Source organism: Glycomyces algeriensis (assembly GCF_027622855.1).
GTDB classification, from domain to species: domain Bacteria; phylum Actinomycetota; class Actinomycetes; order Mycobacteriales; family Micromonosporaceae; genus Glycomyces; species Glycomyces algeriensis.
In genome coordinates this window covers 1-115,343 of sequence record NZ_JAPZVR010000005.1, presented here as the reverse complement: position 1 = coordinate 115,343, position 115,343 = coordinate 1, and the positions used below count along the sequence as shown (strand labels likewise).

The window sequence follows — 115,343 nt, the reverse complement described above, 5'->3', positions numbered from 1 at the left end:
TGGTCTCTTTGATGCAGGCGCTGACGGTGGCGTAGGGCTCGAAGCGGATCGGCGGTCCGGCTTGGGCGATGGTGAAGCGGCGGCGGATCTGGCCGGGTTTGGTCTGGGCGTCGACGGCGAGTGTGCCGGTGCGGTGGGGGAAGCGGCCGGTGAGTGCGAGGAGGAGTGAGGTGCGGCCTTCGCCGCCGTCGCCGCAGATTGCGACGAGCTGGCCGAGGCCGGCGTTGACGGTGATGTCGGTGAAGATGGGGCCTTGTCGGCCGTGGGCGGTGAGTCCGGTCGCGGTGAGGAACGGGGTGCCGCCGGGCCGGTCGAAGGCGATGGTGTGTTGGAGCGGGGCGTGGCGTTGCTCGGTGGTCCGGTGCGCTGTGTCGGCTGCGCCGGCGGGTTCGGGATCGGCTGTGGAAGCGGGGTTCTGGGGCTCGGGCTGCGCTGCGGGGGTGGCGCTCGGGGGCGCGAGTTCGGTTGCGGGGGTTGCTGGGTGGAATCGGGTGGTGTCGTGGTCGGGCGCGCCTTTGGTGGTCGGTGCGGCGGCTTCGTTCGCGGCAGGTGCGGCGGGCTCGGTGCCGCTGGTCTCGGTGTCGTGGGAGGTCATGGCGCTGGTCTCGCGGGCGCTGGTCGGCGTCCCGGCGCTCGGTGGTGCGGTGGTCCCGTCGGTCGGACGCACGGTGACGGCGTCGGCGGGGAGTGCGATGGCGTCGTCCAGGTTCGGCTCGGCGGTCGCCTCCGGGTCGCCTGCGGGGCCGGGGGGCGGGGTGTGGTGGCGGGCGGGATTGGGGGCCGTTTTGCCGTGGGCGGCTTGGTTTTCGCTGCCGGGCGTTTCGGGCGCTGGCCCCGTTTCGTCGCTCCTGTCGCTCATGGACACTATCCTCACAGGCCGGTGCGCCCGGTTTCGGGCGATTGCGCGGGTTGATGACCAGAAGAATGTTACTCACGGGTAACTTATGTGCGGAGTCAGGCGGCCGTGCTGTGACCGGCGCGTCCCGCCCGCGGCCCTTACAGTTGAGGCATGTCGGAAACGCAAGCAGCGAAACCAGCGGCTCCCCGCCGCGACCACCCGCGCACACACCACGGCGACACCGTGAACGACCCGTACGCCTGGCTCAACGACCGCAACGAGGAGAAGGCCCCCGAGGTCCTCGCCTACCTCAACGCGGAGAACGAGTACACCGAATCGCGCACCGGTCATCTGGCCGAACTGCGCAAGACGATCTACGCCGAGATCAAGGACCGAACCCAGGAGACCGACCTCTCGGTTCCCTACCGCAAGGACGCCTGGTGGTACTACAGCCGCACGGAGGAGGGCAAGGACTACCCGATCCGCTGCCGCGTCGCCGCCACCGGCGACACGCCGCCGACGGTGGAGCCCGGCGTCCCCGTCCAGGGCGAGACCGTCGTCATCGACGACAACGAGCTGGCGGCCGGGCACGACTTCTTCCTCCTGGGCGTCTACGACATCTCCCCGGACGGGAACCTCCTCGCCTACGGCGTCAACTACACCGGGAACGAGACGTTCACGCTCAAGTTCAAGGACCTGCGCACCGGCGAGGACTTCCCCTACGCGATCGAGGGCGTCCTCTACGGCGGCGCCTGGTCGGCGGACGGCGCGGCGTTCTTCTACACGAAGATCGACGACGCCTGGCGCCCGTTCCAGATCTGGCGGCACCTCCTCGGCAAGCAGGACGAGGACGCGCTGATCTACCAGGAGGACGACGAGCGGTTCCGCGTCGGGATCGCCCTCACCCGCTCCGAGCGGTACCTGATCATCGGCTCCGGTTCGACCACGACCACCGAGTACCGGTACCTCGACGCCACGGACCCGACCGGCGAGTTCACGCTGTTCAACAACGGCCGCGAGCAGGGCGTCGAGGTCGAGATCGACCACCAGGGCGACCGGTTCTGGGTACTGCACAACAGGGACGCCGAGAACTTCACGCTCGGGTGGACCCCGGTCGAGGACACGACCCAGTTCCACGAGGTCATCCCGCACCACCCGGAGGTCAGGCTCGAGTCGGCCGACGCGTTCGCCGAGCACGTCGTCGTGTCGCTGCGCCGCGCCGGGCTCTCCCAGGTCGCGATCCTCGACCGCGAGGGCGCGCTCAACGAGATCGCGTTCGACGAGCCGATCTACACCGTGGGCATCGGGGCCAACCCCGACTACGAGTCGCGCCACCTGCGCCTCTCCTACGGTTCGCTGATCACCCCGGCGTCGGTGTACGACTACGACATCGACAACGCGGACCTGCTGCTGCGCAAGCGCACCCCGGTCCTCGGCGACTTCGACCCCTCGCACTACCGGCAGTACCGCGAGTGGGCGGTCGCCGCGGACGGCACGAAGGTGCCGATCTCGATCGTCGCGAAGGCCGGCGTCGAACCCGACGGGACGGCCCCGTGCCTGCTCTACGGGTACGGCTCCTACGAGGCGTCGATCGACCCGTACTTCTCGATCCCGCGCCTGAGCCTCCTCGACCGCGGCGTGGTCTTCGCGATCGCGCATGTGCGCGGCGGCGGCGAGATGGGCCGGCAGTGGTACGAGCAGGGCAAGCTCCTGCACAAGAAGAACACGTTCACCGACTTCACGGCGAGCGCCGACCGGCTCGCCGAGTCCGGGTGGGCCGCCCCCGACAAGATCATCGCGCGCGGCGGCTCGGCCGGCGGCCTCCTCATGGGCGCCGTCGCGAACCTGGCCCCAGAGCGGTTCGCGGGCATCCTCGCCGAGGTGCCGTTCGTGGACGCGCTCAGCACCATCCTCGACCCGACGATGCCGCTCACCGCCGGCGAGTGGGAGGAGTGGGGCAACCCGCTCGAGTCGGCCGAGGTCTACGAGTACATGAAGTCGTACTCCCCGTACGAGAACGTCACCGGCGTGCGCTACCCGTCGATCCTGGCGGTGACCAGCCTGAACGACATCCGGGTGGGCTTCCACGAGCCCGCGAAGTGGGTCGCGAAGCTGCGCCACGAGAGCCCGGACTCGGACGTGCTGCTCAAGACCGAGATGGAGGCCGGCCACGGCGGCCGCTCCGGCCGGTACGGCGCGTGGGAAGAGGAGTCGTTCAACCTGGCGTGGCTCCTCGACACGTTCGGCATCGCGTAACACGGCGAAACGGAGGCCCGGCCCCGGCTCACCGCGGGCCGGGCCTCCGGCACGGGCCCCCCCGCGACACCGGGCCCCCGCCACCCGGGGCGCCCCCCCCGCCCCCCCCCCGCGCCCCCGCCCCCCCCCCCCCCCGGGCCCGGGGCCTCCGGCACGTCCACCCCGGCTACTCCGGGCGCTCGTCCTCTTCGTCGGGGACCTCGCGGCGCTGCTCGGCCGCGTCCGCCGGGTCGACCTCGTCCGGGACCAGCCCCTCCGGCACCTGCACGGCCTCCTCCGGGTCGTCCTCGGCCGGCGGATCCGCCGACGACGCCAGGTCGAACTCGGACAACTCGCCGCTCTCGTCCGCCCATTCCTGGTGATAGTTCATATAACCCACCGTAGACGCGCCCGAGCCCGCCCGGCCAGCGAACCACCAGGTAGCCTGAGTTATGCCTTCACACGGCTGTGGGCAATACTTCATCTCGACGCAATAGTTCGAGGCCATTCAGACAGCGGCGTCTGGGTCCCGCCCCCGGTCGGGGAGCAATCAACGACTTGTCTAAGGAGCTGGCAGCATGCCTATCGCAACACCCGAGGAATACAACGAGATGCTCGACCGGGCGAAGGCCGGCTCCTTCGCCTACCCGGCCATCAACGTGACCTCGACCCAGACGCTCAACGCCGCACTGGCCGCGTTCGCCGAGGCCGAGTCGGACGGCATCGTCCAGGTCTCCACCGGCGGCGCGGAGTACCTCTCCGGCCCGACCATCAAGGACAAGGTGACCGGCTCGGTCGCCCTCGCGGCCGCCGCCCACGAGATCGCCAAGAACTACCCGGTCAAGGTCGCGCTCCACACCGACCACTGCCCGAAGAACAACCTCGACTCGTTCGTGCGGCCCCTCCTCGCCATCAGCGAAGAGCGCGTGGCCCGCGGCGAGCTCCCGCTCTTCCAGTCCCACATGTGGGACGGCTCGGCCGTGCCGATGCAGGAGAACCTGGAGATCGCCCAGGAGCTCCTCGCCCGCACCGCCAAGGCCCACATCATCCTCGAGATCGAGATCGGCGTCGTCGGCGGCGAAGAGGACGGCGTCGAGGCCGAGATCAACGAGAAGCTCTACACCACCGTCGAAGACGGCCTCGCCACCGTCGAAGCGCTCGGCGCCGGCGAGAAGGGCCGCTACATGACGGCCCTGACCTTCGGCAACGTGCACGGCGTGTACAAGCCCGGCAACGTGCACCTGCGCCCCGAGATCCTCAAGGAGATCCAGGACGCGGTCGGCGCCAAGGTCGGCAAGGACAAGCCCTTCGACCTGGTCTTCCACGGCGGCTCCGGCTCGACCGCGCAGGAGATCAGCGACGCGGTGGACCACGGCGTCATCAAGATGAACATCGACACCGACGCCCAGTACGCGTTCACGCGCCCCGTCGTCGACCACATCTTCCGCAACTACGACGGCGTGCTCAAGGTCGAGGGCGAGGTCGGCAACAAGAAGGCCTACGACCCGCGCGCCTACGGCAAGCTCGCCGAGGCCGGCATGGCCGCCCGCATCGTCGAAGCCTGCCAGCAGCTCCGCTCCGCCGGCAACAAGATCAAGTAAGCAACCACCGCAAGGCGAACGAGCAGGGCCCGGCCGCGATGCGGCCGGGCCCTGCTGCGTCCATGCGAGGCCTGTCACTCCTTCGGGGTAGACGGTTTCGGCTTCCGCCGATGCTCGTTACCTGGGTATGCTCGTACCTGTCCCCGTGCACAGCGAAGGAGGCCTGATGCTCGACATCCTGCTCCCACCGCCGCCGCGCGACTCCGGTTGGGAATCCGACGATCTGGACATGTACGACCTTCCAGATCACGTCGAACTCATCTACGGAGCCCTCGAAGTCATGATGAGCCCCCAGCGCTCCTGGCACCACGAAGTCATGTTCAGGTTGAGAATGGTCCTCGACCGTGCCGTCCCCAGCGACCTGCGGATCGAGCAAGAGATGACCATCCGCATCAACCGCAAGAACCGACCCGAGCCGGACCTCCTCATCGTCGAAGACCGCCCCGAATACGGCCGCGACACCCGCTGGTTCCACCCCGCGCACGTCCGTCTGGCGGTCGAAGTCGAGTCACCTGAATCCGAGGAGCGGGACCGCCTGCTCAAACCTAGGATCTACGCGATGGGCGGCATACCGCACTACCTCCGCATCTCGGAGGCGGCGGAAGGCCTGCCGGTACTGCACCTGTACCGGCTCGACGCGGGCGAATACCAGCTGGTGAGCGAGCAGTACGGTCGAGTGGCACTGGATGAGCCGATCAAAGTCAACGCCAAGCTCGAAGGCAACTGGTAGACCTGCAAGCGTGTGAAGCATGGGCCCCGCGGCGGAAGCCGCGGGGCCCCGGCGTGGCCCGCGTGCGAGTGTGGGAACCCGTCGGGCGGACCGGCCGGGAGGGTGCCGTTCTCCAGCGGGGTGCTGGCGAGCAGGACCTCGGTGCCGTAGCCCGCGACGGGCACCGGCTCGTCGCTGAAGTTCACGACGCACACGAGCGCGCCGTTGTCGAACGCGAACGCGTCGTCCCCGGGGTCGCCCAGCCAGGTCAGGCCCGTGACGCTTCCGCGCAGGCCCTTGCGGAGGTTGATCGCGGCCCGGTAGAACTCCAGGGTCGAGCCCTCGACGCCGTCCTCGGCCTCGACCGAGCGCTCGGCCCAGTCCGCGGGCTGGGGAAGCCAGGACCCGCCCGCGCCGAAACCGAGCGAGTCGCCCTCGCGCGTCCACGGGAGCGGGACGCGGCAGCCGTCGCGGCCGATCTGCTCCCCGTTCGTGCGGAAGAACGTGGGGTCCTCGCGGACCTCCGCCGGCAGGTCCAGGACCTCGTTCAGGCCCAGCTCCTCGCCCTGGTAGACGTACACGACGCCCGGCAGCGACAGCAGCAGCTGCGTCGCGGCCTTCGCGCGGGCCAGGCCGATCTCGCCGCCGCCGTAGCGGGTCACGTGCCGCTGCACGTCGTGGTTCGACAGCACCCACGTGCACGGCGCGCCCACGCCCGCGTTGTTCGCGATCTCCGCATCGATCGCCTTGCGGAACTCCGCCGCCTTGAACGGGGCGAGGACCAGGTCGAAGTTGAACGCCTGGTGGAGCTCGTCGGGGCGCAGGTACAGGGCGCGGCGCTCGGCCGAGTCCGTCCACGCCTCGGCGACGAAGATCCGGTCGCCCTCGTACTCCTCGATGATCGGCCGCCACGTGCGGTAGATGTCGTGCACGCCGTCCTGGTCGAAGAACGGAGCCAAGGTGGTGCCGATCATCTCGATCGTCCCGTCGCCGCCCGTGTCGGGCAGCCCCTCGGCCTTCACCATGCCGTGCGCGACGTCGATGCGGAACCCGTCCACGCCCCGGTCCAGCCAGAACCGCAGCACCGACTGGAACTCCTCGTGGACCTCCGGGTTCTCCCAGTTCAGGTCCGGCTGGGTCGCGTCGAACAGGTGCAGGTACCACTGCTTCCCGTCCTCGGTCTTCGTCCACGCCGGGCCGCCGAAGATCGACTGCCAGTTGTTCGGCGGCGTGTCCGGGGCCGCCGCGTCCACGTCGCGGAACCAGTACCGGGCCCGCTCGGGCGAACCCGGGCCCGCGGCCAGCGCGGCCTTGAACCACTCGTGTTCGGAGGAGGTGTGGTTGGGGACGAGGTCGGCGATGAGGCGGATGCCGTGGGCGTGGGCGGTCTCGAGCATCCGGTCGAAGTCGTCGAGGTCGCCGAAGCGGGGTTCGATGGCGCGGTAGTCCGAGACGTCGTAGCCGGCGTCGTTCTGCGGGGAGGCGAAGAACGGGGAGAGCCAGATGGCGTCGACGCCGAGGCGGGCGAGGTAGGGGATGCGGGAGCGGATGCCCTCGAGGTCGCCCATGCCGTCGCCGTCCGCGTCGGCGAACGAGCGGGGGTACACCTGGTAGATGACCGCGTCGCGCCACCACTGGGGGGCTGCACTCACCGGTGCTTCACTCATGGGTGCAAAACCTTTCAGTCTCGGGGTGCCGCACCGGTGGAACCGCGTACGACGAGTTCGGGTCGGAAGAGGTATTCCGAGTTCGGGGTGGGTTGCCCGGCGATCTCGTCGAGCAGTGCCCGGGCGGCGGCGGTGGCGATGTCGCGCACCGGTTGCCGCACGGTCGTGAGTGGGGGGTTGGTGTGGGCGATGAGGGGGGAGTCGTCGTAGCCGACGACGGAGAAGTCTTGGGGGACGTTGAGGCCGCGTTCTTCGGCGGCGCGGATGGCGCCGAGGGCCATCATGTCGGAGCCGCAGACGACGCTGGTGGCGCCGCGGTCGATGAGGCGTGAGGCGGCGGCGTGGCCGCCCTGCTCGCCGAAGAGGGTGAGTTCGATGAGTTCGGGTCCGACGCCTTGCATGGCGGCGCGGTAGCCGGAGATCTTGCGGCGTACGGGCCAGTACCGGTCGGGGCCGGAGACGAGGCCGATCTTCTTGTGGCCGAGGCCGGCGAGGTGGTCGACGGCGATGCGGGCGGCGACGGCGTCGTCGCAGGAGAAGGAGGCGGCTTCGACGCCTTCGGGGTGGCCGGTGACGAAGGCGACGGGGAGGCGCTTGTCCTTGAGTTCCTGGTAGCGCTCGGTGCTGGCGGTGGTGTCGGCGTGGAGGCCGGAGACGAAGATGATGCCGGCGACGGCGCGTTCGCGGAGCATTTCGACGAATTCGTCCTCGGAGACGCCGCCGGGGGTCTGGGTGCAGAGGACGGGGGTGTAGCCGGAGCCGGCCAGCACGTTGGAGATCGTCTGCGCGTAGAGCGGGAAGATCGGGTTCTCCAGTTCGGGCACGACGAGGCCGATGAGGCCGATGGCGTGCTTGCGCAGTGCCTGGGGCCGTTCGTATCCGAGCACGTCGAGGGCAGTGAGGACGGACTGTCGGGTCTGCTGACCGACGCCGGGTTTGTCGTTGAGGACCCGGGACACCGTGGCCTCACTGACCCCGGCCTGCCGGGCGATGTCAGAGAGTCGAAGCCGCATGATGACAGCGTAGCCTATCTGAAATTTGGCAACAGTTTGGTTGCAAGGGTTTCCTGTTTCTGAAACATCTTGCTAACCTTCGAGGGAGTTCGGGGCGAGAGCCCCCGGTCACCGGCCCCCGCCCCGGGGCCCCTCAATGAGGAGAGAACAGCCATGCGTAGAAGGACCCTGGGAATCACCGCAGTATCGGCCGCCGCCCTCGGCGCGGCCGCCGCCTGCGGCGACGACAGCGACTCCGGCAGCGAGGACGCGACCGCCCCCGCGTTCTCCGGCGAACTGGTCATCTGGGCCGACGAGACCCGCACCCCCGTGCTCAAGGAGTTCGTCGCGGACTTCGAGGCCAAGGTCGGCGTCAAGGTCACCGTCGAAGAGCACGTCGAGACCCTCCGCGAGGACTTCCTCGCCGCCGCCGAGCAGGGCCAGGGCCCCGACATCCTCGTGGGCGCCCACGACTGGTCCGGTCAGCTCGCCGCCGACGGCGTCATCGCCCCCGTCACCCTCAGCGACGACCAGAAGGCCTCCCTCAACGAGACCGCCGTCAAGGCCTTCACCGTCGACGGCAACGTCTACGGTGTCGCCTACGCGATGGAGAACATCGGCCTCATCCGCAACACCGACCTGGTCCCGGACGCCCCCGTCACCTTCGAGGAGCTCATCGAGGCCGGCAAGGCCGCGGGCACCCAGGAGGTCCTCACCGTCGAGACCGGCGTCGACGGCAACGCCTACAACGCCTACCCCCTGTTCTCCTCCTTCGGCGGCTACCTCTTCAAGGACGACGGCACCGGCACCCTCGACCCCCACGACGTTGGCGTCGACTCCGAAGGCGGCATCGCCGCGTTCGAGAAGTTCGCCGAGCTCGGCAAGGACGGCGTCCTCAAGACCACCATCGACGCCACCAACACCATCCCGTTCTTCGTCGAGGGCAAGACCGCGATCATGATCTCCGGACCCTGGGCGCTCACCGACGTCCAGACCGCCGGCCTCAACTACGAGGTCACCGCCATCCCCGGCTTCGAAGGCCAGGGCCCCTGCTCGCCGTTCCTCGGCGTCCAGGGCTTCTACGTCTCCGCGACCGCCGCGAACGCCGTCTTCGCCCAGGAGTTCGTCACCAACTACGTCCTCACCGAGGACCTCCAGCTCAAGCTCGCCGAAGCCGGCGGCCGCCTCCCCGCGCTCACCGCCGCGGCCGAGACCTACGCCGCCGACAACGCCGACGTCCAGGGCTTCGCCCTCGCCGGCGAGAACGGCGTCCCCATGCCGAACATCCCCGCGATGAACGCCGTCTGGGAGCCCTTCGGCCGCGCCCAGGCCGACGCCATCGACCAGGCCGCCACCGGCGAAGAGGCCGCCACGACCGCCGCCCAGGCGATCCGCGACGCCGTCGCCGCCTCCTAGCACCGCCCGGTAAGCCTCGACGAGCGAAGGAACGCATACGTGCTCGACCAACGTTCCCGGACGGCCGGTTCTGCCACCGCCGCGGGTCTGATCATCAAGATCGCAGTGCTCGCGGTGGTCGCGGCGCTGGCCGTCTGGGCGGCGTCGCCGCTCATTGCCGCCGAGGCCTGGTGGGGCCTGGCCCTGGAGGCGGCCGTAGTCGTCGTCATCTTCTACGTCTACCTCCAGCGCCGGGCGATCCAGCTCAAATACCTCATCCCCGGCACCATGCTGCTGCTGGCATTCCAGATCCTGCCCGTGGTCATGACCATCGGCACCTCGTTCACCAACTACGGCGACGGGCACCGGGTCGACAAGGAGCAGGCCACCGAGGCGATCATCGCCGCCGGCGTCCAGCAGACCCCCGGCGGCACCACCTACCTCGTCGCCATCGGCGAAGACCCCGCCGGTGAACTCACCCTCCTCCTCACCGACCAGGCGGACGGCTCCACCTGGGCCGGCACCGAAGCGGGCCTCACCGAACTCGACGGCGCCACCCTCGACGACACCGGCCGCGTCACCGCCGCCCCCGGCTACACCGTCTGGGACCTCGCCGAGCTCAACGAGCGCCAGGCCGAACTCACCGCCCTCGCCGTCCCCACCGGCCCCGAGACCGGCATCAAACTCCAGGGCCTCTCCGCGTTCGAAGGCCAGTCCACCCGCTCATACAGCGAGACCTGCGACTGCATCACCGACTCCGCGACCGGCACCGTCTGGACCGCCGACGACGACCGCGGCAGTTTCCTCGACGAGGACGGCAAGGCCGCCCTCGTCGGCTGGCGCGTCAACATCGGCGCCGAGAACTACCTCGACGTGATCACCGACCCCGACATCCGCGGGCCCTTCCTCGGCGTCTTCACCTGGAACGTCATGTTCGCGGCCGGATCGGTCCTCTTCACCTTCGCGATCGGCCTCGGCACCGCCATGGCCCTCAACAAGGAGTCCATGCGCGGCACCAAGCTCTACCGGACCTTCATGATCCTGCCGTACGCCATGCCGTCCTTCGCGATGCTCCTGGTCTGGGCGCAGATGTTCAACCGCGACTTCGGCCTCATCAACGACCTGTTCAATCTCGACGTGAACTGGTACGGCGGCACCTGGTCCGCCCGCGCCATGGTCCTCATCGCCAACACCTGGCTCGGCTGGCCCTACATGTTCCTCATCTGCCTCGGCGCCCTCCAGGCCCTCCCGGCGGACTCCCTCGAAGCGGCCAAGATCGACGGCGCGACCGGCATGACCGCGTTCCGCAAGATCACCCTGCCGCTCCTGCTCATCGCCCTCACCCCGCTGCTCATCTCCTCGTTCGCGTTCAACTTCAACAACTTCAACGCGATCGAACTCCTCAGCGGCGGCAACCCCTTCATGGCCGGCGACGCGGTCGGCGGCACCGACATCCTCATCACCTACGCGTTCCGCCAGGCTTTCGGCTCCTCCAGCGCCGACTACGGCTTCGCCAGCGCCATCAGCGTGTTCATCTTCCTCATCGTCGCCACCATCTCGGCGTTCATGTTCCGCTTCACCCGCAACCAGGAGGACGTGTACTCATGACGCGGACACCCGACACCGCCGCCGCGCAGCGGCCCGCGGCGCGCCGGCGGAAGCCGCTCTTCGTGAAGTGGGCCATGGACACCGGCTGGCGGCACGTGGTCGCGATCGCGGTCCTGGTCTTCGGGCTCGTCCCGATCATCTACGTGGTCTCGGCGGCGTTCAACCCCAACGGCACCATGTCCTCCACCAACCTGCTGCCGACCTCGTTCAGCCTGAACAACTTCCAGAAGCTGTTCACCGACGACAACGTGCCGTTCGCGTCCTGGTTCATGAACTCGCTGATGATCGCCATCCCGGCCGCGTTCATCTCGATCTTCATCTCCTCGCTCGCGGCGTACGCGTTCAGCCGCTTCAGGTTCAAGGGCCGCCGCCCGATGCTCCTGTTCCTCCTGCTGATCCAGATGTTCCCCGCGTTCCTCGCGGTGGTGGCGCTGTATCTGATCTTCGGCAACCTCGGCGAGTTCTACCCGGTCGTCGGGCTCAACACCCGGCTCGGCCTGATGCTCGTCTACATGGGCGGGGCGCTCGGCGTCTCGACGTGGCTCATGAAGGGTTTCTTCGACACCATCCCGAAGGAGCTCGACGAGGCCGCCACGATCGACGGCGCGACGCACGCGCAGATCTTCTTCGGCATGATCCTGCCGCTCGCGGCCCCGATCATCGCGATCTCGGGGATCCTCGCGTTCGTCGGCACCATGAACGACTTCGTGCTGGCGAGCCTGTTCCTCACCGACCGGCCCGAGATGACGCTCGCGGTCGGTTTGAAGACGCTGACGGCGGAGAACTCCCCGGCGAGCTACTTCGGGATCTTCGCGGCGGGCACGCTGCTGACCTCGGTGCTCACCGTCGCGGTGTTCATGAGCCTGCAGCGCTACATCGTCTCCGGCCTCACGGGCGGAGCCGTGAAGGGCTAGGGGTTACGAGAGACCACTGCTCGACACGAGCACCTGTCCACTGGCAGGTGCTCAAGGGCCCGGACCAAGGAGAGCCTCCCTCTCCGCGGTCCGGGCCTTTGCGCTGCACCCGTTCGGCCGTCGAGGCGGGGCGCTCATCCGTAGTAGCGGTACAGCTCCGCGTGCCGGGCGCACCTGTCGCGGCCGCCGAGGTGCTCGACGGCCGGCGACGGGCAGGAATCGAAGGCGCCTTCGGCGCGCTCATCGCACCGCCCGGTGTGCGAGCGCGTCACGGCAGCGGTGTTGTGGCGGGAGAGCCACAGCGCCAGGAGCAGAGCGAAGACGAGCAGGGAACCGCCGACGACCAGCACCCAGGAGAACCAGACCATCCTTCACCGTACGCCGCCGCAACCAGCGATACCGGCGCCGTGTTCGCCGCGCAGGGTCTCGGCGTCCCCGGACCGACGCCGAGCCGCACGGTGACTCGTGCCGGTCGAAGGCCCTTACAAGCCGGACCGCTCCCGCTACTAGCGAAACCCTATAGGATATATCCTATAGGGTTTTAGGTGAGCGGCCCGGGCTTCCCGCTGCGACCAGGCCCTCTACGCCGTCAGCGGGGCTCGGCAAGGTCCGGCGCGAAGAGGTCCGGTGACTCCACTGTGGCGTGTCGAGTGAACGCGTCGTCGCCCAGGGCGGCCCGCAGGCGCTGCTCGATGCGGTCGACGTCGCCGCGTTCGGCCGCGGGCAGGGGCGCGCCGAGGGCCGCGCGGGCCGCGGTGGCCTGGCCGAGGAGGCGCGCGGCGTGCTCGTGGCGGCCCGCGAGGGCGTGCGCACCCGCGAGGCCTTCGAGCGCGAGCGCGACCGCGCGCGGATTGCCCGTGCGCTGCCCGGACTCGAGGCTTTCGGTGTGGCGCTTCAGGGCCGCGTCCGCGTCACCGCGCAGCTCGGCGGTGAACCCGAGTTCGGCGGCGATGAAGGTGAGGCCCAGTTCGGTGTCGAGACCCGAATTCCAGTCGTACCAGCGGCGCAGGAACGTCTCGGCCCGGTCGAGATCGCCGCGGCGGCGGGCGCTCAACGCCAGCCCGACCTCGGCGAACTCCTGCGCGGGCAGGTCGGCGTGCTCGATCGCGCGGCGCCGCGCACGGCCGTGGTGGTCGTCGGCGCGCTCGAAATCGCCCTCGAGGAGCGCGATCCGACCGAGCTCGCTCAACGCGCCGGTCGCCATGGCCTGCAAGTCGAACGCCTCCGCCGCGTCGAGCCCCCGCCGGTGGTGCGCGGCGGCCTCGGCGTAGTCGCCGCGGGCCTCCGCGAGGCGGCCCAGGAGCGCTTCCGCCTGGGCCTGACCCCAGCGGTCGCCTACGTCGCGGAACCGGTCCAGGGCACGTGCCGCACGGGCCCGGGCGGTCATGAGGTCGCCGCGGTTGAACCGCAGGTACGCCCCGGTGAAGTCCGCGGCGGCACGACCCCAGTCGTCGGTGTCGTCAAGGGCCGCATCGACGGTGGCGGCGAAATGCTCGGCCGTCGCCGGATCACCGTAGGTGGTGAAGGTGAGGGCCAGGAACCAGCGGCTGCGAATCCGCCGCGACGGGTCCTCGATCGCCTCAAGATGCGTGTCGAGTTCGGCCCGAACGGACTCGGTGAGGACCTCCGTATCCCCGGAGAGGAGCTTGAGTGCGGTCCCGGTGACGGCCGCCTCCGCGCAGAGCATCGTCGGCTCGGACTCGGCGACCCGCGCAAGCGCTTGCGCGATCCGGCGCTTGGGCTCGGTGAGCCGCCCGCGCAGAAACCAGTGCCAACTGAGCGCGTTGACGAGCCGCAGTTCGAGCACGCGGCCCGACGCGGCGGCCTCCTCGGCGACGATCCGGTTCGGGGCCGACCGGTCCGCAGACCGCCCGGCCGCAACACCGGCGGGGCTGGCGTCCATCCCGCCCCCACCGGTGTCGACGACGATCGAATCGCCCCCGCTCGCAATCGCTCTGCCGCCGAGGGCACTTGCGCCACCGGCGACGCGGTCCGGCACGGGCCCGCTCACTGCCGATTGACCTGCCGCGACGCGTGCTGCACTGGCGCCGTTCGCAGCAGCGCCACCCCTGGCATCGTCTTGAGCGCCAACACCGCTCGCCGCGAAGTCGAGCGCGGCGCGCAGGTTCGCGTCCTCGGCGTCCAGGACGCACCGCCACCGCAGCTGGTCCGGCCCGCGCAGCGCGGCATCCGCCGCTTCCGCCAGCGCGACGTAATACGCGGCATGGGCGGCCTTCGCGGCGACGTCGTCGCCGAGTTCACGGCGGCGCTCGGCGCAGTAGACGCTCACCGACTCGAGCAGCCGGTAGCGCGGCCCCTGGTCGCCGTACACGACGGTGACCAGCGACCGGTCGACGAGCCTGGCGAGCAGGTCCAGGACCGCGCGCGGCTCCACCCCCGGTGCGGCGCACGTGGCCTCCGCGGCGGGGAGCGTGCAGCCCTCGGCGTGGACGGCCAAGCGGCGCAGCACGATCCGCTCCGAGGCGGTGAGCAGGTCCCACGACCAGTCGAGCATCGCGCGCAGCGTCTGCTGCCGGGCGGGTGCCTCGCGTCGGCCGCCGGTGAGCAGGCCGAAGCGGTCGTCGAGGCGCTGCGCCAGTTCCCGCAGGCCGAGCACGCGGATGCGGTTGGCCGCCAGTTCGAGCGCGAGCGGGATGCCGTCGAGGTGGCGGCAGATCTCGGCGATGACCGCGGCGTCCTCCGCGGTGAGCGTCAGGCCGGGGGCGGCGTTCTCGGCGCGGGCCTTGAACAGGGCGGCAGCGCCCGCGTCGTCGAGCGGTGGGACGGCGATGAGCCGCTCCCCCGGGATCCCGAGGGGCTCTTGGCTGGTGGCGAGCACCGTGAGGCCCGGGACCCCGCGCAGCAGCGCGTCCACCACCGCGGCGGCAGCGGCGGCGACGTGCTCGCAGTTGTCGATGACGAGACGGATCCGCTTGGGACGCATCGCTTCCGCGAGCCGCGCGAGTTCGTCACCGACCGGTGCGGCCTGCTCGTCGCGCAGGCGCAGCACCCCCGCGACCGCGTCGGCGATCTGCGCGGGCGTCGCGGTCTCGGCCTGCCCGGCGAGCTCGACCAGCCACGTGCCGTCGGGGTGCTCGGCGCTCGGCTCCCCCGCCGCGGCGAGCGCCAGGCTGGTCTTGCCCACACCGCCGGTGCCGGTGAGGGTCGTGAGCCGGTTGGCGCGCATCGCTTCCCGCACGTCGGCAAGGCATTCGTCGCGCCCGATGAGGTCGACGAGGGCGCGCGGCACGTTGCCGCGATGCGCTTCGTCCACGGTGTCCGGGCTGCCGGTGAAGCGGGTCGCGGGTGTCTGCCGCAGGATCTCGCCGTACAGCTCGACCAGCTCCGGGGCCGGGTCGAGCCCGAGTTCCTCCCCGAGATGGCGGCGCAGCGCATGGTAGGAATCGAGCGCTTCGCTCTGGCGGCCGGCGAGGTACAACGCTCGCATGTGGACGGCTCGGAGCCGTTCGCGCCGCGGATGCTCCGCCACCAGCTCGCCGAGCTCGGCGGCCAGCGCGGCGTGCTCGCCGAGGTCGAGGCGCGTCTGCGCGAGGTCTTCGAGGGCGGTGAGGCGCTGCTCGGCGAGGCGGACGGCGGCGGGCTGGAAGTACAGGTCGTCGGCGAACTCGGCGAACGGCCGGCCGCGCCACAGGTCGAGGGCGGCGGTGAGGTGCGCGCGGCGGGCGCGGGCGTCGGCGGTGCGGCGGGCCTCGGCGGTGAGCGCGGTGAAGCGGGACGCGTCGATCGCGTCGGGCCCGGCCTCCAGGGCGTACCCGCCGGCCCGGAAGACGACGAGGCCGGTGCCTCCTGCCGCGGCGAGGGCCTTGCGCAGGCGCGATACGCGGGTCTGGATCGCGCCGCTCGGGTCGGCCGGGGGCTCGCCGGCCCACAGGAGGTCGACGAGGCGGTCCACGGAGACCGTGCGTCCGGGGTCGGTGAGGAGGGCCGCGAGGAGGGTCCTGACCTTGGCTTCGGGGACGGTGACGGGGTCGCCGCCCGCGGCCTCCACGAGCAGCGGGCCGAGCACTCCGAATCGCATGCGGCAAGCGTATCCGGGCGGCCGCAAGCGGGCCTCCAGTCGAGCTCCAGCGGACCGCAAGCGGGCGGGCCCATGGTTGTCCTCAGGCAAGCGGGAGAACGAAACTCCCAATCCACAGAGGAGGAACACCATGAGCGACCTGGCAGGTAGGAAGGCAGTCGTCACCGGCGGGACCCACGGCATGGGCCTGGCGATCGTGGAAGCGCTATTGGACGGCGGCGCTGAGGTGATCGCCACCGGACGCAACGAGCAGAAGCTCGAGGCGGCCCGCACCCGCCTCGCCGGACGGGCCGTCCACGCGGTCCGCTCCGACGCGGCCAGCCTGGCCGACATCGCCGCGCTCGGCGAGCTCGCCGCCGAGCGGCTCGGGACGCTCGACGCGGTGTTCCTCAACCACGGCATCGCCGAGATCGAGACGCTCGACCAGATCACCGAAGCGTCCTTCGACCGCCACTTCGACATCAACACCAAAGGGGCGCTGTTCACCGTCAAGGCGCTCGCCCCGCTGGTCCGCGACGAGGGCGCGTTCGTCCTCACCACCGTCGCGAACGACCTGATCTACCCGGGCCTGAGCAACTACTCCGGCTCCAAGGAAGCGCTGCAGGCGATCGCGAAGGTCCTCGCCGCCGAGTTCCTGCCCCGCCGCATCCGCGTCAACTCGGTCGCCCCCGGCTACATCAAGACGCCGACCATGGGCGTCGCCGGACTCACCGCCGCCGAACGCGCCGCGTTCGAGCGGGAGGGCAACGCGACCACGCCGTTCAAACGCCACGGCACAGTCGAGGAGGTCGCCAAAGCGGCCCTCTTCCTCGCCTTCGACGCCACCTACACCACCGCGGCCGAACTGCCCGTCGACGGCGGCTTCGCGCAGGGCATCGCCGTCCCCCACTAGCCGCCCCCGAGCCCGGGGCCCTCGCCGTGATCGTCATAACTCCCCGCGAGGGCCCCGACCGCACCGACCACCACGTATCGAAAGGCAATCTCATGACGACTGCGACCGCCCCGCGCGCGGGGACACGCGAATGGCTGGGCCTGTCAGTGCTCCTGCTGCCCACCACCCTCTTGTTCCTGGCGATGACCGTACTGTTCCTCGCCACCCCGTACATCGCCGCCGACCTGCGCCCCAGCGGCGCGCAGGTCCTGTGGATCAACGACATCTACGGGTTCATCATGGCCGGCTTCCTGGTCACCTTCGGCACCCTCGGCGACCGCCTGGGACGCCGCAGGCTCCTCCTCGCCGGCGCCGCCCTCTTCGGCGCGGCCTCCGCACTCTCGGCCTATGCGCCGGGCCCGGAACTGCTCATCGCGGGCCGGGCGCTGATGGGCCTCGGCGCGGCGGCCATCATGCCCGCCACGCTCTCCTTGATCACCAACATGTTCGCCGACGCACGCCAGAAGGGCGTCGCGATCGGACTGTGGGCCTCGGCGATCTCCGCCGGCGTCGCCCTCGGCCCGCTCATCGGCGGCCTGCTCCTGGAGACCCTGTGGTGGGGCGCGGCACTGCTCATCGGCGTCCCGGTCATGGCCCTGGTCCTGGTGACCGTGCCGTTCCTGGTCCCCGAGTACCGCGACCCGAACGCCGGACGCGTCGACCTGCTCAGCGTCGTCTTCTCCCTCGCCACGCTGCTGCCGTTCATCTACGGGGTCAAGCACCTCGCCGAGACCGGCATCGACGCGACCTCGGTCGTCACCCTGCTCGCGGGCATCGGCTTCGGCATCGCGTTCGCCCGGCGCCAGCTGCGCCTGGAGGAGCCGCTGCTCGACGTGCGGCTGTTCAGCGACCGCACCTTCTCCGGCGCGCTCGGCATGTTCCTGCTCTCCGCGGTCGCCCTCGGCGGGGTGTACCTGCTGTTCACGCAGTACCTGCAGCTGGTCGCCGACCAGTCGCCGCTCGAAGCGGGCCTGTGGATCCTGCCCGCCGCCGTCGCCCTGGTGGTCGTCTCGACGCTCACGCCGATCATCGCCCGCAAAGTGCGCCCGGCGTACGTCATCAGCGGCGGACTCGTCCTCTCCGCCGTGGGTTACGTGCTGATCGCCCTGGTGGACAGCACGGGCGGCCTGCCGCTGCTCATCGCCGGGTTCTACGTGCTCTACCCGGGCATCGCCCCGGCCATGGCACTGGCGCCCGGCCTGGTCATCGGCTCGGCCCCGCCAGAGAAGGCCGGCGCGGCCTCGGCCGTGAACTCCACGGCGAGCGACCTCGGCACCGCCCTGGGCGTGGCCGTCCTCGGCAGCATCGGCTCGGTCGTCTACGGCCTCAAGGCCGAAGGCGCGGTCGACGGCCTCACCGCCGACCAGGCCGAGCAGGCCGCCGAGACCCTCCCGGGGGCCCTCAAGGTCGCCGCCGCACTGCCCGCCGACACCGCCGGACCGCTCGTCGAGACCGCCAAGAGCGCCTTCACCAGCGGCCTCAACACCGTCGGCATCGTCGCCGCGGCCCTCGCGGTCGTCGCCATCGTCCTCACACTCAAGACCCTGAGGCACGTGGCCCCGACCGACGCCGCCCCGGCCGAAGCACCTGAGACAGCGGCGGTGGATCTGGTCGAAGCCAAGTAGCACAGGGGGAAACTGCCGAGAGGGGCCGACGCAATGCGTCGGCCCCTCTCGGCCGTAGGCGGGTGTTGCGGGGTTCGGCGGGGGGGGGGGTTGGCAGTACAGGTGTATCGGTGCCACCCAACTGAGCACGGGGGTAACCGGCCGTGGGGGCCCCCCGCTTGGCGGCGCCCCCTCTCGGCGTTCGGCGGAAGTGTCGGAATTCGGACGAGCCGGGTTTTCACAGAACGTGAATGTCGCATCACCACAAGTGTTAGCTTCGATCGGCTTGCGCCACAGGGGCGAACGAGAGCAAAGGAGCATGCGCAATGCAGCGCACGACACGCAACGTCCTCGTGGTCCTCGCGGCCGCGACCATGCTGGTCACCGGGACCGCCACGACCGCCCAGGCCGCGGCGCCCGGGTTCGTTCAAGAGAGCGTGGTCTGCAAGGACGTCGACGGCGGCACCTGGTGCCAGGGCACCGCTTCGGGGTCGAACTGGTGGTCGACCAAATGCATCTCGAACTACTACCACCCGACCAACCGCCACAGCTCGACCGCGATCATGGGCGGCGGCTCCATCCGCGGCGTCGCCGAAGCGGGCCAATGGTCCTACGCCGAAACCGAAGCCGGTACGGCGCACACCTGCTACACCAAGTACAACCCGAACTTCTGAGCGAGGCCGCTCACGGCGGCGCGGCGGTAGGCAGCGCGATCACGGCCGTGAACGCGGCGAGCCCGAGGGGTCCTGGACGCGGCGGGCGCCCTGACGCGGCCTACCAGTGCGGAGGGCGCTCGGCCAGGAGGTCGAGGTCGCGGGCCGAGAATTCGGCCTTGCGGGAGCGGCGCACGGGGGCCTCGCCCCAGCCGCGGTCGGTGTCGTCGGAGGTCTGGTCCGGGAGCACCGAGAAGTCCTCGTCGAGCTCCACAGCGCGGAGATCGTCGGAGACGGGGCGTTCGTCGTCGGAGACTGCCATGCCCTCGACCTTATCGCAGCGGGCCGCCCGAGCGGCAAGGACGAGGCCCTGAACACCCGGTGAACGGGTGCTCAGGGCCATGGCGATCGGTTCTATGAGGAGCCTCGCGGTGCCGGTTCGCCGTTAGTTCGCGACGCCGACGAGCTCGTAGCCGGCCTCGTCGACCGCCTCGCGGACCGCGTCCTCGGTGAGGGCGGCCTCGCTCTTGACGGTGACCTTGCCGGTCTCCAGGACGACGTCGACGCCCTTGACGCCGGGAAGCGCCGAGAGTTCCTGGGTGACGCTGCCGACGCAGTGGCCGCAGGTCATGCCTTTGACTTCGTACACGGTTTCCATGGCTACTCCTAAGGCGTGCTTGCGAGCCTGCCGGCGGCTCGGTGGGAGATGCGCGCGAGCCGGCAGGCGGCTCGGCGCGGGTGTTCAGGTTCTGAGCAGTCGGGCCACCGCGTCCGAGGCCTCTTTGACCTTGGCCTGGGCGGCGGTCGGGTCACCCGAGGTCTGCGCCTCCGCGACGCAGTGGGCCAGGTGGCCTTCGAGAAGGTTGAGCGCGACGGCTTGGAGCCCCTTGGTGGACGCCGAGATCTGGGTCAGGATGTCGATGCAGTACTCATCGCCCTCGACCATCCGCTCGATGCCCCGGATCTGGCCTTCGATGCGCTTGAGGCGGCGGGTGAGCGCGGCCTTGTCCCCGTGGTACCAGTAGTGTCCGTCGTGGCCGTGCGCTTCCGGTGCCGGGGGCGTGTCGCCGGCGACTCCGGTGCGGTCGGTCTGCTCGCTCATGTCACACCTTTCGTGTGCTCGGTCCTCCAGTCGCCAGTGTATACCCCTCAGGGGTATCTCGGCAACTGCTCGTTAGCCCGGTGCAGCGGCCCGTAGTATTCCGTGCCATTGTGTGAAATATTCTCCCCCCGCCCTTGTCAAGGGCCACAAGGGCCTCTAACGTGAACCCGTCGCGTCGGAAACTCGGGGGCACCCCGCACCCGCCGCGCGGCACCGCCGAGTCGGAAGCCCCCAGCTTTCCGAACCGGGGAACCAGCAGTCGGCATTCCACGCAGCGCCGACGGGGTGAATCGCGTCGAACGGACGCGTAGGGCGACCCTTCCTTCCGCCCGAACCCGACAGCTAACCCGGTAGGCGGCCAAAGGAAGGAGCGCCTCCCTGGTGCGTACCCGGCGAATCACTGCCGCCCTAGCCGCCGCAGCCCTGGTCCCGCTGACCGCCGCCCTGTTCACCTCGTCCTCTGCGAACGCGCAGTCGAGCGAGGAGATCCAGGCCGAGATCGACGAGCGGCACAGCGAGCTCGAGAAGGTCATCGAGGACTACAACGCCAAGCGCGAAGAACTCGAGGACGCCAACAAGCTCATCGAGGAGATCGAGGCGCAGCTGCCGGAGCTCGAGGCCGCCTCCGTCGCGGCGAACGAGGCCCTGGCCGACTACGCCGCCTCGGCCTACGCCGGCGGCGACTTCGCGATGGTCAACTCCGTGCTCGACGGCGACCCCGGGGACTTCGCCGACCGCCTCATGTACCTCGAGAGCCTCACGGCCGCCGAGAACGCCGAGCTCGCGGCCAACCTGGCGCAGGTCGAGGAGCTCGAGACCCGCAAGACCGAGCTCGAGACCCTCAAGGCGAGCGCCGACGACATCCTCGGCGAGATCGAGGACCAGCAGAAAGCGATCGAGGACGAGATCGACTCCCTCGAGGACGAGTACGACGACGCGTACGCCGAGGAGAACCCCGAGGAATCGCGCGACTGGGGCGACTACTCCGGCTCGTCCGGCGTCGTGCAGTTCGCGTACGACCAGCTCGGCGACCAGTACGTGTACGGCGCCGACGGCCCCGACGAGTGGGACTGCTCGGGCCTGACCCAGGGCGCGTGGGGCTCGGTGGGCACCTCGCTCTCGCACAACACCGAGATGCAGTGGAACGAGACCGCGCGGATCTCCCGCGACGAGCTGCAGGAAGGCGACCTGGTCTTCTACAACGGACTGAGCCACGTCGCCATCTACATCGGCAACGACCAGATCATCCACGCCCCGAACTCGACCACCGTGGTGAAGATCGCGGACATCGACATCATGGGCATCGACGGCTACGGCCGTCCCTGACGCGAGTACCGCCCGGGCCTGGTGGGGCCCGGGACGCAGACCCCCCGGCGGCGGCACCGGCGATCCCGATTGCTGACCCTGCTGCTGACCCGCAATGCGCCGGTGGCGCTGCCGGGGACTGAGACCTCAGCGAACGAGGCCCGTACGACTGGAGCCGCGATCCTATAGGAAATAGGATCTACGATTCCGGCCGTACGGGCCTCGTCGTTGAAATCGTATAGGATATATCCTGTAGGATCCCGCAGCGCGAGGCGCGAGGCGCGAGGCGCGAGGCGCGAGGCGCGAGGCGCGAGGCGCGAGACGCGAGACGCGAGACGCGAGACGCGAGACGCGAGACGCGAGACGCGAGACGCGAGACGCGGAGCCCGGGCTGCAGGCGCTACTCGGCCTCGGGCTCGGTGAAGTCCCAGTCGAAGCGGCGGTAGCGGCCGGTGCCGCCCTGCTGCCACGGCTTCGGGCCCTCGAGCGGGCGGTAGCCGATACCCATGGCGTGCAAGCGCTCCAAGTGCACCGGGAGCCGGTCCAAGACCGGGTCCGCTTGGCGCACATCGGGGTTGGTCCACGCGACCTCGGCGAAGACGGCCAGGCGCGGGAACGCGGCGTACTCGACGTCGCGCGGGTTCGGCAGGTACTCCGACCACAGCTGGCACTGCACACCGAGGATGCGGGTCTCGTCGATCCCGTCCGGCGCCGGCTCCCACGCCGCGACCTTCTCGATCGGGGTGAGCCCGTGGATGCGCAGCGGCTCGCTCGGGTCGTCGCTCTCGTAGTGGTCGAAGTAGACGTGCGTCTGCGGGCTGACCAGCACCTCGTGCCCGGCCTCCAGCGCCTTCTCCACATACGCCTGGGTGCGCCAGACCTGGACGGCGGCCTCGGCCGGCGCGCCGCCGTCGAGGATCTCGTCCCAGCCGATGACCCGCTTGCCCATCTTGGTCAGGTGGTCGCAGAAGGCGCGCGTGAACCAGGCCTGCACGCCGCGCACGTCCTCCATGCCCTCGCGCTCCATGAGCTCGCGGGCGATCGGGGACGACTCCCACTGGGCCATCGGCACTTCGTCGCCGCCGATGTGGACGAAGGGGCCCTCGAAAACCTCGGCGATCGCCGTGTACGCCTCGAGCGCGAAGTCGAGCGCGGCCTGCGTCGGCTCCAGCACCTCTTCGAACACGCCGAACGTCGGGCACACAGCTTTGTTCTGCCCAGCACCGAGTTCGGGGTAGGCGGCGAGCACCGCGCGGGCGTGCCCGGGCAGGTTCACCTCCGGCACGATCATGATGTGGCGCTCGCGCGCGTACGAGGCGATCTCGCGCAGGTCCGAGACGGAGAAGAACCCGCCGTGCGGGGTCGGCTCGTAGCCGGACTCCTCGTCGCGGGCGTGCCCGACCTTCGTCTCGGCGCGCCAGGAGCCGATCTCGGTGAGCTTCGGCCGCGAGGGCACCTCGAAGCGCCAGCCCTGGTCGTCGGTGAGGTGCAAGTGGACGACGTTGAGCCGGTGGAGCCAGGCCCGGTCGATCATCTTGAGCACGAAGTCCTTGGGCTGGAAATGCCGCACGACGTCGAGCATGACCCCGCGCCAGCGCAGGCGCGGCTCGTCGACAATGCCGACGAGCGGCAGGACCGGGTCGGCGGCGGGGGCCTCGCGGAGGGCGTCGGCGGGGAGGAGCTGGCGCAGGGTGGCGATGCCGCGGGCGATGCCGGCGGGGTGGGCGGCGGTGAGGTCGACGCCTGCGGGGGTGACGTCGAGGCGGTAGGCCTCGGCGGCGGTGGTGAAGTCCTCGGGGCGGTCGCCTTCGAGGGCGAGGCGCAGGACGCGGCCGTCGCCCGGGTCGCCCGGGGTGCTCTGCACGACGGGGAGGCGCAGGCCGGTGCCGCGGTTGAGGCTGTCCGACAGGAGCCAGGCCAGGGGGTGCAGCTCGGGCGCTGCGGCGATGGCGCTGAGGATGCTCAGGTCGAGTTCGCCGTCGGCGGCGGTGAGCTGCTGCGGCTGCGGGATCAGCGAGATGCGGCGCTGCATGTGCGGGGGCTCCTGTGGTGGTCGTGGTGCTGTCCGGCTCGCGTGGCTTCGCGGGCCGCGGGGGGTGCGCGGGGGCGGTGTCACGTCCCCACCGAATTAGTTCAGTTTATTTATAATATAGGGCCGCGCCGCGGTCGGCCAGTGCGGAGAGCGTTTTCGCTCTCTTCCGGCCGACCGCGGCGCGCGGCATCGCCTATGGAGTTCTGGCGCTCCGGCCTACCCGCGCGGCATCGCCTATGGAGTTCTGGCGCTCCGGCCTACCGGATCACCGGCAGCTGCTGGGTGCGGTCCATGTCCGAACCGTCCCGCTGCTTGTTGATCAGCAGCGGCGCCGACTCGGACTCGAACACCCCCAGCGAGGACGGGGACTCGTACCCGCTGCCCGCCGAAGGCAGGTCGAAGCTCGACCCGCTCGACGAGCCCAGCGAGGAGGACGACGAGGACGAGGCGAGCGTCGGCTCCTCCTCGCCCGAGACCAGGCCCAGCTGGCGGCGCAGGTCCGTCAGGTTCGAGCCCGCGCTGTCGCGCTGGCGCGACAGCGCCTCGACCTCTTCGGCGAGCGGCTGCACGCGCTCGGCGGCGCGCTCCTCCGCGGCGCGGCGCAGGCGCTCCGCCTCCTTCGCCGCATCGGCCTTGACGATCTTCGACTGCTCGACCGCGCGGTGCAGCGCGTCCTTCGCCTGCTGGTCGGCCTCCTCGCGGCGCTCCACCGAGCGGTTCTCCGCGCTGCGGGCCCGCTCCTCGGCGAGCGCCAGCCGGTCCTCGGCCTCCGAGACGATCCGCTGCGCGGTCGCGATGGCCTGCTGGTGCCGGTCGGCCTCCTCCTTCTGGGCGCGCTCGCGCCGGTCGGCCTCGGCGAGAATGAGCTCCTGCGTCTTCCGCTTGCGGTGCTCGGAGGCCTCCGTGAGCAGCCGCTGGGCGGCGTTGCGCTGCTCGTCCGACTCGCGGGCGGCATGCGCCTTGAGCTCGGTGACCTCGCGTTCGGCCGTGGCCCGCTGGACCGCGATCTCACGCTCGGCGTGCGAGCGCCGCTTCTCGGCCTCGGCCCGCGACTGGCCCTGCGCGGTCTGCGCCTCGCGGTGCGCGTCGGCAAGGGCCAGGTCGTGGCTGCGGCGGGCGTTCTCGCGCAGCTCGGTCGTCTCGTTCACCGCTCGGGCGCGGATCTCGGTGACGTCCTGGTCGGTGGTCGCGGTGATCTCCGCGGCCTCGGAGTGCGCCGTTCGCATCATCGTCTCGGCCTCGGCGCGCGCCTCGGTCAGCATCGACGCGGCCTGGCGCTTCGCGTCGGCCTTCTGGACGCCCGCGTCCTGCTCGGCGGCGCGCAGGATCTTCTCGACGCGCGCGCCGAGCCCCGCCAGGGTCGGCGCCTCGGCCTCGGCTATCTGCGTCGCCCGATCGGCGACGCGGCGCTCCAGAGCGGAAATGCGCTCCTCGGCGCGGCGCAGCTGCTGTTCCGCGGCCTCCAATGCCCGCGACGCCTCGTCGCGGTGCTGCTCGTGGGCTTTGATGTTCTGGTACAGCCGGGAAGTGAACTCTTCGACCTGATTGCGGTCGTAGCCGCGCATGGCGACAGCGAATTCGGGTCCGGATTCCTCGAAGAATTTCGACATGGTCTTCCAGAGTCACAGGAAACGGTTGATGAGTCATCATCACGCCTGAAGGGCCTGAAACCGGAGACGAACACGCCCGCGCCGCGTGTCGCGCCGAAAAACGTCTAGAGAAGCAGCATACGAACAGACCTCAACCGGAATGGGAGTTCCGGCGAGGCCCTCTACAGTGTTCGAACCGTTAGCGGGCCCGGTCGGTCTCGTCCTCGAAGTCGCCCATGATCTCCTCCAAGAGGTCCTCCATGGCGACCAGACCGGTGACCTCGCGGTCCGGGCCCGTGACGAGCGCGAGCTGGGCGCGCTGGCGCCGCATGAGCGTCACGGCCGCGGCGACCGTGGTCTCGGCGTCGACCAGCAGCGGCGCGGCGGCCATGTCGGCGACCGCGGCCCCCGGCTCGGCCTGTACGGCCTCCCGCACGTGGACGAGGCCGACCGGGCGCTCCTCCGCGTCCACCACGACCAGGCGCGAGCGGCCCGTGTCCCGGCTGCGCTCCTCCGCCTGCACCGCCGTCGACCCGGCCGCGATCGTCACGACCTCCGGCCACGGGATCGACAGCTCGCCCACCGGGCGGCGCTGCACTTCGATGGCGTGCGTGAGCATCTGGTGCTCCGGCTCGCCGAGCATCCCCGCCTCGGCCGAGGACCGCAGCAGGTACCGCAGCTCCTCCGGCGAGTGCGCCTGGGCCTTCTCGTCGGCCGGTTCGACCTTGAGCGCCCTGAGGATCGCGTTCGCACCGTGGTTGAGCCCCAGCAGGATCGGCTTCGTCAGCCACACGTACCCGGTGAACGGCCAGATCAGCGCCATCGCCGACGCCTCCGGGTGGGTGATCGCCCACGACTTCGGCATCATCTCGCCCACCACCATGTGCAGGAACACGACGATGAGCAGCGCGATCGTGAACGCGATCGGATGCGCCGCCCGTTCGAGGCCCATGGCCTCCAGCGGGACCTCGATCGCGTGCGCCAGCGCCGGCTCGGCGAGCGCGCCCAGGCCGACGGTGCACGCGGTGATGCCCAGTTGGGCGCCCGCGAGCATGAGCGAGAGGTTCCTGGTGCCGCGCAGGGCGGCCCGGGCGGCGCGCGAGCCGTCCTGTTCGAGCCGGTGCTGCCGGGAGGCCACGAGAGCGAACTCGGCGGCCACGAAGAAGGCGTTGGCGGCCAGGAGGAGTGCGGAGATCAGCAGTGCGGGACCGGTGCTCACGCGTCCACCTCCACGGGCTCGGGCCGCAGCTCGACCGCTTGCGGCACATGGCGGGAGCAGGAGACGACGACCATCCGCACCCGGCGGGGCGCGTTCTCGGCGCCCGCCGGGTCGTCGCCGACCTGGGGCACGGTGTCCACATCGACCGTGTCGCCGGGGTGGGCGATGCGGCCGAGCTGGGACATGACGAGCCCGGCGATCGTCTCGTAGTGCTCGCCTTCAGGAAGTTGGAGGCCAGTGGCGTCGGCGACCTCGTCGATGCGCCAGCGCCCGGGGATGAGCCAGGCGCCGCCCGCGAGCGAGACCGGGACGGCCTCGAAGCGGTCCTGCTCGTCGCGGATCTCGCCCACGAGCTCCTCGGCGAGGTCTTCGAGGGTGACGATGCCGGCGAAGCCGCCGAACTCGTCGACGACGCACGCGAACTGGCGGTGCTGGCTCCGCATGCGCTCGAGCAGCGTGGGCAGCGGAAGCGAGGCGGGCACAAGGAGGGCCGGGTCGGCGATCTCGCCGACGCGGACCGTGCCGCGGTCCTCGCGGGGGACGCCGATGACCTGGTTGAGGCCGACCACGCCGCGCAGGTCGTCCACGTCGTCGCCCACGACCGGGAAGCGCGAGTGGCCCCCGGCGAGCGCCTCGACCGCTTCGGCCACAGTGGCCTCGGCCGGGAGGGTCTGGACGTTGACGCGCGGGGTCATGGCCTGGTCGGCCACGGTGGCGGAGAAGTCGAGGCCGCGGTCGAGGAGTTCGGAGAGGCCCCGGTCGAGGGCGCCCTCGTCGCGGGAGACGTCGATGATGCGGTGCAGGTCTTCGGGGGTGGCGTTGTGCTCGAGCTCCTCCACGGGCTGGATGCCGAAGAGCCCCAGCAGTTTCGTGGAGGCGGCGTCGAAGAAGCGGATGATCGGTCCGCAGATCGTGAGGTACGCGTGGGTGGGCGCCGCGAGGGAGAGCGCGAGCGCCTCGGTGCGGGCGATCGCGAGGTTCTTGGGGCCGAGCTCGCCGAGGATCATCTGGACGACGTTCGCGAACAGGAACGCGAAGGTGACGCCGATGGTGACCGAGACGCCCGCGGGGACGCCGACGACGCCGAGGAGGTCGGCGAGGCCCTGGCCGAGGTACGGCTCGGCGAAGAAGCCGACGAAGAGCGCGGTGACGGTGATGCCCAGCTGCGCGCCCGACAGCGCGAACGACAGGGACGAGCAGATCTTGAGCGCCCGGCGGGCCCGGGCGGCGCGGCGGGCGTCGCCGTCGTTCGCGATGTCCTCGAGGCGGGACCGGTCGACGGCGGTGTAGGCGAATTCGAGCGCCACGAAGAAGCCCGTGGCCGCGGTGACGGCCAGGATGATGACCAGGCCGGTGACTATGAGCATCGATCACGCCTCAGGTGCGGACCGGAGGCCCGGAGCGGATCGCCCGCACCAGGCCGGGGACTTCGATGTCGGCTGCGGCGCGGCTTGCGCGCCACGACCGAGCGTCGTCTTCTTCGTCGCATGGGGCCGATCTTAACGGGACGGAAGGGCGGGGAAAGCGGTCATCTTTGTTCGCCCCGCCACAAGACGATGTCAGTTGAGCGGCCGAACGGACCGGCCATCGCCTGCAGCTCCGCGAGTTGCGCGCGGGCCCGCTGGAGCTCGCGCGCGAGCTCCTCCACAGCGGCACCGGCTTCGGCGCGCACGGCCTGGACCTCGCGCTCGAGGTCCATGATCCGCTTGATGCCCGCGAGGTTCACGCCCTCGTCCTGGGACAGGCGCTGGACCTCCCGCAGCCGCGTCACGTCGCGGACGGAGTAGCGGCGGCCGCCGCCCGGCGTGCGGGCGGGCTCGACGAGCCCGAGGCGGTCGTACTGGCGGAGGGTCTGCGGGTGCATCCCGGCCATCTCCGCGGCGGCCGAGATCGCGAGGATCTTGGCGTCGTAGTCGATCTCGTCGGCGCCGCCCCCGGGGAGGCGCCGGTGGTAGGCGATCTCGATGCGCACCTGCGGGCGCGCGCTCATGTCGGCGGCACGGCCGGCAGCGCGATCGTCGGGGCCGCCGGTGCGGTTCGAAGCGGTCACGGTTCCCTCCCTCGCTCGGTGGTCGTCGCCGCGTCCGTGCCGCGGGACGCACGCGGCATTCGCCGGTGCATTCGTTGCAACAACGTCGGGCGGTCGGCTTCTTCCGGCCGGTCCGGTTCGGCGGCTGTGCTGTCGCTCGCTTGAGCGGGAATCGCCGGGCTTGCGGACTGGGCGCGGAAAGCGGCGGGGTTCGCGTACCGGGCGGCGTCGGGCACCGGGCCTGCGGACCGGGAAAGGTAGGACGCGGGGTTCGCGAACCGGCCGGTGTCGGCCGACGGATTCGCGGATTGCCCAGGGACCGCCGTCGGTTCCGCGGATGGCGCCGGGACCACGGGAGGCGCGGCGGCGGCCGGGTCAGCGGGCTGCGCGGCGGGGACCACCGGCTCAGCGGACGCGGCCGGGCTCGCCGGCAACGCGGCCTTCTCGCTCTCCAGGACGATCGGCTCCGCAGCGGAGCCGAGACCGAATTCGTTGCCCGCGTAGGCCATGCCGGGCGAACCGGGGCGGCTGCGCAGCGTCGCGACGACGTCCGTCGCCGCGGACCTCGCCTCCGCGAGGCGCCGCGCCACCGCGATGACGCTCGTCGCGGCGACCGCGACCTTCACATACGGGCGCAGCACCGGGACGGCGCTGGCGGCGGTGAGTCCGGCGCGCACGATGTTGGGGTGCGCCGCGACGACCGTGGCCACAGCGGTCCCCATCTTCACGGCGCGGGACTCGGGGATGGCGCTAGCGGCCGTGCCGACCGCTCTCGCGACCCGGAAGCGTACGGGCACGCGGATCTCGGCTTCCTCACGCGGCGGGCGCGCGAAGCGGTCCCGCACGCGCTGCACTCCTGGCACCTTCATCGCCCTGCCCTCGCTTCCCGCATCGGGCCGTTCGGCAGCGAACTGGGAAGAAGCACCGCCGAGCGGCCGAACCGTGTGGCGTCGCTACGCAAACGGCGGTCACGCGTAGAGTCGCCGTTCGCGTTCCGAGCCGCCGATGCTTCAGACGACATCGTGCGGTCGCCCGCCGGCGGCGTCGTAACGCCCAGTGAGAGACGTACCCCCCGAACGGTGCCGCGAAGCACTCGGCGGGGCGGTGCGGCGTCGCGGTTCGCCTGCCGCGTCGTGCGGTCGCCTGTCCTCGGTGCAAGGGCTCCCGCTTCCGGGCGTGCCGTTCGCGCGGTACTCCGCGAGGTCGGTCGCACGCCCACCGGGTCGTGGATCTCGTTCCATGCCGACGACCTCGACGGCGAGCCGGTTCGACTCGAAGTCGCGGGGCCGCCCGCCTCCGGCGCAGGAGCGACCGCCGCCGGGCGGGTCGGCCGAGCGGCGATCCGCGAGGTCGAGCGCACGCGCGTCGAGTCGTGAGACTCGTTGTGTGCCAATGAGTTCGACGGCGAGCCGGTTCGACTCGAAGTCGCTAGCCCGCCCGCATTCGGTACCGGCACGATCGTCTCCGGGCGTACCGTGCGATCGGCATTCGCAGACGACGAGCGGACCCGCGTCGAGTCGCGGTTCGCGCGCCGAGCGGGCGCGTCGGTCGCAGTCAGCTTGGTGCGGTCATCCGATTTCGGCGCCGGAGCAATCGCTGCGAGGCGCACTGCCCAGGCGGCGGCGCGGAGCACTCCGTTCGCGGGTGCCGCGTCGCGTTTCGCGTGCTGCGACGCCACCCGCGTATTGGCATTCGTCTCAGGGCGGTTGCCCGCGTTCGGCGAAGCAACGCCCGCTTCCGGGCGGGCCGTTCGCGCGGCACCCGGAACCTCCCGGCGCTCTCGCGCCGGGCTGCGGTTCGCTTGCCGCGCCAGGGAGATCATTGGCCCGTCAGCTCTTCCAGCTTGGAGCGGTCGACCGGCGGGGCGGCGGCCGCGTACTTCTCCAGGGCCTCGCGGGCCTCGGGCGAGAGTGCATGCGGCACTTCGACGTCCACGGTGACCAGCAGGTCGCCCTTGCCGGGCACGCCGCGGCCCTTGACGCGCAGCACGCGCCCGGTCGGGGTGCCCTCGGGGACCTTCAGCGTCACGGGGCCGTCGAGCGTCGGCACCTTCACCTTGGCGCCCATGGCGGCCTCGGGGAAGGAGACCGGCAGTCGCACGGTCACGTTGTCGCCGTCGCGGGCGAACAGGGGGTGGGTCCGCACGGCCACCTTCACGAGCAGGTCGCCCGGAGGTCCGCCGCGCTCGCCGGGGGCGCCGCGGCCCGCCAGCCGGATCGACTGGCCGTCGCCGATGCCCACCGGGACGCGCACGGTGATGATGCGGTCCTGCGTGGTCGCACCCGTGCCGCCGCAGTCGGGGCACGGGTCGGTGACCACGGTGCCCGTGCCCTCGCATTCGGGGCAGGGCTGCGCGAAGCTGAACGCGCCCTGGTTCTCGGTGATCAGGCCCCGGCCGTTGCAGCGGGAGCAGGTGCTCGGCGCCGAACCGGGCTTCGCGCCCGAGCCGTGGCAGGTGCCGCACTCGCCCGGCGCGCGCATCCGCAGCTCGGTCGTGGTGCCCTTCACGGCGTCGGCGAAGTCGAGGGTGATGTGGGTGCGCAGGTCGTTGCCGCGCTGGGCGCCGCTGCGGCGCCGATGGGCCCCGCCGCTGCCGCCGCCGCGGAACAGGTCCCCGAAGATGTCCGAGAAACCGCCCGAACTGCCCGTGTTGCCGAACAGGTCCTCGAGGTTGACGCCGCCGGAGCCGCCCGGCATCCCGCCGAAGCCGCCCCTGCCGGACTTCATCAACTGGATCTGGTCGTACTCCTTGCGCGCCTTGTCGTCGTGGAGCACCGAATAGGCCTCCGAGACGCCTTTGAAGCGCTCCTCGGCGGCCGGGTCGGGGTTGTGGTCGGGGTGCAGCTCGCGCGCGAGCTTGCGGTACGCCCGCTCGATGTCCTTTTTGGAGGCGTCCTGCGGCACGCCGAGTATGGCGTAGAAGTCCTTCTCAAGCCATTCCTGCGATGCCACGGGACGCCTCCTCTACCTGCTTATCGTTCGGGCGGGGACCTAGGAGTCCTTGTCGCCCTTGTCTTTCTTCTTCTTGGTCTTGCCCGCGGGCTCGTCGCCCTCGGACGGTTCGGCCTCGGCGGCCGCCGCGGTCTCCTCGGCGGACTCCTCGGGCTCGTCGCCCGCGGTGTCGTCCGCTGCCGCCTCCACCACTTCGGCCTCGGCCTCGATGGTCTCCGGCTCTTCGGCCGCGGCGGGTTCCGGGTCGTCCGTCGGCTCCGCGACCGCCACGAGGGCGGGGCGCAGGAGCTTGTCGCCGAGCCGGTAGCCCGAGCGCATCACGTCGATGCAGGTCGGTCCGTCGACTCCCGGCATCTGCATGTGCGCCACGGCCTCGTGGATCTGCGGGTCGAACGCGTCGCCCTTGGTCCCGAAGGACTCGAGGCCGTGCTTCGCGAGCGCGTTGACAAGCTGCTCGGCCACGGAACCGAAGGGGCCGTTGAGGTCCCCGTGGTCCCGCGCCCGGTCCATGTCGTCCAGCACCGGCAGCAGGCTCTGCAGCACCGCGGCCGTCGCGAGCTCGCCGGAGCGGGCCTTGTCCCGCTCGACGCGCTTGCGGTAGTTCTGGAACTCGGCGGTGATCCGCTGCAGGTCCCGCGTGCGCTCCTCGACCGTCGACTGGAGGACGGCCACCGCGTCGTCCGCGGCCTGGCCGTCGTCCGAAGCGGCCGCGAGGATGTCGTCCACGGTCAGCTCGTCCTCGGCGTCGCCCGACTGCGCGTCGGAGTCGCCGGGACGCTCGTCTTCGGCGTCCTTGTTGCCTTCGTCCGTCACTTCTGGTCCTTGTCGTCGTCGACGATCTCGGCGTCGACGATCGTCTCGGAGTCCTGGGCGTCGGCGTTCGGCGCGGCGGAGGGCTGCGTGCCCTGCTCCGCCTGGGCGGCCGCGTACATGGCCTGCCCGGCCTCCTGGCTGACCTTGGAGAGCTCCTCCGTGGCGGTCTTGATCGCCTCGATGTCGCTGCCGCCCAAGGCGCCCTTCAGGGAACCGGTGGCGTCGTTGATGCGGCCCTTGAGGTCCTCGGGGACCTTGTCGCCGTTCTCGGCCAGCAGCTTCTCGGTCTGGTAGACCAGCGACTCGCCCATGTTGCGGGCCTCGGCCTCCTCCTTGCGCTGCCGGTCCTCCTCGGCGTGCTCCTGGGCCTCGGCCATCATCCGCTGGATGTCGTCCTGGGCCAGGCTGGAACCGCCCGAGATGGTCATCGACTGGGCCTTGCCGGTCGCGGAGTCCTTCGCGGAGACGTTCACGATGCCGTTCGCGTCGATGTCGAAGGTGACCTCGATCTGCGGGACGCCGCGCGGCGCCGGCGGCAGACCGGTGAGCTCGAAGGTGCCGAGCTTCTTGTTGTAGGCCGCGATCTCGCGCTCGCCCTGGAACACCTGGATGAGCACCGACGGCTGGTTGTCGTCGGCGGTCGTGAAGACCTCCGAGCGCTTGGTCGGGATCGTGGTGTTGCGCTCGATGAGCTTGGTGAAGATCCCGCCCTTGGTCTCGATGCCGAGGCTCAGCGGCGTGACGTCGAGGAGCAGCACGTCCTTGACTTCGCCCTTGAGGACGCCGGCCTGGAGGGTCGCGCCGACGGCGACGACCTCGTCAGGGTTGACGCCCTTGTGCGCGTCGCGGCCGATGAGGCGCTTGACCAGGTCCGAGACGGCCGGCATGCGGGTCGAGCCGCCGACGAGGATGACGTGGTCGACCTCGGAGACGTTGATCCCGGCGTCCTTCACGGCCTGCTCGAACGGCTTCTTGCAGCGGTCGAGGAGGTCGGAGGTCATCTGCTCGAACTCGGCGCGCGAGAGCGAGACGTCGAGGTGCAGCGGCCCGTCGGGGCCCGCCGTGATGTAGGGCAGGTTGATCGAGGTGTTGGTGGCGCTGGAGAGCTCGATCTTGGCCTTCTCGGCGGCCTCCTTGAGGCGCTGCATGGCCATCTTGTCCTTGGACAGGTCCACGCCGTACTGGCCGTTGAAGGTCTTGACCAGGTGCTGGATGACCCGGTCGTCCCAGTCGTCGCCGCCGAGGTGGTTGTCACCGGAGGTGGCCTTGACCTGGATGACGCCGTCCGCGATCTCCAGCAGGGACACGTCGAAGGTGCCGCCGCCGAGGTCGAAGACGAGGATCGTCTGCTCTTCCTCGCCCTTGTCGAGGCCGTAGGAGAGGGCCGCCGAAGTGGGCTCGTTGATGATGCGCAGGACGTTGAGGCCCGCGATCTCGCCCGCCTCCTTGGTGGCGGTGCGCTGCGCGTCCGAGAAGTAGGCCGGCACGGTGACGACCGCGTCGGTCACGTTCTCGCCCAGGTACGCCTCGGCGTCGCGCTTGAGCTTCATGAGGATGCGCGCGCTGATCTCCTGCGCGGTGTAGGACTTGCCGTCGATGTCGACGGCCCAGTCCGTGCCGATGTAGCGCTTGACCGAGCGGATCGTGCGGTCCGGGTTCGTGACCGCCTGACGCTTGGCCACCTCGCCGACGAGCACTTCGCCGTTCTTCGCGAACGCGACGATGGACGGGGTGGTCCTGGCCCCCTCAGCATTGGTGATGACCGTGGCTTCCCCGCCTTCGAGGACGCTGACCACGGAGTTCGTCGTGCCGAGGTCGATACCGACCGCACGTGCCATGTTGATCTCCTGACGTAGTCGAACAGATGTCTCCGGGATTGGAGACGAGTCTCTGTCTCAAGCGGCCGGGCGGGAACCCCGAACCAAGTTGAGCCGGATAGACTCAATGTTCGAACGGCAGGCATCTACTGTCAAGTGGATCATGGGAAATGTGATGAAACGCACGAAAGTTGAGTCGGGTCGACTCAACTTTTCGATTGCGCGGGGTCAGCATGCGCGGGGCCTTGCGGGGCTTAGCGGGCCTTGACGGCGGCCTCGCCGGCGGCTTCGCAGCACTCGGTGAGGAGGTCGTCCGCGATCTTCCACGTGTCGCACGGCCAGGCCTGGTCGCACGAGGCGCAGTCGATGCCGAGCAGCTGCTCGGGCAGGTGGTCGCGCCACATCGCGGCGGCGAGGGACCAGCCCATGATCTCGGTGATCCCCAGGGGCGCGTCGAGCGGCGGCGGCTCCTCCAGCGAGAAGAGCTTCGAGGGCTCCTCGCGGCGGGAACGGCGCGAGCGGGCGGGGATCGGCACCACCATCGAGGCCGGATCGGACGCGGCCGAGGCGGTCTCCGCAGTATGTCGCGAGCGGCGGGGCGGTGCGCTGCGCTCCTGGCGCGGCAGGGCGCGACCCGGCTCCGGCGCGTCGGTGTCGTGCGGCGCCTGCCTCGCTGAATGCTGCATGCTCACGCTATCTCCTCATTCGCCTTCGCTTCCGTGCACTGCGTACGCCTCTCTAACGGGTTAACGGTCGAGCGGGCCGCGAGGACACGGGTATGAGCACTCGGCACTCTAGTCCGCCTGGCACGGAGGGATGCGGAGGCGAACTCGCGAGCCATTCCGGATCACACGCAACACGAAAGTCACTTCCGTTTCCGCGTTTGCATTCTCGCGCATTGGAGGTAGCCTGGGGCGCATCGCCCGCATTAGCGCGCAGAAAGCCGTCCACACGGCCCGCGCGCGGCAGCCGAAGCCGCGATGCTTTGGGCGACAAGCGTTCCGGCGCAAGGTCGGAGCGCCGGACCGGCGCTCTCCAAGGAGCGTAACGGAAGCCGCACTCTGGGCTGCATATCCTGGTTGAGCTGGGATTTCAAGAATGTGACGGACTCGAAGACTGGATTAACTTTGGGTTACGACGTCCGTTTTGCCCGAAAACGCCCCGATCACGTGTGGCATCATAGGATTATGCAGTCTCCTTCAGAAGAAGTACAATGGACGGTTGACGGTGGATTGATCACTCCCTACTTCGAGATCAAGACCACCTTCACCCGCAGCGCCGGCAGCGAACAGCTCCGCGAACACGTCTACATCTACGGACTCGAGCTGGAAGGCGACGGCGAGATCGCCATGCGCTTCCGCCCCGAGCACCGCCACCAGCACGCCGAAGCCTCCCTCACCATCCGCGTCGACGAGTCCAACTGGATCAAGACCGGGGCCGAATACCTTGGGGGCCAACACCTCGTCTCAACGGTGACCACCCGTGAGCACACCAACTGGTCGCTGTCTCCTGTGGACACCGAATCGGACGAGATCTGGCTGCGGCTCATCCGCGCCGGCGGCACCATCACCGTGGCCCACGCCGACGACGGCGTCGACTACACCACCATCGCCTCCACCTACCTCCCCGGCGGCGTCCCGGTCATGGCCGGCATCGCCAGCACGCGCCCCGTCCACGAGAGCTTCTGGGACGCCGCGCAGGACCTCGACATCGACGTCGATTGAACTCACCGGAATCGGACTGCCACAACTGAATTCAGCGCTCTGGCGGTGGGGGCCAGCAGGCGCTGAGCATAGAGGTCGGGCCCGGTGGGCCCAGCGATCCCCGTCCGGCGGACCCGACCTGTGTGCTCAGCAGCGACCCGGAACTGCAAGCGCAGCAAGCGAGGCGAACACGGCGGCGCGATCGGATGCCATGCAACCGATCGCGCCGTTCACTGCGTATTGGTGGTTGCGGCGCCCGGTTTGGTCACCGGGCGCCGCCCTTACTTGCTACTCGAAGAGCGCGGCGTAGGTCTGGAAGGCCGTGGCCACCTCGACCTGGTGCCAGTAGCGGTGGTAGTCGAACTCCGGCGCGGGGCCGGTGCAACCGCCGTCGATGTACGCCTGGACCTGGTCCCAGCCCTCGAACTCCTTCATGAAGGAGCGGGTCTCGATGAACGTGACCCCGTTCTCCAGCACGTCGCCGTTCGGCATGGTCCCGGTCCAGCCCTCGGGGATGTAGACCTCGTCGCCGAAGCGGCAGTAGTCCGCCCGGCCCTCGGTCTGCGTCACGCCGATGCCGTCGTTGATCGCCCAGAGGCCGTCGAGCAGGTTCGACGCCGCGGTCTGCGAAGCCGTGTCGCCGCTGGCGGCGGCGTGGTACGACAGGATCTTGGCGAACGCGCCGGCCACACCCGGGTCCTTCGACATGGTGAGCACCGAAGCGGACAGGCCCGCCCCCGGCTCGCCGTTCCACTCGAGGTCGCCCGGCAGGCTGTAGTCGGTGGCGCTGATGTCGGACTCGGAGAGCGCCCAGGCGACCCACTTGTCGAGCATGTCGCAGGCACGGGCGTCACCGGTCTCGTGGCAGTACTGCGCCACGCGGTCCATGCCCCAGACCTGGAAGCCGAACCAGCGGTTCGACGGCGGGTCGTGCCACACGGGCTGCTCGTCGTAGTACAGGCCGGCGTGCTCGGCGCTGGTCGTCGGGCTGCCGTAGTTGCCGCCCCAGTTGTTCGTCGCGCCACCGGCGATGGCGCCGGCGCCCTCAGCCCCGGCCGGGACCTGGAGCCACTCCAGGAAGTCCAGCTGAGCGTCGAGGCTCTTGGCCCAGTCGTCGTCCGCGGTGGGCGACTCGGGGGCCAGGCCGCCCTCGGAGAGGGCGTAAGCGGCCATGAGGTTCTGGTAGCCCTGGTGGACACCGGAACCGCCGATGCGGAACGACCAGTCGCCGTTCATGCCGGCGCCCCATGAGTAGTACCAGCTCATCAGGTAGTGGAACGAGCTCTTGCCGCTGCCGTCGGGGCAGGTGCTGATCCCGATGCAGTCGCCCGCGATCTGCTTGAAGTACTTGTCCGCCATCGCGTACCGCAGGAAGTCGCCCATCTTCGAGGCGTTCTCCAGCGATCCGGAGATCTGGGACTCGGCACCCTGCTCGGCGGCCCACTGCTGGGCCATCCACGCGACCTGGACGGCGCGCGCGTCGGCGTCGGGGGCCGCGGTGTAGCGCTCCTGCTGGGAGTAGGCCGAGTCGCCCACGAACAGGTCCAGGAAGCCGTTCTCGCCGCCGAAGTCGAAGGTCTCGCACGACGGGTGGGCGATGGTCTCCCACGTCGACTCGGAAGAGCCGCGCTGGAAGGTGTTCATGTACGCGGGCTCGGTGGTCCCGTCACCGCACTCGCCGAAGCCGTAGGCGTTGTCGACGTCCAGGATCCAGTGCATCCCGTACACCTGGTTGTTGCCGTAGGTGTTGCGCAGCTCGGCGCCGAGCGGGTCGTCGCCCACGGGCGCGTTGAAGTTCAGCTGCGTCGGGTAGTCGGTGATGTCGTCCGACTCCGGCGCGTAGGAGGCCGGCGCACTCGGGTTGTAGTTGGTCGGGTTGAGGTCCGGGATCGCGTACTGCTCGGTGGTCTCCCAGGCCTGGTTGTAACCGGACCAGTCGCCCGTGACCTGGCCGTAGGCCGCCTCGAGCCACATCTGGTAGCTCAGAGCCTCCGAGGTGGTCTCGTGGCCGTAGTCGGGCGCTTCGACGATGAGCTCCTCCACCGAGTGGTAGGGGACGCCCGTCTGGTGCAGGTACGGGGACTCCGCGCCCGCGAGCTGGTCGTACATCGTGAGGAAGCGCTCTTCGTTCTCCGTGACCTCGCCGAGGTCGGCGATCGTGACGACCACCTGGAGCGGGTCGAAGCCGGGCGAGGAGACCGTGAAGGTCGCCGAGTCGCCCGGGGCCGCGTTCGCGGCGGCGCTGAAGACGACCGGCTTGGTCGCGGTCGCGCCCGCGGCGAAGCTGAGCGAACCGCCGGAGGCGACCGAGATGGCGGTCGAGCCGGCGGTGCGCGCGGTGGTCACGGTCGCGGCCGCGGTGGTGGCCGCGGAGAAGCCGACGTCGATCGAGGCGGTGGCGCCCGCGTCGACCACGACGTTGGTGCGCGAGACCGCGAGGTCGGGCTCGACCGGGGTCACGCTGCCGCAGGTCTCACCGTTGACCTTGACGCCGGTGGGGGCGGTGGCCGCGCCGGATCCGATGAATCCGAACACCTCCCGCTTCTGGCCGGACGCGACGGTGCCGTTCCAGCCCACGTCGCCGCCCTTGAAGGTGGAGCCGCTCTGGCTCCAGTCGACGTTCCACGCGTTGGAGACCGAGGTCCCGGCGGGGAACGTCCACTCGAGGTCCCAGCCGTTGAGCCCGGCGGTGCCGCCGGTCAGGCTCACGTTGGCCTGGAAGCCGCCGCCCCAGGTGGAGATGACTTTGTATTCGAAGCCGCCGCAGGTCGGATTGGCGAAGGCCTGAGGGGCGGCCACTACTGCGAGGGCGCCCACGAGGGCGACCGGCAGCGTCACCGCTGCAGCGCGGCGCCATCGGCGCTTGGCGCGCCGCGGCGGGGCCAGGTTGTCGAGATCCATTTGGCTACTCCTGTGGGTGGTGTGTCCGTTTTCGTGGGAGCGCTCATGCCGGGATGGCCCCTTTCGAACCGCACGAGTGGAACGAATCGGACCGGTTTGCGGAAGCGCTCCCAAGTCATGCTGCCAACCGCAGGGCCCTGATGTCAATACATTTACATCTCTAAATTTCTGCTTGGACCGGCGGTAACACCGCTAATTGGCAAACATTTTTCCAGCTCAGCGGCCCGTTATGTCGTTTGCACAGTTATAGATCTGCGACCTTCGATTTTCCGGCCGTGGGCGGCGCTGTAACAACCGAGTAACGACCCTCACACCCGGACTTGCGCTGTGGAACACGCTCCCGTACGATCCTGGTATCGCTCCCAAGGGCGATCGCCTCGGCGGTTCAGCCGCGGGCCGCCGTGCACCCACGGCGGTCCGCGCGCCGCCGCCACGGGCGCCAAGGCAAGACGAGTCCCTCAAACCCCTCTGGAAACACAAAGCGCCGCCGAGGCGCCCGGAAGGAACCAGCAAAGATGCATTTCCTCAATCGCAAGAACGGCAGGATCGCCCTCGCGGCCTTCGCCGCAGGCGCGCTCGCGGTCACGTCCGCGTGCAGCGGCGACGGTGACGGCGGCGACGACGCCACCGGTGAAGACGGCAAGATCACGCTGACCGTCTCCACCTTCAACACGTTCGGCTACGTCCAGGCCGGCTTCGAGAAGATGTACGAAGACGCGAACCCGAACATCGACGTCGTCTTCGAAGGCGACGGCGTCGGCTTCGACGACGTGTACCGTCCCGCCCTCGAGACCGCGCTCGACGCCGGCTCCGGCTTCGGCGACGTCGTCGCCATGGACGAGCAGGCCACGCCGCAGCTCTTCCAGAACGGCGACCTCTGGTACGACCTGAGCGCCTACGAAGCCCGCTCGGCCGACTACACCGAGAACACCTGGAACCTGGGCCACACCCCCGACGACAAGCTCGTCGGCCTCGGGACCGACATCGGCGGCCTGGCCATGTGCTACCGCTCCGACCTGTTCGAGGCCGCCGGACTTCCCACCGAGCGCGACGCGGTCGCCGCGGCGTGGTCCGACTGGGACGGCTTCAAGGCCCTCGCCCAGCAGTACGTCGACGCCGACACCGGCACCGCCTTCATCGACAACGGCACCCAGCTGCAGAACGTGATGCTGAGCCAGTTCGCCGGTCTGGGCGACGGCGCGATGTACGTCGACAACGACGGCAACCTGACCCTCGACTCCGCCGCAGCGACCCAGTCGCTCGACCTCGTCCTCGAACTCAACGAGATGGGCGCCGTCGGCAACTTCCCGACCTGGGGCGAAGAGTGGAACGCGGCCATGGCCGACGGCGGCTTCGCCGTCATGCCGTGCCCGGGCTGGATGGCCTCCGCCATCATCGAGCCCACCTCCGGCCCGGACAACGCCGGCAAGTGGGACATGGCCGCCGCACCCGGTGTGGCCGGCAACTGGGGCGGTTCGTTCCTGGCCGTCCCCGCCGCGGGCCCGCACCCCGAGGAAGCCGCTGCCCTCGCTGACTGGCTGACCCAGCCCGAGCAGCAGATCCTCGTCTACGAAGCCGTCGGCAACTTCCCGTCCTCGCCCACCGCGCAGGCGGACCCGCGAGTCGCCGACAAGACCAGCCCGTACTTCAGCGACGCGCCGGTCGGTGCCATCCTGTCCGCCTCGATCCAGTCGTTCCCGGCTCTGGAGTACTCGTACTACCACCCGCCGGTGAAGGGCGCGGTCGAGTCCACCATCAACGGCATCGTCGACGGCTCCATCGCCCCGGCCGACGCCCGCGACGCCATCGCCTCGGCCGCTGAAGAAGCGATCCAGTTGGCCGGCGCCGGCATGTAACCCCCGGCGGCCCGGATCGGCGGAACCTGCCTCCGCCGGTCCGGGCCAAAGGCCCGGACCCGCCCCGGCCCCGAGCCGGGGGCCCGGATCCAGTGCCGCCCAGCGAGGGACCGGCGCCGAACGCCTCCCAGCATCCGTTCGGCGCAACCCCCCAGGACCCGGTCCCTCCAGGCGGCACCATGTCGGCCCGCCGCGCCCCAACCCGCGGCGGGGCGGCGCCCCCCCCCCGTCCCGCCCCCGCACGCAGCAAGATCCGACCCGAGGACGAGCCCGACGGCTCGGCCGGCGTCACCGCGACCGTCCCCTTCTCGGCGAAGCTTGCGAGCCGTTACTCGGCAAGGAAGGCTCTCAATGACCACCCAGCACACCGCACCGCGCCTGACCTGGCGCGAGCGGTTGACACGCATCGACGTCAAGGCCATGCCGTACGCGCTCGTGTCCCCGTACTTCATCCTCTTCGCCGTCTTCGGCGTCTTCCCCATGGGCTACACGCTGTACGCGTCGCTCCATGCCTGGAAGATCGGCAACCCCACGCGCGAGTTCGTCGGGCTGGACAACTACACGTTCCTGCTCACCGAGTACGACCGGTTCAACTGGTCCGTGGTCAACACCCTCGGCATGTTCGTCATGGCCACGGTGCCGCAGATCGTGTGCGCCATGATGGTCGCGAACGCCCTGAACAAGCGCCTGCGCCGCCCGCTGCTGTGGCGCATGCTCATCCTCGCCCCGATCGTCACCTCCGTGGTCGCCGTCGGCGTCATCTTCGCCCGCATCTGGGGCAACGAGTACGGCATGGTCAACGGCGCCCTCGAGCTCATCGGCCTCGACGCCGTCAACTGGCAGGGCGGCCGGCTCGAGTCCTGGTTCGCCATCTCCTCCATGGTCGACTGGCGCTGGATGGGCTACAACGCGCTCATCTTCCTGGCCGCGATGCAGACCATCCCGAAGAGCCTCTACGAGGCGGCCACGGTCGACGGCGCCTCGCCCCGGCAGCAGTTCTGGAAGATCACCGTCCCGCAGCTCAAGCCGATCCTCATCTTCACCGTCTTCGTCTCCTCCGTCGGCGGCATGACGCTCTTCGTGGAGCCCCTCATGTTCGCCCCCGGCACCGGCGCCCTGGGCGGCGGCACGACCGGCCAGTTCCAGACCACCGCCATGGTCCTGGTCGACATCCTGCGCACCCACGGCAACTACGGCATCTCCTCGGCCGCCGGCTGGCTGCTGTTCCTCGTCATCGGGGTCGTCGCGGCCCTCAACTTCCTCGTCGTCAACCGCATCCAGGGGAACAAATGAGCACCGCCACCGCGCCGCGCAGCACCGTCCCGGCCGCCCCGAAGGCCAACCCGCCGAAGCCTCCGCGCAAGAAGAAGCAGCACGGCGCCAACGAGTCCGCAGGGGTCTTCGCGCCCACCATGATGACCCGCATCGGGCTCATCGGCGTCTCGATCCTGTCGGTCTTCCCGCTGTACTGGATGGTCGTCATCGCGTCGCGGAGCACCGCCGACGCCGCCGGCTTCCCGCCCGCGCTCCTGCCCGGGGGCAACCTCGGCGAGCACATCCAGGCCGCCTTCGCCCACCCCGAGGCCGACCTCCTGCTGGGCCTGCGGAACTCCTTCATCATCACCGGCACCGTCACGCTCTCGGTGGTGCTCATCTCCACCCTCGGCGGGTTCGCGTTCGCCAAGCTGAAGTTCCGCGGCTCGAAGATCCTCATGGGCACCGTCCTGTTCTCCATGATGGTGCCGCTCCAGCAGCTGGGCATCGTGCCGCTGTACATCATCATGGTCGAACTCGAATGGCTCGACACCCTCCAGGCCGTGATCCTGCCGTTCCTCATCAACGGGTTCGGGATCTTCCTCATGCGCCAGTACGTGGAGCAGGCCGTGCCCGACGAGATCATCGAGGCCGCCCGCATCGACGGCGCCAGCACCCTCGGGATCTGGTGGCGTATCGTCATGCCGGCGCTGCGCCCGGCCATGGTCGTCCTGGGACTCCTGACGTTCATGCTGAACTGGAACGAGTTCCTCTGGCCCTTCATGGTCCTGAGCGAGCAGAACCCCACGATCCAGCTCGCGATCCAGCAAGCGTCGACGGCCATGTTCGCCGCGGACATGTCGATGGTCTTCACCTGCACCCTGATCTCGATCATTCCCATTGCGGTCCTGTTCGTCGTGTTCGGGCGGCAGATCGTGCACGGCATCATGGAAGGTTCTGGCAAGTAATGACCAACGAAATCGAAACCGCCGCGCTCGCGGCGCGGTTCCCAACCGGGTTCACCTGGGGCGCGGCGACCTCCTCCTACCAAGTCGAGGGGTCGACCGGCGCCGACGGCCGCGGCCCGTCCATCTGGGACGCGTTCGTGAACGAGCCGGGACGGGTCGTCGACGGCTCCAACGGCGACACCGCGATCGACTCCTACCGCAGCATCCCCGAGGACGTCGCCACCATCAAGGCCCTCGGGCTGGGCGCGTACCGCTTCTCGCTGTCGTGGCCCCGGATCTGCCCCGACGGCGACGACCGCGTCAACGAGGCGGGCCTCGCCTACTACTCCAACCTCGTGGACGCCCTCCTCGCCGAGGGCATCACCCCCTGGATCACCCTCTACCACTGGGACCTCCCCCAGACCCTCGAAGACGCCGGCGGGTGGCCCGTGCGGGCCACCGCCGAGCGCTTCGGGCAGTTCGCGTCCATCGCGCACGCGGCCCTCGGCGACCGCGTCAAGCACTGGATCACCGTGAACGAGCCCTGGTGCGCCGCGTTCCTCGGCTACGCCTCCGGCGAGCACGCCCCCGGGCGCCGCGAGCCGGCCGCGTCCATCGCCGCCGCCCACCACCTCATGCTCGGCCACGGCCTCGCCGCCCGCGCCATCAAGGCCGCGGACCCCGAGGCCGTCGTGAGCGTCGGGCTGAACTTCTACCCGATCCACGCCGCCACCGACACCCCCGTCGACCTCGACGCCGCGCGCCGCGTCGACGGCGTGCAGAACCGCTGGTTCACCGAGGCGGCCCTGCGCGGGGCCTACCCCGAGGACATCGTCGAGGACTTCAAGGCGATCAGCGACTTCTCGTTCGTCGAGGACGGCGACATGGAGGTCATCAACGCACCCGTCGACGTGCTCTCGGTGAACTTCTACAGCCGCTTCACCGTTACCGGTAACGGGGGCGCGACCTCGGCCTCCGCCGCCCCCACGGGCGCCGGATCGGCCTGGCCGGCCAACGAGCACATCGGGTTCGTCTCCTCCGGGCTCCCCGTGACCGACATGGGCTGGGAGATCGACCCCGCCGGGCTCACCGAGACCCTCACCCGCCTGCACGCCTCCCACCCCGAGGTGAAACTCGCGGTCACGGAGAACGGCTCGGCATTCCCCGACAAGATCGAGGACGGCCAGATCCACGACCCCGAGCGGCTCGACTACGCTCGCGCCCACCTGGCCGCGTGCGCCGACGCCGTCGACGCGGGCGTCCCGCTCGTGGGGTATTTCGCCTGGTCGTTGGCGGACAACTTCGAGTGGGCCTGGGGATACACGAAGCGGTTCGGACTGGTGTACGTCGATTTCGAGACCGGCGAACGCACGGTCAAGGACTCCGGGCGCTGGTACGGCGACCTGGTGCGGCGGGCCCGTGCGAACCGTGAGGCAGAATAGACCCACACCAACCGTTGCCCGAGGTGATGCACGATGACCGAGACCCAGCTTGAGGCGCCAGGCGAGCCCTTGAAGAGCGAACGCCGCCGCCGCTCCGGCGGCCGGCCGACCCTCGACACCGTCGCCCGCCACGCGGGCGTCGGCCGGGGCACGGTCTCGCGCGTCATCAACGGCTCCCCCAAGGTCGCCGAGGACACCCGGGCGGCGGTCCTGGCCGCGATCAAGGAACTGGGGTACGTCCCCAACCAGGCGGCCCGGACCCTCGTCACCCAGCGCACGGACACCGTGGCACTGGTCGTGACGGAGTCGCAGGAGTGGCTCTGGTCGGAGCCGTTCTTCGCCGGCGTGCTGCGCGGCATCACCGAGCAGCTCGCCGAGGAGAACATGCGGCTCATGCTGACCTTCGCCCCGCGCGACGGCAGCCGGGCCGACCTCGAGGCGTACCTCCTCGGGCAGCACGTCGACGGCGTCATGATGGTCTCGAGCCACTCCGGCGACCCGCTGCCGGAGCGGCTCGAAGACGCCGGCATCCCCATCGTCCTGTGCGGCACGCCCGCCGGATTCCGCCCCATCGCGTACGTCGACTGCGACAACCGCTCGGGCGCCCGGCAGGCCGTGGAGTACCTGGCCGAGAAGGGCCACAAGCGGATCGGCCTCATCGCCGGCCCGCAGGACATGGCCGTGGGCGTCGACCGCCTCTCGGGCTACCGGGACGGCCTCCGCGGCCACCGGCTGCCCGTCGAGGAGTCCCTCGTCTCGGTCGCCGAAGGATTCGACGAGGCCAGCGGAATCAAGGCCGCCCGGCACCTCTTCGACACCGCCGGCGACCTCGACGCGGTCTTCGCGCACTCCGACCCCCTCGCGATCGCGACGCTCCGCGTCGCCCGCGAGCGCGGCATCCGCGTCCCCGAGGACCTGGCGCTCGTCGGCTTCGACGACTCCCCGCTCTCCGAGGTCGCCGAACCGCCGCTCACCACCGTCCACCAACCCACCGAGACCATGGGCCGAGAGATGGCCCGCCTCCTCTGCGGCCGCATCCGCGGCGAAGAGGCCGGACCCCTGGTGACGATCCTCGGCACGAGAATCGTCGTCCGCGAATCCGCCTAGACCCCATACGAAAAGGGCCCGGCTCCTTCAGGAGCCGGGCCCTTTCGCTTGCCGTCAGGCGATCGTCATCGAGTTCCAGCCCGTACCGAAGGTCCGGCGGGCCGTGTGGTTGCCGGCGCCGTCCCCCGGGTAGAGGAACACCACGCCGTCGGACTTGCGGCGGGCCATCCAGTCGACATGGCCGTCGCGGTTGAAGTCGCCCACAGCGGTGATCGCGTCGTACCCGCTCCACCCGCATCCGACCTTGACGCGGGTTTCGAAGTGCCCGTAGGTCTTCCCGGCGTAGAAATACAGGCCGGCCCCTGTCGATCGTCACTGCTAGGCGATGGTCATGGTGTTCCAGCCGGTACCGATCTGCGTGCGAGACCCGGTGCCGCCTGAGCCGTTGCCCGGGTAGAGGTAGAAGGCCCCATCGGACTTGCGGCGGGTGAGGAAGTCGGCGTGGCCGTCGCGGTTGAAGTCGCCCACCGCGGTGATCTGGTCGTAGCCGCCCCAGCCGCAGCTGACCTTGACGCGGCTCTTCAACGCGCCGGTGCTGGTGCCGCCGTAGAAGTACAGGCAGCCGTCGGCGTTCCGGACCGCGAGCAGGTCGGCGTGGCCGTCGTGGTCGAGGTCGCCGACGGCGGTGACCTCTTTCATCGAGGTCCAGCCCGAGCCGATCACCTTTCGGGCACCGAACGTGCCGTTGCCCTTGCCCGGGTAGAGGTACAGCGTGCCGTCGGAGGCGACCGCGACGACGTCGGCCTTCCCGTCGGAGTTGTGGTCGTGTCCGCCGCTGATGGTGCTCATCGTGTTCCAGCCCGAGCCGATGGTGATCCGGCCCGCGGCGTTGAGTGCGCCCGAGCCGGTGCCCGGGTAGAGGTACAGCGTGCCGCCCGAGGTGCGGGCCAGGACATCGGAGAATCCGTCGCCGTTCAGGTCGCCTGCGGTCGCGATGAGGGTCATGCCCTTGAGGACCGTCCCCCATGAAGTGCGGGTCCCGTGGCTGCCGGAGCCGTTGCCCGGGTACAGGTAGGTAATGCCGTCGGAGTTGCGCCGGGCGATGAAATCGGAAGCGCCGTCGCCGTTGTAGTCGTAGGCGCGTTCCTCGTTGACGGCTGCGAGGCGGTTGCCGCCCCAGCCGGTCGCGATGACCCTGCCCGCGTGCACGGCGGTGCCGTTCCCGTTGAGCGAGTGGAGTTCCAGCTCGCCTGTGCGGGAGTCGACGGCGACGAGGTCTTCCTTGGCGTCGCCGTCCACATCGCCGACGGCCATCACCTGGTTGTAGCGGTCGGAACCCGAGCCGTCCAGCGATGCCGCGATGCCGGACCTTCCATAGAGCCCCCCGTTGCCGTCGCCCAGGTACAGGTAGTACTGGCCGTTGCGCGAGTCGTGGGCCAGGAGGTCGGTATTGCCGTCCTCGTTCAGGTCTCCGGTTGCGGCGAGGGTGTCCATGGCGCCCCACCCGGTGCCGGCCGCGGAGCGTGAGCCGAACGTCCCGTTCCCCAGGCCGGGATAGAGGTCGAGCGTTCCGCTCGCCTTGTTCACGGCGAGCAGGTCGATCTTGCCGTCGCCGTCGAAGTCACCACCGGAAGTGAAGGCACCCAAGGCGTTCCAGCCTCCGCCGACGAGGATGCGCGAACCGAGGCCTCCCGCGCCGTTGCCGGGGTGGGTCCACAGTTCGCCGTTCCGGGTGTCCCTGGCGAGGAGGTCGGGCCGACCGTCGCCGGTCAGGTCGCCGGCCATGACGACGTCGGTCCCGCCCCAGCCGCCGCCCTTCGAGACGCCGGCGTCGAAGGTCCCGTCCCCGTTGCCCGAGTAGAGCATCAGCGCACCGTCGGACTTGCGGACGGCGACGGTGTCCTGGTGCCCGTCGCCGTCGAAGTCGTTGTGCGAGTAAGTGGCGGGTACGTATCCCTCATAGGCGAGGGTGCCCTTGTTGTGCCCTTGGTCCGTGACCTGGACGAAGAACCGGTACGCGGTCTCGGTCAGCTTCACCTGCAGTTCGGCGGAGGTGCCGCTGGTCAGTGTCGCCTGGTCGACGACGGGCATGTCGTCGTGGGCGTAGCGCAGCAAGACGTCGAGTTCACTCAAGCCGTCCGGGAACCCGTTGTCGGCGACGGTCACCGTCACGTCCACGGTGTCGCCGACCAGGTGCGGGCCCGGCTCAACTTCGATGCCGACGATCTCCGGGGTAGCGCGGTCCGCCACGAAGTAGCAGGTCGGCGAGGTGCGCGTATATCCGGAGGCACCGGATTCGATCGTGTGGACCACGGTGTAGCGGCCGTCGGGGAGGGTGTTCGGCAGGGCCCCGATCGGTCCGCCCTGGAACGGGAGGGGAGCGGGTTCGGTCGTCAGCACAACCTCGCCGGAAGCCTGGTCTCGGATCACGGCCGACCAGTTGAAGTCGAGGTCCAGCACATCGTCGCGCCAGATCCTGGTCCAGACCGCGCTGCTGAGGGAGGAGCTGACGGAAGGATCGGCGGCGTCTTTGGAGCAGAGGGTGTTCGCGATGAGTCCCACGATGTCGAAGTAGACATCGAGCCGAGCCGAGGCCCCGTGGAAACGCACCGCCTCGGCGCTCTCGGTCATACCGAAAGCGACTTCGGACGAGGCCGAGGCGTCGGCCCATGCACTGCTCACAGGTCCGGTGACGTCATAGGTGACGACCTCGTCCTCGCAGTCCGCGGGTGCGGCGTCGCCGATGGCACCGGGCCGGTCGTTCCAGGTGACGGCCGGGCTGTAGCCCGCGACTGGAACCAGGTCGGGGGTGGCGCAGGCGAACATGCCGTGCTCATCGGCAGCGAGATCGATCGAGAACGTCGCTTCGTCGATGGGGAAGGACCACTCGTAGTTGTAGTCGGGTTTCCTGAGGGTGTCGGTCCTCAGGACCGATCGGAAGCTCCAGTACGAGGCCGCTTCCGATGTGGTGGCGCAGTCAGGGCCCGCGAATCGGTCGCAGTAGGGACCGACCCCGGCGTCGCCACTCGCGCCCGAGTGTTCGAGGAAGCTCGACTCCGTCCCCGCTCCGGTGCCGCGGTAAGCGGCGAGGTCGGGAGCGGCTGAAGAGACGACGCCCCATTCGCCGATGCCGTATCCGCTGTAGGCCCACTGAGTCGTGACGGTCAGCGGAAAGACCGCGTCCTCCAGCGCACCCTCGGGCAGGCTGAGGGTGAGAGTGTCGTCACCGTCGAGGTCGAGGCCGACTGCGTTGAACTCGCCGGCTGCGTCGAGGGCTGAGAACGGAGCTGTGCGGACTTCGTAGTCCTCGCCGTAGACGCTCAGCGGCATGCTCAGAGCGCCGTCTTCGAGGACGGGGTCGACCTCGGCGTCGAGAGCCATGCCGGTCGCGAGCGTTTGCCAGGCGTCGGCGCTGTCTACCGTGAAGCGAAGCTCGGCTGAGGCCACGTCCATGTCGACGCTGAGGTCCAGGCCTGCCGCCAGGTCCTCGTAGACGGCCGTGGTGTCCGCGTAGGTAGGCGTCGGTACCTCGCCCGCCCAGTCCAGCGCGCCGCCCCAAGTGAAGAAGAGCGGCTGCGTCTTGTCGGTGTGGGAAAGCCAGAACGACCAGGGGGATTCGGTCAGCGTCAGTCCGCCGTCCCATTCCATCAATGTCGCGTCGGGTGTGCCGTCTTCGCGAATGGCGCCGGCCGGGGCGGCTGTGGCGACGACGTGGAGCTGTCCGGCCGACGTGACGTACATCGTCGAGTAGGGCTCCGAGCGGTTGGCGATGCGGACTTCGACGCCGCAGGCCACGGCGATGTCGAAGGCGCCCGCGATGCTGTGATCCAGCGGGTCGTCTCCGAGCGCGTCGCAGTCGACGCCGGTCTGAGCGGAGGCGGTGCCGCCGGGGGAGACGAGGAGCGTCGCGCCAAGTGCTGCCGCGGTGGCGGCCGCCAGTCGGCCGTGCCTGCGGCGGCGGGGCTTCTCGGGGGAGGCGTCATTCATTTAGGTATCCAGGGGGGTTCAAGGGGTGTCGAGCTTTCGGCCGTGTACCGGCTTCGTTTACACGCGATTCACTTGGAAACGGTTGCACACTTGCGACGACATGAGGGGAGCTCCGCTGACGCGGGGCTCCCCTCATTGCTCACTCATGATCTGGCCGTCAGGCGATCATCATCGAGTTCCAGCCGGTACCGATCTGCTTGCGCGCCCCGGTGCCGCCGGCGCCGTTGCCCGGGTACAGGAAGAGCGCCCCGTCGGACTTGCGGCGGGTGATGAAGTCGGCATGGCCGTCGCGGTTGAAGTCGCCCACGCCGGTGATGGCGTCGTAGCCGCCCCAACCGCAGCTGATCTTGACCCTCGACTTGAACGTACCGTTGCCGTTGCCCTTATAAAGGTAGAGGCAGCTGTCGGACTTCGAGATCGAGAGCAGGTCGGCATAGCCGTCGTGGTCGAGGTCGCCGACCGCGCTGGTCTCCCGCATGCCGTTCCAGCCGGTGCCGACCTTGATCCTCGTCCCGAAGGTCCCGTCGCCCTTGCCCGGATACACGTACAGAGTCCCGGTCGCGGCGTGGCGGGCGACGAGGTCGTCCCTGCCGTCGCTTGTGTAGTCGTGCCCGCCGCTGATGTCGCCCATGGCGTTCCAACCCGAGCCGACGTAGATGTCCGTGCCGTCGAAACCGTAGTGCTCGCCGTCGTCGACTCCTTGGATGACGTACAGCCCGCCCGTGTAGGCGCGGTACACCACGTCGAGGCGGCCGTCCGAGTCGTAGTCGCCGCCCGCGGACAGCCCGGTGATGCCGTCGCAGTCGGCGCAGAAGACCCAGGGCGTGGCGTGGCCGTTGCCTGTGCCGAAGTAGAGGCGGAGGTCGCCGTCGGACTTGCGCTGGGCGATGAAGTCGGAGAACCCGTCGCCGTCGTAGTCGTAGGTCCGGTCGAGGTTCACGACGGGGAGGCGGACAGAGTTCCAGCCTGAGTTCCCGATTGCGTTGTCCACCGTGTAGCTGCCGCTCATGAGGGTCTGTCGCAGCAGCCTCCCGGTGCTGAGTTCGACCGTCAAGAAGTCGAGCATGCCATCGCGCTTCAGGTCGCCAGCACCGATCACCTGGTCATACCGGCGAAGCTCGGCATGGTTGCCCATGCTCTGGTCGAATATCACGGTCTCACTTGTCAGCGAGACGAGGTAGTAGTAACCGGTGAAGTTCCAACGGGTCAGGAACTCGTCATAGCCGTCGCCGTCCACGTCACCGGCGGTGGTGATGACGTCCATGCCGTCCCACCACTCGCTCCACAGGGTGCGGGCGGCGAACTTGCCGTTCCCCAGACCTGGGTAGAGGTACATGTTGCCGTCTGAGAAAGCGGTGGCGAGGAGGTCGGGTTTGCCGTCGCCGTCGTAGTTGCCGACGGCGATCTGCCCCATTTTGCCCCAGCCAGTGCCGACGGTGATTCGGGAGCCGAGGGTGCCGTCGCCCTTGCCCGGGTAGGTATAGAGGGTCCCTGTCTGGTTGTCGCGGACGAGCAGGTCGGACAGGCCATCCCCGGTGAGGTCGCCGGCCATGACGATGTCCATCTTGCCCCAGCCAGATCCGACCGTGACAGCCGACGCGTGGGCCCCGGCGTCCGTGCCTGCGTAGAAACGCAGCGCACCGTCGGACTTGCGGATCACGAAGAGGTCTTCGTTGTAGTCCTGGTTGTAGTCGTACCGGGTCTCGGTGAGGTCGGTGGAGATGACTGCGAAGTCGGTGGCGACGTCAGCCTCGTACTCAGCACCGGCGTCGATCGCGCCGATCTCGATCGCGCCCTGGACGGCTCCGGTGTCGGCGATCTTCGCAGTGAAGGTGAATGCGATAGCGCGGCTGGTCGAGACGCTGGTGAGCGCGCAGGCGAAGTCGAAGTGGTCGAGCAGCGTATCGGAGGTCTCAGCGTAGACTGCGGCGAGTTCGTCGGGGCTGTAGCAGTCCCACGCCGCCCGGTTGTTGCTGTTGGCCTGGATCAGCTCGATCCCTTCAGGCAGTTGCCCGCGGAACAGGTATCCGGCGCCATCTGGGTTCAGGTCGGAGGCAACGGCCAGGCCGGAGTTCTCCACCTCGGTGGTGATGGTGACGGTGTTGCCGACCACGCCGCTGATGACGGTCTCATCGAGGTCGAGATCGTAGGTGTTGTCCACTGTGGTGAGGGAGACGTCGCCGGAGTAGTACTCGATCGAGTCCTCGGCGCCTTCCCAACCAGCGGTGGTCGTGGTCAGCCCGATCTTCGATGCGGTGGGCGAGACCCATGAAAGGTTGTCGTATTCCGAGGCGAGCGTGGCAGCGTCGATCGTCTCGATGCTGTAGGTGCACCCGCACAGCTCCAGGGGACCCACCAGTTCTTGATCCATGAAGTAGTTGAGGTTCTTGGTGAGGGTCAGGTACTGGCCCTTGGCGTCCGGGAGGTCGGTGATGACGCAGGAGACGCCGACGCGCACTCGCGCAGTGCCGGAGCCTTCGTAAGCAGCCCTGCAGTTCCCGTAGTGGGTGCTCGACGTAATCAGGTCAGTGGTGTCTATCCCGTTCACAGGCGTCGTCGGGTGGGTGAACGTGACGACTGCCGCCGCGGCAGTGGGGGCCAGGTCGAAGTCCTGGTAGATCACCGGGTTCACCGTGACGAAAGTACTGCTCGCCCCGCTGGTGACGTCGGTGCGCACAACGTCGCCGTGCGCGTACGGGTGATGGACGTCGTAGTCGGCGACGACCGCGTAGTCACCGGTGGCGTTCTTGACCTCAGTGCCGTCGACGGTGGCCTTGAAGGTGTAGCCGATGGTGCCGTCTTCCGCACTCAACGCGGGGAGGGCGTTGAACAGGAACTCCGTGTGCGACCCGGAGTCGGCGGTGCAGGTGATCGACGCAGGGGTGGAGACGTCGCAGGCCGGGTCGGCGGTGGTGATGTCGAGGACGCCGTAAGGGTCGTCGAACACGAGTTCGGTGACCACCGCGTGCGTCGCGGTGTCGCCGGAGACGGCCGGGGTGTAGTCGACGGTCATCGAGCTCGAGACCATCTCGGTGCCGTCGAGGTCGGGCGCGAGCTGGACGCTGGCGACCGGGTCGCCTTCGATGCCGGGGATGTCGACCGCGGCCGCGGGGACCGCGAATGCGCCCGCCGCGGTGCATCCCGCCGCTGCTGCGGCGAGCAGGCGCAAGCCTGCCCGGCGGGCCCTGGGGGAATCAGGGGACATGGGGCTCCTTGTTCAGTTAGCCGTTGAGCTGGGGTTATGGAACCGGAAAGATCCAGTGCTGTTTACACGCGCACTGCGAGATACCGGTTGCAGGGAGTTCACCTGGAAGTCACCGGAATCCGAGGCGGGATCGTTCCGCTTTCGGACTGCCCGAGGCGACGGGGCCGGTGCAACCAGATGGCTACTGACCAGTAACATGTATCGTGATCGGGAACACCGCACTGTCGTGAAGACAGCACGTCGAGAGGTCGCCATGGGAGTCGTCCAAATCGTCACGGCCACGATCGCGTTCGCGTACACCGCGGTCGCCATCGGGCTGTTCGTCCGGGCCGGACTGGGGATGCTCGAGCTCATAAGGCTCGGCGCGCCCGACAAGACCCGCAAGGGCGCCCGCGGGACGCGGGTGAAGACCATGCTGCGGGAGACCCTGGGGCACACCAGGATGCTCCAGTGGACGGGGGTGGGCCTCGCGCACTGGGCCGTGTTCTTCGGGTTCTTCCTGCTGGCCCCGGCCCTGGCGCAGTCGTACTTCGAGGTACTCAACCCCGAGTGGGGCCTGCCGATCGTCGGGCACTGGGGGCCGTGGCTCCTGTTCGCGGAGGTCCTCACCGTCCTCACGGGACTGGCCATCTTCGCGCTCTTCGTCGTCCGCCTGGTCAGGCAGCCCCGCGCGAACCGGGTGCCGCCGCAGGGCACCGCCTCGGACGCCGGGCAGCGGCGCTCCTCGTCCAGGTTCGAAGGATCGCGCCAGTGGATGGCCTTCTACATCGAGGCGACGATCTTCACGATCGTCCTCTCGCACATGGCGGTCCGCACCTTCCAAGTGGCGCTCGACAAGGTCCCGGAGTGGTCCTCGCCGGTCTCTTCTCTCTTTGCGGGCGGCCTGAGCGACGCGTCCCACGATGCGCTGCTCAACGCCATCACCCTCACCGCGGGCCTCGACATCCTCGTCTCCTGGACGTTCTTCCTCATGCTCGCGCTCATCCCGTCCATGGGCATCGGCTGGCACCGGGTCACCGCGTTCTTCAACATCTACTTCAAGCGCAACGCCGACGGCGCGGTCTCGCTCGGCGCCGCCAAGCCCATGCTCATCGACGGCGAGCCCGCCGACTTCGAGACCGCCGACCCCGAGACGCAGCCGTTCGGCGTCGCGACCATCGGCGACTTCTCCTGGAAGGGCCTCCTCGACTTCTCCACGTGCACCGAGTGCGGGCGCTGCCAGTCGCAGTGCCCCGCATGGAACACCGGGAAGCCGCTCTCGCCGAAGAAGCTCATCACCGACCTCCGCGACCACCTGTACGAGCAGGCGCCGTACCTCAAGGCCGCGGCGATCGCGAAGGAGCGCGGGGGCGAAGCCGTCGACCCGCACGAGAAGATCAACATCATCGGCAACGTGATCGACCCTGACGTGCTGTGGTCCTGCACCACCTGCGGCGCGTGCGTCGAGCAGTGCCCGGTCGACATCGAGCACGTCGACACCATCCTCGACCTGCGCCGCAACATGGTCATGATGGAGTCGGACTTCCCCGAGGAGGCGCAGACGATGCTGCGCAACCTCGAGAACAAGGGCAACCCGTGGGGCGAGAACCCGGCCCACCGCCTCAAGTGGGCCGAGCCGCTCGACTTCGAGGTGCCGATCGCCGAGGCCGGCGGCGACTTCGAGTACCTGTACTGGGTCGGCTGCGCCGGCGCGTACGACCCCAAGGCGCAGAAGACCTCCCGCGCGGTGGCGACGCTCCTGCACGACGCGGGCGTGAAGTTCGCGGTCCTCGGCGAGGCCGAGACGTGCACGGGCGACTCGGCGCGGCGCATCGGGCACGAGTTCATGTACCAGATGCTCGCCGAGCAGAACGTCGAGACGCTGAACGAGGTCGGCGCGGTCAAGATCGTCGCGACCTGCCCGCACTGCCTCAACACCATCGGCAACGAGTACGAGGACATCGGCGGCAAGTACGAGGTCGTGCACCACACCGAGCTGCTCAACGACCTCGTGAACGCCGGGAAGATCACGCCGGTGGAGGAGCACGAGGGCAAGTTGACGTACCACGACCCCTGCTACCTGGGACGGCACAACCGGATCTTCACGCCGCCAAGGGAACTGCTCGGGTCCTTCGCGGAGGTCACCGAGATGCCGCGCACCGAGGAGCGCTCGTTCTGCTGCGGCGCCGGCGGCGCGAGGATGTGGCTCGAGGAGCCGCTCGGCAAGCGCGTCAACCGGGAACGGGCCGACGAAGCGGTCGCCACCGGCGCCAAGACGGTGGCCGTCGGCTGCCCGTTCTGCTCCACGATGCTGCGCGACGGCGTCGCCGACGCGGGCCACGAGGACGTCGAGGTCATCGACATCGCCCAGCTGCTCGCGAGGACCCAGGAGAAGCGGCAGGAGAAGGCGGTGGCGGCGGACTAGCGCCGAGAGAGCCGGAAGAGTGTGAGACCCCCGTGCCATCCTTGGCCTTGCGAATCTACGGCTCGCAAGCGTCGCCAGGCCGGGGGTCTTTCGCTTGTCCGATTTGAAGGCCGGGGCCGAGAAACGCCCGCGTCGCGGGGCGATGTCGCACCCCCGCGCGAGAATTGAATCGGGGGTCCCAAGGTGTCCGATTTGAAGGCTAGCGCCGGGATTGCACCGTCAGTGCCGCACTAGCGGTTCGGACTCGCCTGCTTCGCTACCGGTTCGGGCTCCGCCCGCTCCCCTACCTGTTCGGGCTTCGCCCGAAGTGCCCTCTCAGGAGGGCTGCGGATTCGGCTTCGAGGATGCCGCCGTAGACGTCGGGGTTGTGGTTGAGGCGGGGGTCGCGCACGACGTCCCAGAGGGAGCCGACCGCGCCCGTCTTCGGTTCCCAAGCGCCGAACACGATTTCACCCACACGGGCGAGCACCGCCGCGCCGGCGCACATCGTGCACGGCTCCAAGGTGACCACGAGGGTGCAGCCCTCGAGCCGCCACCCGTCCCCGTGGACGGCCGCCGCCGCGCGCAGCGCGAGCACCTCGGCGTGCGCGGTCGGGTCGCCTAGGGCCTCACGGGCATTGGCGGCCGCGGCGAGTTCGCTCCCGTCCGGGCCGATCACGACGGCCCCCACGGGCAGGTCCTGGCGGTGCGGCGCCAGGACGTCGGGGTGCTCGGCGAGCGGAGTGTCGGCCGGGTGTGCCGGGACGCCCGGCCGGGGCTCGGTTTCCGCCGGGAGGCCTCCGGTGCGCGCGGTTTCAAGGGCGCGGCGCATCCAGTGCTCGTGGACCTCGCGGCGGGACTGCACAGGGATCGGAGCTAAGAGCCGATGGCGTCTTCCAGGGCCTCGGTGAAGCCGATGGTCTTGGCGACCTCGGCGACGACGTCGGTGGGCAGCATGCCCTCCTTGGCGCACAGGGCGAGCAGGGTCGAACCGGGCACGCCCAGGTCGCTCAGCACGTCCGCCTCGCCGACGGGCTCGGCGTCGAGCTCGGTCGGGCGGGCCGAGATCGACTCCTCGTCCTCGGTGTCGATCTCCTCGGTGCCCTCGGGCTCGAGGTCGCCCAGGAGCGCCTCGCCCAGACGCGACTGCGACGCGTATTCGGCGTCAGAGCCGAAGGTGCGCAGGTCGTCCCCGTTGTCGAGGCGCATCACCGTCAGGTACTCGTCGTCGGCATCGACGAACAGCAGTGTCAGGTCGGCGTCAGGAAAAGCCTCACGCATGGCCTCAGCCGCGTCCTCGACGTCGGCAACAGCGTCGAGGTCGACCTCGGAGGCCTCCCACTCGTCGCCCTCGCGGCCCACAGCCACAGCGAAATACGACACGATCCGTCCCCGTCTTCTCATTCAATGGAACCTGCGGCCCGATTGGGCAGCCGTTCGATACGACCTACTGAAGGATGTGGCGACCTGCGGTTGATGTAACCACAGGATCCAGTCGCCGGTCAGCAAAAGATACAGCTCGCATGAGAGCCCCGTGACGCCAGCGGCCGTCCCTGCGACCGCCGCTACGCCGACCGCGGCCCCGCGGTCACCGTAGCGCGCCAGCAGCGCTGCGACGACCGCTCCGATCGTACTCGCGGCCAAAGTCACCCAGGCGAAGCCCGCCCCCGTGGGCAGGGACTCCCCAGTGCTTCTGGCATACGCCAAGAGCCACAGGAGCACCCACAGTCCGGACAGTGCCGAGCCGGCCGCTACGGGGCCGACGCGGACTGGATGGGGCTCCCGCCAGCGGGGCCTGCCGGAGCGCGGCGGGTGCACCTCGGGGCCGGCCCAGGAGGTGGGCCCGATGGGTCCCTCATGCATACGTGACAGGGTACGCAGGCGGGGGCGCCACCGGTAGTGGCATCACCGGCTGCGGCGGTGCTTCGACGGCCCGCATCTGGCCGTCGGGGAACGTGATGTGGTACTGCCGGCCGTCCCAGAGGGCGGGGGGCATGTACCGGTCGGCCCGGGCGTAGACGGTGCGGGCGGCGTTCATGCGGTGGACGGCGTGCTCGATGCGCCGGTCGTCCCAGGGCCGCCCGATGGACGCCAGGTCGTACTGCTCGGCGAGATCGGAGGCGGCCCTTTGGAAGTCCCTCATGGCCGCCTCGCCGGGCTTCCCGGCGTGGCGGTAGGCCCAGGCGCGGGCGGCGGCGCGGCGCGAGAACGTCGCGAGGGACGCCAGCTCAGGCGGCGAGACCTGCCCGGCGGCCACCATGGGGGCGAGCGCGGCCTGGCTGCGGCGGGCGTCGGCGGCGCGCAGCCACAGGGCCGCGCCGACCATGGTGAAGAACAGGGGCGCGAGGAACGCGGGGTAGAGCGCGAACCACAGCGCGGGCATGTCGAGGTTGACGCCGAGCACGGAGGAGCCGTTCCACAGGGCGTGGAGCCCCATGCCGCACAGCAGCATCCCGATGATCCAGACGGTCTGGAGGCCCTTGCGTCCGGGCTTGCGGGCGGCCTTGCCGAGGCCGATCGCGGAGAGCCCGGTCATGAGCGGGTGGGCGAACATGGTGGCGAGCCCGCGCACGGCGACGAGGATGGTGACCTGGGCGATCCCGGCGGCGGCGTCGAGGTTCTCGGCGCCGTTCAGGTACGCGCCGGAGGCGTAGAGGACGTTCTCGGCGACGGCGAACCCGGCCCCGGCGAGTCCGCAGTAGACGATGGCGTCGAGGGTGCCGGTGAGGTGGCGGCGGGCGACCCAGTAGACGAGGAGGGGGCCGAGGAGCTTCGTGATCTCCTCGATCACGGGGGCGGAGAAGACGGCCGCGAGGTTCGGGTCGAGGTCGTTCTTGTCCAGGAGGATCGAGGCGCCGGTGTTGACGATGAGGGAGATCGCGGTCGCGACGCACGCGCCCCAGCCGAAGCAGAAGGCGAGCACGAGCCAGGGGCGGCGCCGGTAGCGGCCGAGCCACAGGAACGTGCCGACGAGGACGGGGGCGGGCAGGATCGCGGCGGCGAGGCCGACGGCGAACGCCTCCGCGCCGGCGCCTTCGACGATGGCCCACGCGAGGACGGTCGCGCCGCCGGCGAAGAGCAGGGAGGTGCCGGCGATGAGGACGCCGGTGGCTTTGCGGGCGAGGCCGACCCAGGCGAGCGCTATACCGCCGAGCGCGAGGATGGCGGCGGCGCCGAGGATCGCCTGCGCCGTGGTGGTGAGGGTCATCGCGGGGGCTCCTGGCCGGACTCCGGCCTGCCGAAGCTCTGGCCGCTGTCGGTGCCGGTCTCTTCGATGTCGCTCAGGCCCAGCTCGGGGCTGTCGGCGCCCTCGGGGGCGGGCTCGCGGATGACGAAGTGCTCGCCGATGCCGGAGACGGCGAGCAGGCGCTTGAGGAAGTCGCCGAGGTTCGCGAGGACGAGCACGGCCCGGGCGCGGGCCGCGGCGCGCGCGAGGACGACGAGCGTGCCGAGGCCGCGGGAGTCGCAGAAGGTCACGCCCTGCATGTCGAGGACGACCCGCACGGGGTCGTCCACCAGGGCGGCGTCCACGGCCGCGGAGAGCCGGGGCGCGGTGTGCAGGTCGATTTCGCCGGTCAGCACCACGATCGTCTCGTTCGCCTCGCGGTATACCGAGATGTCGAGCTTTTGGTGCGTCACGGGTCCAACCCTAACCGGTTTCCCCCGAAAGCAGGAGCCCCGGCGCCGGATAGAACGCGAAACCTTGTCGCGCTTGCTGTTCGAACACGCGCCCTTACGCGTTGTCGCACCCTGATGTCAGGGTTGAATCGGGGGCCCAATCGGCGGTCGAACCTCTTCAGCATGCGCGCGAGTCGCTCGAACACCCTGCGCCACTGCGCTGTCACACCCGCGTGTCAGGGTTTATACCGGGGGGCCCATGCCGCGGTCGATCCTCTTCAGCATGCGCCGAGGCCGTTTTCGAACACGGACGGCCACAGCGTTGTCGCACCCCTATGCCAGGGTTTGAACCGGGGGCCCATGCCGCGGTCGATCCTCTTCAGCATGCCGCCCGGCGCAAACCTAAGCCTGACCCGGCTCCAGCAGCCCCAAAATGCGCTCGATCTCCGGGTCCGCGTCGCGGCCCTCGTGCCAGGCGGCGAGGGCGTCCCGCGCCTGGTCGATGCGGCGTGTGAGGAGCCCTTCGCGCTCGCGCAGGTCCCTCGTCCGCTCCGACGTCTGGCGCAGCGCCTGACCCTGTGCCCACAGGTCGATGAAGACCTTCACCTTGGTGCGCAGCATCCACGGGTCGAACGGCTTCGTGATGTAGTCGACCGCGCCCACCGAGTACCCGCGCATCGCCAGGTGCGCGTCGCGGTCGGCGGCGGTGAGGAAGATGATCGGCGTGTGCCGGGTCTTCTCGCGCTGCTTGATGTGCCGCGCCGTCTCGAACCCGTCCATGCCGGGCATCTGCGCGTCCAGGAGGATCGCCGCGTAGTCCTCCGAGAGGAGCCGCTTGAGCGCCTCCTCGCCGGACGTGACCGCGATCGTGTTCACCGGCAGCCCTTGGAGAATGGCTTCCAATGCGAGGAGGTTCTCGGAACGGTCGTCAACGAGCAGGACGCGGGCGGTGCTCATGCGGTGCCTCCAACGGTCGGTCCGCCATTGTCGCGTTCGGACGCGGCACCGTCCCGCCCGGGGGCCGCTTCGTGTGCGCCGCCTCGCGCAGCGTGGCGCCCGTCCACACCCGGCCCGGTGACGATCCACTGCGACATGGTGTCGAGCAGCAGGTCGAGGTCCACGGGCTTGGTCAGGTACGCGCTCGCGCCGGCCTCCACGGACTTCTCGCGCTGCTCGGCCAGCGCCTGCGCCGTGAGGAACACGATCGGCAGGTCCGCGAACTGCGGCATGCGGCGGATGACGCGCGTGGTCTCGTTGCCGTCCATGCCGGGCATCATCGAGTCCATGAGGACGATGTCGATGCCCGGGTGGTGCTGGAGCGCGTCGATGCCGTCGGCGCCGTTCTCCGCGTAGTGCACGTCGATGCCGTGCAGCTCGAGCGCGGCGGTGAGCGCGAAGACGTTGCGGATGTCGTCGTCGACGATGAGGACGGTGGCGCCTTCGAGGTGCTGGGCCGCGGCCGATGACGAGGGCGTCTCCGGCGCGCCCGTGAGGATGCCCGGGGAGGGTTCGCGCACGGCCGGGATCTCGGCGTGGATCGGCGTGTAGTCGCCGTCGGCGTCGATCTCGACGGGCACGACGAAGGTGAACTTGGAGCCGGCGTCGCCGGTGTGCTCGATGTACACGTCGCCGCCGAGCATGAGCGACAGGGATTTCGAGATGGAGAGGCCGAGGCCGGTGCCGCCGAACGTGCGCCGCGTGGTGCCGTCGGCCTGCTGGAACGGCTCGAAGATGATGCCCTTCTTGCCTTCGGCGACGCCGATGCCGGTGTCGATGACGCTGAACGCGAGCCGTTCGCCGGCAGCGTTGAGGTGCGGTGCGTCGAAGCGCAGGTCGGCGGGGACGCGCCGTACGGCGAGGGTCACTGAGCCGACGCGGGTGAACTTGACCGCGTTGGAGAGGAGGTTGCGCAGGACCTGCTGGAACTTCTGGCCGTCGGTCTGCATGAGCTGCGGTACGCCGGTGCCGACGTCGACGGCGAACTCGAGGCCCTTGTCCTCGGCCTGGGGCCGGAACGCGGCCTCGATGTCGCCGAGGATCTCGGCGAGGTCGACCGGGTGGACGGAGACGTCCATGCGGCCGGCCTCGATCTTCGAGAGGTCGAGGATGTCGTCGATGAGGGTGAGCAGGTCGGTGCCGGCGTTGTAGATGGTGCGCGCGAACTCGATCTGGCGTTCGGTGAGGTTCCCGTCCGTGTTCTCGGAGAGGAGCCGCGCGAGCAGCAGGAGCGAGTTCAGGGGGGTGCGCAGTTCGTGCGAGACGTTCGCGAGGAACTCCGACTTGTACTTGGAGGCCTGCGCGAGCTGCTCGGCCTTCTCCTCGATGTCCTTGCGGGCGGTCTCGACCTCTTCGTTCTTCAGCTCGATCGCCTTGTTCTGGGCGGAGAGCAGCTGCGCCTTCTCCTCGAGTTCGACGTTGGTCTCCTGGAGCCGGTTCGACTGGGCGCGCAGCTCCTGGGCCATGCGCTGCGATTCGCGCAGGAGGACCTCGGTGCGGGCGTTGCCCTCGATGGTGGCGAGGGTGACGCCGACGTTCGGGGCGAGCGCGTCGAGGAACCGCTTGTGGAGGCCGGAGTAGGTGTTGAAGGAGGCGAACTCGATGACGCCGCGGACCTTGTCGCCGAACTGGACGGGCAGGATGATGAGGTCGGTCGGGGTGGCCTGGCCGAGCCCCGAGGAGATCTCGAGGTAGCCCTCGGGGATGTCGTGCAGGTGGATGGTGCGTTTGGACGCGGCGGCCTGGCCGACCATGCCCTCGTTGTCCTCGATGAGCTTCTTCTCGCCGGGGTTGGGGTGGCCGTAGACGGCGTTGAGCCGGTAGGTGACGTGCCCGGAGACGTCCTCGTGGCGGACGTAGAACGTGGAGGTCTGCGCGTCGATGAGCGGCGTGACCTCGTCGAGGACCATGCGGGTGACCTCTTCGACGCCTCTGCGGCCCTGGAGGAGCGAGGAGATGCGGGCGAGGTTGGAGTTGAGCCAGTCCGCGTCGGTGTTCTGGCGGGTCTTGTCGCGCAGGGCGGTGATCATCTGGTTGATCGACTCGGTGAGGTCGGCGATCTCGCCGGCGGCCTCGAAGTCGACGGACTGGGTGAGGTCGCCCCTGGCGACGGCGTGGGCGACGTTCGCGATGGCGCGCAGCTGCAGTGTGAGGGTGGCGGCGAGCGAGTTCACGTTGCGGGTGAGGGCGAGCCAGGTGCCGGAGACGCCGGCGACCTCCGCCTGGCCGCCGAGGTTGCCTTCGACGCCGACCTCGCGGGCGACGCGGGTGACTTCGGTGGCGAAGCTGGAGAGCTGCTCGACCATGGTGTTCACGGTGGTCTTGAGTTCGAGCATCTCGCCTTGGACGTCGACGGTGACCTTCTGGGTCAGGTCGCCGCGGGCGACGGCGGTGGTGACCGAGGCGATGTCGCGGACCTGGCTGGTGAGGCTGGAGGCCATCGAGTTGACGTTCTCGGTGAGGTCCTTCCAGGTGCCGGAGACGCCCTGGACGTTCGCTTGGCCGCCGAGGACGCCGTCGGTGCCCACTTCGCGGGCCACACGGGTGACCTCGTCGGCGAACTGGGAGAGCTGGGCGACCATCGTGTTCATGGTGGTCTTCAGCTCGAGCATCTCGCCTTGCGCGTCGACGGTGATCTGGCGGTTGAGGTCGCCTCGCGCGACGGCGGTGGCGACGGAGGAGATGTTGCGGACCTGGGCGGTCAGGTTGGAGGCCATGGAGTTCACGTTGTCGGTGAGCGCCTCCCAGATGCCGGAGACGCCTTGGACGTTGGCCTGGCCGCCGAGGCGGCCGTCGGTGCCCACTTCGCGGGCCACACGCGTGACCTCGTCCGCGAACTGCGACAACTGGGCGACCATCGAGTTCATGGTGGTCTTCAGCTCGAGCATCTCGCCGCGCGCGTCGACGGTGATCTGGCGGGAGAGGTCGCCGGTGGCGACGGCGGTGGCGACGGAGGAGATGTTGCGGACCTGGGCGGTCAGGTTCGACGCCATCAGGTTCACGTTCTCGGTGAGGTCCTTCCAGGTGCCCGAGACGCCCTGGACGTTGGCCTGGCCGCCGAGGCGGCCCTCGCTGCCGACCTCGCGGGCGACGCGGGTGACTTCGTCGGCGAAGCTGGAGAGCTGGTCGACCATGATGTTGACGGTGGTCTTGACCTCGAGGATCTCGCCCTGCGCGTCGACGGCGATCTTCTGCGTCAGGTCGCCGCGGGCGACGGCGGCGGTGACGGTGGAGATCGAGCGGACCTGCTCGGTGAGGTTCGTGGCGAGCTGGTTCACGTTCTGGGTGAGGTCGCGCCAGGTGCCGGAGACGCCGAACACCTGGGCCTGGCCGCCGAGCCGGCCTTCGGTGCCCACCTCGCGAGCGACGCGCGTGACCTCGTCCGCGAAGCTGGAGAGCTGGTCGACCATCGTGTTCACGGTGGTCTTGACCTCGAGGATCTCGCCCTGCGCGGGGACGGTGATCTTCTGCGTCAGGTCGCCGCGCGCGACCGCGCTGGTGACCTTGGCGATGTCGCGCACCTGGTCGGTGAGGCTCGCGGCCATGTCGTTCACCGAGTCGGTGAGGTCCTTCCAGGTGCCCGAGACGCCCGGCACCTCCGCCTGGCCGCCGAGGCGGCCTTCGGTGCCCACTTCGCGGGCGACGCGGGTGACCTCGCCCGCGAAGACCTGGAGGGTCGCGGTGAGGGAGTTGATGGTGTCCGCCAGTTCGGCGACCTCGCCCGAGGCCTTGACGGTGATCTGCCGGTTGAGGTCGCCGCGGGCGACGGCGGTGGCCACGGTCGAGATCGAGCGGACCTGCTCGGTCAGGTTGGAGGCCATGGTGTTCACCGCGTCGGTCAGCGACCGCCAGGTGCCCGAGACGCCCTGGACGTCCGCTTGGCCGCCGAGCTGGCCTTCGGTGCCCACCTCGCGGGCGACGCGGGTGACCTCGCCTGCGAAGGAGCGCAGGAGCCCGACCATCTGGTTCACGGTCTCGCCGAGGCGGCGGAACTCGCCGCGGAGCTGCTTGCCCTCGATCTCGAGGGACGCCTCCTGGCTGAGGTCGCCCGCGGCGACCGCCTCGAGGACGCGCCCGAGCTCGGTGGTGGGTCGCACGAGGTCCTCGACCAGGCGGTTGACGCTCGCGGCGCCCTCTGACCAGCCGCCGTCGAGGTGCTCGATCACGAGCCGGTGGTTCCAGGAACCCTCCTGGCCGACGGCGCGGGCGATGAGCGCGAGGTCGCGGGTCTGCCGGTCGGCCTGCTCGACCACGGCGTTGAACCGGTCGAGGACCTCCCCGGCGAGCCCCTCGCCGCGGGGGAGCCGCACCGAGAAGTCGCCCCGCTCGACGGCGCCCAGCGCGTCGGCCAGGCTTCGGAGCAGGTCCGACTCGTCGGTCGGGCTCGCTGTACGGGAAACGGTGTCCGTCATGGCGTGGTTCCTCAGCTGCGGAGACAGGCTTGGGTAAGTACCAGGTTGTCACACGAAATGGTCAAACGTGAAGGCAGGTTACTGAGGGCACTGTGCTTGGTCACTTCGCGTCATCGAAGGAAAACTGAAAGAAATTCGCAACCGGTGTCTCCTGTGGTGCGTGTGGATTGTTGCAGCGCTCCCGCGGGCGAGTCAGCAGTCAGTGGAGACCGCGAGAGCGCCGCACCCCCAAACTCGAAGCATCCCTAGGAGTTACATGTCCACCCTCAACAAGACCGGACTGCGCTTCGCCGCGGCCGGCGCCGCGGCGGCCCTCACGCTCGCGGTCGGCGCCCCCGCTTTCGCGCAGTCGGAGAGCCCCTCGACGGAAGCCTCGGAGACCCCGGTCGCGGAGACCGAGACCCCTGTCACCGAGACCGAGACCCCGGCAACGGACGCCACCCCCGAGGCCCCCGCCGAGGAGAACCCCGGCGGCGACTCCGAGGTCGCCGAGGAGAAGGACCCGGCCCTCGAGGAGGTCCCCGAGAACGAGGTCCCCGAAGGCGAGCTGCCCGAGGCCGGCGAAGAGGACGAGGGCGACTTCGGTTCCGCCTACTCCTACCTCTACATCGACGAGGTGCTCCAGGGAGCCGACCTCGGCGAGTCCGTCGAGGCCCACCCCGAGTTCTACATCGAGGCCGCCGCCGAGAACCCCGACGACGTGGCCGCCACGGTCCTGGTCTTCAACGACTCGGTCTCGCTCGAGAGCATCGAGGGCGAGTGGGAGCTGACCAACCACGCGTGGGCTTGGGCCCCCTACGACAACTGCAACGTCTGGGAGTGGGGCACGACCTGCGTCGTGACCGACTTCGAGGGTGAGGCCGACACCACCTACGGCATCGACGCCCCGCTGTACTTCGACATCGTGGACGAGGTCGACGACAACGACGTCGCCCCGTACTACGCGGTCGACGTCGACGCCGCGACCCTCGAAGAGGTCCTCGCCGAGGGCTACTACGACTTCGAGACCGACAACCAGCTCGGCCTCACCGAGACCGAGCCCACCGAGGGCGACTGGTACTACGGCTTCGGCGCGTTCTACTTCGAGGCCAGCGAGGCCCTTCCCAATGTCCCCACGGCCCCCGCGCCGGGCGGTGGCGGCCAGCTGCCGACCACCGGCAACTCGTCGATCATCCTGATCAGCTCGGCCGCCGCCGCGGTGCTCGCCGGTGCCGTCGTGTTCTACATGCTGCGTCGCCGCAAGACCGCGACGAACTGGGAGTAGATTCCCGCTGATCCGGTGACGTACGAGAGCGCGCGGATCGACACTTGAGCGGCGGTCGCCCGGGAGGGCGGCCGCCGCTTCACGTTCCCCATGCGGCGCAACGGCACTGCGCACCGTTCCGGCGGCGGTTTCACACGGGCCGCGGCACGGCGACGCGGTACCACGGCCGGGGGGCCGACCGGCATAGACTGGGGCCCGTGACGTACCCCGAGAGGTTCGCCCGGCGCCTCCGGCTCCCGGCCGACGACCGCTCCCCCGCAGCCGCCCGCGCCGCCGTGCGCGCGGTGCTCACCGAGGCCGGACTCACCGAGCTGCTCGACGAGACCCTGCTGCTCACGACCGAGCTGGCGACCAACGGCGTCGTCCACGCCGGCACCGACATCAACCTCACGGTCGCGGCCGACCCGATCGGCGTGCGCGTCACCGTCACCGACTACCGCTCCGGCGGCATCGACCCCCTCGACAGCGCCTCCTACAACAGCGCGATGCCCGAGGTCACCGCCGAGGGCGGCCGCGGCCTGCTCCTCGTCGACCGGTTCGCGTCCTCGTGGGGCACCACGCACGACGCGACCGGGAAGTCGATCTGGTTCCGCATCGACCGCGACCCCGACGCCCGTCCGGCCACCCGGCCCGACCCGGACGCCGCCGTCGAGACCCGCCTGCCCGACCTGGGCCAGCTCGCCGCGCTCCTCACCGTCGCCCCCGCGATCCAGTCGCGGCTGCCGGTCGACCAGCTCGTCACCGAGCTCCTCGCCCGCTGCCACGACGCGACCGCCGCCGCGGGCGGCGCGATCGAGTACGACGCCGGGGACGGCGCGGGCGCGCAGATCCTCGCCAAGTTCGGCGACGTCGGCAGCGTCTCGGTCGCCGTCCCGCTCCCGCTCACGGCCCCGGCCTGCGGCAAGCTCATGCTCGCCGGCGACCCCCGGCCGGACTGGCGGCCCCTCGCCGAACTCGTCGCCGAGCGCATCGCCCTCGCCGTCCAGATCGACCGGATGCGCACGGACGAGCAGCGCCGCTCCGGCTGGCTCACCTACCTCGCCGAAGCCGGGGAGCTCCTCGCGCACTCGCTCGAGGAGCACCTGACGGTGGCGCTCATCCCGCAGCTCGTCGTGCCCCAGCTCGGCCGGTGGGCGGCCGTCCACCTCACCGGCGACGGCGGCGACCTGCGCCTCGCCTCCCTCACGCACGCCGAGGAATCCGAACTCGAGCACCTGCGCAGCAAGCTCGACGCCGCCGCGCCGGCCCTCGCAGCCGCGCTCGCCACCGACGGCTGGACCGGCATGGAGCTGCCGGTGCCGCGCGGCCTCGACGGGATCGCCGTGCCGCTCTCGGCGCGCGGCGCCACAGTCGGCGTCCTCACCGTGGGCAAGCACATCGAGCGCCAGCACTCGTCCGAGGAGCGCGCGGTCGTCGCCGACCTCGCCAAGCGCAGCGCGCTCGCCCTCGATAACGCCCGCATCCACGCCGAGCGCCAGGCCGTCGCCAACGAGCTGCAGGCCGCGCTCATGCCGGGCTCGCTGCCCGACGTCGCCGGCGTCTCGTTCGCCGCCGAGTACCTGCCCGCCACGGCCCGCCGCCTGCCCGGGTCGGGCCCCGGCCCGGCGTCCGGCACCGAGGTCGGCGGCGACTTCTACGACGCGACCGAGCTCGCCGACCACCGCCTGTGGGTGGCCATCGGCGACGTGTGCGGCAAAGGCGCGCAGGCCGCGGCCGTGACCGGTGTCGTGCGCGACGTCCTGCGGGTCATGGCCCGCGACGGCCGCCCGCTCCCGCGCGCCCTCGAACTGCTCAACGCCACGCTGCTCGAGCAGCCCGGCGACATGCGGTACGCGACGATCGCCTCCGCGCTCCTGGACCGCAGCCCGGACGGCGCGCTCAACGCGACCCTCTGCCTCTCGGGCCACGACAAGCCGCTGCTGCTCCGCGCCGACGGCGAGACCGCCTGGGTCGGCCGCGAAGGCACCGCCGTCGGGCTCTTCCCCGACGTCAAGGTCAACCCCGTGGACGTCCGCCTCGAGCACGGCGACGCCCTCGTATTCTTCACCGACGGCGTCACCGAGCGCCGCGACGGCGCCGCCATGTACGGCCACGAGCGCATCGAACGGGCCGTCCGGGACGCAGCGGGCAAGGGCGCCAAGCAGATCGCGACCGCCCTGCTCGAATCCGTCGAGGCGTTCTCCCCCGAGTCGCCGCGCGACGACATCGCGATCCTCGTGGTCCGCTGCGATCCGATCCGGTAACCCGCGGGTTTCCACGTGTCGTGGTCTGACGGCCCGGCCGCGCCGCCGAGCGCCGGACGCATGCGTCGCGAGCATCGCTGAAACCCTTGCAGGCCAAAGGAAAAGGCCCCGCGAATTCGCGGGGCCTCATCGCTGTCTCGCCTTAGAGCTCCTAACTTTGGAGTCGTCGCCAGCAGATGAGGGCGCAGCCGAGCTTGAGGAAGGCTTCGTGGATATCGGCGCGTCGTTCCCATCGGATGCGCAAGCGGCGGAACCAGTGCAGGAGCGCGATCGTCTGCTCCACGACGTAGCGCGTGGCCCCGAGTCCGGACCCGTGCGGTGTGCCCCGGCGGGCGATCTGCGTGCCGATCCCCTTGGCCCGCAGCGCCCGCCGGTAGCAATCGAAGTCATAGCCGCGGTCGGCCTGAACGACCCTCGGGCGCCTTCGGGGCCGACCGCGCTTGCCGCGGATCGGCGGGATCGCTTCGACCAGGGCCATCAACTCGGTGCAGTCGTTGCGATTGCCGCCGGTCAGGCTGGCAGCGAGGGGCACACCGGTCGCGTCGGTGATGACATGGTGCTTGGAGCCGGTCTTGCCCCGGTCTACCGGGCTCCGACCGGTTTTGGGCCGCCTTTGAGTGCCTTCAAGTGCGAGGCGTCGATCACCGCCCGCTCCAGGTCGAGCTTCCCGGCCCGGCGTAGCTCGGCGAGCAGGACCTCATGCAGCTCCTGCCAGACACCGGCGTCGTTCCAGTCGCGCAGTCGCCGCCAGCAGGTCATGCCGCATCCGAACCCGAGTTCTTGGGGCAGCCACTGCCAGGGGATGCCGGTATAGAGCACGAACAGAATGCCGCACAAGGCCTTTCGGTCGTCCAGGCGCTTGCGCCCGGGTGTTCCGGCAGGCCGCTCGTGGACCGGCAGCAGCGGCTCGATCCTGGCCCACAGGCCGTCATCGACAACCCATGGGCCGTGACTGCGCCGTTGCTGCGGACCGCGTTTCCCTCGCCTCACAGCAAGTCCAACGCGCCAATCCCGAAAAAGTTACGGGTTCTTAGTGCAGGAGCGTGCCCGCACCGTAGTAGCTGTTGCCGTGGTGGAGGTCGACGACCTTCACGACGGTGGTCGAGTTCGGGGCGTGCACGACCAGGCCGTTGCCGATGTACATGCCCACGTGCGCGAGCCCGTTGTAGAACACGAAGTCACCGGGCTGCAGCTCGTCCTCGCTGATGTGCGCGACCATGTCCCACTGCGCGGCCGCGTTGTGCGGCAGGGAGATCCCGGCCTCGGCGTACGCGCCGAGCATGAGGCCCGAGCAGTCCCAGGAGTTCGGCCCGGCCGAACCCCACACGTACGGCTCGCCGATCTGGTCGAGCGCGAAGTCGACGATCGTGTACTGATCGTTCGACATGTGCGGCAGCTCGTAGTCGGCGAACGCCGGGGAGTCCGCGCCCGCCGCGGTCTGCCATTCCTCTTCGAGGTCGGTCATGCGCTCGGTGAGCGCGTCGGCGGCCGTCTGCAGCTCGGCCTGCTCGGCCTCCAGGTCGGCCTGGAGGTCGACGAGGAGCTCGGACTGGGCCGTGTACTCCTCGGTGGCGGCGCGCAGGTCGTCCATGAGGTCGAAGTTGTAGAGGTTCGCCGAGTTCAGGCGGTCCAGGCGCTCGACGAACGCGTCGGGCGTGCCCGATTCGAGAAGGAGCGCCGCGTCCCCGATGCCCTGGTCCACATAAGCCTCGCCGATGAAGTCCGCGAGCTGGTCGCGCAGCACGTCGAGGTCGGCCTCGGCGGCCTGGAGGTTCGCCTCGGTCTCCTCGATGAGCTCGCGGTTGTCGTCCACCTCGGAGGCGAGCTGGTTGTACGCCTCGACCGCGGCGGCGAGGTCGACATCGAGGTCCTCGATCTCGTCGTTGATGTCTTCGGGCGAGTCCTGCGCCCAAGCGGGGCCGGAGCCGACGGTGACCAGAAGGCCGCCGACCAAGGCGGCTGACATCCACTTGCGTCGAACAGGCGACTGCTTCACGAGGAGGTTGCTCCTTCGGATGGGGAGACGGGGTGCACTCAAGACACGCACGGGGCCGCCCGTGGGATGCGCTGGGACGCTGCCGGGAGGCCGAACATGAGCCTAGCGCGCGCGTTTCCGGGCGGGTAGACCCAGGCAGCGACAAATTCGCAGCGTAACGAGCATTCCACCGATGGTGTGTCGCGCCTGTGAGTTGACTGGGAATTGGTAAGATGGCCCGCATGACCTTCCCGATGTGTCGCTGTCGCCGCTGTCACCAGCGCTGAGCGCTCTGTGCCGCTCGGCGCTTCTCCGCCGACAACCGTTCCGACACATCGAAGGCCGATTCACTCAGATGAGCTCCAGCCTGCTGCTGCCGCCCGCTTCCCTCGCCACTGAGCGCCTCGAGGCGCTCGCCGCGTTCTACGCCGCCAACCTCAGCCTGAGCCCGCGCTTCACGAAGGGCAGCCGCTGGGCGCGCCGCGTGCTCGCCGGCCCCGGCCACGAGGCCTGGCTCCTCGCCTGGCTGCCCGGCCAGGGCACCGACCTGCACGACCACGGCGGCGCGGGCCGCCCGTCCGCCGCGGCGGTCGCGGTGGTCTCCGGCGAGCTGACCGAGTTCACCGTGCAGCCGGGCGACTTCCCCGGCCTGCAGCGCAAACGGCTCGCGGCGGGCGAGGTCTCCGTGGTCGACGACCGCACGGTCCACGGGATGCGGAACCTTTCCGACGCTCCGGCGGTCAGCCTCCACGTGTACTCGCCCGGCCTCGAGGCGATGCGCACCTACCTGCTCGACGAGACGGGTCTCGCCCCGTCGAAGATCCTGCGCGCGGGCGAGGACTGGTAACGCCCCGAACGTGAACGGAGCGTCCGGGATAAACCGGACACCTGGGGCCCCCCAATTCAACGCTAGATCGCGCCGCTGACACCGCCGATCATGTTACGTCCCAACGTGAACGGAGCGTCTGGGGCAAATCGGACGCTCTGCAGATTGACGGCTCGCAAGCTTCGCCCAGAGCGGCGCCCAGTTCAACCTTGCGCGGCGACTCCGACACGCCCGATCGTGTTACGGCCCAACGCGAACGGAGGTCTACGCAATTCGGACACTCTGCCAGTTGACGGCTCGCAAGCTTCGCCGAGACCGGGCCCCCGGTCTATACCCTGACTCATGGGTACGACATACCCCCTGATCAGGAGCGCTTGCTGGGCGTTTCGGCCGCCGTCAAAGTCGCTCCCACTGCGAGCGGCAAGGCCCTCGCCACATCAGAGGCGGTCACCGTGCGGTGGCCCGCGCCGGCGATGCCGCCTGCGAGGCCGTGCAGGTATGAGGCCGCGACCGCCGCTTTCGCGCCGCCCATGCCCGAGGCGAGGAGCGAGGCCATGAAGCCCGCGAGCACGTCGCCCGATCCGGCCGTGGCCAATTGCGGGCGCCCGGTCGGGTTCGCCCACACTTCGCCGTCGCTCGAAGCGACGACCGTGTGGTGACCCTTCAGGAGCACCGTGCAGTTCAGCCGCTTCGCCAGCACCGCCGCGGCAGCGCCGCGGTCCTCGGCGGGCGGGGAGCCGTAGAGCCGCTCGTACTCGCGGTCGTGCGGTGTGAGCACCACCGGCGCCTCGCGTTGCGAGAGCACCGACGGGTACTCCCCGATGAGGGTCAGCGCGTCCGCGTCGAGCACCACCGGCGCGGGCGACTCCAGCACGTGCCGCAGCTCCGCGAGCGCCGCCTCGTCGGTCCCGAAACCGGGCCCGGCGAGCCAGGCCTGGACGCGCCCGGCCTCCTTCACCTCCTGCGTGCACACCACCTCCGGGTGGCGGCGGCGCACATGCTCGGCGGCCGTCCCGGCGTACCGCACGTACCCCGAGGGCCCGGCCAGCGCGCCCGAGGTGGCGAGCACGGCCGCACCGGGGTACCGCTCGGAGCCGGCGGCGACGCCGACGACGCCGCGCGTGTACTTGTCGTCGTCGGGGCCGGGTTCGTGCCACCAGGCGGCGAGGTCGCCGTCGTCGGCGACGCGTACGGCCGGGTGCGGGTCGAGGTAGGGGGCGAGTCCGATGTCCACGAGGACGAGGCGGCCGACGAGGAGGGCGGCGCGGCCGAGCACGTGGCAGGGTTTGCGCGAGCCGAAGGCGACGGTGACGTCGGCGGTGACGGCGCTTCCGGGGACGGCGCCGGTGTCGACGTCCACTCCTGAGGGGACGTCGACGGCGACGATGGTGTCGGCGTCGATGGCGGCGAGCTGGTCGATGGCGCGGCCGGGGAGGCCGGGTCGGCCGCCGATGCCGAGGACGCCGTCGAGCAGGAGGTCGCAGTGGCGGGGCGGGGTGGCGACGAGTCGTCCGCCGGCCCTGGTGAGTGCGGCGGCGGCGACGGGGTGGACGCGGTCGCCCATGACGGGGACGGCGAAGACGCGGGCGCCTCGGCGGGCGAGGCGGGCGGCGGCGAAGAGTGCGTCGCCGCCGTTGTCGCCGGGTCCGGCGAGGACGATCACGGTGGAGCCGTAAACGCCTGCGGTGCCGCGTTTGCGGCGCTGCTGCATCAAGATCCGTGCGCATTCGGTGGCGAGTCCCGCTGCGGCGCGCTGCATGAGGGTGCCCGGCGGGAGCTGGGCCATCAGCTGTGATTCGGCGCGGCGTACTGCCGCTGCTGACCAGGCACCGTCCATGGTGTTCCCTCTCAGGCCTGCTCGGCCGTCATGCCGTTTCGGCGATCACCACCGCTGTAGCGATACCGCCATCATGCGACAGCGACACGTGCCAGCGTGAGACGCCACGCTGTTCGGCCGCTGCTGCCACCGTTCCGGTGATGGTCAATGTGGGGCGGCCGTCGGGGAGGGAGAGCACTTGGCAGTCGGCCCAGTGCATGCCGCCGGGGGCGCCGAGTGCTTTGGCCACGGCTTCTTTGGCGGCGAAGCGGGCGGCGAGGGATTCGGTGCGGCGGGCGTGCCCGTCGGGGGTGCGGCGCTCGGCTTCGGTGAAGAGCTTTTCGGCGACGTGGGGGGTCCGTTCGAGCACGCGCTCGAACCGGTCCACTGCCACTACGTCTATGCCCACGGCGACGATCACCCCCCAAGAGTGCCACGGGATCGGGCGGAGCGCCCTCTTTCGGGACGGTTCACCGCCGCGGGTGACGCTTTGTCTGTCCCCGTTCGGGTTCCGGGGTGTTCAGCCGTCCGCGGGGTCGCGGCCTATGGCGGGGAGTATCGCCTGGTCCACGATGGCTTCGAGGTACTGGTCGCCGGGGTCGGCGCCGAGGTCCATCATGCGCTTGGTGACGAGGGCTTCGCCGATATCGAGGACGACGGGGGTGAGGCGGGCGGGGTCGATCTGGCCGTGTTCGGCGTAGTGGCGCAGGACGGTCTGGGTGAAGGTGCCGCCGCGGGCGGCGAAGACGCGTTCGAAGAGGGCGTCGACGGTGGCGGGGTCGCGGCGGGGGTCGGCGACGATGGCCATGACGGCGCGTCCGGCGTCGCTGAAGGCCCAGTCGCACATGAGGCGGAGTGCGGCGATGAGGTCGCCGCGGAGGTCGTCGGCGCCGGGGTGGGGTTGTTCGACGGGGTGGAGGTCGGCGAGGGCGTCGAGGAGGAGGTCGCGGGGGTCGGACCAGCGGCGGTAGAGGGTGGAGCGGGGGGTGGCGGCGCGTTTGGCTATGGCGTCCATGGTGAGTCGGCCGGGCCCGGCGACGGCGGCCTCGGCGACGGCGGCGGCGTAGATGGCGTCGAGGAGCGCTTTGCCGCGCCTGCGCGTCTGTCCTTCGGCCATGGGCCGCCCCCGCTCGTTAGCTACATCCATGTATCTTAGTTTTAGATACAGTCGTGTACCTAAAACCTTGGAGGCGAGATGACCCTCTCCCCGCCCGCCATTATGAGCACCCCGCTCCGGGAGCGCTCGCTCGCACCCGATCTGGCCAGGGGCCTCATGCTCCTGCTCATCGCACTCGCGCACGCCCACATGTTCCTCGCCCACGAGACCACCGGCTGGCGCGGCTACGCCGTGGACGGCACCGTCCTCGACCGCGCCGTCGCCGGACTCCAGGTCCTCCTCGTCGACGGCCGGGCGCTGCCGATGTTCGCCGCGCTCTTCGGCTACGGCCTCGCCCGCCTCGCCGAGCGCCGCCAGCGCGCCGGATATGCAGCGCCCCAGGTGAAGCGGCTGGTCCGCCGCCGCAGCGCCTGGCTCCTCGCGTTCGGCTTCGCGCACGCGCTCCTGCTGTTCTTCGGCGACATCCTCGCCGCCTACGGCCTCATCGGCCTCGTCTTCGCGGGCCTGCTGTGGAGCCGCGACCGCACCCTCGTGCGCACCGCGTGGATCGCCGCCGCCGCCCATGTCCTCGTCGTGGCGGCCCTCGGGGCCTCCGCCGAAGCGGCCGGGCACGTCAACTCGATGCCCACGATCATCGCCGACCCGCTGGAGGCGGCGCTCTCGCGGATCATGGTGTGGAGCGCCCTCACCTCGACGTTCTACGTCGTCAGCGTCCTGCCCGCGTTCGCGCTCGGGATCTGGGCGGCCCGCCGCCGCCTCCTCGACGAGCCCTCCCGGCACCTGCCGCTGCTGCGCCGGACCGCCTTGTGGGGCATCGCGATCGGCGTGACCGGCGGCCTGCCGCTCATGCTCGCCGACACCCAGCTGTGGCACCCCGGCGCGGGCGCGGGCATCGCCCTGTACGCCCTCCACTCCGTCACCGGCCTCGCCGCCGGGCTCGGCTACGCGGCGCTCATCGCCCTGGTCGCGACCCGTCCCGGCCGCGCTCCAGGAGCCGTCGCGAACGCCCTCGCCGCGTGCGGCCAGCGCTCGCTGACCTGCTACCTGCTCCAGTCGGTCGCGTTCGTCGCCCTGTTCACACCGGCGTTCGGCGGCCTCGGCGCGAGCCTCGGCGACGCCGCGGCCTCAGGGGTCGCGGTGCTCATCTGGGCCGCGACAGTCGGCTTGGCGGCGTGGATGTCGAAGGCGGGCCTGCGCGGCCCGTTCGAGGTGCTGCTGCGCCGGCTCACCTACGGCCGACGATGAACGCCGTCGACTCCGCAACGCACGTGCCTTGACGAGGCGGCCGCGCCCGGCTCCCCCGAGCCGAGCCGGCGCTGCCCTGAAGTCGAACGCCAGCGGATGTTCCGCTCGCACGGCCTGACCTGAGCGCGTTCGCGCCCGCCGTGCGCGGCTTCGGCCCCCTGCATGCGAGATCGGTCCCTGTGCCGTGGGTCAGGTGACGCCGCCGGGCGGCGTCGCCACGGTCTGGGGGTTGCGCTTGGGCCAGGCGAAGGTGCGGCCCGACCGCTGCATGGCCGGGATGGCCCGGCGCGAGGCCCAGACGGTCCGCTGCCGCTCCTGCACGCCCCGGTCGTCGGCGTCGTGCAGCAGGACGACCTCGCCGGGCTGGGCGGCCGTGACCCGCTGGTAGATCACCTCTTCGGTGGTGAGGGGCGCCCAGTCGCTCAGCGAGCGGGACCACGAGAGCGGCGTCATGCCCATGCCTGCGCCGATGCGGGCGGCGATGTTGTTGGCCCCCCACGCCCCGAAGGGGGCGCGGAAGAACGGGATCTCGACGCCGGGGACCGCGTCGTTGATCGCGTCGCTGGCGCGCAGGAGGTCCCGCTCGTACTCGACGGCGGTGGTCCCCTGCTTCCACTTGACGTGGTCGTGGTCCCAGGAGTGGTTGCCGACCAGGTGGCCTTCGTCGACGATCCGCCGCACCAGCTGCGGGTACTGCTGGACGTGCCTGCCCACCACGCAGAAGACGGCCTTGACGCGGGTCGCGGCCAGGATGTCGAGGATGTCGTCGGTTTCGGGGCCGGGCCCGTCGTCGAAGGTCAGGGCGATGCCGGTGCCGTTGGCCGAGCGGGTGACGAGGACGGCGGAGACGGCCTCCTCCAGCATCGCCTGGTCCGCGGGCCCCTGCGGCTGGAGCGGCAGCGCGGTCTGGTCGGGCGGGGCGGCCGCGGCCGTGCCGTACCCGGAGATGACGGCGGCCCCGGAGGCGAGGAGAGCGTGAAGCACCCGGCGCCGATCAGCGATCCACATGCGATCTCCCTTGCGACTCGTCGTCCCCGGCGTCCCCCTTGGACCGGTATAGGCAATGTAGACGTTCACCGGATCGGGTGACGAGTATTCGTCAAGCCGGCTGGTGGGCGGGACGCGAAGGGCCCGGCCGAGGTTCGGCCGGGCCCGCGTCGTTCCGGAGCGTCTAGCAGACGGCGGGTTCGACCCAGGTGCACTCGAGGCTGTGGTTCGGGTCCTCGGCGGGCATCTCGATGTCGTCGACGTTCGCGGAGCGGAGCGTCTCGGCCTCGGTGGCCGCGGTGGTGTGCGCGGCGATCGCGGCGGCGATCTTGTCCTCGATGTCCTTCACCGTGGAGTACAGGAAGTCGTTGACGATGACGCTGAAGACGAATTCGCGCCCGTCGGCGTCGGTGACGTACCCGGACAGGGCCGAGACGCTGGTCATCGAGCCGGTCTTGGCGCGAACGTTCCCGGCGGCGGGCGTGGCGCACATGCGGCTCGCGAGGGTCCCGTCCTGGCAGGCGATCGGCAGGGAGTCGTACCAGGTGCCGAACCAGTCGGCCTGCTTGGCGCCCACGAGGAGGTCGGCGAGCATGTTCGAGGTCATCATGTTGTGGCGGGAGATGCCGGAGCCGTCGACCTGGCGGATGGGGCCGGTGTCGACGCCGTACGGCTCGATCCCGGCGTAGGTGGCGGCCTTGCCGGTCGCGAAGGTGCCCGTGCCGGTGGCCTCGTAGCCGAGGGTCTTGAACAGGGCCTCGGCGACGGAGGCGTTGGAGGGCTTGAGGACCACGGGGGTCAGCTCGGCGAGCGTCATCGACTGGTGGGTCGCGAGGGACTCGGGGCCCTGCGGGGTGGTCTCGCCGAAGCGGAGCTCCCCGTTGACGGTGATGCCGGCGTCCGCGAGGGAGTCGGCGAAGACGTCCGCGGCGAGCTGCGTCGGCTCGATCACCGCGCGGGTGGCGTAGGTGCCGCTGGTCCCGGCCTTCACGGTGCCGCTGACGCGGATCACGTTGTCGTGCGGGTCGCGGTTCACCGAGACGTTGGTGGTGGTGCCTGTGGTGGCGGTGTTGACGATCTCCACGTAGTCGTTCGCGGGCGCCATGCTCAGCTGCGCGGGGTCGCCCTCGGCGGCACCGGGCTTGATGAAGACGCGCACGGAGCCGGCGTTGAAGTCGTCCCCGGAGGCGACGGTGAGCGCGGAGACCTCTGCGGCGTACGTGAACTGCAGGTCGGACCAGCCCCATTCGGCGCCGGAGCGGACCGGGTCGAACGCGGTGTCGTCGGCGACGAGGTCGCCGTCGACCATGGAGACGCCGAGGTCGGCGAGGTCCTCGGCCATCCGGTCGTAGTCGGCTTCGAGGAGGGTCGGGTCGCCGCTGCCGCGCAGGTACAGGTCGCCGGCGATGACGCCGTCCGTGGGGCGGTCGCCCAGCACCTCGGTCGTGTACGTGAAGTCGCCGCCGAGCTGCTCGAGGGCCGCGGCGGTGGTGGTGAGCTTGTCGTTGGAGCCGGGGATGGCGCGCTTGGCGCCATTGCGCTCGTACAGCACCTCGCCGGTGTTCGCGTCGGCCACGGTGACGCCGACCTGCGAGTCGGTGAGGCGCTTGTCGGTGAGGATCGCGTCGATCGCGGCGGCGAGCGCCTCGTCGCCGGTCTCCTGGGCTTGGGCCACCACCGTGCCGGCGATGGTGATGGCGCCGGCCGCCGTGACCGCGATGGCGCTCGATATCAGGGTGCGTTTTCTCATGGGGCGAGCATAGGTTCGCGGTTCGTATCAGATCCTCTGATACAGGCGGGAGTGCCGCATACCCCAGGGGCGCAGGGCAACCGAAGTGGCGTAGGCACCCGTACGGCGCGCGCGGAGTCCGCGCGCGCCGCAGAGGATTCAGTGAGGTCTTCCACTGTCGCCGGCTCGGCGGCGACGCGTCCTCGCTAGCAGACGGCCGGTTCGTACCAGGAGCATTCGAAGCCGCCCGGGACCGCCGCGTCGGGCTCGGCCGCCGCCGTGGTCGCCGCGGACCGCGAGATCTCGGCCTCGGTGGCGTCCGCGCTGTGGCTGGCGATCGCGACGGCGACCTGGTTCTCGATGTACTTCACCGAGTCGACGAGGTGGTCGTTGAGGATGATGCTGAAGACGAGCTCGCGCCCGTCGGCGTCGGTGACGTACCCGGAGAGGGCCGAGACCGAGGTCTGGGTGCCGGTCTTGGCGTGCACGTTGCCCGCGGCGGAGGTCCCGCACATGCGACTGGCCAGGGTGCCGTCGGTGCAGGCGACAGGGAGCCCGTTGAACCAGGCGTCGTACCAGGGCTCCTGCCTGACGCCGATGAGCAGGTCGGTGACGGCCTCCGGCGTGGCCTGGTCGAAGCGGGACATGCCCGAGCCGTCGGCCTGCCGGAGCGTGGCGGTGTCCACCCCGTACCCGGCGATCGCGGCATGGATGCCGTCCTCGCCGTCCGCGAAGGTGCCGAGCCCGGTGTTGTGGAGCGCGACGGACTTCATGAGCGATTCGGCGAGCGAGTTGTTCGACGGCTTCAGCAGGTCGGGCGTGAGCTCGAGCAGCGTCTTCGACTCGTGGAGGACGAGCGTGCCGCCGGCCTCCTGCGGGGCGGGCTCGTGGAGGCGGACGCCGCCGGTGACGTCGATGCCGTTGTCGGCGAGGGAGTCCGCGAACACGTCGGCGACCAGCGCGGTCGGGTCGATGACCGAGCGGCTGTAGTAGTCGGGGGTGACCCCGGCTTCGACGGTGCCGGTGACGCGGATCGTGTTGGCGTGCTCGTCGCGGTTGACGGTCAGGTCGGTCTCGGCGCCGGTGGTCGCCTCGTTGACCACGGTCACGTAGCCGTTCTCGGGGACCATGCGGATCGCGACCGGGTCGCCCTCGGCGGCGCCGCCGGTCATGAACAGGCGCGCGGTGCCCGCCCAGTGGTCGGTGCCGGAGCCGATGGTGAGCGCGGAGACCTCCGCGCCGGGGCTGAACTGGAGATCGCCCCAGGCGACCTCCTCGGCGTGGCGGACGTCGTCGAAGGCGGTGTCGTCGAGCACGAGGTCGCCGTCGACGGTGGACACTCCGGCCGCCGCGAGGTCGGCGGCGAGGCGGTCGTAGTCCGCTTCGAGCATGGTCGTGTCGCCCGAGCCGCGCAGGTAGAGGTCTCCGGCGACGACGCCGTCGACGGGCCGGTCGCCCAGGAGTTCGGTGGTGAACCTGAAGCCCTCGCCGAGCGTGGCGAGGGCGCCGGCCATGGTGGTGAGCTTCTGGTTGGAGCCGGGCAGGCCGCGCTGGTTTCCGTTGCGGTCGTACAGGACTTCGCCGGTGTCGGCGTCCCTGACGAGGACGCCGACCTGGGAGTCGGTGAGGGCGGGGTCGGCGAGGATCAGGTCGATCGCGGCGGTCAGCGCTTCGCCGCCCGTCTCCTGGGCCTGGGCGACGGCGGTGGCCGCGATGGTGAGGGCGCCCGCGGCGGTGACCGCCACGGCGCCCGAGATGAGGGTTCGAGTCTTCATGCGCGTGAGCGTAGAACGAGGCTTTCGACCGGTCATGGCAGGCGTTCGCCCAACGTGTGCGGAATGACCGTTTCCGGCGGCAACCGAAAACGGCCGACCGGGCGTCCGCGTGCGGCTGACGCCTGCACGCGGGGCCGCCCGTATCGGCCGTTCGGTCAGATCACGTTCGTCGTCGAGGAGCCGGGGCTACTCCACGGTCACCGATTTGGCGAGGTTGCGCGGCTGGTCGATGTCGCGGCCCAGGGCCGTGGCGAGCTCGGCCGCGAACTCCTGCAGCGGCACGGCCGTGAGCAGAGGCGACAGCAGCGTCGGCGAGGCCGGGGTCTCGAACACGAAGTCGGCGTGGGCGGCGGTGATGCGGTCGCCCTCCTCGCAGATGGCGATCACCTTCGCGCCGCGGGCCTTCACCTCCTGGATGTTGGAGATGATCTTGTCGTGCAGGAGCGAGCGGCCGCGCGGGCTCGGCACGATCGCGATGACCGGCGTGCCGTCCTCGATGAGCGAGATCGGGCCGTGCTTGAGCTCGCCGGCGGCGAACCCCTCGGCGTGCAGGTACGCGAGCTCCTTGAGCTTCAGCGCGCCTTCGAGCGCGACCGGGTAGCCGACGTGGCGCCCGATGAACAGGACCCGGTCGGTGCCCAGCGCCGCGCACTGGCGCGCCATCTCGCGGACCGGCTCCAGGTTCTCGATGACCTTCGCGATCTTGCCGGGCGCGGCCACGAGCTCGTCGAGCACGGCCGAGACCTCGTCCGCGTACTTGATGCCGCGCACCTGCGCGAGGTGCAGGCCCACCAGGTAGCAGGCGGCGAGCTGGGTGAGGAACGCCTTCGTGGACGCGACCGCGACCTCGATCCCGGCGCGCGTGTAGAGCACGGCGTCGGACTCGCGCGGGATCGTCGACCCGACGGTGTTGGAGATGGAGAGGACGCGGGCCTTCTGGTCCTTGGCGTGGCGCACGGCCATGAGCGTGTCCATGGTCTCGCCGGACTGCGAGATCGCGACGACCAGTGTGGAGCGGTCGAGCACCGGGTCGCGGTAGCGGAACTCGCTGGCGAGCTCGACCTCGCAGGGAATGCGCGTCCAGTGCTCGATGGCGTACTTGGTGACGAGCCCGGCGTGGTACGAGGTGCCGCAGGCGATGATGAAGACCTTGTCGATGTCGCGGAAGTCCTGGTCGGACATGCGGACCTCGTCGAGGACGATCTGCCCGGTCTCGTCGATGCGCCCGCGCAAAGTGTCCGCGACGGCCGTGGGCTGCTCGTTGATCTCCTTGCGCATGAAGGTCTCGAAGCCGCCCTTCTCGGCGGCGGCGATGTCCCAGTCCACGGAGAACGGCTTGCCCTCGGAGGGCTTCCCGTCGAAGCCGCGCACGGTGATGCCGGACTCGCGGCTGATCGTGACGATCTGGTCCTGGCCGAGCTCGACCGCGTCGGTCGTGTAGGCGATGAACGCGGCGACGTCCGAGGCCAGGAAGTACTCGCCGTCGCCGAGGCCGACCACGAGCGGGGAGTTGCGGCGGGCGCCGACCACGGTGTCCGGGTCGTCGGCGGCCACGGCCAGGAGCGTGAAGGCGCCTTCGAGACGCGCGCAGACGCGGGTCATGGCCTCGGTGAGGTCCCCGTCCGCGGCGTACTCGCGGCCGAGGAGGTGGGCGGCGACCTCGGTGTCGGTGTCGGAGAGGAACTCCACGCCGTCCGCCTCGAGCTCGGCGCGCAGCTGCCCGAAGTTCTCGATGATGCCGTTGTGGATGAGCGCGATGCGCCCGTCCGCGGAGAGGTGCGGGTGGGCGTTGCGGTCGGAGGGGACGCCGTGGGTGGCCCAGCGGGTGTGCCCGATGCCGCACGAGGCCTCGAGCGAGCGGTCCTGCCCGTCGAGGACCGCCTCGAGATTGGCGAGCTTCCCGGCCTTCTTGTCGAACGCCAGGTAGGGGTCGGCCCCTTCGGGCTGGTAGACGAGCGCGACGCCCGCCGAGTCGTAGCCGCGGTACTCGAGACGGCGAAGGCCGTCGATCACGACGTCGACGACGCTGCGCGCCCCGACGTATCCAACGATTCCACACATGCGAAGAACCCTACAACAGTTTTGCGCATCACTCATGCGCGGATGACCTAGAACTGATCACACCGTTTGATCATTCAGGGCGTTCGCGGCCCGTTCACCACCGGGACACCGCGCGTTTCCCGAGCTCCCCGGCCCGGCACCGCGAGCGCCCCTCGCAATGCCCGCAGTGCGCCCGTCGCGAATCACGCTCGCAACCGCCGCAGTGCGGGCGTCACGTCCGCCGGACCATGCCGCTCAGACGGTGCGCGCACCCGAGGCGATCACCCAGGAACTCACTCCAGGCGCTCATTCGACAACGGCGATGCCGCGGGTCCCGTTCTCGTCCACGAAGCTCACGGCCGCACCGGTGCCGACCGGGCTGAGCTGCGCGTCGTGGCACCAGTTCGCCGGGATCGGCGTGCCGTCGGCGCTCTCGGCCGCGAACGCGACCTCCTTGGCCCGGCCCTCCGCGATCGCGTACAGGCGGCAGTCCGGGCTGGTCGGGTCGAGCGAGAGGTCGGCCGCGAGCATCGCCCGGTTGTCCGGCAGCACCGCGGCCCACCCGCGCGCGACCTCCGGGTCCAGCGGCGTGAAGCCCAGCCGCACCGCCTTGCGGTACAACCGCTCGCCCGTCTCCGCGTCGTAGGCCAGCACCCCGAGCCAGGAGCCCTCGCGGTCCTGCGCCGAGTAGCACTCGATGATCTGCACCGTGCGCCGCTCCGACGCCTGGACCTGGGCCTGCGCCTTCGAATCCCCGCCCGCCGTCACGCCCGACGCGGCCGCGGACGTCGGCTGCGACAAGTGCAGGGTCCCGCCGCACGCCGAGGAGTTCGTGGACCCGAACGTCTCGTCGGCCGCCCGCCAGCGCTCGGCGCCGTCCTCGATCGCATAGGCGATCAGCTGGTGCTCGAAGCGGCGCGCGGAGAACGGGCCGTCGGTCACGCGGTGCTCGATGCGGCTGTCGAGGACGATCGAGTCCTCGGTGACCAGGAACGACTCGGGGACGACCACCGCGCTCTTGTCGATCTCCTGCTGCCAGGCGGGCGCGCCGTCCTCCAGGTCGAAGGCGAGCACGAGGTCGCGGGCGACGGACCGGTCGGGCGCGGGCACGCAGTCGGCGAGCACGAGCGCGCGGCCCCCGGCGAGCTGCGCGGCGGTGCCCTCGCAGCCGTCGGGCATCGCGGCCTCCCAGGCCAGGCCGCCGCCGAAGTCGTAGACGCTGAAGGTCTCGCTCTTGTCCTTCGTGTAGAGCAGCCGGTCGTCGGCGAGGGCGAGGAGGACGCCGGGCGAGCCGTTGAAGTCGGCGGTGGCGACCACGCCGCCGTCGCGGGCGGCGAGGACGCGGGCCTGGAAGTCGCCGTTGTTGTCGGCGCGGGGGCCGGTGAGCGCCACGAGGTCCTGGGCCTGGGAGAGGACCGGGGGCTGGGAGGAGAACCAGTTCCAGCGGCGGTGGTACCAGACGGCGGCGCCGGTGGCCGGGTCGAGCATGGTGACGGCCTGCGGGGTCGGCTTGGCGGGGTGGTCGGTGCGCAGGAGCCCGTACGGGGTGTCGGTGAAGCGGCCGACGCCGGCGAGGTCGGCGAGGCTGTCGAGGCCGGGGTCGGTGGCGCTGCCGGTGGCGGCGGCGTCGCCGATGAGGATGTCCTGGTTGGCGAGTTCGGCCCAGCGCTGCATCGCGGGCGCGAGGGCGGCGGCGAGCATGACGACGATGGCGGTGGAGAGCACGGCGACCTTGCGGCGCATCTGCTTCGGGGCGGGGGCGCGGCCGCCCGAGTAGCCCTCGACGACGAACTCGGAGAGGGCGAGGAGGCCGCCGCCGACGACGCCGAAGACGTACGCGAGGGCGGCGACGCCGGCGCGGTGGGTGATGAACTGGCCGGGCCCGGCCTCGGGCATCGAGGAGTAGACGGTCCATCCGGCGACGGCGGCGAACACGGCGGCGAAGAGCGCCGCGATGATCGTGCGCAGGCCGGCGTGGGTGGCGGCGGTGGCGATGACGACGGCGACGAGCAGGACGGAGCCGACGGTGCCGATGATCATGTAGACGCCGGAGGAGCCGGAGCTCGCGCCGGTGCCGAAGGAGGCCCAGACGAGGAGTACCGCCCAGCAGACGAGAGCGGTGATCCCGGCGGCGCGCAGGGAGACCCGGGCGAGCGGTCGCCCTGCCCGGGACGTGCCGCCGCTCTGGGCCGCCGGGGACGCGGCGGTGCTGGAGCGGCCGGTGCCGCTGGCGCTGTGGGACATGCCCTCTTTCTACCGGTCACGGTTGCCGAGAGCGGTGCTTTCGAGCAGATCGCGAGGCGGTTTCTCCCGCGGGCGCGGGCGGCGGGTCCGTGGCGTCACCGGGCGGCGGCGGCGTCGCCCGGTGCCCTTTCGGGTCTCAGCCGAGGGGCGCTGCGGCGACGGGGGTGTACAGCGGCTGCACGCCCACCGGGCCTTTGCCGAAGTCGGAGCGGTAGAGCACGACCTCGCCGGCCGTCCAGCTCGGACCGTAGTAGCGGCGCAGGGTGAGCAGGTCCTGGGCGGCCTGCTGGTTGGTGACGCGGTCGCCGGGACGGGCGAGGGTCACGTGCGGGCGGTACTGCTTCTGGTCGACGGGCAGGCCGCCGGCGATGAGCCCGGCGCGGATGCGGTGGACGAGGTCCACGAGCGCGGCGACGTCGCCGTCGAGCCCGGCGTAGACGACGGAGTACCGGCCGCGGCCGAACCTGCCGCCGCCGGAGACGCAGAGGCGCATCGGCTCGGATTCGCGGGCCGCGGCGGCGATGACCTCGGCGGTCTCGGCGCAGCGGTCGGCGGGGACCTCGCCGAGGAAGGAGAGGGTCAGGTGCCAGTTCTCGGAGCGGACGAGCCGCGACGAGGGCGTGCGGCGGCCGATCGCGCCGGGGCGGCTGGGGGCGCCGCGGCGGGCGATGTTGAGGTCCGCGACGACTTCGGCGAGGTCGGCGACGGCGTTGTCCGGCAGCGGGAGCGCGGCGAAGAGGCGCTCGGTGCGCACTTGGGTCGCGGCCTGCGGGACCGCGGTGGCGGAGGCACTCACTGGATTCCCTCCAGGGGCTCTACTCGGGGTCAGTGACACGCGCTGCGGCGAGAGGTGTGTCGCGCGGCGCGGTCGGGGCTGTCACGATGTGACCTATCCTCGCAGCATGCCTATCGGTTAATTCAGTGAAATCCCACGGGACGGGACAGTAATTTCGTCGAAGTAACACTCGTGTTCACGCCTGAGGCGGTGGAGGCGCAGGAGGTTACGGGTAGGACGGGAGCACTCGGACAACTCGGGGACCCGAGCGGGTCCGCTTCTTTTCAGGAAGTGGGAATCGCCGGATAAGAGTGAATGAATACTCGTCCCCGCACTATGGCGCGAACCGCCCGGTTGCGCCTTCGGCCGTCAGCCGGCCGTTTCGGGGACGCTCGCGAGGCGCGCGTTCGGCCCGACCGGACCGACCGCTCCGGGCTCGAGTGCCGCCGCGCGGCGCTTCAGCTGCGCCCGCTTGGCCAGGGCGAGCGCGAGCGGCGTCGCGATGCCGACGATGCCGCCGAGCCACAGGCCCGCGCGGGCGCCGTAGACCTCCATGAACACGCCGACGATCGGCGCGAACACGGCGGTGGAGCCGAGGAAGACCAGCATATAGAGGCTCAGCACGCGTCCGCGGAAGTCGGCCCGCACGCCCATCTGGACGCGCTGGTTGGCGGCCTGCGCGTAGTAGACCATCGCGAAGCCGGTGGGCGCAAGGAGCGCCATCGCCGACCAGATGGTCGGGGCGAAGCCCACGAAGAGCGTGCCGACCCCGAGTAGGCCCGCGGAGGCGAGCATCGTGTTCAGGCTCGGGCGGGTCGAGCGGCGCCCGGAGGCGAGCGACCCGGCGAGCGCGCCGACCGCGAGGGCGGTGAGCAGCAGGCCGTACGAGTCGGCGCCGGTCTCGAACTCGGTGCGGGCGAGCATCGAGAGGGTGAGCGCGAAGTTGAAGGTGAAGCCGGAGACGAGGAGCGAGCCGATGAGGACGGCGATGATGTCGGGGCGCGCGGCGGTGTAGCGGAGGGCGTCGCGGATGCCGCCGGAGGCGGCGTTGCGGCGGACCGGGTTGGAGAGGCTGCGGCGCAGCAGGACCGTGCAGGCCAGGGCCGGGCCGAGGAAGATGAACGCGCACACCACGATCACTGTCCCGGTGGACGTGAGCGCGATGAGCAGGCCGGCGAGCGCGGGCCCGGCGATGCGGCTCATGTTGAAGATGGCGCTGCCGAGGCCGACGGCGTTCGGGAGCGCTTCGCGGTCCACGAGTTCGGAGTAGAACGCCTGGCGGGCCGGGCCTTCGATGACGGAGACCGAGCCGAAGGCGAACATGCCGACGTAGACCATCCACAGCTCGATGTGCCCGGTGAGCACGACCGCGGCGAGGCCGGCGGTCACGGTGGCCGAGCCGAGGGAGCAGAGGAGGAGGACGCGGCGCTTGTCGAAGCTGTCGGCGATCTTGCCGCCCTGGAGCCCGAAGAGGAGGAACGGGCCGAACTGGAGGGCGAGGGTCCAGCCGAGGGCGGTGCCGGAGTTGCCGGAGAGCTCGAGCACGAGCCAGCTGATGGCGGTGGTCTGGAGCCAGAATCCGAGGGTGCCGAGCAGCTGCCCGGCGGCGTAGATGCGGAAGCCGGGGTACGCGAGCGCGCGGAAGGTGCGCTGCAGCTGACTGAGGATGACCGGGGACATTGCATGCAAGGATATCTACTTACCGGTCGGCTAGCCAGTAACCGTGATCGAGTTCTCGCAAACCGCGGGGCGGTGCCGCCGCGGCCGCCGGGAGGCTCCGAGGCCGCATCCGCTTCGGGCGATCGAGGCGCGGAAACGGGACGGACCGTCAGGTCTGCCCCGCCATACGGGTGGCCCCGGGTACCCGCCCAGTCCCACCTTCACCACTACCAGTGAAAAGGACACCGTCTCATGCGGGTACGACAAAGGCCCGCAATCGAACAGATTGCGGGCCTTCCTCGCGTTCGCTTGCGCGCCTTGCCACTTGGCGGCGGAGCCGCGCTACTTCTGGTCGGTAGAGCCGGTCTCCTTCTTGCGGGCGGAGCCGTTCTCCTTGCGGAGCCGTCCTCCTCCTTGCCGGCGGAGCCGCGCTACTTCTCGCCGGCAGAGCCGGTCTACTCCCTGTCGGCCGAGCCGGTCTGCTTCTTGTGGGCGGAGCCGCTCTACTTCTTGTCGGCGGAGCCGAACAGCACGTCGTCCCAGCCCGGGAGCTGGTTGCGCGGCTTTGAGCCGGCCGCGGCGAGCGGCAGTGTGTTCATGTCGTCCTCGGCCACCGAGCGCTTGCCCGGGCGCAGCACCGCGAGCGACGGCACCTCCGGCGTCTCGCGCTGCTCCGGCGCGGACGTGCCGGGCAGGCCCAGTTGCGAGGTCCGCTTGCCGCGGCCCGCCATGTCGTCGAGCGGGCGCTCCAACACCTCGCGCAGGCGGTCGCGCCGCAGCGGGTCCGGGTGCGAACCGTCGTCGTCGCGGTCGCGCAGCCCGTGCATCGGGTCGCGCGAAGGCCGCACCGGATCGCCCGGGCGCACCCCGAGCTCCGACATCGGCTCCTGGTGGCCGGGCATCTGCTGCGGGAGCGGCGTCGAGAGGAACTGCGCCATCTCGTCGTCCGGCGTCACCGTCTGGCGGGCGCGGTCGAGCTTCCAGCGCGCCCGCGCGGTCGTCTTGCCCGAGGACCACGAGGCCTGCACGAGCCAGGAGCCGTCCTCGGTGCGCCAGGCGTCCCACGAGACCGCCTCGGGGTCCACCCCGTGCGTCCCGAGCTTCACATCGACCACATTGGACATACGCTCGCCGCGCTCCGAGGTCGCCAGCCGCGAGCGGCGAGCGGCCTGGGCGAGCATCGCGCGCTCCTGGAGCACTGGCCCGGCGTAGCGCAGGACGCGGTCGACCGCGACCTGCGCGGACGCAGCGATGTCCTCGGCGCTCTCGCCGGCGCGGATGCGGGTCTGGATGTCGCGGGGAGAGAGGCTGACGGCAGGAGGGCGCTGCGGCACAGGGCGGCGAGAGGCTTCGGGCCGGCTCGGCGCACCCTCTACTTTGGCCCGAAGGGCGCTGCCGCCCTCGGGGACGTCCACGACGGCGGCGACACGCTCGTCGATCGGCAACGCGAGCAGCCTCCCGAGTTCGTCGGCGAGCACCAGCGCATGACCATCCTCTGAGAGGGCTACGAACCGTACCGGCCTCATGCCTTTCCACCCCTCGCGTGTCGTTGTCAGCGCCGCATCGCCAGCTCATCCGAGCGTACGCCCAACCCTACCGGCGGACCACAACCGGCGGGGTGCCGATAACGGATCGCCTTGGCTACAAGGAATCCCGCGGCGCCCCTGCCCGCTCGCGTCGACGCGACGCCGTTTCATGTCAGCGTGACCGATTGTCGCAGGCACTGACGCAGCGTACATTGGCAGCGTGTCCACCGACGGAACTTCCCAGCCACCGGCCTCGTCCGGCTCGTCGGCGTCCCCGCGCGAGGCCTACCAGCGCGTCAAGCGGACCCCTGAGCTGCCCGCTCCCGAAGCGGTGAAACTGCGCATGATGCCGATCGCCGCGATCGGCACTCTACTGTGGGCGGTCGCCCTGGTGCTGACGCAGATCTTCCGGGACGAGCTGGCCGATTCGGGCCGCGAATGGTGGGGCGCCTGCGCCCTCGCCGGCGTGGTCATCGGCCTCCTCGGCACGGCCGGGATGGCCGTGGCCGACCGCAAGCACCGCGGCTAGCGAAGCGCTAGAGGAGCTCGGAGCCCTCGTCGTCGTAGATGACCTCGGACTTCTCCACGCCCTGCGGGGTCGTGTCGACGAACTCGCTGATCTGGGAGTGCGCGCCGCAGCCGTGGTCGGCCGAGACGACGCGGGCGTCCTCGGAGGAGTACAGGTTCGCGCAGGCCCCGAAGGCCAGGCGCATGGAACCGGCCAGCGGCAGGAAGAACCCGCAGGTGCCGCAGCGCGCGGGGGCCGGTGCGGCCTCGGCGATCGGCGCGGTCGGGCCGCGGTCGCCGTCGTACCAGCGCTGCGCGGTCTCGGCGCGGCCTTCGCGGTTCATCACGCGTTCGCGGCCGAGGCCGAGCTCGAACGTGATGTCCTCGACGGCCTCGTCGTCGGAGAGCTGGTAGGCGGGCATGAGCCGGTCGTCGTCGTCCTCGGTCGGGAGGACTTCGCCGGTGCCGACCTCGCCGCCCTGGAGGCGGTCGGCCCACGGCACCCACGCGGGGGAGCGGAGGGCTTCGGGGCCGGGCAGGAGCGCGGACTCGGAGACGGTGGCGACGCGGGCGCGCGGCGCGCGGGTGAGCACGACGGCCCAGCGCCAGCCGCGGTAGCCCGAGAGGGTGCAGTCGAAGTAGTGGGTGACGACTCGCTCGGTCTCGGCTTCGACGCCGAGGTGCTCGCCGACTCCTTCGCCGGCCTCTTCGGCGGCCTCGCGGGCCAGGTCGAGGGCGTCGGCGAGGACCCGGTCCAGGCGCGGTTTGCGGCTGCGGGCCTTGGCGGCGGCGGTAGAGGTGTCAGGCACGCTTTCAAGCATAGGTCAGCTCGCGGCCGGACCCGGCGGACGGTGCGCCCAGCGGGGAGCGGAATGCACCACACTCCGCCGCGGGGCCGGGAGGCCGACGGTGCCGGGGTGGGAGGTGTTCGCAGAAGGGGCGCGTCTGCGGGTCGGGGCGTCGGGGTGTCCATCAGCCGGGAGGTGTTCGCGGCCGGGCACGTCTGCCGGGCCGAGGTTCGCAGGGCGGGACTCGTCCGGGGGCCAGAGGGCCGAGAGGTGTTCAGGGCCGGGACTCGTCCACCGGGCCGGGAGGTGTTCGCCACGGCTCCGGCGCCGTCCGCGGCCCCGGTGAGACCGGTAGCGTTGAGGGCATGCGAATACTCGTCGTGTGCGCGGTCCCCGAGGAAGCCCAGGCCGTCGAGGCCGGGCGCTCGCTCCGCCATGAGCTGGACGTCCTCGTCTGCGGTGTCGGACCGGCCGCCGCGGCGGCGGCCACCGCCCGGACCATCGCGGAGAACAGCCAGATGGGCCGCGCGTACGACGTGGTCGTGAACGCCGGCATCTGCGGCGCGTTCCGCGGCAAGGCCCGGATCGGCGACCTCCTCATCGCGACCGACTCGGTGGCCGCCGAGCTCGGCGTCGCGCTCCCCTGGGGCTTCCAGCCGATCGACGAGCTCGGCTTCGGCACCAACCGGATCGGCTGCAACACCGTCCTCACCGTCGCGGTCGAGGGCGTGCGCGGCGAGATCCTCACGCTCGCTTCGATCACCGGCTCGGACGGCATCGCCGCGAACCTCGCCCACCGCTACCCCGACGCGATCGGGGAGGCCATGGAGGGGTTCGGCGTGGCCACGGCCGCGCAGCAGGCCGGGCTGCCGTTCGCGGAGATCCGCGGCGTCTCCAACTACATCGGCGACCGCGAGGTCGAGAAGTGGGACTGGGGCGCGGCCCTGAAGTCGCTCACGACCGGGATCAGGGAGATTTAGCGCGTGGACGCTTCGAAGACGGGTGCCCCGCTGCACCTGGCGCACTCGCCGTGCCCGAACGACACCTTCATCTACCACGCGTGGACCTCGGGCCTCATCGACGGCGCTCCGGCGACGCGGCTGACGTTCGCGGACATCGACGTCACCAACACCGCTTGCGCACGTGGCGAATTCGACGTCGCGAAGGTCTCGTACGCGGCCCTGCCGTACCTCGGCGACGAGTGGCGGCTGCTGCCCGCGGGCGGCGCGCTCGGCCGCGGGTGCGGGCCGCTCGTGCTCACTGCGGACGGGATCTCGGCGGACGACCCGGCCGGCCTGGCCGGGAAGCGCGTGGCCGTGCCTTCGGACCGGAGCACCGCGTTCATGCTGTTCAACCTGTGGCTGCGCGATCTGGGCTCGCCGGAGGTGGCGTGGGAGGTCGTGCCGTTCGACCAGATCATGCCCGCGGTGCGGGACGGCCGCTTCGACGCCGGGCTCGTGATCCACGAGGCGCGCTTCACCTACGGCGAGTACGGCCTGCGATCACTGGTCGACCTCGGCGAGTGGTGGGAGGGGAGCACCGGCTGCCCGATCCCGCTCGGCGCGATCGTCGCGAAGTCCCATCTCGACACCGACGCGGTCACCGCCGCGATCCGAGCCTCGCTCGACTACGCGTGGGCGCACCCTGAGGCGAGTCGCGCGTACGTGGCCGAGCACGCGCAGGAGATGTCGGATGACGTGTGCCGCATGCACATCGACCTGTACGTGAACGAGTTCTCGCGGGACCTCGGGGCTGAGGGCCGCTCGGCGGTCGAGCGGCTGCTGGGCGGCGCGGCCGAGCTCGGGCTGGTCCCGAAGCTCACGATCGCGGTCCCGTAGGAGCGGTCGCGTAGCCGTCCCGTCACCCGAGCGTTCGATTCGGTGCGGTTCGTGCCACGCTAGGCTTGACGGACTCATCAGTTCCCTGCAGACGAGAAGTTCGAGGTTCAGCGGTGCCCAGTGGTCGAGTGAAATGGTTCGACGCCGAGAAGGGATTCGGATTCGTCTCCCGCGATGACGGCGGCAAGGACGTGTTCGTGCACCGCGACGCGCTGCCCGACGGCGTCGAGGAACTCGCCAAGGGCACCAAGGTCGAGTACAGCATCATCGACACGCGCCGCGGGGTCCAGGCGATGGGCCTGCACGTGGTCGCCGCCCCGCAGGCCGGCGCGGCGCCGGCGTCGGAGACGCCGAAGCGCTCGCCCGAGGAGCTGAACAGCCTGCTGCAGGACCTCATCGGGGTGCTCGAGCAGCAGGTCATGCCGCCCCTCTCGCGCGGCCGCCGCCCGGACCGCAAGACCGGGGCGAAGATCGCCGAACTGCTCCGCGCGGTCGCGGGAGATCTCGAGTAAGGCGCCTGCGGGCCGCCTCGCGCATGCCGGCGCCGACGCCGAGCATCGCTCTGGCGACCTCCCGTAGCGACGGCGACGGCCTCTTCCTTCCGCCACACATCCCGACCCCCAATACCGAGCGTTGCTCTTGTACCACTTGGTGTCACACCTGAATGTCAGGGTTGTAGACCGGGGGCCCATCGTGCGGAACATATCCGGAATGCCCGTTGAAAACGGGCGAGTGCGCGCCTCGGGATAGTCTCTGTGAGGTGACCTCCCAGGCTCAGGCGACTCCCCCGACGACCGACGCCGCGGCCGGCGCTTCCACCGGCCCCGACGGCGTGCCCGCCGACCGCGTCGAGGCCCTGCTCGACCGGCTCGCCTCGCTCCCGTCGCTCATGGTGGCGTTCTCGGGCGGCGCGGACTCCGCGTTCCTGCTCGCGGCCGCCGTGCGGGCGCTCGGCCCGGAGCGGGTCGAGGCCGCGACCGCCGTCTCGCCTTCGCTGCCGCGCATCGAACTCGAGCGCGCCCGCGAGTTCGCGGCCGGGCTCGGGATCGCGCACCACGCCCCGGCCACCGACGAGCTCTCGCGCGAGGGCTACCGCGCCAACGCCGGGGACCGCTGCTTCTTCTGCAAGACCGAGCTGATGAGCGTCGTCGCGCCGCTGGCCGCCGAGCGCGGCATCGCCGCGGTCGCCACGGGCACTAACGCCGACGACGTGCGGGCCGGGTTCCGGCCGGGCATCCGCGCCGCCGCGAACGCGGGGGCGCTCACGCCGCTGGCCGACGCCGGGCTCAGCAAGACCGAGATCCGCGCCGCCTCGCTGGCGTGGGGCCTGCCCACGTGGGACAAGCCGGCGGCGGCCTGCCTCGCGAGCCGCATCGCGTACGGGGTCGAAGTGACCGCGGGCGGGCTGGAACGCGTCGCCGACGCCGAGTACGCACTGCGGCAGGCGCTCGCCGACGCCGCGATCCCGGTGCGCAACCTGCGGGTGCGCGACATGGGCGGCGACACCGCGAAGGTCGAGATCGACGCCGAGCTCGTGTCGGCGGTGGCCGGGCGGCCGGAGGTGCTCGCGGCCGTCGCGGGCTTCACCGAGGTGCGCCTTGACGAGCAGGGGTTCCGGTCCGGCGCGATGAACGAGCTGCTCCCCAATCCCGAGCGCTACCGCTGAGCCGCCGACCCGGCAGACTGGAGGGTGGCTTATGAGGATATTCCGGATATGTTCCGCACGATGGACCCCCGGTTTATAACCCTGACATCAAGGTGTGACATCGAATGAGTTAAGAGGAACGCTCGGTATCGCCGGCGCAGAGACCTTGGGGCGCAGGTGGGCCATGGAGTACCCGGCGAGACGGGTCAGCGGCGATCGTCAGTGGAGGATGAGTCCGAAGATCCGCCTCACCGGGTCCATAACCCCTCGGGAACCCCTCATTCCCCGAGGCCCCCACCGTGGGACATGAGGCTGAGCGCGCCCTGAACCGTCCCTGGCAATTCCCTGATATAGGGGTGTTCAGCTCATAACGGGCGGTGTACGCGCATCTATGGCGGAGCCTTCCTAAGCATCCCTAATCGACACTCGATTCGGAGCGCTCGCGTGCACTTCCGCCACTGCGGCAACTCCTTTCCCTCGGCCGGGCGCGGCAGCGGCGGCTCCACGTGTAGAACGGTCCTGTGGAGGTTTCGGGCTGCGCCAGCGCCTACCAGCCGGGGTGCTCGGCCGGGTGCGGCGAGCCGCTGGGCGCGGCCTGCGGTCCCGGCGGGCCGTGCAACGCCTGCGCGGCGGCGTGCGGCGGGGCGACCGATCCGGGGCCGTTCCACGCGTTCGCGTTGGTGCTCTTCGGGTTCGGGCGGTTGACGCCGGAGCGGCTGGCGGTCGCGCGGGAGCGGCACCGGCGCGGTCCGCGGCGATTCGGGCTGCGGCTGATCGCGGGCTACCGGCGGTGGCTCTCGCCGCGGGTGCAGGTGCAGTGCCGGTTCGTGCCGAGCTGTTCGGGCTTCGGCTACCGGGCCGTGTCGCGGTACGGGCTGTGGGTCGGCGGGCGGCTCGCGCTGGGGCGGGTGCTGCGGTGCCGCCCGGGCGTGACACCCGGCACCCGTGATCGGGTGCCCGGCCGCTGAGGGGCCCGATAAAATCCAGCGCATGAGTGACTCGAACATCGCCAGCCGCCGGTCCGACAATGCGGGCCGCGACGCGGAGAAGACCCGCAGCCGCGCCGTCAAGCCCGGACACCTGGAGGTCGGTGAGTTCACGTCCGGCCACATCGGGGCCGGCTCGCCGTTCGGCACCTCCGCCTTCCCGCTGCCCGCCCGCACGATCTACTACGAGCACTCCGGCCCGGTGGCCACGCGCATCCTGGACGACGAGCGCCACTAGCGCGGATTGCCGAGTCGTTCTCGCCCATGGGACGAGGAACGGTAATGGTTCGCTAACGAAACCGCTCTTGACAGGGCGGGAATACTAGGGATTAGTTTCGGATCCCTGAAACCGGGGCGGGTGCGGCACCCGTCCCGGCTTAATGTCTGGTCCTCCCATTCGCGGTCCGCACGCGTCGCCGAACGGGCCGCCGGTACCGCTCGCCGGCCCCGGCGAGGGGTCAAACCTGAGGGGGGCGAGGGCTGCGGCTGCCGGATACGATCGGTTCATGACGTACCCCCCGCAAGACCCCGCCGGTCAGCCCGGCGGCCAGTACGGGCCTTCCCAGCCCGGCGCGCAGCCGCCCGCGGGAGGCTACGCCCCCGGGCAGGTCGGCGGCAGCCCCTACTCGGCCGATCCCCATGCGTCCGCGCAGTACTCCGGGCAGCCCCAGTACCCGGGCCAGCCCGAGGCGCAGGCCCAGTACCCGCAGTACGACCCGGCCGCCGGCCAGCAGCTCCCGTACCAGCAGTACGGGCCGCCGCCGGTGCAGCCGAACACGAAGAGCGGCGCGGGCACCGCGATCCTCGTCGTGAGTGTCGTCGTGCTCATGGCGCTCGGCGCGCTCGGCGGGTACTACTTCCTCGGCGATGACGACGGCGACCCGACCGCCTCGGACGACTCGGCGACCGCCGAGAACACGCCCGGCGGCGGCGAGGACGAGGGCAGCGACGGGGGCGGCGAGGAGTCGGAGGCTCCGGCCGGACCCTCGGGGACGCATCTCGAGGTGCCCTCGCTCGGTTCGGTCACGCCGATCCCCGGCGAGGGCTGGGAGCCGTTCTTCGGTCCCGGGGAGCCGTACGGGCTGCTCGACGACGCCGAGGGCTACTACCTGCCGCACGGCAACGACTGGATCTCCTTCTTCGGTGTCGGCCTGTACAACGGCGGCGTCGCCCCGTACGACCCGGCGGACCTGAACGCGACCGCGGCCGTCGCCGCGGAGGTGTGGCTCGCCGACGGGTTCGACACCGTCGAGGGCTACCAGATGGGCGAGATCACGTACACCGAGGTCGAAGTGGACGGTCGCCCGGGCGTGCTCGCCGAGTGGCGCAACTCCTGGACCGCTTCGGCGGACACCGCGGACCTGTTCGAGGACACCGCGATCCTGGTCGTGGACGTCGACGGCGTGAACGGCTTCATCGGGCTCGCCAGTGTCTCGCAGTCGGCCGAGACCATGTACGGGTCGGCGGTCGAGGCGCTCTTGGCGACCGACTTCGACGCCGACACCGCCTGAGCCGCAAGACGTTCAAAGGGCCGTGCCTGAGGGCGCGGCCCTTTTCCGTCGGGGCTGCGCCGGCGGGCGGCGCTTTAGTGGCCGCGTTTTCGGTTGCGGGCCTTCGTCTTCACTCGCGCCCGTGCGCAAACGGCGCTCACGTGGGCCGTTGCCGCAATCGCAATCTCGCTCGCCATCGGCGCCGCTAGCGCGCTTTGCTTTCGCCGCTTGCGATGTCGACCGCTGCGGCCGGTGCCGCTTTGGCGCGCACGTGGGCCGGGGCCGCTATCGCGCGCTGTCGCCGCTTGCGATGTCGACCGCCGGGGCCGGTGCCGCTTTGGCGCGCACGCGTGCCGCCTCTGCGAGGAGGCCGAACGCCTCGTAGGCGGTCGCCGCCGCCTCCCATTCGCTTCGCGCGGCGGCCGGTTCGCCGAGCGCCGCGCGGGCGTCGCCCAGGTTGTCGCGTGCGAACGCGGCGCTCACTTCCAAGTCGTTCGCCTGGTACCAGACCAGCGCTTCGGTGAAGTGGCCGATCGCGGTGCGGTAGTCCCCCTCCGAATGCGCGACGTAGCCGAAACCGAGGTCGGTGTTGGCCTTGGCGAGCGGCCGGCGTTCGGGCACGGCGTCGCGGACGACGCGCTCGAAGCACGCGCGGGCCTCGCCGAACTCGCCGAGTCGCGCACTGTGCCAGCCGATCGCGTACTGCATCCGGTTCGCCCAGAACTGGTTGCCGTGGTCGACGAAGTACTGGTAGCCCTGCGCCGCATAGCCGCGGGCCGCTTCGTCGCAGTCCTCCACGCCGGTGCCCACGGTCAGCGTGTAGCTCACCAGCGCCTTCGCGCCGGGGCTGTGCCCGCGCGCGGCCTCCTCGAATACGCTCGCCAGCTGCTCGTGCAGGGCCGACTCGGTGCTCACGAGCAGCATCGGGCCGGTGAGGCTGCTGCCGGAGACGAGCAGGTCCAGGGTGTTCCCGGCCCGCTCGGTCGCGGCGATCGCAGCCGTGCGGGCCTCGGGCCGGCCCCGGGAGGCGAATCGGTACACAATGGACTCGGTGAGGGCCCAGCGGAGCTGCCAGACCCGGGCGTGCAGGTCGCCGCGATCGGGTTCGAGGTCCACGATGCCCCGGAGGACCTCGTCCTCGGCGTCGAGCCAGGCGGACGCCGCGCCGGTGTCCCGGATCGGTTCGAGGACGACGCCGGGGGCGGGCTCGCCGAGGTCGAAGAGGTCGGAGTGACCGCTGCGGGCGGAGGCGGTCGCCTCCGCGATGCGGGCGGTGAACAGGTAGTGCTCGATCATCCGGCGGGCGGCCGCCGTCTGCTGCTCCTCGCCGACCTCCTCGTTGAAGCGCTCCTTCGCATACGAGCGGAGGAGGTCGTGCATCGTGAACCGGCCCTCGCGCTGCTGGTCGGCGAGGTGCATGTCCGCGAGTTCGTGCAGGGCCGCCTCGGCGTCGCCCGGGGCGACCTGCATCATGCTCGCCATCGCGGTGACCGTCAGGTCAGGGCCGGGGTGGAGGCCGAAGAGGCGGAAGGCGCGCGCCGCACGGGAACCGAGGGCCTGGTAGGAGCAGGCGAAGACCGACCTGGGGTCGGAGGCGGGGTCGGAGGAGGAGAGGACCCGGAACACGTTCGTGGTGGTGTCGAGCCGGTCCGCGAGCGACGAGAGCGGCAGCTGCGGGTGGGCGGCGGCCCACGCGCCGATCAGCGTGAGCGCCAAAGGAAGGCGCCCGCACGACGCGGCGATCCGCAGAACGGCGCGCTCCTCGTTCATGGCGCGGTCCATGCCGATGCGGCGCACCAGGAGCGCCCAGCCCTCGGAGTCGGAGAGCAGGTCGAGCGGCACGATGTCGGCGCCCTCGGTGGCGTCGAGCCCGGTGAGGCGGTCGCGGCTGGTGACGAGGGTGAACGAGCCGGGCGCGACCGGCAGGAGGGGGCGCACCTGCGCGGCGTCTCGGGCGTTGTCGAGGACGACGAGCACGCTGCGCCCGGCGAGCACGGTGCGGTACAGGCCGATCCGCTCGTCGAACCCGGCCGGGAGCAGGTGGGCCTCGACGCCGAGCGCGACCAGCGCCTCGCCGAGCACGGTGTTCGGGTCGGCCCCCGGCGCGAGCGGGTCGAAGCCGCGCAGGTTGAAGTACAGGACCCCGTCGGGGAAGCGGTGGGCCACCCGGTGGGCCCAGGAGACGGCGAGCGCGGTCTTGCCGACCCCGCCCATGCCGGCGATGACGGCGAGACCGGCGGTGCCCGCAGCCGCGTCGAGGAGGCCGTCGAGGACGCGCATCTGGTCGGTGCGGCCGGTGAAGCGGGTGTTCGCGCGCGGGAGCATCGCGGGGACGCGGCGCGGGAACGGCGGTTCGGGGGCGAGCAGGGGCGCGCCCGCGCCGGTGGCGGGCGGGACTTCGCGGAGGATCGCGGCGTTGAGGTCGCGGAGCACGGGGTCGGGGTCCGCGCCGAGTTCATCGGCGAGGCGTTCCTTCAGGGCCGCAAAGGCTTCGAGGGCTTCAGTGGTGCGGCCGGAGAGGTGGAGGGCGCGCATGAGGAGCGCGGTGAAGCGCTGGCGGGTGCCGTGGACGGCGACGATCTGGCGCAGTTCGTCGACGACCTCCGCGGCGCGGCCGAGCTCGAGGTCGAGGGCGATGCGGCGGTCAAGGAGGGCGAGGCGGTGCTCGTCGTAGCGGCGGCGCATGGAGTCGACGGTGGCCCCCGAGAGGTTGGCGAGGGCGGGCCCGCGCCATTCGCCGAGGGCGTCGCGCAAGGCGGCGACGGCCTCGTCGAGGCGCCCTTCCCGGCGGAGGGTGCGGGCGCGGTCTTCATTGCCCTTGCAGCGCAGGGTGTCCAGTTCCTCGATGCCGATGGTGAAGCGGTAGGCGCGGCCGACGGTCTCGACCCGGTCCCGGGCGGCGCCGAGCTTGCGGCGCAGGACGCCGATGGTGTTCTGCACCTGCGTCTCGGGGTCCTGCGGGATGTCGACGCCGTAGACCGCGCGCACGATGTTCTCGAGCGGGACCACGCTGTTCGCTTCGTCGAGGAGGATCGCGAGCACTGTCGCGGTGTTGCCGCGGGGGATCGCGACCGGCGCGCCGCCGACTCGGATTTCCAGGGGCCCAAGCAGGCGCACGTCGAGGTGGGGCATGGTGTTCCGCCTTCGCTCCAGACCGGGACAGGGTCCTCCAGTGTCCCACAAGGGCATAAGTGACGCATTCATCGAAGTCGCGCCGTCGGGGGCATGACCGATCGGTGACCGATCCGTGAGCGCACGGGCGACGCTGCCGTTCCACAGCTCTTGAGGAGGCACACCGATGAACCGGATCGAGATCCCCGAGGACTACGAGGACCGCCTGGCCGCCGGGCGCCACGCCGCCGCGCGGCTCCCCGCCGGGGCGGTGCGCGAGGGCGTCGACCGCGCGTTGGACGCGGCCCCGAGCCGGGGCCGGTACGAGGCGGCGGCGGACCTCGCCGAGCGGGCCGAGTCGCTCACGCAGGAGCTGACGCAGCGCGGTTTCGACGGCACCGACGCCGACCGGGTGGCGTGGCTGCGCCTCGACTACCTGGGGCGCCTGCAGTCGCTGGCGTTGAGCCCGACGATCGACCGCTTGAGCAACCCGGCGGTGGCCGACGCGATCCAGGCGGCGTGGACGGCGGCCGAGGCGGCCCGCTCGGAGTACGTGCTGCTCCTCGAGCGCGCCCACGCCGACCTCGTCGAGGCCCGCGTCCCGGACCGCGCCGGCGACGAGCTGCGCGACCGGATCGCCCGCAGCGCGCACGAGCGGTTCGCCCACACCACTGACGACGACCTCTGCTCCGCGGAGGTCAACGTCGAAGGGCGGCTCACTGAGTTCAAGTTCCTGGTCCCCAACGCCACGCTCGACACCGAGTGCGAGGAGCTGTCGGTCCAGTCCACCGCGACCATCCAAGCGGCGCAGGCGAAAGCACTTGAGCGCCTGACCGAGATCCTCGGCGACGTTCCCGAAGGGTCCGGCCGGTGACGGCGCGAAGCATCACCGACCGGCTCAAGCCCGGCCCCGGACGGCGCTGGAACGCCGCACTGCTCAACCTGTCGGGTCTGAGCCTCGGCTTCTTCCACCTGCGGCGCTACCAGGCCGGGGTCTGGCACCTCGCCGCCACGGCCGCACTATCTGCGATTTTCGCCGCGGGCGCGGTCGCCTCCAATCCCGGACTCTGGCTGGGACTAGCAGTGCTGTGGCTGGGGTGGATGGCGTTCTACGCGTGGAGGATCGGCGGTTCTCCGGTACCGCCTCAGGGCCCCGGGTCCGGGTCGGTCAAGGACGTCAAACGCTCACTGATCGACCTGATCAGCAAAGACCCGCTCGATGACGACGTGCTCGCTCGGGAAGAGGTTCCCGAGGCAGCCGCGCCCGCCCGTCCTTCTTGGACGATGACTGCGGTCGGCGCCGTCCTCCTCGCCGCCCTCGTCGTCGGGGTGCTGGCCCTCCGCGGTGCGGCGAACGACGAGTTCGAGGCGGCGCTGGCCGCCCACGAGACCGGCGACTGCGTCGCCGCGGAAGGCCACTACGACCGCATCGACCTGCGCTACCAGCTCTCGTTCAGCGGCGTGCTGCCGCTCGCGGCGCAGGACCGCGAGCAGTGCGCGGTGCTGGTCGAGGCTCGCCAGACGGCCTCGGAGGGCGAGTACCGCGCAACCGTCGAGGCCTACCAGGCCTATCTCGCCTTCGCCGACGCTCCCGGCGAGGACATCGCCCGCGAGGAGCTGGCCGAGGTCCACCGCGCGGAGGCGGCGGCGCTGACCGAGGACCCCTTGACCGCCGCCGCCGACTACACCGCGGCGATCGGCATCCACGCGCTCCTGGCCGACGAGTTCGGCGACACGGACGCGGGCCTGGCGGCGCCGGAAGCGGTGCAGGCGATGTACGACGACGCCGTCGCCTCCGCCACGGCCGTCGGCAAGTGCGAGCAGATCACCGTCCTCCACTACTTCCAGCGCGTCGGCTGGAGTCTCGAACTCGGGGACGACGCCACGGTCGCCGCGCTCACCGCGGCAGCCGTGGAGGACGCCGCGGCGCGGCTCCCGGGAATCCTGCTCGACTGCGGCGACGACGCGTACGCGCGCGGCGACCGCACCGCGACGAAAGTCCTGCTCGGACAGCTCGTCACCACCGTCCCCGACGACCCGAACACCCCTGCCGCGCAAGCGATCCTCGACGACATCGCGGCCCAGGAGGCACGAGAGGCCGAGGAGGAGCGCCAGCGTCAGGAGGAGGAGGCGGCCGAGCGCGAGCGGGAAGCGGAGGAGGCGGCCGAGCAGGCCCGCATCGACGAGATCCGCGAGGAGATCGCCGATGCGAGCAGCGGCGGCGACAACCTCGCCGACCCCGACCCGGCAGGTTCGACCGGCGGCTCGATGGAGCTCGCGATCGGCAACTCGTCCGGCTACACGCTCGAGATCCTCTACGACGGGCCCGAGACGGGGAGCTTCACCATCGGCGGGTGCGACGACTGCGCGGGCCAGTGCACCGACGGGTGGGCGGTGTGGGAGACCGTGTCGCTCCCGGCGGGCGAGTACGAGATGGTCGTCAAGGCGACGGACGAGTACGTGACCCCGTACTACGGTGTCTGGGACCTCGATTCGGGCACGGCCTATGAGGAGTGCTACTACATCGAGACCTATTGAGCCGCAAGGACGGGCCCGGTACTTCGGTGCCGGGCCCCTCGGCGTCAGGGGATGCGGACGGGGAAGAGGACCGTGCTCGCGACGGTGCGGTCGCGCTCCTCGGCGAGGGCGAGGCGGCGGGGGTCGGCCATGTAGGCGTCGATGGCGGCCTGGTTCGGGAAGCGGTAGACGTGGACTTCGTGGGGGTTGCCGTCCGCGCCGTCGCCGATCGCGCGGGACAGCAGTTCGCCGCCGTGCTCGGGGACGAGCGCGGTCACCTTGTCCTCGTAGGCGGTCATGGCCTCCTCGGCGCCGGGGAGGGCCCGGAGGAGGCAGCAGAGTTCGATCGGCGCGTCGGTCATGGCGTCCATGATCCCCGGCGGCTAGGCGCCCTCGTCGGGAACCCAGCGGAGGATGTCGCCGGGCTGGCATCCGAGGACGCGGCAGATCGCCTCCAGGGTGCTGAAGCGGACGGCTTTCGCCCTGCCGTTCTTGAGGACCGCGACGTTGGCCGGGGTGATGCCCACCGCGGCGGCGAACTCGCCCACGGACATGTTGCGCTTGGCGAGCATGACGTCGAGGTCGACGATGATCGGCATCAGACGACCTCGGCCATCTCGGTTTCGAGGTCGGTGGCCTTGCGGAGGAGCCCGCGCATGATGACCATGAGCATCGCGAACGCGAGCCCCACCCCGACGCAGATGATCGAGCCGCCCCAGGCGCCCAGCGCGTCCATGGACTGGTCCTCGCTGTAGGGGATGACGCCGAAGGTGAAGTGCATGGCGACGCCGAACGCGAGCGCGGTCGCGCCGAGGGCGGCGCCGATGATCGTGTCGAGCCAGCGGAAGGCCTTGAGCGAGAAGATGGCGCCGGACTTGATCATCGCGAGCAGCTGCCAGAGGGCGACCAGTGCGACCTGGATGCACGCGATGCCGAGGACCGCGACCGTCGTGTAGGCCACGACGTAGGGGCGGAGCTCGTTGTAGGAGCCGATGAATGAGGAGAAGACGGTGTCGGCGACGGTGTTGGGGGCGACCACGATCTGCCCGAAGAGGCCGCCGAGGAAGGCCGCGATGATGCCGAGCCGCAGCGCGGCGATCGAGAAGCGATTCATGCATCGATTATCAATCGATTCCTATCGAAAATCAATAGGTGTGGCGCGATTGACATGAAAGCGAAGCAGGCGAGAACTTAGGTTAGGCTAACGAACATCTTTCCGGTTCTGACTCGCATCCCCGAGGAGCACCCCATGGCTTCCACCTCTCACCTGCACTCGAAGCTGAAGCGCCGCAGGCTGATCGCCGCCGCGGGCGGCCTCGGCGGGGCCGCGCTGCTCGCCGCCTGTTCCGACGGTGACGAGGGGAGCGCCGGCGGCGAGGCGTGGACCTTCACCGACGACCGGGGCGAGACGGTGGACTTGGAAGCCCCGCCGGTCACGATCGTCGCGTTCACCGGCCTGGCCGCGGCCCTGCACGACTACGGGATCGCGATCAAGCACGTCTACGGACCCACCATCGCCGAGGACGGCACCGCGGACCCGCAGGCCGGGCGGCTGCCCGTCGACGACCTCGACATCCTCGGGAACGTGTACGGCGAGTTCGACATGGAGGCGTTCGCCGCGCTGAACCCGCAGCTGCTGGCCTCCCACCACTACGAGGGCTATCCACTGTGGTATCTCCCGGAGGAGAACGTCGGCGAGGTCGAGTCGCTCGCGCCCACGGTCGGTGTCGAGATCTCCAACGGCACCCTCGACGAGGTCATCGACAGGCACACCCGGCTCGCCGAAGCCCTGGGCGCCGACCTGACCACGAGTGCGAACACCGCGGCGATCGAACGGTACGACGCGGCGGTGGAGACGTTGCGCTCCGCGGCCGCCGCCAACCCGATCCGGGTGCTGGTCGCCAACGCGTACGGCGAGAACTTCAACGTCGCCAACCCGCCGAACTTCAACGTCCTCGTCAAATGCGTCGAGCTCGGCCTGGACCTCGTGGTGCCCGAGTCGACCGACGAGGGCGGCTACTGGGAGGCGCTGTCGTGGGAGAACGCCGCCAAGTACGACGCCGACCTCGTCTTCCTCGACGCCCGCACCGGCAACCTCCAGCCGGACGACCTGGCCGGTTACCCGACCTGGAACGCGATCTCGGCCGTCGCGGCCGGGCAGGTCTTCGCCTGGAACTCCGAGCCGGTCTACTCCCACCTCGGCTCGGCCGAGATCCTGGAGGGCATCGCCCAGGCCGTCACCGACGCCCGGCCGGTGACCGGCTGAGCCGCACCGCAACCCATTCGCGCCGCCGGCCCCGGGGCGGGAGAATGTGCGGATGATCGATCTGACCCGCTGGGAGCCCGCTTCCCCGAACGAGGTCGCCGAACGGCTCTCGGCGGTCGAGTCGCCGTGGTGGATCGCGGGCGGGTACGCGATCGAGTTCGCGGTCGGCGCGCCGTTCCGCGAGCACGCCGACATCGACGTCCTGCTCCTGCGCCGCGACCAGCTCGCGGCGCAGCTGGCCCTCCCCGGCTGGGAGTGGTGGGCCGCCGAACCCCCGGGCACGTTGCGCCCCTGGGCGGCCGGCGAGATCCTGCCGCCCGCCGTCCACGACATCTGGTGCCGCCCGAGCGCGGACGCCCCCTGGCGCATCCAGTTCATGCTCGACGAAGCCGAAGACGCAGACTGGGTCTCGCGCCGCGACCCCCGGATCAGACGGCCCGTCGCGGACATCGGCCTCATCAACCCCGACGGCCTCCCGTACCTGGCGCCCGAGGTCCAACTGCTCTACAAGGCCAAAGGCGCCCGCCCCAAGGACGAGCGGGACTTCGCCGCAATGCAGCCGAAACTAGATGCGGCGCAACGCCAATGGCTCCGCGAAGCCATGACGCTCGCATACGGCGAGCACCCTTGGAAGGACCGGCTCACCGTCTGATCCACCCCCGGGCCTGAGCAGCGATGATCCGCTCCGCGCAGTACAACGCACTCCCTCCTGTCACTCCCGTGTCGTACTGCCGTTCCGGAATCAGCGACCACAGGCGTACGACAAGGCCATTGCGCCGTATTACCTTCGCGCCATGCGAATCAAGACCTCTCTGATCCTCGGCGCCGCGGCCCTCACTGCCGGCGCGTTCCTCCTCTCCGACCTGGTCAACCGCGAGTACAGCCCGGTGGCCGAGACCGTCAGCCGCTACGTCAACACCGGCCACGGATGGCTCGTCTCCGTCGGCCTGTACGCGTTCACGATCGCGGCGGCGGCACTCGCGCTCGCCGTCCGCGAACGGGCCGCCCGCGTCCTGTTCGGGATCCTCGCCGTCGGCGTCCTCCTCGCCGCCCTGTTCCCGGCCGACCCGCCCGGCCAGTGGGCGAATCCGTCGACCTCCGAGCAGGTGCACGGCATCGCGGCCTGGATCGGACTCGTATGCTGCAACATCGGCGCGCTGCTCTTCAGCCGCCGCCGGCGCGAGCACACCGCACTGTTCCCGGTCGCGATCGCGGCGGCAGTCGCCATGGCGCTGTTCATGGTGTGCACGTTCGACGCGATGCTCTTCCGCGAGCTGCCGAACCTCATCGGCCTCACCGAACGCCTCGCGATCGCCGCCGACCTCGCCTGGATGTGCCTCGCGGCCAAAGCGATCCAGCGGGCCGAGACGCAGCACTGACCACCCGTGTCGAGTACGGTCGGGACTCGGCAAGGGAGGCAGCGCCATGACACGCGAATACACCGACTCGACCGAAGCCCGGCTCTGGCTGAAGGCCACGGAGGCCGTGGCGATCCGGCGGCTCACCGCCGGCCGGCCGTTCTGCGCCGGAGTGCTCCTAGTGCAGAACGGCAAGCTGCTGATCGCACTGAACGCCAATGGCATCAACGCGGCGGACGCGAGCGGCACCGACTGGTATGTCGGCGGTGTCGGCGGCGGCATGGAGCCGGGCGAGGACGTCTGGAACTGCGCACAACGCGAAGCCCGGGAAGAGCTCGGCGTGCCGGTGCGGCTCGTGTCCTCGGACCGGACGTACCTGCACGACATCGAGAGCGATGAACTGCGCGAGTCGCGCACCGACGACGCGCCAGGCCCGTTCATCCTGCAGCGCTTCACGAACGACTACCCGTTCACGCCGTTCCGACCCGATCTCCCGGCGGGGCCGTTCACCTACTTCTGCATGTTCCTCGCGGAGTTCGCCGAGGAACCGGCCGCATTCGAGCCCGACGATCCGGACATCGCGGCCCTGGTCTGGCTGCCGCTCAGCGCCTTCGCACTGGTCGCCGCGGGCACGGTGTTCGCGGACCTGGCCGCCGCCGGAGCGGTCGTCGCGGCGGGCGGGCCCATCGCGGACGAGGCCCGGATCCACATGTCGCGGACCGAGACCCTCCGTGTCGCCGGGCCGCTCCTCGCGGCCCGGATCGATTGAAGCGCTTAGCGCCCGGGGAGGTCGAAACGCATGTGCGGCAGGACTCTTCCGGGGACGGACCCGCTGGGGGTCTCACCGATGCGGACCGCACCGAACCTGGCGTAGAACGGCTCGGCGTACGGGTCCGCTTCGAGGGTGACCGACCGGGCGCCCAGCGCCTCGGCCGCGTGCAGCGCGCGCTCGAGCAGGGCCCGACCCACGCCGATGCCGATCGCGGGCGGATCCACGAACAGGGATTCGAGGCGGCTCTCCGGGACGCCCTCGACCAGGCGGTAGAAGCCGAGGAGCCGACCCGCCCGCTCGGCGACGACCAGCGTGCCGGACGCGCACATCTCGGGCGAGTACGTCAACTCGTCCCGGATCGCGTGCATGAAGTGCGGGTCGTAACCCCAATGCGCCTTGGACCGCAGCGCCAGCTCGGTGATCAGCGGCGCCTCGTCGGCGCGGGCGGAACGGAACTCGATGTCCACCGAGTCGAGTCTACGGAGCCGACGGAACGGACGCGGCGGGCGGGGCGGATACGCTGGCGGCGTGGACGATCGAGCGACTGACCGGGCCGTCGCGCGGCTGCGCGCTGATGAGCCGCGGGTCAGTGCCCGGGCGGTGGTCGTGGACCGGGAGGGGCGGGTACTGCTGGTGCGGCACCGCGCTGGGGGCCGCGAGTTTCATGTGCTGCCGGGCGGGCGCGTCGAGCAGGGCGAGACGGCTGCCGAGGCGGCCGTCCGGGAAGTGCTGGAGGAGACCGGGCTGCAGGTCAGTGTCGGGGACCTCCTGTGGGTCCGCGAGTATCTGCCGGAGCGGCATCCCGGGAACCCGCACCACCGTACCCGGATGCAGCAGCTCCAGTTGTACTTCAGCGCGCAGCCGACCCCCGCGGCGGCGGTCGAGGCGTCCGCGCCGGACGGGACCCAGACGGCGGTCATCTGGCACCGGCTGGCCGCGATCGGGGAGCTGGTCCTGCTGCCGTTGGGACTGGCCGAGCCGCTTGCCACACTGGGGACCGGGACCGGGACCGGGGGCGGGACCGGGGGCGGAGGCGGCAGCGGCAGCGGCAGCGGCAGCGGGCCTGTGTACCTGGGCGACCTGCCCTGAGTCATTAACGAGCTGGCCTGGGCTTTTACCGTGGGCCCCAAGAGATTTGGTGGTGCTGGCTGCAATGTAGCGGGCGCCGATCCGGCATAGCGTCCAAGCCATGCGAAAAACCAGCAGACACCTCAAAGCCGCGGGCGCCGCGGCGGCCTCGGTCCTCGCGCTCGTGCCGGGCGCGGCGGTCGCCGGGACCGACGGCGCCGGGCACCGGGCCATCGACTGGCGGCCCTGCGCCGAAGCCCCCGAGTTCGACTGCGCCACCGTCGAAGTGCCGCTCGACTACGCGAACCCGCGCGGGGAGCGGATCGAGATCGCGCTCGCGCGCCGTCCCGCCTCGAACCCCGACGAGCGCATCGGCTCGATCCTCATGGACCCCGGCGGGCCGGGCGGCTCCGGCGTCCAGGACGTCATCAACGGCGAGTACGCCCTCGCCGAGGACGCGGCCGAGCGGTTCGACCTCATCGGCTTCGACCCGCGCGGCGTCGGCGGCAGCACCCCGATCAACTGCGACGCCGGCCTCGCGAACGCGCTCCAGTCCAATCCGATCCCCACCACCGAGGCCGCGTTCGCGGCGCAGCTCGAGCTCAGCGGGGCCACCGCCGACTCCTGCCGGGACCTCACCGGCCCGCTCTTCGACCACGCCGACAACCTGCACGTCGTCGAGGACATCGAGCGGATCCGGCGGGCCATCGGCGAGGGCGACCTCAACTACCTCGGCTTCTCCTACGGCACCTTGATGGGCCAGCAGTACGCCGAGCGGTACCCCGAGCGCATCCGCACGATGGTGCTCGACGGGAACCAGGACCACTCGCAGCGTTCGATGTGGGAGTTCATCAGCGCCGGCACCGCCGCGTTCGAGCAGAACTTCGGCGAGTTCGCGCAGTGGTGCGACACCACAGTGGACTGCGCGCTGCACGGCGCGGGCACGGTCGCGGTCTATGAGGAGCTCCAGGACCGGGCGCGGGCGGGCGAGCTGACCGACCCGGGCAGCGGCGCGCCGCTGGACTTCTTCCGGCTGACACGCTTCGCGTTCGGCGCCAACCAGCCCGCGGCCTGGCCTTCGCTGGCCGAGGGCCTGCGCGCCATGCGCGACGGCACCGCCGCACCCGCGGCGCTCGTCGCGCCCGCCGAGGAGGCGGGCGCCGCCCTGCGGCAGTTCCCTGAGATGCCGATGTTCTGCCAGGACTGGGACTTCCGCATCGACGAGTTCGCCGAGTGGGACGCGATGATGGACCGCCTCGCCGAGGAGTACCCCGTCACCGAGTGGAGCCCGTACGCGGGCCTGCCGCTGTTCTGCTCCGGCTCGGGCATCGAGCCGACCAATCCGCAAGGGCCGCTTGACATCGAGGGCGCGCCGCCGATCGTGCTGGTCGGCACGGTGCACGACTACGCGACCGTCTACCCGTGGTCGGAGAGCGTCGCCGAGCAGACCGGCAGCGCCCTGGTGACGTACGAGGGCTTCGGCCACACCGCGTACGGCCTGAAGACGCCGTGCCTGGACGAGGCGATCGACGCCTACTTCATCGACCTCACGGTCCCGGAGGACGGCTTGCGCTGCCCCGGCGTGGAGTGAGGGGGCAATGAGGCCGCGGCCGCGTCTGAAGATGCGGCCGCGGCCTCACTGCGTCAGCGGTCCTGCCACCGCTTCCGGTGCACCGCCTGCTTCGCGACGCCGAGGGCCGTGGCGATCCGGGCCCGGTTCGCGTGCCATGCCCCGCTTACGAGTACGGGTCGTCGTCGGCCTTGCCGATGCCCCAGACGTCCTCTTCCGGGTCCTCGGTCAGGAACGATTCGCGCTCGACCTCGTTGTCCTGGCCGGCCCCGCCGCCGCGTCCGCCACCGCCGCCGCCCATCATGCCGCCGGCACCCGACTTGGCAGCGGCGCCTCCTGCCGTGGCGCCGACCATCGTCGCCGCGCCCATGCCGCCGCCCGCGGGGGTCGTGGCACCGCCGAGTCCGCCCGATCCAAGGCCGCCGGCCCCGCCGCCCATGCCGCCGCCACCGGAGGCGAGACCGCCGGAGGGGAGCTCAGGGTCTTCGAGTTCGGAAGCGTCCCAGGGGTTGTCGAGCTCGGGCATCTCGGGCTGCGCCAGGTCCTCCATGCCGGAGGGGTTCTCGGGCATGGTGGGCTGCTGGCCGTCCTGCGGCGTCTGGTTCTGCTGCTGCTCTTGCTGCTGCTCCTCCTGCTTTGCTTCCTCTTCCTCCTGCTCCTCTTCTTCCTTTTTCTCTTCCTCCTCTTCGGACTCCTCCTCGCCCGGCTCCTCGGCGCCGGCGCCCGAGTGGTCCTCGGCGGCCTTGTGGGACTCCATGTCCTTCGCCGGGTTCGACTTGTCCTCCAACGGCTTCAGGAGCTCAGCGGCCTGCGTGAGGACCGCGCCAGCGGTCGCGTCCGCGGCGTTGACGAGGGAGGTGAGGGTCTGGAGGCCGAGGGTCCCGGCCATCGCCTGGGCCTGCAGGGCCGCCTCGAGGATGCCGCCGAACGGGCCGGCCATGGCGATCGCGGTGCGCTGCGCCGGACCGAGCGTCACCATCGGGGCGGGCTGGATGTTGAACCCGATCGCCTTGAGCGCCGCATCGGCGGCCTTGAGGCCGGTGCACTCGAGGAGCATCTGCGCGGCCGTCCCCGCGAGACTGCTCGCGGTCGCGCCGACCTCGCCGATGACCTGCGTGATGTGCGCGTTGACGTTCCCGACCTCGCCGTTGAAGGCGTCGTTCGCGGTGTCGCTCCAGTGGCTGTTGATCTCGGCCACCTTGGCGCCGTAGTCGGTCTGCTGCGTCGCGAGGTCCGTTGCGGCCGCCGCCATCTCGGAGGCGTAGGCGAGGAACTCCGAAGGCTGGGCCGAGAGCGCGTCCTGGTAACTGGGCATGGGGTCCTCCTAAGGCTTCGGCGTGGTCGTGATCTGGCTCTGGATGCCGCCGAACCGGGAGCTCATCTCCTTGTCCGCGGCGTCGAGGTCGTCGGCGCTGCCCACGACCTGGTCGCCCTGCCAGGTGAGGCGGCGCTCGAGCCCCGTCGAGACGGCGGCGAGCGCGGTCTGCCAGCGGCGGCCCGCCTCGCCGGTCGCGAAGCCGGTGTTCCTCTCGGCCGCGGTCGCCGCCGGGCGCTCCACCCGCCTGGACGCGGCCTGGCTGTTGGGGGCCAGGCCGCGCAGGCCGGTGCCGCCCGTTCGCACATCGTCAACGTCCATGTGCACGGTCATGGGCTCCTCCTTCTCCGAGGTGTCGACGCCCTCCCGGGCGGACGCCCGGCGGCGTCGGAAGTACTGTCGCGCGCCCTGTCACGGGTCGGTCCCGGCGCGCACTTGATCAACGTATGACGGTTTCGTGACGGCGCCGCCTTCCATGGGGCGCAGACGCAAACGAGGCCCGGCTTCCGGGCCGTCACGTGAGGAGGTGCGCCGCCGATGACCGATGCGCTTTTCGACGACGGTGGGGACTGGGCCGCTGCCGCCGGTTCGCTGGAGCTGCCGACGTTCGAGTTCACGCTCAGCTTCGGCGACACTTCGGCGCTCGCCTCGGGGGACCGCGCCGGGTGCTCTGCGGCGCAGTGCCCGCATCCGGCGGCGCACCCGGCCGAGGAGGCGTGGGTGCAGTTGGCGTCCGCGGTGCCGGTGGAGGGGCAGCGGGACCGGTTCAAGCCGCGGTGCGAGGGCATGGCGTACCCGACCGAGGAGGATTTCCGGGCGGCGGTGACAGCGGTGCGGCCGGAGGATGCGGACGCGTTCTCGCTGCAGCGCTTGCGGACCGGCTGGACCGAGGAGATCGGGTCGAAGCTGGGGACGTGGCCGGAGCGGTTCAAGTCGAAGCTGGCCCTGCTCGCCGAGGGCTGGGCCGGGGAGGACTTCGACGCGTTCGCGGCGCAGGCCGGGGAGGCGCGGGCCCTGGTGGAGGGCGCACTCGACGACATCGAGGCGACGGTGGCCGAGCTGGCCTCCCGGGAGTCGGCGATGTACACGCTGCAGGGCGGCGATTCGGGCGAGATCCCTTACCCCGCACCGATGGTGGGGACCGAGGGCGAGTGGTCGGCCCTGGTGGCGCTGCATGTGCGCCCGGCCTGGTGGCACGGGGACTGCATCACGATGACCTGCGAGGAGGCCGAGAAGGCGCTGGAGTTGGCGGGGGCCGACGCGGGGCTGGCGACCGAGGTGCGGGAGTTCATCGAAGAGCGTGTCGGGCAGCAGCTCTCGGGCCTCGGAGCGCTGGTGGCCGATGTGCGGGCGCTCGTGGGCGAGGAGGCGAAGGAGGTCTTCTCGGAGCGGGTGGCGGCCGAGCTGGCGGCGTATGTGGAGCGGCAGGCGGCGATCGACGAGGCGATCGCGCAGAAGCGGGACGGCCAGAGCGCGGAGCTGGAGGCGGTGCGGACCACGGGTGAGGACCGTCTGTACCCGAGCAGCGCTGATGAATCCTATATGGATCTTGCGGTGCCGGAGGCGGAGCAGCCGGCCGCGCCGGTGCCGCCGCAGGCGACGCAGGACCCGAGCCCGGTCCCGCCGGGCGGGGACGGGACGGTGAAGGCCGAGGAGACGCCTTGGGAGGCCGAGGAAGCCAGCGAGGACGAGGAGGTCTCCGGCGGTCTCGCGAGCGGCGGCAGCGGTTACGGAGGCGGGGCCGGGGGCGCCGGCGGCGGCTCGTTCGGCAGCGGTGCGCGCGTGGGCGGCGCGGTGCTGCCGGGCGCGACCGGCGGTGTGCCGCAAGGGCTGTTCGGCCCGGCGGTGGCCTCGCCGACGACCGCTGCCACGACGTCGACGAGTTCGTCGAGCGGCGGGCGGGGCCCGGGCCTGTTCCAGACGCAGAACGCGGGCGGCGCGCCGAGCAGGGGCGGGAAGGCTTCGGAGCGTTCGGATCCGGACAAGAAGACGGACGACGACGAAAAGGAGGCGCCGCCGAACCTGGCGCGGCGCGAGACCGACAACGCGTGGGGCTGGGTCCCGCCGCGAGAAGACCCCTACAACTAGGCGAGTGGAGGCAGGGCCATGGCGGATCGGGTGTTCGACCCTGAGGCGATCGGCGAGTACCGGCAGTTCCTTGTAGAGCTGATCGAGGAGCTGGAGAACGAGCTGCTGCCGGTCTTGGCGACCGGGACCCTGAGCCGGGCGCCGGCGTTCGGCACCGCGCCGGGCGCGGCGGCGAACGCGACGGGGCAGTACCTGGAGTTCCACGCCGCGATGTGGCGGAACCTGCAGTACCTGCGCGGGACCCTCTACGGCCTGGACGCGGCGCTCGCCGAGACGACGAGCGGCGACGACCCGGCGGCGGTCTACTTCGACATCGGGACCTTCGACCCGACTGCGTAGAGGCGTCTTGGCCGGTAGGGGGTGGTGTGCGCCAGCTTGTGGCCCGGACCGTTACGGACCGTCCCTATCCCCCACCCACCCAAAAGGGGACCTGTCGATCGTCGCGGCGGGGTCCGACAGAAAACCCGCGCGATCGGGCTTCCGAGCCGGAATGTCACCTGAAAGTGGCGGCATTGCGAGCGTGGCTCATGTCGAGCACTCGCCGTCCAGTGCGGCTCGGGTCGACCACCAGCGTCCGGGCGGACGTCTTGTCGTGACAGTGGAGCGGGGCCCGGTTGGAGGACCTCGTCCGGTGCCGTGACCGTGGAGCGGGTTAGAAGGCCTCGTCCGGCAGGTCCATGGGGGTCAGGTCCGCGGACTCGACGACCTTGCGGTCGGCGGTGAGGCGCGGGAGGACCTCCTTGGAGAAGAACTTGGCCGCCGCGACCTTGCCGCGGTAGAAGTCGTCGTCGGCGCCCTCGTCCAGCTTGTTCTGGGCGATCTCGGCCTGCCGCAGCAGGAGCCAGCCGACCATGAGGTCGCCCACGGCGAGCAGCAGGCGCCGCGAGTGCAGCCCGGTCTTGTACAGCTCGCGGGGCTCGTCGCCCATCGCGGCCATGAGCGCCGGCTGGAGCGCCTCGAGGATGCCCTGCACGTCGCCGAGCGCGCGCAGCACCTTCCCGCGCACCTCCTCGAGCTCCGCGTGGCCGTCCTGCGTGGACTCCATGATCTCGCCCGCGACGACCATGAGCGACTCGCCGTTGTCCTTGAGGATCTTGCGGAACAGGAAGTCGAGGCTCTGGATCGCGGTGGTGCCCTCGTACAGCGTGTCGATCTTGGCGTCGCGCACGTACTGCTCGAGCGGGTAGTCCTGGAGGTACCCCGAGCCGCCGAACGTCTGCAGCGCTTCGTCACTGAGCAGCTGGTACGCCCGCTCGGAGCCGCAGCCCTTGACGAGCGGGAGGAGGAGGTCGTTGACCTTCTTCGCGGTCTCGGCCGACTCGTCGTCCCCGGCGATCTCGGCCAGGCGGGACTTGTCCTGCCAGGACGCGGTGTAGGCGACGAGCGCGCGCAGGCCCTCGGCGTAGCTCTTCTGCATGAGCAGCGAGCGGCGCACGTCCGGGTGCTTGATGATCGGCACGCGGGGCGAGGCCTTGTCCGCCATCTTGAGCAGGTCCGGGCCCTGGATGCGGCTCTTCGCGTAGTCGAGCGCGTTGAGGTAGCCGGTGGAGAGCGTGGCGATCGCCTTGGTGCCCACCATCATCCGCGCGTACTCGATGATGAGGAACATCTGGCGGATGCCCTCGTGCTTCTCGCCGAGGAGCCAGCCCTTCGCAGGGGACTTCTCGCCGAAGGTGAGCTCGGCCGTGGCCGAGACCTTGAGGCCCATCTTGTGCTCGAGGTTGGTGACGTTGACGCCGTTGCGCTCGCCGAGCTCGCCCGTGGCCGGGTCGAACAGGAACTTGGGCACGATGAAGAGGCTGAGACCCTTCGTGCCGGGCCCGCCTACGCCCTCTTCGCCCACGGGGCGGGCGAGGACGTAGTGGATGATGTTGTCGGTCATGTCCTGGTCGCCCGAGGTGATGAAGCGCTTGACGCCCTCGATGTGCCAGGAGCCGTCGGGCTGCTTGTACGCCTTGGTGGTGCCGGCGCCCACGTCGGAGCCCGCGTCGGGCTCGGTGAGGACCATGGTCGCGCCCCAGCCCTTCTCGACGAAGAGCTTGGCCCACTCCTGCTGCTCGAGGGTGCCCTCGAGGTGGGCGGTGTGCGCGAAGGAGGAGCCCGCGGCGTACATCCACAGGGCCGGGTTGGCGCCGAGCACGAGTTCGGCGAGGGACCACCAGAGCATGCGGGGGGCCATGGTGCCGCCGAGGACCTCGGGGAGGTCGAGGCGCCAGTACTCGGCGTCGATGAACGCCTTGTACGCCTTCTTGAAGGACTCGGGCAGCGTCACCGAGTGGGTGGCGGGGTCGAACACGGGCGGGTTGCGGTCGCCCTCCACCCAGCCGCTGGCCAGCTCGTCCTGGGACAGGCGCGCCAGCTCGGTCAGGATCTCGCGGGCGGTCGCCACGTCGAGGTCGGCGAAGGCGGGGTCGTCGAGAATCTTGTCCGCTCCGAAGACCTCGAAGAGGTTGAACTCCAGGTCTCGAAGGTTGTGGCGGAAGTGCGTCATTGCGGGTCCTCCATTACTCAGTGGTAACCCTCATCATATTACCCGTCAGTAGCAAGCTCAAGTATGCCGCGCCGACGGGTCGGAGGAAAGTGTGTTCCGAGGAAAATCCAGTCCGATTTCCGACTGCTCCGACACGCGCCGTTCCATCGATCGGGTGAGCGTTCCGAGACTTCGTCGCCGCTGCCGTAACCTGCGCACCAGTGCCTCGTTGAACCGTGTGACCGACCGCCTGTGCGAACCACCGGGAGCACCCCATGATCCGAGCCGTCGCCGACCGCATCGCCTCTCGCGCGCGACCCTCCTATATCGGACGCCACCGCCGCGTCCGGCCAGTCCTGCACCGGGTCTTCCGCGTGCCCGTCGCCGTGCTGGCCGAGGAAGGGGCGCAGTGAACATCCGCCGCCGCCTCCCGGTCCGGTACACCAAGCGCCGCAAGACGATCTCGAGGCTGCGCCACCTGCGGCGCTGCCGCCTCGCCAGGCCGTGCTAGGCCGCGCTCAGCCCGTCTGCGCTCAGCCGGTCTCCGGCCGGTAGTCCAGGAGCAGCAGCGCGATGTCGTCGGTCAGCGGGCCGCCCACCCAGCGCCGCAGCGCCGACTCCAGGGACGCCAGGCCGTCGCCCACGTTGCCGTGCCCGATGAGGCTCCAAGCCCGCTCCTTGATCGGGAAGAACTCCCCGTCCTTGCGCGCCTCCGCCAGGCCGTCCGTGTACAGGAAGATCCGGTCCCCCGGCTGCAGCCGCACCGTCAGCTCCCGCGCCGAAGGGCTCAGCCCCAGCGGCGGCGCCATCGACTCCGGCTCCAGGTAGGTGGCCACCCCGTCGCGCACCAGCATCGGCGGCGGGTGCCCGCAGTTCATGATCTCCAGCGTCCCGCCGCGCTCCTGCAGCAGGATCGCGGTCACGAAGTCCTCGTCGCCGGCGTTCCGCGCCACCGCGTGGTCCAGGTCGTTGACCATGCACCGCTGGTCGGAGCGTTCGAACGCCACATGCCGGTACGAGCCGAGCACTGTGGACGAGAGCCGCACCGCGTCCAGGCCCTTCCCGCGCACGTCCCCGATGATGATCCGCACCCCGTAATCGGTGTTCAGAGCCTCGTAGAGGTCGCCGCCGATCTCCGCGCCCGAGCGCGCCGAGACGTACCGGGCCGCGATGTCGAAGGGCCCCAAGCGCTCCCCGATGGGCCGCAGGATCGCCTGCTGCACGACCGACGCGAGCTGCGTCAGCCGCTTCATCCGCTCGTCGTCGCGCTCGCGCACGATCGCCACCGCCGCCGAGATCACCACGGCCACGGCCACGACCAGGAAGTCCACCCCGTGCGACGCGACGCCGCCCATCGCGAAGTCGTACAGGACCCAGAGGTAGGCGAAGGCCGCCGCCATGCTCGCGAGCCCGACCCCGGCCACCCAGCGCCACGGCAGGAACGCCGAGGCCGCCAGCGGAGGCAGTGCCAGCCACGAGACCGCGTGGGACTCGTCGCGCACGGTCAGGCGCAGTCCGACCAGGACCACCACGACCGCGAACGCGGCGGTGAACGCCGTCCGCACCGAGGGCGCCGACCAGCCGTTCCAGCGGTCAGCGCGGGCCATCTGGGGCCTCCGTCGCTGCACAGTGCGCATATGGGTGAATGCCTCCTTCCTACCGGATCGCGGCCGGGTCGCCCGCGCGTTCGCAGAAGCTCCCGCACAGATGCGGGCGCGGGCGGGCCCGCACCCCGGGCGCGCCCGGCCGGGGCCGGAGGGATCGCGCGCACGCGTGCGTTCGAAGGCGACGGGGTGCCCGGAACGCCGGACCCGATTTGCACATCGCCGATGTGAAGATCGTAATGGTCGCGAGCGCGATACCGGCCGTGGAGGACGCCGCGGAAGGGGTGAGCGCGAAGTCTGTGCGTTCGGGTCGGCCGCGGCGGCCGAACGGTCAATTCGCACCTCGGCCGATCGGTCGGTTTTCGTCCGCTTTGGGCGGGGCTTTCGCGTGACGCACGGCGCTGGCGCGGGCTAGGGCGTCATGTCAGAGTTGAACGCGTGCAATTCACGCTTTCGAGGACCCGGTTCGACAGCCCTGTGGCGCAGCTGCTCTGCGCCGAGATCCAGGCCGAGTACGTCCGCCGCTACGGCGGCGGCGACGAGACGCAGCTGGGCGAGGACGACTTCCACCCACCGAACGGCGATTTCATCGTGGCCTTCGACGAGTCCGGCGAGCCCGCCGGCTGCGGCGGCTGGCGCTCCCATGAGGAGGACGCCGAGATGAAGCGCGTGTACGTGCGCGAGAGCGCCCGGCGGCAGGGGCTCGCGAGCCTCATCGTGGCCGCGGTCGAGGCGTCCGCCGCGGAGGCGGGCCGCAAGCGGGTCATCCTGGAGACCGGCCCGCGCCAGCCCGAGGCCGTCGCCATGTACGGCGTGCTCGGCTACGCGCCGGTCACCCCGTTCGGTCATTACGCGTGCACCGACGGCTCGATCCACCTCGGCAAGGAGCTGCGCTCCGAGCGGCCCTAGACCAGGCATTTCTGCTTCCGGGCGG

Annotated in this window: 91 protein-coding genes, 2 pseudogenes and 1 riboswitch (1 of these 94 running past the window's edge); of the genes and pseudogenes, 41 read left to right on the top strand and 52 right to left on the bottom strand. The window is 70.5% G+C overall.

The window, feature by feature from the left end; all coding sequences use genetic code 11:
- Nucleotides 1–859, bottom strand: partial view of a hypothetical protein gene (locus tag O2L52_RS11270; protein WP_270115497.1) — the 5' portion only. It extends 371 nt beyond the left edge of the window; the window shows 859 of its 1,230 coding nt (coding positions 1–859); it begins with the start codon at nt 857–859; its stop codon lies beyond the left edge, outside the window.
- Between the two features lie 150 nt (nt 860–1,009).
- On the opposite strand from O2L52_RS11270, the gene O2L52_RS11265 reads away from it, so the two are divergent.
- Nucleotides 1,010–3,094 carry a S9 family peptidase gene (locus O2L52_RS11265; RefSeq protein WP_270115495.1) on the top strand — a complete coding sequence of 695 codons (2,085 nt, stop codon included), beginning with the start codon at nt 1,010–1,012 and terminating at the stop codon, nt 3,092–3,094.
- Nucleotides 3,095–3,260: 166 nt separating this feature from the next.
- On the opposite strand, the gene O2L52_RS11260 is transcribed toward O2L52_RS11265, so the two are convergent.
- On the bottom strand, nt 3,261–3,464 hold the full coding sequence (locus O2L52_RS11260) for a hypothetical protein (protein ID WP_270115494.1): 204 nt from the start codon (nt 3,462–3,464) through the stop codon (nt 3,261–3,263).
- A 187-nt stretch (nt 3,465–3,651) separates the two neighbouring features.
- On the opposite strand from O2L52_RS11260, the gene fbaA reads away from it, so the two are divergent.
- Nucleotides 3,652–4,674 carry a class II fructose-bisphosphate aldolase gene (fbaA, locus tag O2L52_RS11255; RefSeq protein ID WP_270115493.1) on the top strand — a complete coding sequence of 341 codons (1,023 nt, stop codon included), beginning with the start codon at nt 3,652–3,654 and terminating at the stop codon, nt 4,672–4,674.
- Between the two features lie 127 nt (nt 4,675–4,801).
- Nucleotides 4,802–5,278 (top strand): annotated as a pseudogene (locus O2L52_RS11250) (Uma2 family endonuclease); the annotation flags it as partial.
- Here O2L52_RS11250 and O2L52_RS11245 read toward each other — a convergent pair.
- Nucleotides 5,251–7,050 (bottom strand): glycoside hydrolase family 13 protein, encoded by a 1,800-nt coding sequence (locus O2L52_RS11245; protein ID WP_270115492.1) that lies wholly within the window; start codon nt 7,048–7,050, stop codon nt 5,251–5,253. The pseudogene O2L52_RS11250 and the gene O2L52_RS11245 overlap by 28 nt on opposite strands.
- Nucleotides 7,051–7,064: 14 nt before the next feature.
- Nucleotides 7,065–8,063, bottom strand: coding sequence for a LacI family DNA-binding transcriptional regulator (locus O2L52_RS11240; protein WP_270115491.1), 999 nt, complete (start codon nt 8,061–8,063; stop codon nt 7,065–7,067).
- A 153-nt stretch (nt 8,064–8,216) separates the two neighbouring features.
- Here O2L52_RS11240 and O2L52_RS11235 point away from each other — a divergent pair, with 153 nt between their 5' ends.
- Genes O2L52_RS11235 through O2L52_RS11225 form a run of 3 tightly spaced genes read left to right on the top strand, consistent with a single transcriptional unit; the run spans nt 8,217 to nt 11,959 of the window.
- Entirely contained in the window at nt 8,217–9,458 is a 1,242-nt protein-coding gene (locus O2L52_RS11235) for a sugar ABC transporter substrate-binding protein (RefSeq protein WP_270115490.1), read from the top strand.
- 39 nt (nt 9,459–9,497) lie between these two features.
- Entirely contained in the window at nt 9,498–11,045 is a 1,548-nt protein-coding gene (locus O2L52_RS11230) for an ABC transporter permease subunit (RefSeq protein ID WP_270115489.1), read from the top strand.
- Nucleotides 11,042–11,959: a sugar ABC transporter permease gene (locus O2L52_RS11225; protein ID WP_270115487.1), complete on the top strand. Its 918-nt coding sequence runs from the start codon at nt 11,042–11,044 to the stop codon at nt 11,957–11,959. The genes O2L52_RS11230 and O2L52_RS11225 overlap by 4 nt, the downstream gene beginning before the upstream one ends.
- Nucleotides 11,960–12,093: 134 nt before the next feature.
- Here O2L52_RS11225 and O2L52_RS11220 read toward each other — a convergent pair whose 3' ends face one another.
- Complete coding sequence (locus tag O2L52_RS11220; RefSeq protein WP_270115485.1) at nt 12,094–12,327, bottom strand: hypothetical protein; 234 nt, start codon at nt 12,325–12,327, stop codon at nt 12,094–12,096.
- A gap of 221 nt (nt 12,328–12,548) precedes the next feature.
- Nucleotides 12,549–15,998, bottom strand: a complete 3,450-nt coding sequence (locus O2L52_RS11215; protein ID WP_270115483.1) for an AfsR/SARP family transcriptional regulator — start codon at nt 15,996–15,998, stop codon at nt 12,549–12,551.
- 130 nt (nt 15,999–16,128) lie between these two features.
- On the opposite strand from O2L52_RS11215, the gene O2L52_RS11210 reads away from it, so the two are divergent.
- From O2L52_RS11210 to O2L52_RS11200, 3 genes are all read left to right on the top strand, one after another.
- Nucleotides 16,129–16,890 carry an SDR family oxidoreductase gene (locus tag O2L52_RS11210; RefSeq protein WP_270115482.1) on the top strand — a complete coding sequence of 254 codons (762 nt, stop codon included), beginning with the start codon at nt 16,129–16,131 and terminating at the stop codon, nt 16,888–16,890.
- Between the two features lie 92 nt (nt 16,891–16,982).
- Complete coding sequence (locus O2L52_RS11205; protein WP_270115481.1) at nt 16,983–18,554, top strand: MFS transporter; 1,572 nt, start codon at nt 16,983–16,985, stop codon at nt 18,552–18,554.
- 305 nt (nt 18,555–18,859) lie between these two features.
- Nucleotides 18,860–19,207: a lactococcin 972 family bacteriocin gene (locus O2L52_RS11200; protein WP_270115480.1), complete on the top strand. Its 348-nt coding sequence runs from the start codon at nt 18,860–18,862 to the stop codon at nt 19,205–19,207.
- Nucleotides 19,208–19,307: 100 nt separating this feature from the next.
- Here O2L52_RS11200 and O2L52_RS11195 read toward each other — a convergent pair whose 3' ends face one another.
- From O2L52_RS11195 to O2L52_RS11185, 3 genes and pseudogenes are all read right to left on the bottom strand, one after another.
- A complete protein-coding gene (locus O2L52_RS11195) occupies nt 19,308–19,508 on the bottom strand; it encodes a hypothetical protein (protein ID WP_270115479.1) in 201 nt (66 codons plus the stop codon).
- Between the two features lie 123 nt (nt 19,509–19,631).
- A pseudogene (locus tag O2L52_RS11190) lies at nt 19,632–19,847 on the bottom strand (heavy-metal-associated domain-containing protein); the annotation flags it as partial.
- An 81-nt stretch (nt 19,848–19,928) separates the two neighbouring features.
- A complete protein-coding gene (locus O2L52_RS11185; RefSeq protein ID WP_270115476.1) occupies nt 19,929–20,288 on the bottom strand; it encodes a metal-sensitive transcriptional regulator in 360 nt (119 codons plus the stop codon).
- A 204-nt stretch (nt 20,289–20,492) separates the two neighbouring features.
- Nucleotides 20,493–20,661: riboswitch (cyclic di-AMP (ydaO/yuaA leader) on the top strand.
- Between the two features lie 8 nt (nt 20,662–20,669).
- On the opposite strand from O2L52_RS11185, the gene O2L52_RS11180 reads away from it, so the two are divergent.
- Entirely contained in the window at nt 20,670–21,614 is a 945-nt protein-coding gene (locus O2L52_RS11180) for a C40 family peptidase (RefSeq protein ID WP_270115475.1), read from the top strand.
- A gap of 379 nt (nt 21,615–21,993) precedes the next feature.
- On the opposite strand, the gene O2L52_RS11175 is transcribed toward O2L52_RS11180, so the two are convergent.
- From O2L52_RS11175 to O2L52_RS11130, 10 genes are all read right to left on the bottom strand, one after another.
- Nucleotides 21,994–23,625 (bottom strand): beta-N-acetylhexosaminidase, encoded by a 1,632-nt coding sequence (locus O2L52_RS11175; RefSeq protein WP_270115474.1) that lies wholly within the window; start codon nt 23,623–23,625, stop codon nt 21,994–21,996.
- Nucleotides 23,626–23,882: 257 nt separating this feature from the next.
- Complete coding sequence (locus tag O2L52_RS11170) at nt 23,883–25,235, bottom strand: coiled-coil domain-containing protein (protein ID WP_270115473.1); 1,353 nt, start codon at nt 25,233–25,235, stop codon at nt 23,883–23,885.
- 178 nt (nt 25,236–25,413) lie between these two features.
- Nucleotides 25,414–26,433, bottom strand: coding sequence for a hemolysin family protein (locus O2L52_RS11165; RefSeq protein ID WP_270115472.1), 1,020 nt, complete (start codon nt 26,431–26,433; stop codon nt 25,414–25,416).
- On the bottom strand, nt 26,430–27,800 hold the full coding sequence (locus O2L52_RS11160) for a hemolysin family protein (RefSeq protein ID WP_270115471.1): 1,371 nt from the start codon (nt 27,798–27,800) through the stop codon (nt 26,430–26,432). Before O2L52_RS11160 ends, O2L52_RS11165 begins: the two co-directional genes overlap by 4 nt.
- Before the next feature lie 161 nt (nt 27,801–27,961).
- Nucleotides 27,962–28,423, bottom strand: a complete 462-nt coding sequence (locus O2L52_RS11155; protein WP_344471697.1) for a heat shock protein transcriptional repressor HspR — start codon at nt 28,421–28,423, stop codon at nt 27,962–27,964.
- Between the two features lie 56 nt (nt 28,424–28,479).
- Nucleotides 28,480–29,331 (bottom strand): hypothetical protein, encoded by an 852-nt coding sequence (locus tag O2L52_RS11150; RefSeq protein ID WP_270115469.1) that lies wholly within the window; start codon nt 29,329–29,331, stop codon nt 28,480–28,482.
- A 949-nt stretch (nt 29,332–30,280) separates the two neighbouring features.
- Nucleotides 30,281–31,414, bottom strand: coding sequence for a molecular chaperone DnaJ (gene dnaJ, locus O2L52_RS11145; protein WP_270115468.1), 1,134 nt, complete (start codon nt 31,412–31,414; stop codon nt 30,281–30,283).
- A 39-nt stretch (nt 31,415–31,453) separates the two neighbouring features.
- Entirely contained in the window at nt 31,454–32,227 is a 774-nt protein-coding gene (gene grpE / locus O2L52_RS11140; RefSeq protein WP_270115467.1) for a nucleotide exchange factor GrpE, read from the bottom strand.
- A complete protein-coding gene (gene dnaK / locus O2L52_RS11135) occupies nt 32,224–34,065 on the bottom strand; it encodes a molecular chaperone DnaK (protein ID WP_270115466.1) in 1,842 nt (613 codons plus the stop codon). The genes grpE and dnaK overlap by 4 nt, the downstream gene beginning before the upstream one ends.
- A gap of 233 nt (nt 34,066–34,298) precedes the next feature.
- A complete protein-coding gene (locus O2L52_RS11130) occupies nt 34,299–34,736 on the bottom strand; it encodes a hypothetical protein (RefSeq protein ID WP_270115465.1) in 438 nt (145 codons plus the stop codon).
- 540 nt (nt 34,737–35,276) lie between these two features.
- Here O2L52_RS11130 and O2L52_RS11125 point away from each other — a divergent pair.
- A complete protein-coding gene (locus O2L52_RS11125) occupies nt 35,277–35,768 on the top strand; it encodes a DUF1349 domain-containing protein (RefSeq protein ID WP_270115464.1) in 492 nt (163 codons plus the stop codon).
- A gap of 267 nt (nt 35,769–36,035) precedes the next feature.
- Here O2L52_RS11125 and O2L52_RS11120 read toward each other — a convergent pair whose 3' ends face one another.
- A complete protein-coding gene (locus O2L52_RS11120) occupies nt 36,036–38,648 on the bottom strand; it encodes a glycoside hydrolase family 48 protein (protein WP_270115463.1) in 2,613 nt (870 codons plus the stop codon).
- Nucleotides 38,649–39,163: 515 nt separating this feature from the next.
- On the opposite strand from O2L52_RS11120, the gene O2L52_RS11115 reads away from it, so the two are divergent.
- The 5 genes from O2L52_RS11115 to O2L52_RS11095 all read left to right on the top strand — a co-directional run bounded on the left by O2L52_RS11115 (nt 39,164) and on the right by O2L52_RS11095 (nt 45,254).
- Nucleotides 39,164–40,504: an ABC transporter substrate-binding protein gene (locus tag O2L52_RS11115; protein ID WP_270115462.1), complete on the top strand. Its 1,341-nt coding sequence runs from the start codon at nt 39,164–39,166 to the stop codon at nt 40,502–40,504.
- A gap of 351 nt (nt 40,505–40,855) precedes the next feature.
- Nucleotides 40,856–41,797 (top strand): carbohydrate ABC transporter permease, encoded by a 942-nt coding sequence (locus O2L52_RS11110; protein ID WP_270115461.1) that lies wholly within the window; start codon nt 40,856–40,858, stop codon nt 41,795–41,797.
- Nucleotides 41,794–42,726, top strand: a complete 933-nt coding sequence (locus tag O2L52_RS11105; RefSeq protein WP_270115460.1) for a carbohydrate ABC transporter permease — start codon at nt 41,794–41,796, stop codon at nt 42,724–42,726. The genes O2L52_RS11110 and O2L52_RS11105 overlap by 4 nt, the downstream gene beginning before the upstream one ends.
- The gene (locus O2L52_RS11100) at nt 42,726–44,147 is read left to right on the top strand and encodes a GH1 family beta-glucosidase (RefSeq protein ID WP_270115459.1); all 1,422 of its coding nucleotides are present in this window, start codon (nt 42,726–42,728) and stop codon (nt 44,145–44,147) included. The genes O2L52_RS11105 and O2L52_RS11100 overlap by 1 nt, the downstream gene beginning before the upstream one ends.
- 33 nt (nt 44,148–44,180) lie before the next feature.
- The gene (locus tag O2L52_RS11095; RefSeq protein WP_270115458.1) at nt 44,181–45,254 is read left to right on the top strand and encodes a LacI family DNA-binding transcriptional regulator; all 1,074 of its coding nucleotides are present in this window, start codon (nt 44,181–44,183) and stop codon (nt 45,252–45,254) included.
- Nucleotides 45,255–45,308: 54 nt separating this feature from the next.
- Here O2L52_RS11095 and O2L52_RS11090 read toward each other — a convergent pair whose 3' ends face one another.
- From O2L52_RS11090 to O2L52_RS11080, 3 genes are all read right to left on the bottom strand, one after another.
- Entirely contained in the window at nt 45,309–45,458 is a 150-nt protein-coding gene (locus O2L52_RS11090; protein ID WP_270115457.1) for an FG-GAP repeat domain-containing protein, read from the bottom strand.
- Between the two features lie 114 nt (nt 45,459–45,572).
- Nucleotides 45,573–49,181: an FG-GAP repeat domain-containing protein gene (locus O2L52_RS11085; RefSeq protein WP_270115456.1), complete on the bottom strand. Its 3,609-nt coding sequence runs from the start codon at nt 49,179–49,181 to the stop codon at nt 45,573–45,575.
- A gap of 157 nt (nt 49,182–49,338) precedes the next feature.
- Nucleotides 49,339–52,386 (bottom strand): FG-GAP repeat domain-containing protein, encoded by a 3,048-nt coding sequence (locus O2L52_RS11080; protein ID WP_270115455.1) that lies wholly within the window; start codon nt 52,384–52,386, stop codon nt 49,339–49,341.
- A 253-nt stretch (nt 52,387–52,639) separates the two neighbouring features.
- On the opposite strand from O2L52_RS11080, the gene O2L52_RS11075 reads away from it, so the two are divergent.
- Complete coding sequence (locus O2L52_RS11075; protein ID WP_270115454.1) at nt 52,640–54,790, top strand: (Fe-S)-binding protein; 2,151 nt, start codon at nt 52,640–52,642, stop codon at nt 54,788–54,790.
- Nucleotides 54,791–55,073: 283 nt separating this feature from the next.
- Here O2L52_RS11075 and O2L52_RS11070 read toward each other — a convergent pair whose 3' ends face one another.
- The 6 genes from O2L52_RS11070 to O2L52_RS11045 all read right to left on the bottom strand — a co-directional run bounded on the left by O2L52_RS11070 (nt 55,074) and on the right by O2L52_RS11045 (nt 63,795).
- A complete protein-coding gene (locus tag O2L52_RS11070) occupies nt 55,074–55,601 on the bottom strand; it encodes a nucleoside deaminase (RefSeq protein ID WP_344471700.1) in 528 nt (175 codons plus the stop codon).
- Nucleotides 55,602–55,645: 44 nt separating this feature from the next.
- A complete protein-coding gene (locus tag O2L52_RS11065; protein ID WP_270115452.1) occupies nt 55,646–56,152 on the bottom strand; it encodes a tRNA adenosine deaminase-associated protein in 507 nt (168 codons plus the stop codon).
- A 472-nt stretch (nt 56,153–56,624) separates the two neighbouring features.
- Nucleotides 56,625–57,977 (bottom strand): PrsW family intramembrane metalloprotease, encoded by a 1,353-nt coding sequence (locus tag O2L52_RS11060; protein WP_270115451.1) that lies wholly within the window; start codon nt 57,975–57,977, stop codon nt 56,625–56,627.
- A complete protein-coding gene (locus tag O2L52_RS11055) occupies nt 57,974–58,408 on the bottom strand; it encodes an STAS domain-containing protein (protein ID WP_270115450.1) in 435 nt (144 codons plus the stop codon). The genes O2L52_RS11060 and O2L52_RS11055 overlap by 4 nt, the downstream gene beginning before the upstream one ends.
- A gap of 381 nt (nt 58,409–58,789) precedes the next feature.
- Nucleotides 58,790–59,344 (bottom strand): response regulator, encoded by a 555-nt coding sequence (locus tag O2L52_RS11050; RefSeq protein WP_270115449.1) that lies wholly within the window; start codon nt 59,342–59,344, stop codon nt 58,790–58,792.
- Nucleotides 59,341–63,795: a HAMP domain-containing protein gene (locus tag O2L52_RS11045; RefSeq protein WP_270115448.1), complete on the bottom strand. Its 4,455-nt coding sequence runs from the start codon at nt 63,793–63,795 to the stop codon at nt 59,341–59,343. The genes O2L52_RS11050 and O2L52_RS11045 overlap by 4 nt, the downstream gene beginning before the upstream one ends.
- 256 nt (nt 63,796–64,051) lie before the next feature.
- On the opposite strand from O2L52_RS11045, the gene O2L52_RS11040 reads away from it, so the two are divergent.
- Both O2L52_RS11040 and O2L52_RS11035 read left to right on the top strand, forming a co-directional pair.
- Nucleotides 64,052–65,059 carry an LPXTG cell wall anchor domain-containing protein gene (locus tag O2L52_RS11040; protein ID WP_270115447.1) on the top strand — a complete coding sequence of 336 codons (1,008 nt, stop codon included), beginning with the start codon at nt 64,052–64,054 and terminating at the stop codon, nt 65,057–65,059.
- Nucleotides 65,060–65,256: 197 nt separating this feature from the next.
- The gene (locus O2L52_RS11035) at nt 65,257–67,302 is read left to right on the top strand and encodes a SpoIIE family protein phosphatase (RefSeq protein WP_270115446.1); all 2,046 of its coding nucleotides are present in this window, start codon (nt 65,257–65,259) and stop codon (nt 67,300–67,302) included.
- Between the two features lie 151 nt (nt 67,303–67,453).
- Here the strand turns inward: O2L52_RS11035 and O2L52_RS11030 are convergent.
- Nucleotides 67,454–68,292 (bottom strand): IS5 family transposase gene (locus tag O2L52_RS11030; RefSeq protein WP_270115445.1). Its coding sequence is split into 2 segments (ribosomal slippage): nt 67,454–67,908 and nt 67,908–68,292, totalling 840 coding nucleotides; the frame shifts between segments, so codons are not numbered across the junction.
- A gap of 40 nt (nt 68,293–68,332) precedes the next feature.
- The gene (locus O2L52_RS11025) at nt 68,333–69,298 is read right to left on the bottom strand and encodes a C40 family peptidase (RefSeq protein ID WP_270115444.1); all 966 of its coding nucleotides are present in this window, start codon (nt 69,296–69,298) and stop codon (nt 68,333–68,335) included.
- 334 nt (nt 69,299–69,632) lie between these two features.
- On the opposite strand from O2L52_RS11025, the gene O2L52_RS11020 reads away from it, so the two are divergent.
- Nucleotides 69,633–70,124 (top strand): cysteine dioxygenase, encoded by a 492-nt coding sequence (locus O2L52_RS11020; protein WP_270115443.1) that lies wholly within the window; start codon nt 69,633–69,635, stop codon nt 70,122–70,124.
- A gap of 343 nt (nt 70,125–70,467) precedes the next feature.
- On the opposite strand, the gene O2L52_RS11015 is transcribed toward O2L52_RS11020, so the two are convergent.
- The 3 genes from O2L52_RS11015 to O2L52_RS11005 all read right to left on the bottom strand — a co-directional run bounded on the left by O2L52_RS11015 (nt 70,468) and on the right by O2L52_RS11005 (nt 73,066).
- Nucleotides 70,468–71,940 (bottom strand): NAD(P)H-hydrate dehydratase, encoded by a 1,473-nt coding sequence (locus O2L52_RS11015; protein WP_270115442.1) that lies wholly within the window; start codon nt 71,938–71,940, stop codon nt 70,468–70,470.
- 28 nt (nt 71,941–71,968) lie between these two features.
- Entirely contained in the window at nt 71,969–72,340 is a 372-nt protein-coding gene (locus tag O2L52_RS11010; RefSeq protein ID WP_270115441.1) for a holo-ACP synthase, read from the bottom strand.
- Nucleotides 72,341–72,439: 99 nt separating this feature from the next.
- Nucleotides 72,440–73,066, bottom strand: a complete 627-nt coding sequence (locus O2L52_RS11005; protein WP_270115440.1) for a TetR/AcrR family transcriptional regulator — start codon at nt 73,064–73,066, stop codon at nt 72,440–72,442.
- Nucleotides 73,067–73,114: 48 nt separating this feature from the next.
- On the opposite strand from O2L52_RS11005, the gene O2L52_RS11000 reads away from it, so the two are divergent.
- Nucleotides 73,115–74,281, top strand: a complete 1,167-nt coding sequence (locus tag O2L52_RS11000) for a DUF418 domain-containing protein (RefSeq protein WP_270115439.1) — start codon at nt 73,115–73,117, stop codon at nt 74,279–74,281.
- A gap of 189 nt (nt 74,282–74,470) precedes the next feature.
- On the opposite strand, the gene O2L52_RS10995 is transcribed toward O2L52_RS11000, so the two are convergent.
- From O2L52_RS10995 to sepH, 8 genes are all read right to left on the bottom strand, one after another.
- On the bottom strand, nt 74,471–75,289 hold the full coding sequence (locus tag O2L52_RS10995; protein WP_270115438.1) for a polysaccharide deacetylase family protein: 819 nt from the start codon (nt 75,287–75,289) through the stop codon (nt 74,471–74,473).
- Between the two features lie 163 nt (nt 75,290–75,452).
- Nucleotides 75,453–77,018, bottom strand: a complete 1,566-nt coding sequence (gene dacB, locus O2L52_RS10990) for a D-alanyl-D-alanine carboxypeptidase/D-alanyl-D-alanine endopeptidase (protein ID WP_270115437.1) — start codon at nt 77,016–77,018, stop codon at nt 75,453–75,455.
- A 185-nt stretch (nt 77,019–77,203) separates the two neighbouring features.
- Nucleotides 77,204–78,772 carry a D-alanyl-D-alanine carboxypeptidase/D-alanyl-D-alanine endopeptidase gene (dacB, locus tag O2L52_RS10985; protein WP_270115436.1) on the bottom strand — a complete coding sequence of 523 codons (1,569 nt, stop codon included), beginning with the start codon at nt 78,770–78,772 and terminating at the stop codon, nt 77,204–77,206.
- A gap of 186 nt (nt 78,773–78,958) precedes the next feature.
- Nucleotides 78,959–80,833 (bottom strand): glutamine--fructose-6-phosphate transaminase (isomerizing), encoded by a 1,875-nt coding sequence (gene glmS, locus O2L52_RS10980; protein ID WP_270115435.1) that lies wholly within the window; start codon nt 80,831–80,833, stop codon nt 78,959–78,961.
- Nucleotides 80,834–81,118: 285 nt separating this feature from the next.
- Nucleotides 81,119–83,056, bottom strand: coding sequence for an outer membrane protein assembly factor BamB family protein (locus tag O2L52_RS10975; RefSeq protein WP_270115434.1), 1,938 nt, complete (start codon nt 83,054–83,056; stop codon nt 81,119–81,121).
- Between the two features lie 136 nt (nt 83,057–83,192).
- On the bottom strand, nt 83,193–83,852 hold the full coding sequence (gene thpR / locus O2L52_RS10970) for an RNA 2',3'-cyclic phosphodiesterase (RefSeq protein ID WP_270115433.1): 660 nt from the start codon (nt 83,850–83,852) through the stop codon (nt 83,193–83,195).
- 348 nt (nt 83,853–84,200) lie between these two features.
- A complete protein-coding gene (locus O2L52_RS10965; RefSeq protein WP_270115432.1) occupies nt 84,201–85,511 on the bottom strand; it encodes an MFS transporter in 1,311 nt (436 codons plus the stop codon).
- 482 nt (nt 85,512–85,993) lie between these two features.
- Nucleotides 85,994–87,016: a septation protein SepH gene (gene sepH, locus O2L52_RS10960; protein ID WP_270115431.1), complete on the bottom strand. Its 1,023-nt coding sequence runs from the start codon at nt 87,014–87,016 to the stop codon at nt 85,994–85,996.
- Between the two features lie 220 nt (nt 87,017–87,236).
- Here sepH and O2L52_RS10955 point away from each other — a divergent pair, with 220 nt between their 5' ends.
- Nucleotides 87,237–87,545, top strand: a complete 309-nt coding sequence (locus tag O2L52_RS10955) for a DUF2530 domain-containing protein (protein WP_270115430.1) — start codon at nt 87,237–87,239, stop codon at nt 87,543–87,545.
- Nucleotides 87,546–87,552: 7 nt separating this feature from the next.
- Here O2L52_RS10955 and O2L52_RS10950 read toward each other — a convergent pair whose 3' ends face one another.
- A complete protein-coding gene (locus O2L52_RS10950) occupies nt 87,553–88,332 on the bottom strand; it encodes a DUF3027 domain-containing protein (protein WP_270115429.1) in 780 nt (259 codons plus the stop codon).
- Nucleotides 88,333–88,676: 344 nt separating this feature from the next.
- On the opposite strand from O2L52_RS10950, the gene mqnB reads away from it, so the two are divergent.
- The 7 genes from mqnB (at nt 88,677) to O2L52_RS10915 (ending at nt 94,291) form a co-directional block, all read left to right on the top strand.
- Nucleotides 88,677–89,291 (top strand): futalosine hydrolase, encoded by a 615-nt coding sequence (gene mqnB / locus O2L52_RS10945; RefSeq protein WP_270115428.1) that lies wholly within the window; start codon nt 88,677–88,679, stop codon nt 89,289–89,291.
- A 30-nt stretch (nt 89,292–89,321) separates the two neighbouring features.
- Complete coding sequence (locus O2L52_RS10940) at nt 89,322–90,149, top strand: 1,4-dihydroxy-6-naphthoate synthase (RefSeq protein WP_344471703.1); 828 nt, start codon at nt 89,322–89,324, stop codon at nt 90,147–90,149.
- 113 nt (nt 90,150–90,262) lie between these two features.
- On the top strand, nt 90,263–90,661 hold the full coding sequence (locus O2L52_RS25465) for a cold-shock protein (RefSeq protein WP_344471440.1): 399 nt from the start codon (nt 90,263–90,265) through the stop codon (nt 90,659–90,661).
- Nucleotides 90,662–90,909: 248 nt separating this feature from the next.
- Nucleotides 90,910–91,815, top strand: coding sequence for an ATP-dependent sacrificial sulfur transferase LarE (gene larE / locus O2L52_RS10930; RefSeq protein WP_270115426.1), 906 nt, complete (start codon nt 90,910–90,912; stop codon nt 91,813–91,815).
- Between the two features lie 500 nt (nt 91,816–92,315).
- Nucleotides 92,316–92,762: a membrane protein insertion efficiency factor YidD gene (yidD, locus tag O2L52_RS10925; RefSeq protein WP_270115425.1), complete on the top strand. Its 447-nt coding sequence runs from the start codon at nt 92,316–92,318 to the stop codon at nt 92,760–92,762.
- Nucleotides 92,763–92,784: 22 nt separating this feature from the next.
- Nucleotides 92,785–93,018 (top strand): hypothetical protein, encoded by a 234-nt coding sequence (locus O2L52_RS10920; RefSeq protein ID WP_270115424.1) that lies wholly within the window; start codon nt 92,785–92,787, stop codon nt 93,016–93,018.
- 268 nt (nt 93,019–93,286) lie between these two features.
- On the top strand, nt 93,287–94,291 hold the full coding sequence (locus O2L52_RS10915) for a hypothetical protein (protein ID WP_270115423.1): 1,005 nt from the start codon (nt 93,287–93,289) through the stop codon (nt 94,289–94,291).
- A gap of 264 nt (nt 94,292–94,555) precedes the next feature.
- Here O2L52_RS10915 and O2L52_RS10910 read toward each other — a convergent pair whose 3' ends face one another.
- Nucleotides 94,556–97,402, bottom strand: coding sequence for an AfsR/SARP family transcriptional regulator (locus O2L52_RS10910; RefSeq protein ID WP_270115422.1), 2,847 nt, complete (start codon nt 97,400–97,402; stop codon nt 94,556–94,558).
- A 166-nt stretch (nt 97,403–97,568) separates the two neighbouring features.
- Between O2L52_RS10910 and O2L52_RS10905 the strand changes: the two genes are divergently transcribed.
- Entirely contained in the window at nt 97,569–98,255 is a 687-nt protein-coding gene (locus O2L52_RS10905) for a hypothetical protein (RefSeq protein ID WP_270115421.1), read from the top strand.
- Nucleotides 98,252–99,919, top strand: coding sequence for a hypothetical protein (locus tag O2L52_RS10900; protein ID WP_270115420.1), 1,668 nt, complete (start codon nt 98,252–98,254; stop codon nt 99,917–99,919). Before O2L52_RS10905 ends, O2L52_RS10900 begins: the two co-directional genes overlap by 4 nt.
- Before the next feature lie 44 nt (nt 99,920–99,963).
- On the opposite strand, the gene O2L52_RS10895 is transcribed toward O2L52_RS10900, so the two are convergent.
- The 3 genes from O2L52_RS10895 to O2L52_RS10885 are packed head-to-tail and all read right to left on the bottom strand — an operon-like array spanning nt 99,964 to nt 101,012.
- Nucleotides 99,964–100,260: a DUF1330 domain-containing protein gene (locus O2L52_RS10895; protein ID WP_270115418.1), complete on the bottom strand. Its 297-nt coding sequence runs from the start codon at nt 100,258–100,260 to the stop codon at nt 99,964–99,966.
- Nucleotides 100,261–100,281: 21 nt separating this feature from the next.
- Nucleotides 100,282–100,497, bottom strand: a complete 216-nt coding sequence (locus O2L52_RS10890) for a helix-turn-helix domain-containing protein (protein ID WP_270115416.1) — start codon at nt 100,495–100,497, stop codon at nt 100,282–100,284.
- Nucleotides 100,497–101,012 carry a DUF2975 domain-containing protein gene (locus O2L52_RS10885; RefSeq protein WP_270115415.1) on the bottom strand — a complete coding sequence of 172 codons (516 nt, stop codon included), beginning with the start codon at nt 101,010–101,012 and terminating at the stop codon, nt 100,497–100,499. Before O2L52_RS10885 ends, O2L52_RS10890 begins: the two co-directional genes overlap by 1 nt.
- Nucleotides 101,013–101,147: 135 nt before the next feature.
- On the opposite strand from O2L52_RS10885, the gene O2L52_RS10880 reads away from it, so the two are divergent.
- From O2L52_RS10880 to O2L52_RS10865, 4 genes are all read left to right on the top strand, one after another.
- Nucleotides 101,148–102,164, top strand: a complete 1,017-nt coding sequence (locus O2L52_RS10880; RefSeq protein WP_270115414.1) for an ABC transporter substrate-binding protein — start codon at nt 101,148–101,150, stop codon at nt 102,162–102,164.
- A gap of 52 nt (nt 102,165–102,216) precedes the next feature.
- Nucleotides 102,217–102,816 carry a nucleotidyltransferase domain-containing protein gene (locus O2L52_RS10875; RefSeq protein WP_270115413.1) on the top strand — a complete coding sequence of 200 codons (600 nt, stop codon included), beginning with the start codon at nt 102,217–102,219 and terminating at the stop codon, nt 102,814–102,816.
- Between the two features lie 142 nt (nt 102,817–102,958).
- Nucleotides 102,959–103,543, top strand: coding sequence for a DUF998 domain-containing protein (locus O2L52_RS10870; protein WP_270115412.1), 585 nt, complete (start codon nt 102,959–102,961; stop codon nt 103,541–103,543).
- A gap of 46 nt (nt 103,544–103,589) precedes the next feature.
- The gene (locus O2L52_RS10865) at nt 103,590–104,291 is read left to right on the top strand and encodes an NUDIX domain-containing protein (RefSeq protein ID WP_270115411.1); all 702 of its coding nucleotides are present in this window, start codon (nt 103,590–103,592) and stop codon (nt 104,289–104,291) included.
- Between the two features lie 5 nt (nt 104,292–104,296).
- Here O2L52_RS10865 and O2L52_RS10860 read toward each other — a convergent pair whose 3' ends face one another.
- Complete coding sequence (locus tag O2L52_RS10860) at nt 104,297–104,761, bottom strand: GNAT family N-acetyltransferase (protein ID WP_270115410.1); 465 nt, start codon at nt 104,759–104,761, stop codon at nt 104,297–104,299.
- 61 nt (nt 104,762–104,822) lie between these two features.
- Here O2L52_RS10860 and O2L52_RS10855 point away from each other — a divergent pair, with 61 nt between their 5' ends.
- Together O2L52_RS10855 and O2L52_RS10850 are read left to right on the top strand one after the other, a co-directional pair.
- Nucleotides 104,823–105,383, top strand: coding sequence for an NUDIX domain-containing protein (locus O2L52_RS10855; protein ID WP_270115409.1), 561 nt, complete (start codon nt 104,823–104,825; stop codon nt 105,381–105,383).
- Nucleotides 105,384–105,483: 100 nt separating this feature from the next.
- On the top strand, nt 105,484–106,953 hold the full coding sequence (locus O2L52_RS10850) for an alpha/beta hydrolase (RefSeq protein ID WP_270115408.1): 1,470 nt from the start codon (nt 105,484–105,486) through the stop codon (nt 106,951–106,953).
- A gap of 145 nt (nt 106,954–107,098) precedes the next feature.
- Here the strand turns inward: O2L52_RS10850 and O2L52_RS10845 are convergent, their stop codons facing one another.
- Nucleotides 107,099–108,247: a WXG100 family type VII secretion target gene (locus O2L52_RS10845; protein WP_270115407.1), complete on the bottom strand. Its 1,149-nt coding sequence runs from the start codon at nt 108,245–108,247 to the stop codon at nt 107,099–107,101.
- A 9-nt stretch (nt 108,248–108,256) separates the two neighbouring features.
- Nucleotides 108,257–108,580, bottom strand: a complete 324-nt coding sequence (locus O2L52_RS10840; protein ID WP_270115406.1) for a hypothetical protein — start codon at nt 108,578–108,580, stop codon at nt 108,257–108,259.
- Between the two features lie 204 nt (nt 108,581–108,784).
- Here O2L52_RS10840 and O2L52_RS10835 point away from each other — a divergent pair, with 204 nt between their 5' ends.
- Both O2L52_RS10835 and O2L52_RS10830 read left to right on the top strand, forming a co-directional pair.
- Nucleotides 108,785–110,335 (top strand): hypothetical protein, encoded by a 1,551-nt coding sequence (locus O2L52_RS10835; protein WP_270115405.1) that lies wholly within the window; start codon nt 108,785–108,787, stop codon nt 110,333–110,335.
- A gap of 18 nt (nt 110,336–110,353) precedes the next feature.
- Nucleotides 110,354–110,674 (top strand): hypothetical protein, encoded by a 321-nt coding sequence (locus tag O2L52_RS10830; RefSeq protein ID WP_270115404.1) that lies wholly within the window; start codon nt 110,354–110,356, stop codon nt 110,672–110,674.
- A 313-nt stretch (nt 110,675–110,987) separates the two neighbouring features.
- Here the strand turns inward: O2L52_RS10830 and O2L52_RS10825 are convergent, their stop codons facing one another.
- Entirely contained in the window at nt 110,988–112,826 is a 1,839-nt protein-coding gene (locus O2L52_RS10825) for an acyl-CoA dehydrogenase (protein WP_270115403.1), read from the bottom strand.
- 254 nt (nt 112,827–113,080) lie between these two features.
- Here O2L52_RS10825 and O2L52_RS10820 point away from each other — a divergent pair, with 254 nt between their 5' ends.
- Nucleotides 113,081–113,218, top strand: coding sequence for a hypothetical protein (locus O2L52_RS10820; RefSeq protein WP_270115402.1), 138 nt, complete (start codon nt 113,081–113,083; stop codon nt 113,216–113,218).
- 120 nt (nt 113,219–113,338) lie between these two features.
- On the opposite strand, the gene O2L52_RS10815 is transcribed toward O2L52_RS10820, so the two are convergent.
- On the bottom strand, nt 113,339–114,412 hold the full coding sequence (locus O2L52_RS10815; RefSeq protein WP_270115401.1) for a PP2C family protein-serine/threonine phosphatase: 1,074 nt from the start codon (nt 114,410–114,412) through the stop codon (nt 113,339–113,341).
- A 435-nt stretch (nt 114,413–114,847) separates the two neighbouring features.
- Between O2L52_RS10815 and O2L52_RS10810 the strand changes: the two genes are divergently transcribed.
- Entirely contained in the window at nt 114,848–115,318 is a 471-nt protein-coding gene (locus O2L52_RS10810; protein WP_270115400.1) for a GNAT family N-acetyltransferase, read from the top strand.
- Nucleotides 115,319–115,343: the final 25 nt, after the last annotated feature.

What these genes read in the sequence shown, in the direction of transcription:
- O2L52_RS11105 (WP_270115460.1), top strand. Translation starts at nt 41,794, where the DNA reads ATGAGCACCGCCACCGCGCCGCGCAGCACCGTCCCGGCCGCCCCGAAG.
- O2L52_RS11185 (WP_270115476.1), bottom strand. Translation starts at nt 20,288, where the DNA reads ATGAGCGAGCAGACCGACCGCACCGGAGTCGCCGGCGACACGCCCCCG.
- O2L52_RS10995 (WP_270115438.1), bottom strand. Translation starts at nt 75,289, where the DNA reads ATGTGGATCGCTGATCGGCGCCGGGTGCTTCACGCTCTCCTCGCCTCC.
- O2L52_RS11100 (WP_270115459.1), top strand. Translation starts at nt 42,726, where the DNA reads ATGACCAACGAAATCGAAACCGCCGCGCTCGCGGCGCGGTTCCCAACC.
- O2L52_RS11155 (WP_344471697.1), bottom strand. Translation starts at nt 28,423, where the DNA reads ATGAGCGCGCGCCCGCAGGTGCGCATCGAGATCGCCTACCACCGGCGC.
- O2L52_RS10865 (WP_270115411.1), top strand. Translation starts at nt 103,590, where the DNA reads ATGACACGCGAATACACCGACTCGACCGAAGCCCGGCTCTGGCTGAAG.
- O2L52_RS11245 (WP_270115492.1), bottom strand. Translation starts at nt 7,050, where the DNA reads ATGAGTGAAGCACCGGTGAGTGCAGCCCCCCAGTGGTGGCGCGACGCG.
- O2L52_RS11150 (WP_270115469.1), bottom strand. Translation starts at nt 29,331, where the DNA reads ATGAAGGTGCCAGGAGTGCAGCGCGTGCGGGACCGCTTCGCGCGCCCG.
- O2L52_RS10905 (WP_270115421.1), top strand. Translation starts at nt 97,569, where the DNA reads ATGAACCGGATCGAGATCCCCGAGGACTACGAGGACCGCCTGGCCGCC.
- O2L52_RS11040 (WP_270115447.1), top strand. Translation starts at nt 64,052, where the DNA reads ATGTCCACCCTCAACAAGACCGGACTGCGCTTCGCCGCGGCCGGCGCC.
- O2L52_RS10870 (WP_270115412.1), top strand. Translation starts at nt 102,959, where the DNA reads ATGCGAATCAAGACCTCTCTGATCCTCGGCGCCGCGGCCCTCACTGCC.
- O2L52_RS11095 (WP_270115458.1), top strand. Translation starts at nt 44,181, where the DNA reads ATGACCGAGACCCAGCTTGAGGCGCCAGGCGAGCCCTTGAAGAGCGAA.
- O2L52_RS11045 (WP_270115448.1), bottom strand. Translation starts at nt 63,795, where the DNA reads ATGACGGACACCGTTTCCCGTACAGCGAGCCCGACCGACGAGTCGGAC.
- O2L52_RS11000 (WP_270115439.1), top strand. Translation starts at nt 73,115, where the DNA reads ATGACCCTCTCCCCGCCCGCCATTATGAGCACCCCGCTCCGGGAGCGC.
- O2L52_RS11215 (WP_270115483.1), bottom strand. Translation starts at nt 15,998, where the DNA reads ATGCGATTCGGAGTGCTCGGCCCGCTGCTCGTGGAGGCCGCGGGCGGC.
- O2L52_RS11160 (WP_270115471.1), bottom strand. Translation starts at nt 27,800, where the DNA reads ATGCTCATAGTCACCGGCCTGGTCATCATCCTGGCCGTCACCGCGGCC.
- O2L52_RS11195 (WP_270115479.1), bottom strand. Translation starts at nt 19,508, where the DNA reads ATGGCAGTCTCCGACGACGAACGCCCCGTCTCCGACGATCTCCGCGCT.
- O2L52_RS10825 (WP_270115403.1), bottom strand. Translation starts at nt 112,826, where the DNA reads ATGACGCACTTCCGCCACAACCTTCGAGACCTGGAGTTCAACCTCTTC.
- O2L52_RS10875 (WP_270115413.1), top strand. Translation starts at nt 102,217, where the DNA reads ATGATCGATCTGACCCGCTGGGAGCCCGCTTCCCCGAACGAGGTCGCC.
- glmS (WP_270115435.1), bottom strand. Translation starts at nt 80,833, where the DNA reads ATGTGTGGAATCGTTGGATACGTCGGGGCGCGCAGCGTCGTCGACGTC.
- O2L52_RS10885 (WP_270115415.1), bottom strand. Translation starts at nt 101,012, where the DNA reads ATGAATCGCTTCTCGATCGCCGCGCTGCGGCTCGGCATCATCGCGGCC.
- O2L52_RS11205 (WP_270115481.1), top strand. Translation starts at nt 16,983, where the DNA reads ATGACGACTGCGACCGCCCCGCGCGCGGGGACACGCGAATGGCTGGGC.
- O2L52_RS11050 (WP_270115449.1), bottom strand. Translation starts at nt 59,344, where the DNA reads ATGAGCACCGCCCGCGTCCTGCTCGTTGACGACCGTTCCGAGAACCTC.
- O2L52_RS10880 (WP_270115414.1), top strand. Translation starts at nt 101,148, where the DNA reads ATGGCTTCCACCTCTCACCTGCACTCGAAGCTGAAGCGCCGCAGGCTG.
- O2L52_RS11200 (WP_270115480.1), top strand. Translation starts at nt 18,860, where the DNA reads ATGCAGCGCACGACACGCAACGTCCTCGTGGTCCTCGCGGCCGCGACC.
- O2L52_RS11080 (WP_270115455.1), bottom strand. Translation starts at nt 52,386, where the DNA reads ATGTCCCCTGATTCCCCCAGGGCCCGCCGGGCAGGCTTGCGCCTGCTC.
- O2L52_RS10840 (WP_270115406.1), bottom strand. Translation starts at nt 108,580, where the DNA reads ATGACCGTGCACATGGACGTTGACGATGTGCGAACGGGCGGCACCGGC.
- O2L52_RS11005 (WP_270115440.1), bottom strand. Translation starts at nt 73,066, where the DNA reads ATGGATGTAGCTAACGAGCGGGGGCGGCCCATGGCCGAAGGACAGACG.
- O2L52_RS11060 (WP_270115451.1), bottom strand. Translation starts at nt 57,977, where the DNA reads ATGACCCTCACCACCACGGCGCAGGCGATCCTCGGCGCCGCCGCCATC.
- O2L52_RS11235 (WP_270115490.1), top strand. Translation starts at nt 8,217, where the DNA reads ATGCGTAGAAGGACCCTGGGAATCACCGCAGTATCGGCCGCCGCCCTC.
- O2L52_RS11020 (WP_270115443.1), top strand. Translation starts at nt 69,633, where the DNA reads ATGAGCTCCAGCCTGCTGCTGCCGCCCGCTTCCCTCGCCACTGAGCGC.
- O2L52_RS10830 (WP_270115404.1), top strand. Translation starts at nt 110,354, where the DNA reads ATGGCGGATCGGGTGTTCGACCCTGAGGCGATCGGCGAGTACCGGCAG.
- O2L52_RS10850 (WP_270115408.1), top strand. Translation starts at nt 105,484, where the DNA reads ATGCGAAAAACCAGCAGACACCTCAAAGCCGCGGGCGCCGCGGCGGCC.
- O2L52_RS11170 (WP_270115473.1), bottom strand. Translation starts at nt 25,235, where the DNA reads ATGTCGAAATTCTTCGAGGAATCCGGACCCGAATTCGCTGTCGCCATG.
- O2L52_RS10820 (WP_270115402.1), top strand. Translation starts at nt 113,081, where the DNA reads ATGATCCGAGCCGTCGCCGACCGCATCGCCTCTCGCGCGCGACCCTCC.
- O2L52_RS11070 (WP_344471700.1), bottom strand. Translation starts at nt 55,601, where the DNA reads ATGCGCCGCGCCCTTGAAACCGCGCGCACCGGAGGCCTCCCGGCGGAA.
- O2L52_RS10975 (WP_270115434.1), bottom strand. Translation starts at nt 83,056, where the DNA reads ATGTCCCACAGCGCCAGCGGCACCGGCCGCTCCAGCACCGCCGCGTCC.
- O2L52_RS11220 (WP_270115485.1), bottom strand. Translation starts at nt 12,327, where the DNA reads ATGGTCTGGTTCTCCTGGGTGCTGGTCGTCGGCGGTTCCCTGCTCGTC.
- O2L52_RS11115 (WP_270115462.1), top strand. Translation starts at nt 39,164, where the DNA reads ATGCATTTCCTCAATCGCAAGAACGGCAGGATCGCCCTCGCGGCCTTC.
- O2L52_RS10895 (WP_270115418.1), bottom strand. Translation starts at nt 100,260, where the DNA reads ATGACCGACGCGCCGATCGAACTCTGCTGCCTCCTCCGGGCCCTCCCC.
- O2L52_RS11015 (WP_270115442.1), bottom strand. Translation starts at nt 71,940, where the DNA reads ATGGACGGTGCCTGGTCAGCAGCGGCAGTACGCCGCGCCGAATCACAG.
- O2L52_RS10890 (WP_270115416.1), bottom strand. Translation starts at nt 100,497, where the DNA reads ATGCCGATCATCGTCGACCTCGACGTCATGCTCGCCAAGCGCAACATG.
- O2L52_RS11210 (WP_270115482.1), top strand. Translation starts at nt 16,129, where the DNA reads ATGAGCGACCTGGCAGGTAGGAAGGCAGTCGTCACCGGCGGGACCCAC.
- dacB (WP_270115437.1), bottom strand. Translation starts at nt 77,018, where the DNA reads ATGAGAAAACGCACCCTGATATCGAGCGCCATCGCGGTCACGGCGGCC.
- O2L52_RS11120 (WP_270115463.1), bottom strand. Translation starts at nt 38,648, where the DNA reads ATGGATCTCGACAACCTGGCCCCGCCGCGGCGCGCCAAGCGCCGATGG.
- O2L52_RS11265 (WP_270115495.1), top strand. Translation starts at nt 1,010, where the DNA reads ATGTCGGAAACGCAAGCAGCGAAACCAGCGGCTCCCCGCCGCGACCAC.
- O2L52_RS10910 (WP_270115422.1), bottom strand. Translation starts at nt 97,402, where the DNA reads ATGCCCCACCTCGACGTGCGCCTGCTTGGGCCCCTGGAAATCCGAGTC.
- O2L52_RS11175 (WP_270115474.1), bottom strand. Translation starts at nt 23,625, where the DNA reads ATGCAGCGCCGCATCTCGCTGATCCCGCAGCCGCAGCAGCTCACCGCC.
- fbaA (WP_270115493.1), top strand. Translation starts at nt 3,652, where the DNA reads ATGCCTATCGCAACACCCGAGGAATACAACGAGATGCTCGACCGGGCG.
- dnaK (WP_270115466.1), bottom strand. Translation starts at nt 34,065, where the DNA reads ATGGCACGTGCGGTCGGTATCGACCTCGGCACGACGAACTCCGTGGTC.
- O2L52_RS10845 (WP_270115407.1), bottom strand. Translation starts at nt 108,247, where the DNA reads ATGCCCAGTTACCAGGACGCGCTCTCGGCCCAGCCTTCGGAGTTCCTC.
- O2L52_RS10965 (WP_270115432.1), bottom strand. Translation starts at nt 85,511, where the DNA reads ATGTCCCCGGTCATCCTCAGTCAGCTGCAGCGCACCTTCCGCGCGCTC.
- O2L52_RS10835 (WP_270115405.1), top strand. Translation starts at nt 108,785, where the DNA reads ATGACCGATGCGCTTTTCGACGACGGTGGGGACTGGGCCGCTGCCGCC.
- O2L52_RS10920 (WP_270115424.1), top strand. Translation starts at nt 92,785, where the DNA reads ATGAGTGACTCGAACATCGCCAGCCGCCGGTCCGACAATGCGGGCCGC.
- O2L52_RS11075 (WP_270115454.1), top strand. Translation starts at nt 52,640, where the DNA reads ATGGGAGTCGTCCAAATCGTCACGGCCACGATCGCGTTCGCGTACACC.
- O2L52_RS11240 (WP_270115491.1), bottom strand. Translation starts at nt 8,063, where the DNA reads ATGCGGCTTCGACTCTCTGACATCGCCCGGCAGGCCGGGGTCAGTGAG.
- O2L52_RS10815 (WP_270115401.1), bottom strand. Translation starts at nt 114,412, where the DNA reads ATGGCCCGCGCTGACCGCTGGAACGGCTGGTCGGCGCCCTCGGTGCGG.
- O2L52_RS11260 (WP_270115494.1), bottom strand. Translation starts at nt 3,464, where the DNA reads ATGAACTATCACCAGGAATGGGCGGACGAGAGCGGCGAGTTGTCCGAG.
- dacB (WP_270115436.1), bottom strand. Translation starts at nt 78,772, where the DNA reads ATGAAGACTCGAACCCTCATCTCGGGCGCCGTGGCGGTCACCGCCGCG.
- O2L52_RS11225 (WP_270115487.1), top strand. Translation starts at nt 11,042, where the DNA reads ATGACGCGGACACCCGACACCGCCGCCGCGCAGCGGCCCGCGGCGCGC.
- O2L52_RS11085 (WP_270115456.1), bottom strand. Translation starts at nt 49,181, where the DNA reads ATGAATGACGCCTCCCCCGAGAAGCCCCGCCGCCGCAGGCACGGCCGA.
- mqnB (WP_270115428.1), top strand. Translation starts at nt 88,677, where the DNA reads ATGCGAATACTCGTCGTGTGCGCGGTCCCCGAGGAAGCCCAGGCCGTC.
- O2L52_RS11110 (WP_270115461.1), top strand. Translation starts at nt 40,856, where the DNA reads ATGACCACCCAGCACACCGCACCGCGCCTGACCTGGCGCGAGCGGTTG.
- O2L52_RS10915 (WP_270115423.1), top strand. Translation starts at nt 93,287, where the DNA reads ATGACGTACCCCCCGCAAGACCCCGCCGGTCAGCCCGGCGGCCAGTAC.
- sepH (WP_270115431.1), bottom strand. Translation starts at nt 87,016, where the DNA reads ATGAGGCCGGTACGGTTCGTAGCCCTCTCAGAGGATGGTCATGCGCTG.